Source organism: Paenibacillus sp. Cedars, assembly GCF_003184205.1.
Classification (GTDB): domain Bacteria; phylum Bacillota; class Bacilli; order Paenibacillales; family Paenibacillaceae; genus Paenibacillus_AQ; species Paenibacillus_AQ glucanolyticus.
In genome coordinates, this window is the sequence record NZ_CP020866.1 from 1503090 (window position 1) to 1618432 (window position 115343).

A 115343-nucleotide genomic window follows, 5' to 3' on the forward strand; every position below is an offset into this window, starting at 1 on the left:
CCATTGAACGGTAGTGATGCGTTCAGGCTTGCTCTCAATAACCGTTTCTCCAAGAGCATGTTTGATGGTAAGTGGATATTGAGTCTCTGTATCTGAGGAAGCGGGTGTTTCCGTACTTGGTGTTTCGGTGCTTGCTGAATTCGTCGCGGCCGAATCAGTTGCAGGTGTTGAGCTGGATTCCGGGCTGGAACAGCCCACTAATGCTACTGTAAGCACGAGCAGAAGTATTAGTGTTTGTAGTAAAAATTTACGGTTTGCCATCATTGAAATAACCCTTCCTTATTATGATCTGAGTTTGTAAATCGTCTATCTTGGAAAAGATGTATTCGCTTTCTGCTCCGGAGATCAAAATCGTAACTTTCGGGCCCTTGACAGTCATGATAATGATTATCATTTTCATCTTAATATATAGTCTCTTTTAGAGGTTGTCAATGAAAAAATTTGTCGTTTTATCACAAATCATAGGGGCTGTGATGGGATAAAAGATGGTTATGACGTTAGTGTTTTCACCATGATCTCCTGTACATATGAAATAAATATCATTTAGCGCATCTGCGCACATTCCTTAGATGGAGTGTGCGCTTTTTTGCATTTGGAGGAGGAACTTCAATGATGGCTAACCAAACCACAGGTCGGCTGGGTTGGGTGGACTTAAAGACCCCCAGTGACACGACCAGAACGTTTTACGGATTCCTTAGCGGAAAGGGCCATATTGCATTTCAACAACGGCATCGTTCAAGAAACGTTACATCCCGATATGGATCGGAAGATCGTTGTATAGTAAGCGCTTTACCCACGCTTCTATAATGGTAGCAAGCTGCGAAAGGCGTGTTCACCAAGCGGCTTCAATGCAGCACAGATGCAAGTGTAAAAAGGAGGCAATCTACAGGTGATAACGAATCGCGATATGGCTGTGAAGGTTGGGGTGAATGCCGATACTCACGTTCGGGTAACAAACGGCTTGATGGCCCTTGAAGTGGATCTGGTAAAAGGCGAGTACGCTTATGCAGGCAGCAAGGGATTTACACTGCAAGCCGTGCGCAGCGGCTTCCGGTGGCATGGCCGGGAATACCATACGGGGAATTATGACCGCCACGTTATGGCAGGTCAGCCCGAGAAGATTGAGGATGGATTCGGAACAGGCGTGCATGCCGTAATTCAGCATGAATCCGACCTGCTTCCTGGACTGGAGCAGCATTTTTACGTTTACGAGGGAGCTTCGTTCTTCATCTCTCGGGTCGTCGTTGTGGGGCAGGAGGAAATCAAGGTCAACCGCATCGCGGTTGTGAGCACCCAAGCGGTATCGAGCGGGAATGAGACGGTTCCGGATGAGGCGCTGCATGTGCTTCGCGTTCCTTATGATAATGACAAATGGGTGCGTTATCTGACAGAGACGGCTCCGCTGGAAACCGAGAGTTATGAAGTGACGGCCTTGTTCCAGCCGGATAGCCGGAGCGGGCTGATTCTCGGCTCGATCAGTCATGATGTGTGGAAGACCGGGATTCGCGTGAAGGGAGAGACGCCGAAAAGACTGGATGAACTCGAAGTGTACGCAGGCGCAGCGGACATCATGACCCGCGATTCGCAGCCCCATGGTCATGTGAGAGGAACGCGCATCGAATCTCCGCTGGTTTTTGTAGGGGATTATGACGATTACCGGGCAGGGCTCGAAGCGTATGGGGAAGCAAACACAAAGGTTGCGCCAGCGCTGACATGGGAAGGCGGCGTCCCGATGGGCTGGAACAGCTGGTCAGCGGCGATGAGCACGCTGGATTACGAGCTGTATACGGCAACCAGCGATTTTCTGAAGCGGGAGGTCCAGCCGCAGGGTTTTCACAATGAGAACACGCTGTACATTAATTTCGATGCCTTCTGGGATCGGCTTACACCGGCCGAGATGGAGGACGCCTTGCGACGGGTCCGCGAGAATGGGCACTTGCCCGGTACATACTGGACGCCATTTGCATTTTGGGGAAGTCCGGCTGGGTTCGGCAGCCCCGTTGAGGGCACCGATGGGAAGTATACCTATGGCGATATCCTGCTTCGTGATCAGGATGGCGAGATTTTGCCGGATATTGCAGGCGGACTTGCGATTGATCCTACGCATCCCGGGAACCTGGCGCGAATCGATTGGTTCATGGATAAATTCATCTCCGAGGGATTTGAGTATATCAAGCTCGACTTCATGGCGCACGGGGCTTTGGAAGGCAAGCATTATAACCCGGATATTACGACGGGGATCGCTGCATACAATTACGGTCTATCATATCTGACGGATAGACTCTCTCCGGAGCGGATCGGCAGACCATTCTTCATCAACCTGTCGATCGCGCCGCTGTTCCCTTATTCCTATGCGCATAGCCGCAGAATCTCCTGCGATGTGTTCGGGACGGTACAGGATACGGAATATTTGCTGAACTCGCTCACGCATGGCTGGTGGATGAATGATGCGCTGTACCGTTTCAACGATCCGGATCATGCCGTGATCTACAGAAGTTTCAATCAGGACTCGACGACCCGTTACGAAGGGCGAAGCCGCCTGACCGCGTCCGTGATCTCGGGCACGGTGCTGCTGCTGGGCGATGATTTCCGTCATGAGGAAGCCGCATGGCGCGCCAAGAACTGGCTGGGGAATGAGGGAATCATCGAGATTGCCAGACTGGGCAGAACCTTTGTCCCTGTCGAGGGGAATCTGGGCAAACATGCTGCGGATACGTTTGTGCTGACACATCCAAGCGAAGCGGGAACGTCTTATATTGCGGTATTCAACTTCGATGCGGCCCAGTCCGCGCAGAAGACCGTCTCCTTGGCGCGCTGCGGGCTGGATGCTCACGCTTCTTACAAGGTGCTGGACGTGTGGGAAGACACGGTCGCTGAGGCCAGCGGAACACTCGTGGTTGAGCTGGCGCCAGCCGAGTCGAAAATCCTGAAGCTAAGTCCCAATTAAGAAGATGAGGAGGAGAGGTTCAGTGAATATCCCAACACACAGGTTCTTCCGAAGGTCATTCATGCTGTTCTTATCGATTCTGCTTGCGGGTGCTGCACTTGGAGGCTCACTGGCTGCGGCGGGGCAGCAGGAGACGGCGAGTACGACGGCGGGAGGCGTCCTGTCTTACGAGGCAGAATCCACTCCGAACACGTTGACCGGGAATGCGGGCGTTGTCGATTGCGGCTTCTGTTCAGGCGGGCAAAAGGTCGGCAATCTGTATGGCGGCTCCTCGCTGAAATTTAATCAAATTCAGGTCGATAAAGCCGGTGTCTACGATATGAATATGTTCTACATCTCCGGGGATTCCCGCGCGGCTTCGATCTCGGTAAACGGGGCGGAGAAGGAGAACTTCAGTTTTCCGAAAACAGCGGATTGGAACACGATGGGCACCTATAAGATTCAAATTGCCTTGCATCAGGGCAGCAACACGATTCTGTTCGATGACGCAGGCGGTTACTCTCCGGATCTCGACAAGATTGAGCTGAGTTATCATTCTGCGGGCGATGACGGATCAGGCAGCGATGGGGACATCGGCGATCTGGGCCGGCAAAAACAAGTCACTCCCTACGGCTCCATCACCCTGACCGAGTATGCCAAGGGCTTCAAGGTATCCAATCCGACGTATGAGCTGATGTACAACACTTCAACCGGGTTGTCGCAGTTCAATTGGAACGGCCAAGTGGTTGCCAAGGGGTTATACAGCGAGATTGAACTCGACCAGATGGTGGCGAGCACCGATTACAAACATCACAAGTTTAACAAAAATCAAATCATTCCGTTTCAGGATGCAACCGGCAAGGGCATCAAGGTGACGGTCGTGAATGAGCATGGCGGATTGCCATCGCTTAGTCAAATCTATTACATCTATAATGACGGACCGTATTTACTTACGGAAACGGTAGCCTCACACAAAACGGAGCTATCTACGGCGAATATAGCACCCATTGCGATGGAAGCGAGGGGCGGCATCGATATCGGCAGCTATGATGATAACCGGGTTCTCGTCGTCCCGTTCGATAATGATGCGTGGTCCAGATATCAGGCGAAGACGGTGAATACGGGACTTAACAACGGTCTGTACATCAGCTCGGAGCTTACAGCCATCTATGACAATACGAGCCGGAACGGCCTGGTCATCGGTTCTGTAACGCATGACACGTGGAAGACCGGCATCTATTGGAGCGGCACGAATGATAAATTGAATACATTGCGTGTATATGGCGGATTTACGTCATCTACCTCCACGTGGGACACGATCCCGCATGGAAAAGTAACGGGCAAGCAAGTTGCTTCGCCTAAGATCATGGTCGGCTTTTTCGAGGATTATCGGACTGGTCTTGAGGCGTTTGGTCATGTGAATGCAGCCATCGAGCCTCCGTTAGCCTTTGGCGAGGGTATTCCTCAAGGCGTTCCGGTCGGCTGGAACAGTTGGGGAGCGTATGACAGTGGTCTGAGTTACGACAAGGCGGTTTCCGTCTCGAATTATTTCAGGGATTATATTCAGGATGAGTCTTTTAACAATGAAGGTCATATCTATATCAATCTCGATTCCTACTGGGATAATATGACCGATCAGCAGCTGAGCGATCTGGTTCAGGTGATTCACGGCAATGGACAGAAGGCGGGCATCTATTATTCGCCATTTGTGTATTGGGGCAACAACATGGAGCAGGTAGTGGAAGGGACGAATGGTCAGTACAAGTACGGTGACATTGTGCTTCGTGATCCGGAAGGCAATGTGCTGCCAACGCTGGACGGTGCATACGCCGTCGATCCGACGCATCCCGGCGTGAAGCAGCGGATCTATTATTATATGAATAATTTTAAGAGCAAGGGCTTCGAATATATCAAAATCGATTTTCTAAGCCATGGGGCAATGGAAGGCAAGCATTATGATCCGAAGGTTCAAACCGGCATACAAGCTTATAACCAAGGAATGGCTTATCTGAATGAGGTGCTGGACGGCTCGATGTTCATCAGCGCTTCCATCGCGCCGCTGTTCCCTAGCCAATATACGCACAGCCGCCGCATTTCCTGCGATATCGACGGCAGCATCGGCAGCACGGAATACCAGCTGAACAATCTGACGTACGGCTGGTGGCAGAACGGAACGATCTATCATTATACCGATCCGGACTATATGCACTTGACCAAGGGCGGATCGATAGAGGGTGCACGTTCGCGTGTCAATGCGGCTGCCATCTCCGGCACGGTCTTCATGAATTCGGATGATGTAACCGATGCAACGGCCCGGCAGTACATGGAGACGCTGCTGACTCATCCGGAAGTGAATATGCTTGCGATGAAGGGCAAGGCGTTCCGGCCGGTAGAAGGCAACACGGGCACGCAGGCGGCGAACGTATTCGTGCTGGACGATCAGGGAACCCACTATGTAGCCGTGTTTAACTATACGCAAGTCTCGGCAGAGCGCACCGTGGATCTCGTCCGGGCAGGTATTACGTCCGGAGGGTCGGCGTCCTATACGGTGACGGACCTGTGGAGCGGTGAATCCCGGACGGTAACGGGCACTTCGCTGGATGTGACGCTGCAAGCGGCTGAATCCAAGCTTTATAAAATCGTCCCTAATCCATAACAAGTCGTCATCGATTCATTATGTACATCTACAAGTTCATCGCGGTTCTCGGCTCCATCCGGGGATCGCGATTTCTTGCTTTTGCTGTAAGGGTAAAGCTTATCTCAAAACTGGAAAATCAAATGAAGAGGAGAAAACAACATGGCAGATATGAAACTATGGTACACGAAACCGGCTCAGAGCTGGACGCAAGGACTGCCGATCGGCAACGGCCGAATGGGGAATGTGGTTCTGTCCGCCCCGCATCGGGAAGTCTGGAATATTACCGAAACCACCTACTGGTCCGGGCAGCCCGAGCCGGTCCAGGGCCGCAGCAATAGCCAAGCGGATTTGGAGCGGATGCGGCAGCATTTTTTCCAGGGTGATTATCGCGGAGGTGATCGACTGGCTAAGGACTATCTGCAGCCGGAGAAGCTGAATTTTGGCACGAATCTGGGACTATGCCAAGTCGTTCTGGAGTTTGAGCATAACATGAAGCCAGAGCCAGTCTTGGATTCTAGTGGAGAGGCGGAACCGTTGTTCCACCGGGAGCTGGATCTGGAGGAGGCGGTTGTGCGTTCGGCCTGCGAGGTGGAAGGGATGGAGATGGCACGGGAGGTATTCGCTACCCATGCGGATCAGGTGATGGTATCCCGGATACGGAGCCATGGTTCGTTAGGCGTGATATGCAGCATCTCGATTCAGGGGGATAACGGTCCTTTTCAAACCACGGTTACAGGGAAGGACACAATCGAATTTCAGGGGAAGGCATGGGAAAACATTCACAGCAACGGCGAGTGCGGCGTGTCCTGCCAAGGCTTGCTGCGCGTAGTGGCAGAAGGTGGGCAGTTGAGCGGCTCCGCTGGCACCATTACGGTCGCGGGCGCGGATGAGATGTCGATTTATTTTGCGGTGAATACGGATTACCGTCAGGAAGGTGAGAGCTGGCGAGAGAAAAGCGCGTTGCAGCTGGAGCAGGCCATGCGGAAGGGATACGAGGCGCTGCGGACAGATCATCTTGCGGATTATCAGCCGTTGTATGCACGCGTAAGTATGGATCTGGGAAGCTCGGTGCACTCGGGTCTGCCAACGGATGAGCGGATCGCCAGGTTCAAGGGGGGGCAGTTGGATGATCCGGCGTTGTTTGCACTGTTTTTTCAATATGGGCGGTATTTGACGATCAGCGGTTCCCGCGAAGATTCTGTCCTGCCGATGCATCTGCAGGGGATATGGAATGACGGTGAGGCCAACAAGATGGCCTGGAGCTGCGATTATCACCTGGACATGAACACCCAGATGAACTATTTTCCGACGGAGGCGGTGAACTTAAGCGAGAGCCATCGGCCGCTCATGCAGTATATCCAGGAATTATCCGAGGCTGGTCGCTCGGCAGCCCGACATTATTACGATGCCGACGGCTGGGTGGCGCATGTATTCTCCAACGCGTGGGGATTCGCGTCACCGGGGTGGGAGACGTCCTGGGGCCTGAACGTGACGGGCGGGCTGTGGATCGCCACGCATATGATGGAGCATTATGCTTACAGCCGCGACGAGATGTTCTTGGAGGAGCTGGCTTATCCCGTTCTGAAGGAGGCAGCGGCTTTTTTCATAGATTACATGACGGTACATCCGAAGTATGGCTGGCTGGTGACCGGACCGTCGAATTCGCCGGAGAACAGTTTCTATACGGACAATCGGGAAGAAGGGCATCAGCAGTTGTCCATGGGTCCGACCATGGATCAGGTATTGGTCCGGGATTTGCTGGAGTTCTGTGTGAAAGCCGCACAGACGCTGGGCGTGGATGAGGAGCTTCAGCAGAAGTGGCAGACGGCGCTGGATCAATTGCCTCCGCTGAGGATCGGCAAGAAGGGGCAGCTGCAGGAATGGCTGGAGGACTACGAGGAGGCGCAGCCGGAGCATCGCCATCTGGCGCATCTTTTTGCCCTTTACCCCGGCAGCCAGATCACACCGCACCATACCCCGGAACTAGCCGCGGCCGCCCGAGTGACCTTGGAGAACCGGAACAGCCGGGCCGACCTGGAGGATATCGAGTTTACCGCCGCCCTGTTCGGTCTCTTCTACGCCCGACTGCATGACGGGAACCAAGCCGTCCAGCATATTGCCCACCTGATCGGGGAACTCTGCTTCGACAACATGCTCACCTACTCCAAACCCGGCGTAGCCGGAGCCGAGGCTAACATCTTTGTCATCGACGGTAACTTCGGCGGCACCGCCGCCATTGCAGAGATGCTGCTGCAGAGCCACGAAGGCGAGATTCATCTCCTGCCCGCATTGCCGACGATGTGGCCGACGGGCAGCGTGAAGGGGCTGAAGGCGAAAGGGAATATTGAGGTGGTTATGAGCTGGGAAGATGGGAAGTTGGTTGAGGCGAAGGTGAGGGGGAATGAGAGTGGGAGTGTGAAGGTGTTTTATGGGGGGAGGGAGATGGAGGCGGGGGGTGATAGTGAACATAGGGAGGATTGTGTACCTCTACCCGAAAAGGTTTCACATAGGAAATAAAAGTGAAGTTAACAGCGTATTAGAAATCGATTATGATTAAAGACTTTAATAGAATAATATGGTAATATGGGTACTGGGTCATATGACTAATTTACTATACGAAAGGGTGGCGAAGGTACGAGTGAATGTACTGTTTAGACTCTTTCTGACTTTTAATGCCACATCATTAATAATTGTAGTGTATCTTATCAAGGAGCGTTATCTATTGAAAGACATATTACCATTCTTTTCTGTAGTGCCCGACTTTGTAACATTTGTTCTGTATTTCTGCATCCCGCTTTTATTCACATATATCAGTCTTATTTTATCGAAGTTTTTAGATGATGATAGTATTCAATCTAACGATCATCCTGCAATTAAAGAGGTAGAACAAGCAAATAATACGTTTTTACCTAGTTATCTAGGATATTTTTTTGTTGCACTTAGTGTTACCCATCACGAGACGTTGATTTTTGTGTTTTTTATACTTTTCTTATTTACCTTTCTGTCGCAGACACTGTATTTCAACCCACTATATTTAGTGTTTGGATATCAATTTTATTACGTAACGACAGACACGAATGTTAAAGTATTTATTATAACTAAGCGGACATTGAAGAATCCTAGTAAGCTGGATTTTCCAAATTTAAAAAGAATAAATAATTTTACATTTATTGATCAAGAGGTGTGACTGGATGAATTATTTAATTGCAAAAACCAAAGGTGTACGTGGTGAGTTTTTTAAAGTTATTTCAAATACAGAAATATATTCAATGCCTGAAAATATGCTAAATAGTGTTACTTATGATCCATCGTATAAGATTGAAGAGGATGAGTGGTTCATAGTTGATAGTTTTTCAGAAAAGGAATTTTTCATTGACATTCTCAAGAATAGATTCTTCTCAACTGATTATAATCAGATTCCAACTACTGAATATAATAATATGGAATATCTATGTGCATTTCAGAATGATTTAATTTTCTTTCAAAAAATATCTGACAGTTTGATAATCAGAAAGAAGTATTTTTCTCTTTCCGGTGCTCCGATTTTTGTTCAGAATGAACCTATTTTAATTGTTAATAATATACCGGATGCAATATATAATAAAATTGAGGATAAGCTTTATTTTAGAAAATTAAGTACTATCTCAAGCATTTTTCCTGGGATTGATACGTTATATAAAGAAGCAACCCAAGTAGAAACAGAACAGTTTCTTCAGAGTGAATTTATTCAACTGGATAATGGGTATGATGCCAGTAAAGTTAAGACTGCAAATAGAAAACGTATTGCTTTGGCAATGGATACCCTCTCTACGTATTCTAGTAAAGATCGAAAAAGTATCTTCAATTACATCAAGGAATATTGTGATGATTTACAATACGACGACAAAAACTCATGTTTCAAATTGAAATCAGAAGAGGACCTTAAAAAACTCCTTTTTGGAATTGAACAGCGGTATTATACAACTGTGCTGGGTGGGGAAAAGAGGTTGGCAAACTCTGTTATGGTTTTAAACTAAAAGCATCTCCAATTTTTAAGAGTGGCAAGTTTACGATCAGCAGTATGATGAAAAAATTATATTCATTAAATTAATTTTTCCTCTTAGATTAACCTCTCTATATAAAATAGCTTGTAGGTATACTAACTTCTTCGAACTCCTCACAAATACCAACAGCAACTTTCTATACAAGATGTTCTAACGAGACATAAAGAAGAAAAGATATTTCATTAAAATCATATAAATATTTACCAAAATGTTAAACGAAATATATATTTGCACAAAATATTTTAACGAACTTATCAGTTGCCTTGGTATAGGGAGGGTGAACATGTTTCTATTCTATAATTTTGATTCCCCAAGTGAGTCAAAAGCTTATGATAAGGGGAAATTATTTGAAAGGCTTGTTGGTATAATAGTTGATCACGTAGGGTATACAGCTATTAATTTTAGACAAAAAAGAGATAATTTAGAATATGATATTGTAGCATCCAATAAATTAACTGGGGATAAGTTGGTTGGTGAAGCAAAAGCTTATGAAAAAAAAATCTCAGATCAAATCATTACTTTTTATGGAAAAATGGCTCTTTATTGGGCGGAAGATCCAAACACTGTAGGTATTTTTATATCTATTTCAGAGTTAACGCCAGATGTAAAAGGGCAAGTAGATAAATTGATAAAAATAAATAGAAACTTTCGTTATATCGTCGCTGATCAAATAATTGATGTACTGTCTTTACATGCATGTTATTTAAATTTAAAGCAAATAAAAGCTGAGTCAGAAAAGCGGAGTAGCCATAAAGCCGGAGAAACATATCTGCTTGTAACTGATCGTGGCAATTATTATATACAATTATTAATACCTAAAGAGATGACACTACCATTGTTTTTTTGTGTATATGATTGTTATGGTAATAATATACAGGATATTGAATTTATGGGGACATTGAAATCCAATATAGATGTACTGAAAGATTTAAACATATTAGAACAACATGAGAAAGGATATTATAACGAGGAAGAACTTGAAAAAGAAAATGAAAAAGACAATTTTCTGGGTGTACTTTCAGGTTCTGGATGGTTTGATTACTTATTTCCCGCTCCGCCGGATAAGTTCATTGGACGGGAGACGATTATTCTCAAATTTTCTACTTTGTTTAATTCTGTTCGGAAAGAAGAGACTAGTACTCGAGTCTGTCAAATATTAAGTCGTTCTGGAGTAGGTAAAAGTTCAATTACTTTAAAATTAGAAAACAATGCAATGATTCAAGGAGATGTAGGTATTGGTGTAGACTCGAGGAATATTCGGACTGAAACCGATATTTTGAATATATTCCAAATGCTAACAATTAAAATCAACACTATGTTTAATTCATTTATAAACATACCTTCTAATCAAAAAGAGATAACACCAGCAATCCAAGGGTCTGAGATAATATTAAAGGAACATAATAAAATTGCGATAATTTTTCTTGATCAATTTGAAAGCGTGTTTTCAAGACCTAAAATCTATAATCAAATTATTGACTATATCCTTGAATTTTGTTCTTTTAACTATAGATTAATGTTTTGTATCGCTCGAAAAAATGATCAACCGACTACATATGACGAATCTTCAGAAATTGATTTAAATAGATTGAATGGAATTTCCCAATCATTTCTACTAGAAGATTTTAAGTTGCCTGAAGCAGAGTTTTTGATTGATAAGATGAAGGGGGAACTAGGAAGACCGCTCATTAAAGCATTAAAAGAGCAAGTACTCGAAATTTCTAATGGTTTTCCTTGGTTACTAAAAAAGTTTTGTGCCCATATCATTAAATTGGTTAATACCGGAAAAACCCAAACGAATATTATGCAGACCGGAATGCAACTTGAAGACTTATTTAGTGAAGATTTAGAAGCTCTAGATGAGATTATACGGGAATTCTTTAATAGGCTTGTTCATTATTTACCAGCAACACATGCTGATCTAACCGAAACTTTTAAAGATGAAGATCTAGCACATAAATTAAAAATTCTCCAGAATAATCATAGAGTAATTAGACTAACTGGTCGAACTTATGATACATACAATGATGTTCTAAAAGAATATATGAAGACGGGTAAGATATTTTTGTCAAAAAGATATATTTTTAGACTTTACCCTGGGCCAGTTATTGTTCTTTTTGAGAAAATAGTAAAACATAATTGGACTAACATAAACGAAATATTAAGTAATACAAAACAGGCTGAAGGTGCAATAAATAACAAATTGAAAGTACTACGACTAGTTGAATTAATAGAAGGAACAAATGAGTTTTTTAAACCTACAGAGGCAGCTAAAAAAGCAGATTATGAATCTAAAATTAAAGAGTTTCTAAATGGTATTCTTAAGCAAAATACATTGGTAAGAGAAGTGAATATAAAAATCCAAAGAGAGAAGTCAATAACTTTGGATGATCTCGTAAGTTTCTTACAGAGAGAAATGCCATTTATTGATGCTAATAATGAAACTTGGTCTAATTATGGTAGATATTTTTCTAGTTGGATAGATTACGTTGGAATAAGTGATTACAAATCCGGACAGTTATTTCCGGTTGGTGAAGGACAAAATACAAGCAAAATGTTACTCCCTTCTATTTACATGCCTCAATTAGAAAGATTTATAGAAACTCTTGCTAAGTCAGCTACACCTAAAAATGTTATTCAACTCGCAAAAGAAATGGGAAGAAAATCGATAAATGGAGCAATTGCAGATACAGTATACTTAGATTTACTAGAACAGCACCTTGGAAAAAACTATACATTAAATAATGCTGGAAACGCCTTTGCACTAATGAGTAGGGCTCAGCGAAAAGAATTTGTATCCAGTAAGTTAAGATCAATAAATATCATTCAAACATATTGCAATGATGTTAATAATGGTATTGATGCTGACGAAGCATTTCAAACTCTCTGTATAACTGCTAACTTTCAAGGATGGAGCGTAGAGACAACAAAATGGAAACATAAATTACTAAGAAATTGGCTAATTTATTGTGGCTTAATTTTGAAGAAAAGAAGATCGAATAATGAAAATGACAATGGACAACTTGAATTTGAGTTTGAATGAAAAGTATAATAGCATTATTTTTGTGTTGAATCTTGTGCGTTTCCAATAAGCAAGCCCTTACCCCTCCCGGGTAAGGGCTCTCTTCTTTCCCAACCAACCTTCTAACTCTTAATAGCCCCCATCATAATCCCCTTCACAAAATACCTTTGCACAAAAGGATACACCATGATGATCGGCAGCGTGGCGACCATGGTAACCGCCATCCGGATGCTTTCGCTGGAGACCGGGATCCGCTTGGAGCCCTGAGCCAGCTGCTGGGCGTCGGATATCATGCCGGCGGTTTGGAACTGGTTGAGGATCTTGACCAGGACGGCTTGCAGGGTCTTGAGCTCCGGCTTGTAGGTATAGACATAGGAGTCATACCAGGAGTTCCAGTGGCCGATGGCCAGGAACAGGCCGATTGTGGCGAGCACCGGCACGCACAGCGGTAGGATGATGCGGAAGAACGTCTGCAGGTCGTTCGCGCCGTCGATTTTGGAGGATTCCTCGATCTCGCCGGGGATCTGCTCCATGAAGGTGCGCACGAGAATCATCAGGAAGACGCCGATCAGGCCGGGGAAGATGTAGACCCAGAAGGAGTCGATCAGTCCCAGGGATTTGATAATCATATAGGTTGGAATGAGGCCGCCGCCAAAATACATCGTGAACACAAAAAAGAAGGAGAAGTATTTCCAGCCGAGCAGGCTGCGCTTGCTGAGCGGATAGGCGAGCAGCGTGATGAAGAAGATGGAGGCCGCCGTTCCGACAACGGTCCGGAGCACGGTCACCTGAATGGCGTTCCATATCTCCGGATTCCGGAAGATGGTCACGTAACTCTCGATGGTAGGTACTCTTGGCCAGAAGTACAAATTACCCCGCATCGTATCGGTGGCATCGTTCAGGGAGATGACCAGGATATTCCAGAAGGGATAGAAGGTCACGAGAAAGATGCCGGCCAGGAATACATATAAAGAGGCATCAAAGATACGTTCGGGCATGGTTTTTTTGCTGATCATGGGTGAACCTCCTTATGTTTAGAATAGGGACTGGCCGTTAAGCTTCTTCGCCGTATAGTTGACGATGACCACAATGATGAAGGCCACAACAGAGCTGAACATGCCGACGGCTGCTGCATAGGAGAACATGCCGTTCTGGATACCGTAGCGGAACGAATAGGTGGACAGGACGTCGGAGTAATCCCGCGTCAAGTCGTTGCCCAGCAGGAAATGCTGGTCGAAGCCCGCATTCAGAATTCCGCCGAGTGCCAGGATTAGCAGAATGACTATTGTTGGTTTCAAGTGAGGCAGGGTAATGAACCGGATCTGCTTGAATCGGTTGGCGCCATCCACCTTGGCAGCCTCGTACAGCTCCGGGTTGATGGACGATATCGCTGCCAGATACATAATCGAGCTGTAGCCCATATCCTTCCACGTATTGCCGAGCGCGACGATCCACCAGAAGTATTTTCCGTTCTGCAAGAATAAAACGCTTTCATTGGTGATATGGAAGAACTTCAATATGCCGTTTATTGCACCATCTGAAGACAGCAGGGTGACGATGATATTTGCCGCAATTACCCAGGAAATGAAATACGGAAGATAAGAGGCGGTTTGCACCGTCTTTTTGAATTTCACGTTCTTGATTTCGTTAATCGCGATGGCGATCAGGATCGGCATCGGGAAGGAGAACAGGAGCGTGATCAGCGTGGAAGCCAGCGTATTGCGCATAACGATCCAGAAGTCGCCGTTGTTGAAGAAGTAGCGGAACCATTCGAAGCCGACGAATTCGCTTGTGAACAGGGTCGACCAGAAGCCGCCCAGGGTAGGCTGGTAATTGACAAACGACATGTATAAACCAACCATGGGCGTGTAGGCAAATACAATGGCCCAGATCAGACCTGGCAGCATCATCAGGAATAAATATTTCTGCTGCTTCAGAATGGCCCATCGTCTTTTTCCGGGAGGACTTATGTTGATGTCACTCCGCGTCTGTAGTGTTGTAGCAGGTTTCATATGGGGCACCTCGCATCTCAAGTTATCTAAAATTATAAGACTCCCAAAAAAAGAGTGTCGATATGACAATGTAACGAATGATGCTTGAAAATAACTTACATTGTTTGTTCCCATAGTTAAAATGGCAAAATCGCTATAATATTAAGGGATAAAGCCGACACAGGGGGTATGAGCATGTATAGCATTTTTCTCGTAGATGACGAAGAGCTGGAGCTAGAGATGATCCGAGATTATATTCGTTGGGAAGAGATGGGGATATATGTCGCCGGAACAGCCCTGAATGGCAGGGATGCTGCTGAGAAGATTGAAGTGATCCAGCCTGATATCGTGCTGACGGACGTCCAGATGCCTGTGATGAACGGACTTGATTTGGCTAAGCAGGTGAATGAGCAGTTCGACTGGATTCAGTTCGTATTCCTGACCGGACATGATGAATTCAATTATGTGAAGTCAGCTTTGAATGTGGGAGCGGTCGGCTATTTATTGAAGCCGCTGGATTTAAGTGAAATTGTAAGCGTTATCGATAAAGTGAAACAGCGCTGCGAGGAAGTACGGATGAAGAACCGTTCGATTCGCGTGACCAAATCCAATATTGTTAGAGAAATGATTTTTGAGAAGAACGAGGAACGCTTATTGAACCTGGCTGGCAGCTACCATAAGCTGTCCCGTGATTCGGAGCCGAAGACGCATACCCTTGCTCTGCTGAGTATTGATAGTCAAAGCGTCACACCATCGGGACTGTCCATGGAGGATGGCCTGGCACGACTTCAGACTTATATGGAGGAATGGCTTGCGGATAAAAAGCTGCTGGCTGACTTTGTTGTCTGCCGGGAAGGGGAGCTTGGCATCCTGATGGATGCTGCTTACCATTTGAGCCGGTTTACTTGGGAAGATGTGCTGAAGGAGATGCAGGGTACGCTCGGCTTTACGATGACGGCGGCTGTCAATGAAGAACCGGAGGAGCTGTCCCGCGTCCAGGATTTATACCGGGAGACGCGTTTCATGCTGGAGGAGATGTTCTACGTCGGGAACGGGAGAGTCATCTATGCCAAGGATGTGCAGCGGCAGCTGGGGAGCCGCCAAATTCCTCCTTTTCAAGTGGCCGCTTATTTCGAGGATATTCATCAGCTGGCATTGGAAGAGGCCGCGCAGAAGCTGCGGGAGTTCTTCAGTCGGCTGGTTAAACTTCGGATTACGAAATCGGAGGTGTGCGACTTTGCGATTGGCGTGGTGGAGCGCCTGCTGGAGCAGATCCATGAACCGATGACAGAGAGCCACAGGCGGGCAGAGCTCTACCAATCCATCTATCAATGTCGGACGATTATGGAAATCGAAGCGATTGTCTTGGAGTTTGCCCGGCATGCAATCGATACGCTGGAACACCGATTCATGGACAAAAATGCGAGACTGGTGCATCAGGTGAGAACGACCATCGATCAGACCTTTCATCAGGCCATTACCATCAACAGTTTGTCCGATCAGGTATATCTGTCTCCCAACTACTTGCGTTCCATCTTCAAAGAGAAAACCGGGATGACGATCCATGATTATTTAACGAGAATTCGCTTGAGCAAAGCCAAGGAGCTGCTGGCTGACGATTCCCTGAAAGTCCAGGATGTCGCTCAAAGGGTCGGTTACGAGAGCACGTCCTACTTCATTTCCTTATTCCTCAAGAGCCAAGGAGTCACGCCTAATGAATACCGAAAAAGCATATAGCCCACTCGGAAGGCTGGGCCGTATCGCGAGGTCCTTCCCACTCGGCCAGAAGCGCGCGTATTCCAATTGGCGGCTTCGGCACAAGTTCTTTTTTATCTTCCTGATCGTGATCATCCTGCCGTTCTCGCTATTGATCTATTACTCGTATTCCTCGACCCGCAGCACCATTACGGAGCATACCTATACCGCGCTCAACGGATCGCTGGCACAGATTAACACGAATGTGGAGAAGCGGCTGGAGTATTACAATCAACTGTCGAACATTCTCTACATGGATGCCCAGCTCCGTAATTACCTGTCTACCGATTATGAGCAGGCTTATTATTATCTGGATGCGTTCCAATATATCAACCGCACACTGCCGTCCCTGATGACGCTGAATGCCAACATTCTGGGCATTACGATTTATACGGGCAACCATACCCTCTATTCCGACGGTCAATATGTCAAATATACGGAGGAGCTAGCCCCATCGTTAGAGGAACAGGTGCTGGAGGCCGCGGGAAACACGGTGTATTTCCATTCCGAGGACTTCCGGGCCGAAGAGGCGTCAATCACCATTGCGCGTTCATTGAGTTATTTCAGTCTGCAGCATCCGTACGGCATTCTGACCATCGACATTAACGATAATGAATTTTACTCCCTGATCAAGATGGAGAACTATAACAAGAGCGTCTATATCATTGACGAAAATGGCAGCGTGATCAGCACGGGAGATCAGGAGCTGAAGTCGAACCAGCTGTTTGACGTATTTCCCATTCAGGAGAAACTGACGGAGGACGACGGTTATTTCGATATTCGAATACACGGGCAGGAACGCTTTTTTACATATAAAAAGCTGAGCAACGGCTGGTCCACGGTCATTACCGTGCCATATGACGAGCTGCTCGCCAATACAAACAAGGCGACCAGGAATATCATCTGGTATTCTGCCGTAGCGATTGGCATCGCGATCCTGCTGCTCTATTTTACGACCAAGTTCATGACCAAGCGCATCGAGGTGCTGCTGCAGCAGATTCGGAAGGTGGAGCGCGGGGATTTCCGGCTGTCGATCAAACCAATGGGGCATGACGAGATCGGCCAGGTCTCCTTTGCATTCAATAAGATGGCCTCTACCATTCAGACCTTGATCCATGACGGGTACGTGAAGGAGATAGCAAGGAAAGAGTCGGAACTGAACACCCTGCAGGCGCAGATCAATCCCCATTTTCTGTACAACACCCTGTCCTCGATATCTTCCCTAGCATTGAAGGAAGGGGCGGTGCAGGTATATCAGATGGTTAATTACTTGGCCAAGTATTACAGGGTATCGCTGAATAAGGGGAAGCGCATCATTCTGCTGGAACAGGAAATCAATCTGGTGAAGAACTATGTCGCGATTCAGAAAATACGGTTTCGGGACAAGCTGCATATGCATTATGACCTGGATGAGCAGCTGTTCGGGACCACGACCATCAAGCTCATTCTGCAGCCGTTCATTGAGAACTGCATCAATCATGCCATATGGGATGAGTCGGGGATCAATATCATTGTGAAGGTGAAGCGTGAGGGTGACGGCATTGTACTTCAGGTTATTGATGATGGCATCGGGATGACGCCGGAGCAGCTGGATCAAGCCCTGAATAAATCCGGCAATCTGTCCGGGTATGGCGTGAAAAATGTGGATGACCGGATCAAGCTCACCTACGGGGAGGAATATGGCGTCAGCATCTTCAGCCGACTCGGCATCGGAACGGCGGTCACCATTCGGATACCTGTAATCTCCGATAGGCATCCCGAATATCAACTGGACAGGCAGCAGCCCTTGTTGGAATGACAGACGTTTTGCATTATGAATTGTAAGATTGCGTTATAGAACAATGAACTCCCTGTTTTTACAATGATAGATATATTCGATCACATGAATATGACGACCTTAGAAAGGGGTTCAGGGTATGAAGAAACTAAAATTGATTCTGGCAGCAGCCCTTGTTATGACAACGCTTTCGGCTTGCGGCGGCAACCAGAAGGCGGCATCGGGCGGAGACAGCGGTACGAAAGGGGACAGCAGCGCACCCATTACGTTAACCTGGTTTGACCAAAACACGGGGGATGCCTTCACCAATCCGGTTGCGCAAGTGATTACGGAAAAGACGGGGGTCACCGTTGAAATCCAGCAGCCTACGGGCAATCCGGTAGAGAAGCTGAACCTGATGCTGGCCAGCGGCGATCTTCCCGATGTTATTTTGATGAGTCGTGGAAGCGATATCATGAACAAATATATTACCTCCGGTGCGGTCATTCCGCTGAATGATTTGATCGAAGAACACGGACCTAATATTCAGAAAATGTACGGCGATACGTTGACCAAAACGAGAAGCGAGGACGGCAACAATTATTATTTCTCCAATTGGTACGGCCTGGAACAGTACCCGGTGTTCGGATTCATGATGCGCAAGGACATCATGAAGGAGCTCGGCGTCGGCGATAAGATGGACAATGGGGAGCCGTTCACGGCGGAAGAATTCGAGGCATTGCTGGTGAAATTCAAAGAGAGCTATCCGGCCATCGACGGCAAAGAGAGCATTCCGATGTCACTTAATGGCGAGAATATCGGGAGCGTCAGCGGCAGCTTCAAAGGGATGTACGGCATGATGCCGTATTACGAAACGAACGGTGAGCTGAAGAAGGACATTCGCGATCCCCGCTACCTTGAAATGGTTAAATTCCTGAATTCCCTGTATCGCAAGGGGCTGCTCGATAAGGAATGGGCCACGATGAAGACCAAGCAATACGAGCAGAAGCTGGGCAACGGCAATGTGTTTGCTACAGCGGAAGCGCTGTGGAATGTGGGCAATGCGAATGCGCTGCTCAAAACCGAAGCCGCCGATAAGGCCACCGAGGACGAGCGCCAATTCTATCAATATAAAGTGCTGGCCCCGGGCGTGAAGCCGGAAGAGGCAACCTACGGACCGAAGAGCTCTCTGGGCTGGGACGGGGTCACGATCAGCCGCTCCAACAAGGATCCGGTCAGAACGATGAAGCTGCTGGATTTCCTCGCCAGCGAGGAAGGCCAGTACCTGCTGATGTGGGGGGTTGAGGGCGAGCATTGGGATATGAAGGACGGCAAGCATGTGCCAAGACAGGAAGTGCTGGATGCTTTCAAGAAGAACTGGGACGAGGCCTCCCGTACGACCGGTATCCGCAAGTGGACCTGGATGATCAAGAACGGTCCCGGCGAGGACGGCACCCCGTATGACCTGATGGGCCGTTACCAAACCGATCCGGTCACGGATCTGGCGATTAAGAATCTGGCGGACACGTCCTTTGATACGGCACCTTATGACAATTTGGGACCCGCAGGCGGAACGCCGGAGGCCATCATGGAGACGAAGGTGAACGACACGATCAATAAATATTTCCTGAAGATGGCCCTGTCGCCTTCCGAGGGTCAGGTGGTGGAGTCCTATAACCAGATGATGGCAGAGGTTGAGGCAGCTGGACTTGCCAAGCTGGAAAAGATCTATACGGACAACTACAACCAACGTCAACAATTATGGGATAAATAATCGTGCTGGGGGGAGTCAGAAGATGCTTCGTCTTTTGGCTCCCCTTTGCTCTATGATCCAACATCAATGCGCAGCGGAAGGATGATATTCAGTGACCATTCAATATCAAGAGCAGCATCGGGTCTTTGCCATTCAGACCCATCACAGCACTTATCTATTCGGGATTAACGACCAAGGCAGCTTGCAGCATCTGTATTGGGGACAGCCTGTCGGGGTGGAAGATGCGGCACGGCTGCTTCAGCCGAGATCACATAGCTCGTTCGACGCGGAAGTGCATTCGGAGGTAGAGGAATACGGCTTCTGGGGCGGAGTCAAATACAGCGAGCCCAGCCTGAAGGTCCGCATGTCTGACGGCGTGCGCGATCTGTCGGTTCGTTATGCCGGGCATGAAACGGTGGAGCGGGATGGCAGGCAAGCCCTGGTCATCACGATGAAGGACGACGTGTATCCGCTTGAGGTCCAACTGGAATACCGGGTAATCCCTGAACATGACCTCATCGAACGGACAGCCCGGATCGTGAACCGCGGCGAGACGGATATCGTTCTGGAAAATGTGCAGTCTGCCGCTTGGGTTATGCCGTATCTGGCGGATTACCGACTCACGTATGTGACGGGAAAATGGTCCGGGGAGTTCCAGCTTCGGAACACCTTCCTCAGTGAAGGGAAGAAGGTGCTGGAATCCCGCAGAGGCTTTACGGATAGCCATGCCAACCCGTGGTTTGCGATGGATAACGGACAGGCGACGGAATCGGAGGGGCAGGTCTGGTTCGGCGCGCTAGCCTGGAGCGGGAACTGGAGAATCACGGCGGAGCGGACGGTGTTCGATCATGTTCGGGTGACCGGAGGCATTCATGATTTTGACAGCGAGTGGGTACTCGGAGCAGGCGAAACCTTTGATACCCCTTGCTTCGTTGGAGGGTACAGCAGCGGCGGCTTCGGCGGGATGAGCCGACAGCTGCATCGGTACCAGTATTCGGACGTGCTGCCGAGTGGTGAAACCAGGCCTGTGCTGTACAACTCCTGGGAAGCGACGTATTTCGATGTGAACGCCACCGATCAGATGGCCCTCGCCGAGCGAGCGGCACACATGGGCGTTGAACTGTTTGTTGTGGATGACGGCTGGTTCGGGCAGAGGAATCACGACCGAGCGGGGCTGGGCGATTGGTACGTGAACCGGGAGAAATTCCCGAACGGCCTGAGCGAGCTGATCGACAAGGTACATGAGCTCGGAATGGAATTCGGGATCTGGGTGGAGCCCGAGGCCGTCAATCCGGACAGCGATCTGTACCGTGAGCACCCGGATTGGGTGTACCATTTCGCAACACGGGAGCGGTCCGAGCTTCGCAATCAGCTGCTGCTGAACATTTCTAAGACGGAGGTTAAGGCGTACATTCTGCAGTTTATGACCGACCTGCTGGAGAAGCATGACATCAAGTTCATTAAATGGGATATGAACCGGACGGTGACGGAGCCCGGAATGAAGGATCATCCGCTGCACCGCCAGAAGGAGATTTGGATTCGCCACGTACAGAGTCTGTACGAGATCTGGGCGGAGCTGCGGCGCAAATTCCCGCATGTGGCGTTTGAGACCTGTGCCGGAGGCGGAGCGCGCATTGATCTTGGCATCTTCCGTTATGCGGACCAGGCTTGGCCGAGCGATAACACCGATGCTTTTGACCGTCTCAGCATTCAAGAAGGCTTCTCGTATACGTATGCGCCGCGGATGATGACCTGCTGGGTAACCGAGTCGCCGACCGGCATGAACAAGAGAGAAGTATCTCTTAAGTACCGCTTCCACAGCGCCATGATGGGGACACTCGGTATCGGCGCAAACCTCAATGAATGGAGCGATGAGCTGATGGAACAGTCGGCCGCGTATGTCTCGCAGTATAAATCGATTCGTCATTTGGTCCAATTCGGCAGCCAGTATCGGTTGTCCTCGCTTCAGCATAAAGGGGTAACGGCCGTACAATATGGCAGTGAGGATGGAAGCGACAATGTGCTGTTTGCGTTCCTGCACAGCCAGAAGCTGGGCGAACCGCTGCCAAGATTGCGGCTTACAGGGCTGCAAGCCGATCAGTCGTATGCTATTGAGGGAGTGGAGGGCGAGTGGAGCGGCAGGGCGCTGATGAACATCGGAATTGAGCTGCCCTTGCGCGGGGATTTTGCCAGCTTGGTTTATCGGATACAGATTCAAGAATAGATGCTGTCTACCGGAACGGAAACGCCGTGTTGTCTTATAGACGATGCGGCGTTTTTTTGGCGTTGGCTTCTACGCTAACGGCAATGTTATCGTCGCTAGCCCTCTACTGTATATTCCATATCCTTCACTACATCGGATTGGCCGTCAAGCATGACAACGGTCCAAACATTCTTCACCTCGGAATAATGAATCGATTTAACAAACGGCAATCCGATCGTGTTAAAGTGGTCCAATGTCCTGATAATGACTTCTTGCTGAGTGAGTCGGGATGCTTCAGGCTGTTCGGTTTTGATGATATCTATGTTCTTAGCTGAAGCTTGGGCAGGATAGGAGGTTTCGATGCCGCCATCGAGTTCAATGGAAACTTTTTGACCTAACGCTATATTTTTCTTGGTTCTTATCCAAATCGCGTCATTTAATTCGGATTGTTCATCGTAATGGGTTACCAAGATCCTGTTCTCTTCTTGTTGAACGACATACCCGATATACTCAGGCTCAGGTTGATCCGCGCTATCACTGTTATTACTGCAACCACAGATAAGGATAGCCAATATCATGAAGACAAGCAGAGATTTGTTCATCGCTTTTTCCTCCTGAAAATAGTAAGGGCTAGTAGACGTGGTAAAGATTGAATCGGGCGGCGACGAGATTACCCCTTCCGGGTATCCCGATAATCGGAAGGGGACTTGCCCATGATTTTTTTGAACAGCCGCGAGAAGTAGTACGGGTCCTGGAACCCGAGCCGGTGGCTGATCTCCTTGATGCTCTGGCCGGTCAGGTCCAGATGCTGGCAAGCGAGCTGGATCTTGAGGCGCAGGTAGTAATCGATCGGGGAATAACCCGTCGCTTCCTTGAATCGGAAGGTGAAGTGAGGGACGGACAGATTGGCGTAAGCCGCAAGCTCCTTCAGGCTCACATTGCGCTCCAGATGCTCTGTCATGAAGCGCAGCGTCTCGTCCAGATCGTGCTTGTGCGGCGGTTGAAGGCCATGCTGGGGCTGAAGCCGGGCAAGCCGGATGATAGCCGCCAGGTGGCCCGCCAATTGCGAGACATGGATAATATGGTTCAGCGTATACCCCTTTTGCAGCAGATCATAACTCTCCTGGAACAGCTCCACCATTCGCCGCGATTGATCGACCGGAATGACCGCCGGTTCCGCGGCGTCGCTGAAGCCTTCGTAATAATCGCCCGCAGATTGCCCTTTCATATGCCACCAGTAAATACTCCAGGGCTGCTGCTCCGACGAAGCATACGCATGCGGAGTACCCGGCGGAATGACAACCACCTGGCCCTTGAGAAGCCGGAACGCTTTATGGCCGTTCATCCGGCACCAGCCTTCTCCTTCCACGCAATACATAACGATGTAAGCCGCGCTGCCTTCCGGACGCTCCCGATAGTGATGAAGCGCACGCGGGAAATATCCAATGTCCGTCACATGCAGAGGCTGAACAAGCGGATGCCGGGCAGCTTCTTGCATAATATGATCCGGCAGGACGATAATTTTCTGGGATTGAAATCCGTCTGATTTTCGTAAATTATCCATAGTTATACTATGATTCGGGGGCTGGTGTTTGTCAACCGTGTGGAATATGAACAATCAGAATATAATCCATCATGAACATGAGATCGTCAATGGCTCTTGTGAACTCGGACTACTAAGATAGAAACAGAAGCAGCCGAGTTTACGAAATCGAAAGGGATGATGATCATGACACAGCCATCGCAAGTAAGGGTATGGGAGCAGACGGTGGAAATCCCCACGTATGAGGTGGGCAAGCCGGACCGCAACCCCATGTTTCTGGAGAAACGGGTATATCAGGGGAGCTCGGGGAGAGTATATCCGCTGCCTGTCATTGATAAAATTCACGATGAGAAGGTGCCCAAGTCTTACCGAATCATTTTCCTGGAAAATGATTATGTCCAGATTCAAATCATGCCCGAGATTGGCGGCCGGATTTACCGGGCCATCGACAAAACCAACAACTATGATTTTGTGTACTACAATCAAGTGATCAAACCGGCTTTAGTTGGACTTGCCGGCCCCTGGATATCCGGGGGGATCGAATTCAACTGGCCTCAGCATCACCGTCCGAACACCTATGGGGAAGTGAATTGGAGGCTGGAAGGGAATCCAGACGGCAGCCAAACGGTATGGGTCGGCGAGATCGATCGAATGTACGGAACGAAGGTGTCCACCGGGTTCACGCTCTATCCGGGGAAGGCTTATCTGGAAATTCATGCGCAGATGTATAATCGCACCTCGGAGCCGCAGACCTTTCTCTGGTGGGCGAATCCGGCCGTGGCCGTCAACGATCACACCCAGTCCGTATTCCCGCCGGATGTTCATGCGGTGTTCGACCATGGGAAACGGGATGTGTCGAAGTTCCCGATTGCGACGGGCACCTACTATAAGCAGGACTATTCCGCAGGCGTGGACATTTCCAAGTACCGCAACATCCCGGTACCTACTTCCTATATGGCCTATCATTCGGATTACAATTTCGTGGGCGGGTATGATCATAGCTTGGATGCGGGAATTCTGCATGTCGCCAATAAACATATCTCCCCCGGCAAAAAACAGTGGACGTGGGGTCACGGCGAGTTCGGCCAAGCCTGGGACCGCAATCTGACCGACGAAGACGGTCCGTACATCGAGCTTATGACCGGCGTATACACCGACAACCAGCCGGATTTCACCTGGCTCGCGCCTTACGAGGAGAAGAGCTTCAAGCAGTACTTCATGCCGTATAAAAACATCGGCATGGTGAAGAATGCTTCTATCGATGCGGCTGTTAACCTGGAAGTCCAGGGCAAGCAGGCGGTTGTACATGCTTATGCCACCTCGGTCAGGGAAGAGGCTCGCATTCTATTGACGGGAGGGGGACAGACGTATTTGGACCGTAAGGTCAAGCTGTCCCCTGCCGATACCTTCAAGAGCGTGATCGAGCTGGATCACGATGTGAATGAAGAGAATTTGAGGCTTGCGGTTATTGCTGCGGACGGCAGCGAATTGGTGTCCTACCGACCGAAGCCGCGCGGATTGGAGCGAACTCCGGACCCGGCCCAAGCGATTGGTGCACCGGAGGGATTGAAGAATACCGAGGCCCTTTACTTGGCAGGGCAGCATCTGGAACAGTACCGGCACGCCACTTATGAGCCGGAAGCCTACTATATGGAAGGACTTCGGCGCGATGCGGGGGATGTGAGGCTGAACAACGCCTACGGATTGCTGCTGCTGCGCAGGGGCTGCCTGGAGCAGGGTGAAGCCTATTTCAAAAAAGCCATCGAGACCCTGACTCGCCATAACGCACGTCCGTATGACAGCGAGCCGTTCTACCATTTGGCTAAAGCCCTGAAATGGCAGGGGCGTCTTGATGAAGCATACGCCTATTTCTACAAGTCTGTCTGGTCGGGAGCCTGGCAGGGTGCGGGTTATCTGGCATTGGCTCAGATTGCCTGCGAGAAGCAGGAGTATGAGGAGGCGTTCGAGCTGATCGAACGATCCCTGGCTGCCCAGTACCGGAATTACAAAGCGCGCCATCTCAAGAGCATCATCCTAAGAAGGCTGGGACGCTTGAGCGAAGCGGAATTGTGGCTTCAGGAAACCATCAAGCTGGATCCGATGGATGCGGGTGCGAGGAATGAGCTGGTAAATGTATATCGAGAACAGAAGCAAGAGGATACCAGTCAGCGTACTTTGGAGTCGCTTCTACATCTTATGCGTGGCGATCCGCACCACTATATCGCCCTTGCCCAGGATTATGCGGATGCGGGGCAGTATGGCGATGCCTTGGACATTCTCAAATTTATCGAACGCCGTACCAGTCCTGCGGTATATCCGATGGTTCATTATTATCAGGGCAGCTACCACATGAAAATGAACCAAGAGGAAGAGGCATCCGCCTCTTATCGAATGGCCTCTGCGGCCGATCCGTCCTACTGCTTCCCGAATTCCCTATATGACTATGTAACATTGAAGCAAGCGCTCAAGGTTCATCCTGATGATGCCAAGGCGTTGTATTACCTAGGGAATCTGCTGTATGACAAGAAGCGCTACGAGGAAGCCGTAAGCAGTTGGGAAGCGTCAGTTGCTCTGGATGACAGCTTCCCTACGCCGCAGCGGAATCTGGCGCTGGCTTACTATAACAAAAGGCAGGACCACGCCCAGGCGCTGGCATCCTTGCAAACCGCGTTCTCGCTGAACCCGGCGGATGCCAGAGTCTTCTACGAGCTGGACCAGTTGTATAAGAAGTTAGGGCATGCCCCGGCTGATCGCTTGAAGGCGATGGAGGAGCACATGGAGCTGGTAGAGCTGCGCGACGATTTATATCTGGAGTATATTACGCTGCACAACACGTTGAATCGTTACGAGGAGGCATTGGCATTGATTCTGAAACGTCACTTCCATCCATGGGAGGGCGGTGAGGGTAAGGTGCCGACGCAATACGTACTGGCTCGGGTAGAGCTCGCGAAGGGCCTGTTGATGGAGCATCGATATGAGGAAGCCGTGACGCATTTGCTTGCAGCCAAGCAGTATCCGCTCAACATCAATGAAGGCAAACTCACGGGCGCGCAAGAGAATAACATCGACTATTATTTAGGCTGTGCGTACGAAGGTATTGGCCGACCGGAAGAGGCGAAGATATACTTCCAGCGAGCATCCGAAGGGCTGGATGAACTGACAAGTGCGATGTATTATAACGATCAGCCGCCGCACATGATTTTTTATCAAGGGGCTGCGCTAAGACAGCTGGGCAGAGAGCTTGAGGCGCGGAGTCGCTTCAACAAGCTGATTGATTACGGGGAGAAGCATATATTCGAGCCGCAGAGCATCGATTATTTTGCGGTATCGCTGCCGGATTTCCTCGTGTTTGACGAGGATCTGAACAGAAGAAACGAGATTCACTGCCATTATATGATGGGCCTTGGCTATCTCGGCCTAAATAAACGGCAGGATGCTGAGAAGCACTTGGGGCAGGCGCTCAAGCTGGAGCCTCATCATCAAGGAGCGGCGCAACACTTGGCGCTGTGCTCGGCTTCCATCTAATTGTGTTCGGACGCCCTCCAGGTGTGCCCGTGCTACTCGCCATGTGTGCGAAGGGACAATACGCAAAGATGTACAAAATCAAGGACCGTATGGTATACGGTCCTTGAGCATTTGTGTTGTATTTTTCAAAGGTTATATGGAAGGAACGAAGGAGGATGACCATGTTGATCTGGAGCCAAGGGAAGCTGGATGGATATGAGGTATGGACAGGAAGCACTGGGGTTATGGAACTGGTTATGGTGCCTGAACTGGGAAGCAGGGTAATCTCGCTCCGCAATTGCAGAACCGGACGGGAGTGGTTGACGCAGCCAGCCGGAAAGCTGGAAGCGAACGAATATGCAAGCTCCTTCGGAGATCGGGACGGCAGCGGCTGGGATGAGATGTTTCCGACGATCAATACATGCCGGTACCCTGCATTCCCATGGAAGGGAACTGAGCTCCCGGATCACGGTGAGGTATGGTCCATCCCGTGGACGGTTCACTGCGAGCAAGAGCAGCTTCATTGCAGCGTACAGGGGATCCGAATGCCTTACCAACTGCGCAAAAGATATTCCTTCCCCCGCGAGGACTGCTTGCGGATCGATTATGAAGTCTGCAATCCGAGCCGCTTTCCGTTCTCTTTCTTATGGGCGGCCCATCCGCTATTTCAGATTGAAGAGGGGATGGAGATGATGGTTCCCGAAGAGCTGACCGAGATGATTGTATCGTATTCCGCCCAAGACCGATTGGGCATAACCGGCGATGTCCTGAAATGGCCGCAGCCACTGGAGGAGAGAGTGGATATCCGCTTGGATCGAACCTGCAGCCGGCATGAGCAATCAGCAGAGAAATATTATTTTGTGGGAGAGCTGCCCGAGGGCAAGGTTTCACTCTATGATCCCCGGACTGAAGAAGGCATCCGCTTGATGTTCCCTCCAGAGAAGGTGCCGTACTTATCGGTGTGGGCGAACTATGGCGGTTACCAAGGGCAGTATCATCTGGCGATTGAGCCTGCTACGGGGCTGCTTGACGACCTTTCGTATGCGATGGGTCATCAGGCGGCAGCGGAGGTACCGGCGGGCGGCACGTATACGTGGTATCTTGAGATTTGCTGGATATGATGGCTGAAGAAATAGGATATCTTGCTCTTGAGTGAGGATGCTTTCACGATTTCATTCGTAAGATAATTCACGGATTCGTTGATTGGGGTTATCGGTATATAAGCCGCCATGATAACAGATCACGTTATGAATATCATAGTGAGTGAGCTTCTGTAAGGAAAGCTTGGCTAACGCCAAGTCAGAACTGGCTGCCGGGTCCGGTCCCAGCAGCTGACCGTCTCTAACGTTCATTGCGTCTGCGGCAATCAAGGTTTTGCTCGGTCGGTGATACAAGCTGGTATGACCTGGGGTGTGACCCGGAGTGTGAATAACTATGATGCCGCCACCTAGCGGAAGTTCCTCGCCATCGTGCAGGATACTGTTCACTTCCGCTTGGGGAGGGTTCTCAAGAGTATGCCTAAAAGCGTTCTTCCACTCCGGCGGAACGGCGGCAGGAAGCGAAGCCAGCGCTTGTGTTATGGACTCAGGAGATAATTTGACAAGTCTCTTGTCCCCTTCGATGTAAGGCTTCTCTATTTCGCTGGCGAACACTTCAGGTGTGCGGTTGCTGTTACGAATTACATCCGGCAAACTGCCGATATGATCCAGATCCTGGTGTGATATAATGATTTTGGTTATATCCTGAACGGATACTCCGCAGCTCGATAGCTGCTCCTGAATAAGCGCGAACTGTCCGGGATAGCCGGTATCGATGAGAACCAGATTCTGATGATCCCATATCAATGTCGGATGGATCGTTTCGATTCTTCCCATCATCGCGGCGGAAATTTCCAGCATTTTGATGCCTTGATTGATTAGCATATCTACATACCTCCACTATTAAGGGATATCACCTATCCCTATTTCATCTTCCAGAGAAGTTTAAGCAGAAGTAGAATATCAAATCAATATAATTGTGTAAATAGTAAATATCTTATCATAACATATATAAATTAATTTGTCAATATTTATTTCGTGATTGCTTTCAGAATGGGGAGTTTGTTGGATGCTTGTTTCCATATTTAAATTACTAGTAATAACTTCGCCTATTTTAATATCGGGGATAATAGAATACGCGATGTCCAAAGAAAGTGAGAAACGAATGTTAAGTTTTATCATAAAGGCGTACGTGGATGGCTTGAAAATACTTGGTAAACCGCTAGTGTACGTTTTACAAAAAACAGAACTGCTGCTCAATCGGAAGGAAATGATCCGTTTTTCTCTTGTTGTGCTTGCAATCTTATTCTTTATCGGCGTGTTCAGAGTTGTAGAGGGGTTAAACTCAGGAATTGACCTTACGATATTAGCTGAAGGTCTGACGATTTGTTCTGCCGCGATCAGCTTTATGCTTGTATTGGATAGCGCTAAACGAAATAAGGAAACGAAGAAACAAAATGAAGACTTGATGCTTCGAAATACGGAGCTTCTGGAGGAAATCCAACAAATGCTAAAGGATCGTAACCATGCTGGGTAGCGCAATAAGGCTGTATCAGTCATTTATCACCCCCATTGCGTCACTTAACCTAACATCATTTAACTATTGAGGAATATGTAATTGCTGGTATAATCCTTGAAAAGAGAAACGCGGCGACCAAGCGAATAAAAAGGGGGAGGAACAGCAATGAACACGACGATTGAACTGAATAATGTAACCTGGAGACGGGAACAGAAGACCGTTCTTACAGGCGTGGATTGGACGGTACAGCAAGGAGAGCATTGGGCGGTTCTTGGGCTGAATGGCTCCGGCAAGACAACGATTTTGAATATGATTAACGGGTACATCTGGCCGACTAGCGGGACTGTTTCGGTGCTCGGGAATCTTTTTGGCAGAGTGGATTTAAGAGAATTGCGTAAATCGATAGGCTGGGTTAGCTCCTCTCTGCAAGAAAGAATCCGGCCCAGCGAGTCTACGCTCGATGTCGTGATTAGCGGTAAACATGCATCGATCGGTTTATACCAGAAGGTTGATGAAGCGGACCGGGAACAAGCGGAGCAGCTGATGAAGGATTTTAATTGCATCCATTTGCTGGGCCGTACCTATGAAACCTGTTCGCAAGGGGAGAAGCAGAAGCTGCTGATCGCCCGTGCGCTTATGGCATCCCCAAGACTGCTGATTCTGGACGAGGCCTGCAACGGACTTGATTTTCTGTCGAGGGAAGCGCTGCTGTCGAGTATCACTGCACTGGCATCAAAACCCGATGCACCGACTTTGCTGTTCGTTACGCATCATATTGAAGAGATTCTGCCGATTTTCTCGCACTCCTTGCTCATTCGCCGGGGCAGTGTATTTGGCAAGGGGCCTTCCAAGGATATGCTGACAAGCGACAATCTGACTTCGTTCTTCGAGACACCGGTAGAGGTGAGCTGGCAGAATGATCGTGCCTGGATGTCCATTCCGGATTTAAAATAAAGAGGTGTTGAGCACGCTGCGATATTCATGACCAGGGGGAGTGGATGGGGTGCCAAGTCAAATCATATCGGATCCAAGGCTGTTCAATCAGCGGATAACAGGCACGAAGTATGAGAGTCCGGAGGCAGCAGTCAGAGGACTCGGGGCTGTGCAGGCACAGGATTATCATCAGGCAGTGTGGGGGATCGGGCTGCGTACGCAATCTGCGAGGCTGTATGATGTGGAGCAGGCGGTGCTGGATCGCAAGATTGTGCTGACCTGGCCGATGCGCGGGACGATATTCTTCGTACCGGCTGAGGATGTTAAATGGATGGTGAAGCTGACAGAATCGCGCCTGTATTCCAATGACCAGAAAAAACAAACGGAGCTTGATCTGGATGCAGCCACCATGAACAAATGTAAAAATGTCCTGTATGAAGCCATGAAGGACTGCACGCCCGTCTCCCGTCCCAGATTGATGGAGCTGCTGGAGGAAGCGGGAATCAGCACAAAGAATGGCCGCGGCTATTATATTCTTGGATATTTGGGGCGAAGCGGCATGATCTGCTTCGGCCCGCTTGAAGGCAAACAGCAAACCTTCGTGCTGCTGGACGAATGGGTACGCAATTCCAGAGAGCTTACATACGAAGAAGCATTGGTGGAGCTTGCGCTTCGATATTTTACTGGTCATGGGCCTGCAATGATTCAGGATTTTGCATGGTGGAGCGGTCTGACGCTGACAGAAGCTAGACGGGGCCTGGATATGATTAAACCCGAGCTTCGATCTGTCCATGTGCATGGTACGGAATACTGGGTTTCAGCCTCTGGTCCGCCGGTGTCTGGGGATACCCATTCGGTTGTTCTGCTTCCGGGATTCGATGAATATTACTTGGGTTACAAAGACCGCAGCGCAATCATAGAGACCGAGCACGATCCCAAGATCGCCCCCCATCGCAACGGGGTTTTTCAACCGTTGATGGTCATAGGCGGGGAAATCGTCGGCGTGTGGAAGCGGGAGATCAAACGCAGCGGCATCGAAATCACATTAAACCCGTTCGCATCGATAGGCGATCTGGAAGGGAAGTTCATGGAAGCCGCCAAGGATTATAGCGATTTTATGGGACTGCCGCTTACAAGAACAGAACTGAATCAATCTCTCTAAGCTTGTTGGCTGAGAGGAGTTTTTAAGGAGGAAGAGAAAACATGGAATCGATATTGAAGCTGGACGAATTAATTGCTGACATGACGGAGATTGTAACCGCCACGAGCGAGATGGAATTTAATTTGAAACTCTCGCCTGATAAATGGTCCAAAAAGGAGATCCTGGGCCATTTATGCGACTCGGCGGTTCATAACCATGTTCGGTTCGTGAAAATTTTGCTGTCCGAGTATCCCATTGCCATTCAGGGGTACGCGCAGAACGACTGGGTTCAGGTGCACGATTACCAGAATCAGTATGATCCATCGGAAGTTTTGTCGCTGTGGCAGCACCTTAACCGGATGATTCTGCGTGTGATGCGAGCAGCCGAGACCTCCGATTTTCAAAAAAAGTGCGTGCTCCCGGACAAAACGGAGGTTACGCTGGAGTGGTTGTTTAACGATTATGTGGATCATCTGATTCATCATCTGGAACAAATCGAGGCATAACCGCAGCCGCGGGGTTAGCGTGCACATGATAAATGGAAGGTATCTTGTAAGTTCAGGCGCTGAATTTGCAGCCTTAGGATCTGTTGTTGTTAAGGTTTTGGATTTAGGCATGGAGCGATTGCCCGTTGTTCAATTGCACGAAGCATTTATTGCTCGACCTAAGAAGGCTGTCAACGTCTGTAATCGGACGGGGGCAGTCTGTTTCTATTGGATGCAAGCCTGGATTAAAAGACGAATTAAAGTTGCGTCCGTTAGACAACAGGGGTGATATGATGGAGTGAATGCCTAGGCATATGCTCCAGCGCTGCTGGATCTCGTCCCGTAACACGGGCAATGGCAAGGCTTGCGCATCATATTCAACCTGAAGGTGAGGGAGATAAACTCATGACAGTAAAGATCGGTATGATTGGTTTGGATACATCGCATGTCTCCATTTTCTCGAAAATGCTGTTTGACACAAACCATCCATATTACGTTCCCGGCGCACGGATAACGGCAGCTTTTCCCGGCGGGTCACCGGACTTTGAGCTTAGCATGAGCCGGGTGGAGGGATATACGAAGGAACTCGCTGCATGGGGAACCGAAATATTGGATCGTCCGGAAGACGTGGCAAAACAAGTCGATGCCGTGATGCTGGTAGCGGTTGACGGAAGGACGCATTTATCCTTGTTTCGTGCGATTGCTCCGTATTGCCGACGGGTGTTTATTGACAAACCGTTTGCGGTGACAAGTAAGGATGCCAAGGAAATGATCGAACTGGCCGAGCGGTTTCAGGTGACGGTGATGAGCAGTTCGTCCCTTCGGTATGCCCAAGGGCTTCAGGATGAACTGGCCCGTTGCGGGGAAGGGGATATCATCGGGGTAGATTGCGCGGGACCGCTTCCCCTTCAGCCCACACAGCCAGGATTGTTCTGGTATGGCATTCACGCGGCTGAGATGCTGTACAGAGTTCTCGGTACAGGGTGCGAAAGTGTACATACAGCTGCAACGGAGTTCCATGACGTATTAACAGCAGTTTGGAAAGATGGGAGAATCGGGACGATTCGTGGCAATCGTGCAGGCAATGATCGCTTCGGGATCACCATTCATCGTACAGAGGGCAGCAGTTTTGTGGACATCATGGAGCATCCCAAACCGTATTACGCGAGTCTGTTGGACCAGATCATGCAGATGTTCACGACAGGTGTATCGGGTGTTCCCTTATCTGAAACTCTGGAGATCATTCGTTTTCTGGAGGCGGCGAATGTCTCCCGCGAAACCGGAGAAACGGTGAGGCTGGATGGTTATAACATGGCGTAACATAGGCATGACATATGTCGATGTCCGTTCGTGTACTTTCCAGTAGAACCTATTCCTATTCGGTACCGCTAATTGTATGATGGACAGACCAAGGGCGTTTGCCCCAAGTTTTTAGCAGAGAGAGGTGGATACGTGACATATCATATCCGGGTGAGACCGACGGCCCTGGTCTTTCAGGACGAGCAGATTCTATTGGTTGAATATGATGACGAGAACGGAGTCCATTATAATTTGCCCGGGGGAGGAGCCGAGCCGGGAGAGTCGATTGTGGAAGGCGCCTTGAGAGAATTGTACGAGGAAACCATGTTGGAAGCTGAGGCAGGACCTGTCGCGTTTGTGTATGAAAATGCCCCGCATAAGCAAGTACGCCATAACATATCGGATATTCATACGTTGTATATCGTTTTTGAATGTTATCCGCTAGAGGGGGCGTTCCCTAAACTTCCACCTACACCGGATCCGAATCAATCCGATGTGAAATGGATACCGCTTAGCCAGCTTGACGGCATTATTTTATATCCTAATATCAGGAATCACATCAAGCAGTACGCTCAGGAGCGTAGAAATATCGAGATCATTGAGGATTATATGTTGGATAAATATGTATGAGCCAGACGAACCGGGAGAACGTAAATGAAATCACCTTATAAAATGATCGCCTTGATCCTTCTAATCGGATACACCATTTTGCTGGGTTATTGGATGCTCTGGGGCTTCGGCCGGACCGTACGTCATGAATACAGCTATAATCTGGTTCCGTTCTCGACGATGGTCACCTATTTTCCTGTTCGCTCGACGAGCTCGATCATTAATATTATGGGGAATATCGCTGTGTTTGTGCCTTTTGGCGTGCTGCTCCCGCTCCTGTTTCGGCTTCGTTATCTGAAGATGCTGGGTGTCTTTGTAATCGGGTTGTTCCTGCTCGAAATGGCACAGCTGATCACACGGAGAGGGAGCTTCGATGTCGATGATTTTATCTTGAATTCGCTAGGGGCTACGATTGGTTACGGGCTGCTGCGTATCAGTATGAAATGGAGAGCCAGGTAGCGGCACATTTTAGATAGAAAACCCGATCGTTTATGATAAGGAGCAGAACGGCTTCACTACGGTGATTGTTCGATGAGAAGCTGGAGTTTACAATGATATCAGGGATTGGGAAAATATGTGCGGGAAGGTAAGGCATCCGTGAGAGATTCTGTGTTCAGCAAGCTGACTGAGGCATAAAGTGTACATAGGACTAAAGGATGGTGTAGAGAGCTTATTTATCAAGCATGGAGAGCAGGCCAGTGATCATAAGGAAGGACTGAACACCTATGAATCATAAAACGATGGGCATGATATTTATCTGCATATCCGCCTTTCTGTATGGAACCCGGTATATCGCAGCTGCCATATTCGGATCGAATGTCTCGTCATGGAACAAAGAGATGTATGAGGCGATGTTAAGTTATGTAGGAAGAGGACCGTTGATATTGAGTATAATTAGCCTGACCATCGGTATTTTGTGTTTCATGGGGCCTACGATTCGTCGATGGCACGAGCAGGATCTCAGAAAAATCAAGAGCAACTGGAGAGAATTTGATCAGCCTAATGATAAACGAAGGGTGCAAAAAATAAAGCGTTGAGTTGTTTGAGGTTCTTAACGTTGAGGGGGGAATGGGATGAACGACAACCAAGTGGCTGGCTTTTGGATCCGACTTGGCGCAAATATTCTGGATGGATTGATTATTGGACTTCCTTTATCCATCATTGCAGGCATAATCACAGGGGATTATGAGAATGAGCCGATCAGTAATTTGATTTATGCTCTATACGGCCTTCTAGTGCCGGTGTATTGGAATGGTTATACCATTGGGAAGCGCATATGCCGCATTCGCATTCGAAAGTTCGATTTTCTTGAGCCGCCGGGCATTGGAACGATGCTGCTCCGAAACCTCGTAGCAGGAATCGTGTATGCGTTAACGCTTGGCATCGGAATCATTGTGAGCATTTTCATGGTGGCATTGCGTGAGGATAAGCGTTCCCTTCATGATTTTATTGCGGGTACGGAAGTTGTACACGACTAGGGAAACAGGGAGATTATGAACCATGCGAGTAGGGATTAACAGCAGGTTGATGTTTGCGCTGCTTGTAGCCATGACGTTGTCTTCGGGATGTTATGATCAGAGGTCGGGCGAGTCATTTTATACAGAAAGCGTGAGCGAAGAAGAACGTCCGGGACAAGAAGCAGATTATCGGGAAGTTCCGTACTCTCAGCTCTTATACTCCAAAACCGCCCCAGACTTTACGTGGGAGTATCGGACAGAAGAGCACCTTGATCCGGAAATTGAGAAGCTTTACGAGGATGGAATTCATCTGGCTCCCGGAGGATGGGTACTCAAGGAAACGGATGAGGAATTCTATATGTTGATTAGCGGGGGATTCCTTCCGACGTCCAAAGGGTTTCGGATTACGTCGATTCAGATGGCTGGCGAACAGAAAGGGAACGATAAGAATCACCTTTATATCACTTTGGAACCTCATCAGGGCGATGGCACGAAGGATTACCCCGGCGATGCCAGCATTACGTCTCTGATCAGCATCCCCAAATCAGGACTACCCGCAGGGGCTGCGATTGATGGAGTTTCCATGAATGGGGTTGAGTAGATATCGAAATGATGATCAAAGGCATTGTGTTTGATATGGATAATACGCTGCTGCATTCAAGCATTGATTTTGGAGCCATGAAACGTGAGATCTATACATTTTTATGCGACCACCGATTGTTGCCCGCAGGTCTTAGCTTGGACCTCCACACAACCTCTACCGTCATTGCAGAAGCCATGAACACGGGTTTACTGTCGGAAGAGCTGAGTAGCGAAATGTGGGATATTGCGAAAAAACATGAAATCCAAGGGATGATCGGAGCCCATCTTGAGGAAGGGTCCATGGAGCTCATCCAGCAGCTGCACGGGCAGCTGCACCTGGTCATTGTGACCAATAACGCTTTAGAAGCGGCGATGTCGGCACTGAACGAGAACGGGGTCGCTCATTATTTCGATCTTATTATCGGCAGAGAAGCCATGGGCTCATTGAAGCCTGCACCGGACGGTTATCTGCAGGTACTAAAGCATTTTTCGCATACGTCGCCTAAGGAATGGCTGTCTGTGGGAGATGCATGGGTTGACGGCAAGGCTTCCGAGAGTGCTGGAATGCCGTTCATTGCTTATCGTGGAGACGGAGCGAAAATGAACAGCATGGATGTTGCTCCGTTTGCGCAAATTCAGGATATACGGGAAGTTCTCGGTTTTCTTCAGCCGCTAGGAAAGGATTGAGGTCATTCGCAGGGCAGGCATTCTGTCAGGTATGTTGACCGAGGTTACGTGATGAGAAGATATGTATCCCACTTGTCTCTTGTTTTATTTGTCTGCATTACGCTGTTCACGTTGTACAGCTTCCTGTTTCCGTTTGTGGCGGGCAGTCCGTTTCAGGGACTATGGTTCGCTGCGATTCTTCTGTTGTCGCCCGTAGGTATCCTGCTGGCGCTTGTAAGCAAATATCGCGGCAGTCTCTCGCGAATCGGTATCACAGCCATTGCTGGACATTCGATGTTATTGTTATTTCTGGTTCTTTATATGACACTGGGTTATCTGATCCTTGGGGTCTAAATCATATTAATATGAAGCAATTTATCTGTACCCAACAGTACGGGGAAGGAGGCAGGGCTTCTACATGAAGAACAAAGTTTATATTACCGATCTGGACGGAACGCTGCTGCGATCGGATCAGAGACTCTCGTCCTACACAACGGAGGTTATCTCCAGTGCGCTGGAGCAGGATATGGTCGTTACGTTTGCGACAGCTCGCGGATATATTAGCGCTTTAAGCGTTGTCTCGGACATCACTTGGAGATACCCCTCGATTCTGTATAACGGTGCATTGATATACGACGGCTTGACCCGTTCCGTTATAGATGGATACTGGCTGGAGCGGGATATCTCGAATGAGATTATCGACGTTGGGAGGAAGTATGGCATTACTCCTTACTATTTTTCATTGGATGTGGACCATCAGGAGCGTGTTCTGCATGAGTCGCTGCTAAGAGAGGGAGAGAAGGCCTTTTTCCATAGTCGTCCCCATGATCCGAGGTTCATGGAAGTGAAGTTCTTGAATTGCCCGCCGGATTACCGCACATTAGCTCTTACATACATCGGATTACATGAGGAATTGGAGCCGATCAGGCACGAGGTCACGGAATTATTCGGGGATGTGATTCACGCGCATATGATGCCCGATTACTATATCCCGAGCCATTATTTTCTGGAATTCAGCCATGCCAAAGCGAACAAAAGAGACGGGCTTCAATTATGGTCCTCCCATATGGGCATCGATCTGGAGAACACGGTGGTGTTCGGCGACCACATCAATGATGTAGGGCTGTTCGAAGCCGGAGGCACCCGGATTGCGGTGCGGAATGCGCATGAGAGCATTCAGCGGCTGGCCGACCATATCATCGACTCGAATGAGCTTGATGGCGTGGCGCGTTATATCCAGCAGCAGATGGAGATGTCGATTACAGAGACCATTCTCTAAAGAACACATGCAACCATCGGATAATGGGTCAGATACAGATGGCCGAAGTATTCAGAACAGGGTTAGAATATGAACTTTCTGGGGGCGAATAATGAGAATGAATCTATATAGACTGAACTTTTGATTTACAGACGGATGCAAAGGCGGTCAATGGTCTCCATCCGGTGGATATTGACTCGTCTCATAAACGCAGCGATGTTAAGTCGAATATGATAAAACTTCTTGTAAAATACATTGTGAACCACGTCGCTCTTCAGCCATTTCCAAAGTCCCTCCACAAGATTGAGCTCGGGCGAGTATTTGGGTAAGAAGACAAAATCCAGGCGAGAATGTTGTTGCAAGTACACCTGGACCTGCTTTGCGTGGTGAATTTTCCCATTGTCTAAGATCATAACAATCTTACCGGTCGGATACGCCTGTAGAACGGTATCAAGAAACTGAATGAAGGCGGGCGCATCATAACGCTCACCGTCACGATACAGAATTTCTCCGGTTTCGTAATTCAATACGCCGAATATCTTTGCACCTTGATGGCGACCGTAGGTTGGAATCTTGCGCTGGTGACCTTTGGGAAACCAGTTGTACTGCAAGGATTGATAGGCGCGAATCATAGACTCGTCCTCGAACAGCAAGTGATCGATTTGGTTGTCTATAAGCTTTTTTTTAGCGCAGGGAAGGTTTTGTTACGAAAGGTTTCTTGTTCATCTGGATCAGCTGATTCCAGTGTGTACGTAGCTTTCGTGTAACTAAACCCCAGCCGATGAAGTAATTTGGACATCCCTCTCTCTGTAAACATTTTCTGGAATTCACGTTCAACAAAGAGCATGGTCAGCTTTAGCGTCCAGGTGTATTTGGCCTCGATGCCAACGTCAACGGGTCGCTTGGTGGCGATGGTTTCAGCTAATATTTGTTCCTGTTCATCACTTAATCTATGCGGTTTTCCGGGGGAGTGGCCAAGCGCCAGCGCATCGATACCGCCTTCATGGTAACTGCGAATATAGCCACTGACGGTTTTCTCCGTGCGCTTAATCATCTTTGCAATTTCTCGGTTCGTATGGCCTTCTAGATGATGAAGGACAGCAAGATAGCGTTCGTACATTCGTTTGTCCGAGGTCTCTCGAAGAGCCGTTTCCAACGTTTTGACTTGGTTTGATTTTGTCTTCATCCTGATCACGTCCTAATGGTTAATGTTTCTTCTATTACCCAATTCAGGACGCTTTGTAAAGATGATTTGTAGTTCTTAAGTTCAGTCTATATAGCAGAAGAAATCTATTGATCTGGAGGTGGGCTTATGAAAAAGATTGAAGATGTTTTTGATCCATTCCCTATTCTGGAGACGGCAAGAACCTTGTTAAGACCCATCACCCAAAGGGACCTGATGGATATTTACAGATACTGCTCCGTGCCTGAGGTATCCAGACATACCTTATGGAATACGCATCAATCGACAGATGACACTCAGCGGTTCTTGGAGTTTGTGCAGCAGCGATATACCTTGCAGAAGGTCGGGCCGTGGGGGATTGAACACAAGGGGACCGGCGTTATCATCGGAACCTGCAGTTTCATTGAATGGGATAATGATCATCGCAAGGCGGAGCTTGGGTATGTATTGTCCAATCAATTCTGGAACCAGGGCATCATGACGGAAGTGATCGAGCGGGTCATTACATTCGGGTTTGACCAATTGCAGCTGGTTCGTATTGAGGCCAAATGCCACCCGGATAATACAGGTTCCTATAGGGTGATGGAGAAGACCGGGATGAAGCTGGAAGGGAGGCTCCGCCATTATCTCAAGGTGAAGGGGCGCTATGAGGATATTCTGGTTTACTCCATTATTCGGTTATAAATGCTCCTTTATTTCAAAATTGACCTTGACCAGCTCGGCAAAAGCGGAAAAAGCCTTGTTCCTGAACCGGTCGTTCCGCCGAATCAGGCTTGTTGTGCTATGACGATAGGCCTCCGGTATGGAATAGCTGCCCATATTCGCACATTCTCCGCTCAGTACGGAGCTTGGCAGCAATGTAGCGGCAAGACCTGAACGCACGATACCGAGCTGAGTTTCGAGCGACGACACTTCGATCATCCTGGTAAGCGGAATGCCTTCACTTAACAGCCATTTTTCAAGGGTGCTTCGAAACGGACATCCCAACGGGGCGACGGCCCATTTTGTTGTGGCAAGATCGGGAAATGGCTGCTCCTTCGATTTCGTTAACAGCTTGACCTCGTCCTGATCCACATATTCGGCAACGACTTTCGGCGGCAGACTTCCTGTTACAAAGGCCCCGTCCAGCTGGTAGTTCAGCACTTGAGAGATTAGCTCGGCTGAGCTTCCCGTCAATAACGAAAGCGAGACGTCCGGGTACATATTTTGATAGTCCGACAAGGATTGTATGAAGTACCCGCAATGAACCGTATCCACAACGCCAATGGTTAAGCAGCCGCTGGGATACGGTGTTTCCTGTACCGATCGAATGGCTTCCTCCGACAAATTGAGAATGGAGCACGCATAATCCCTGAGCGTGGCCCCCTTCTCGGTCAACGTCACGCCGTTGGAGTGCCGGTTGAACAAGGGGACACCCAGTTCATTCTCAAGCTTTTTGATCCGGGCCGTCACATTGGACTGCACATATCCGAGCTGCTCAGCAGCACGGGTGATGTTCCCCTCCTCGGCAATCCTTAGAAAAACCTTCAAATCCGTAAGCTCCATACAGCTGCCGCCTCTCCATCCTTCGGACATCACTAATAATGATGACAACATTATTAATTATCATTATACGGTATGTCGATTTTAGATTACAATCACAACTGCGAATCAATAAGGTTCACGATTATAAGAGCAGAAAGGAAGTGGTTGCAGGATGAAGAAGGAATGGTGGCTTTTATTGTTGGCGGGGGCGCTGGAAGTGGTATGGGTATCCGGCTTGAAGCATTCCGATGTCTGGTGGCAGTGGCTCATTACCATTGTCTCGATTTTATTCAGCTTTAAAGTTTTTTTGGATTCTGCGGCGAAGCTGCCCATTGGCACGGTGTACGTTATATTCACGGGTCTTGGGACGGCCGGAACGGTGCTGGTGGAGATTCTGGTTTTTGGAGAGCAGGCAAACCCGGTCAAACTTCTGCTGATTGGCATGTTGGCTGCGGGTGTGCTCGGGCTTAAACTCGTTACGAAGGAAACGGATAGTCAGGCGAAGGAGAGTGGTTTGTGATGGAATGGATCGCTCTGATCGCCGCGGGGTTGTGCGAAGTGCTGGGTGTCATTGCATTGAGACGTGTGGCCTTGTTTCGCAGCTTCGGCTCCTATTTGTTTCTGACCTGTTCGCTTGGATCGAGTTTCTTGCTGCTGACGTATGCGATGAATTTTATCTCCATGGGAACCGCCTACGCCATCTGGACAGGAATGGGAACGGCAGGAAGCACACTGCTGGGGATGTTCGCATTTGGAGAACCGAAGGAATGGCGGCGCGTATTCTTCATTAGTTTAATTCTGGCTTCAGTCATCGGTCTTAAGATGATAACGTGACGTCGCAATCGAACAGAAATTCGAAAGCTTGTGAAGGATATTGAGATTCGCATATAGAATTTACATAGAGTTTGGTGTTATGAAATCATTCCATCTGACGCCACGATGCATTTTTTATCATTGAAAGGACAGGTGTATCCTATGAAATTCAGCGAATATCGCTATGAACGTCCCGATGTAAAAGCTTTTGAGCAAAAGTTTAAAGAACAACTCAACGCCTTTACTTCAGCAAGGACGTATGAAGAGCAGGATCAGGCGATGACCCGCATCAATAAACTCCGCAGTGAGATGGATACACTCGGTCAGCTTGTGAGTATTCGTCACTCGATTGATACAAACGATGAGTTCTATAAGGCTGAACAGGATTTCTTTGACGAGAACGGACCGGTGATTCAGGAATACATAACGGATTATTACCGCGCTCTCGTGGATTCGAAATTCAGAACCGAGCTTGAGGATAAATGGGGCCGGCAGCTGTTCCAGCTTGCAGAGCTATCACTCAAAACCTTCAGTCCCGAGATTATTGAGGATTTGCAGCAGGAGAATAAACTGACCACCGAATACTCGAAGCTGATCGCTTCTGCCAAAATCCAATTTGAAGGCGAGGAGCGTACGCTACCGCAATTGACGCCTTTCCAGCAATCCAAGGACCGCGATATGCGCAAACGCGCCATGGAGGCTTCCAGCGGCTTTATGGCCGAGAATGAAGCAACTTTCGACCGCATTTATGATGATCTGGTAAAAGTGAGAACCAAGATGGCCAAGAAGCTGGGTTTCAACAATTATGTTGAGCTTGGTTATGCGCGCATGGCACGCACGGATTACAACGCAGAGATGGTTGCTAATTTCCGCAGCCAGGTGCTGGAGCATATCGTTCCGGTTGCATCCAAGCTGAAGGAACGTCAGCAGAATCGTATCGATGTGGACCAGTTGCTGTATTATGATGAGAACTTTGCATTCAAATCGGGGAACGCAACACCGAAGGGTGATCCAGACTGGATCGTGAGCAACGGAGCGAAGATGTATGAGGAGTTGTCACCGGAAACCCATGAGTTCTTCACCTTCATGCAGGAGAACGGTCTGATGGATCTGGTAGCCAAAAAAGGCAAGCAGGGCGGCGGTTACTGTACCTATATCAGCGAGTACGGCGCACCTTTTATTTTCTCCAACTTCAACGGTACGTCCGGTGATATTGATGTGTTGACACACGAAGCTGGTCATGCCTTCCAAGTATACGAGAGCAGAGGTTTCGAGGTTCCGGAGTATGGATTCCCAACGTATGAAGCATGCGAAATTCATTCCATGAGCATGGAGTTCTTCACATGGCCTTGGATGGACCGTTTCTTCGAAGATGAAGCGGACAAATACCGTTTCGACCATCTCGCAAGCGGGCTGATCTTCATTCCTTACGGAGTAACGGTTGATGAATTCCAGCATTTCGTTTATGAGAATCCGGATGCAACGCCGGCTGAGCGGAAACAGGCATGGCGTGAGATTGAGCGGAAGTATTTGCCGCACCGGAACTACGATGACAACACGTACCTGGAGCAAGGCGGTTTCTGGCATAAACAGGGTCATATTTTTAGTTCGCCGTTTTATTATATCGATTACACTCTGGCTCAAATCTGCGCTTTCCAATTCTGGAAGAAGATGCACGAAGATCGATCGGCCGCATGGGCAGATTATCTGCACCTCTGCCGTCAAGGCGGAAGCAAGTCCTTCGTCGAATTGGTGAAGGTAGCCGGCTTGATCTCGCCGTTCGAGGATGGCTGCGTCACTTCCGTCATTGGCAGCATTAATGCGTGGCTTGACAGCGTAGACGATGCAGCTCTTTAAATCGTAAATAAGCAGTGACAACGCATGCAGGGGGACACTATTGAGTTACAGCTCAGGTGCTCTTCCTGCATGTTTTTAAATGGAATGAAATTTTGCGTCTGAACCGTTTCGCATTATCCATGCCTATGGAGCAGGAGGAAATAAACCATGATTACCTATAAACCCCTTAGCGAGCTTCCGATTCGGGATGCCTCGGAGCTATGGAACCAATCGTTTGAAGGATACATCGTGAATGCCTCGATGCCGCTGGAGCGTTTCATTGCTCGAATCGGAAATGATGGCTTAAGTTTGGAGGAATCTCTCGCTTGTTATGTGGATGGGGCTGCGGCAGGCATCGTCATGAACAGCTTCCGGGAGTATGATGGCGTTAAGCTTGCACGTAACAGCGGTACCGCCATCGCTCCGGATTTTCGGGGCAAAGGGCTCGGCAAATCCATGATGGAGAAAAACTCGGAGCTTTACGAGAAGCAAGGCATACATCGTGCCTATCTAGAGGCTATCAGCACGAATACAGCAGCGATCCGACTCTATCAAAGTGTCGGATATGTAATCATTGACCGGCTGCTTATCATGTCGAATGAGCAGTCGCTTGAGGAGCTTAATGTTCAGAATGCAGCTTCAACATATACTTTGGTCAGAGGCCAGGCCGCTGAGGTCGCCTCCGCCGCCTTCTATCTGCCCGGCGAAGTCTGGCAGACAGACGCCTCCAATATTAGGGATGGTGAGTGTGTTTTTGTATATAAGGAAGAAAAGCTCGCGGGTTACGGATTGTTTAAGCGAGTGTTTGACGCTGCCGGAAGTTTGACTGCAATCACACTATTTCGCTGTGAGGCAGCTCCCGGACATCCTGACGCAAAAGGGGTCCTTAAGAGGGCAGTGCTTGAGATCATGCAGCCTGGACATGCCTGCAAGCGATCCGCGTTCAATATCCGGGCCTCCCATAAGGAACTGGTGGAAGTTTTGACGGAGCTTGGATTTAACGCTGGAATGGAGCAAGTGCTCATGGTTCGCGAGTATAACGTGGAGTAAAGCAAGCATGAATTTTAGCATAGAGCGAAAGGGAACAGCGCATGAGAATAAATACGGATTTAAGCTCCTATCGGGCGTTATCGAATGATATCCATTGGGGTGTTGTGAAGGCCAGGTTTGATTTAGACGAAGATATTGATGAGTCGAAGGTGAGCAATGTCACGATTATTCCGTTTACCGGAAATCGCTGCGTTGTCTTTCAAGTGGCGGATGGAAGCTGGGAGCTTCCAGGAGGTACGCTGGAGCCCGGGGAGCGATATTTGGACGCGCTGCGACGGGAGGTGAGGGAGGAGCTTGGTGCAGAACTGGAGTCGTACCGAGTCTTCGGCCAGTTTCGTTGTGAATCCAGTTGCAAGACCCCGTACCGTCCGCATATCCCTCACCCGCGCTTTGTCAGATTGGTTGGCTACGGGGATGTATGCATCGTCGGGGAACCGCTGAATCCTGAAGACGGCGAGCAGGTGATCGCTGTGGAGGCGGTCGAATTGGATGTGGCGGTTCAAAGATTTGAAGAAACGGGCAGGCAGGATATTGCGGACCTGTATAAGCTGGCTTATGCCATAAGACAACAAGACCTCTCGGGTAGATAAACCTATAATATCTTGAGCATGGGAATGGGAGGAACGAAGTAAGGCCATGTGTCGGATAACAATCAGGCATACCAGGATTATTGCAGAGTGAAGCCATGAATGAAGACGGGGTTTATGAGATTGATCCTAAAGGCCATGTTCTGGACAATAAAGAGGTGTAGACAATGGAGCACTTATTTCAAGAGCTGCTGCAGCATTATTTTAATGAGCCTGTGCATTCTATGGGCAATGTGCCATTTGGCATGACGAATGACTCCAGAATTGTTGTACTGAACCAAAGCAAATATGTTGCAAGAATATATAATCGTCATACTAAAAATGAAGAAAGATTACAGTTTGAGGTGGAATTAACAGCTTATTTGGAACATTGCTCTTTATCGTTTGGTGTTCCAGGGTTCCTCTCGAGCAAGGATGGCTCGAAGTATGTTATTCTGTCGGATGGTTCTTTAGGCTCCATAACCCGGTTTATTGAGGGTGAGGTTCCAGATTTATTAAGAAATTCGGATGTGCTTAGTTATGGACAGACGGTTGGAGAAATTTCGTATGCCCTTCAGCAATTCTCATCGGTACCCGTTGATTCGGTTCGTCCTACTATCGCATTTCATGATCCTTACAGCCTTCATCCGCTGTCGTATCAGAAGAGCATCCATGAATTTCTGTCCAGTCCTCCCTTTGCAATTGATGCCGATCAGATTGCTATTATCCAGGCGTATTACCAGAATATTTACAGGCACGCGCCTGAACTCAATCTTCTGCCTAAACAAATTGTCCACCATGATATTCTCATCTTTAATCTCTTGATCGAGCCTCAATTCAGGAAGATCAGCGGGGTATTGGATTTTGATTTTGCCGCTAACGATATTCGTATTTGGGAACTAACGATCTGTTTAAATCATCTCCTTCAATTTGAAGACCAAACTTTTGAGAAGATAGAGCTGTTTTTGGATGAATATCGAAAATATATGACATTAACCCCTGCGGAGATTCAGTGGATTCCGTATGTTATGCAGATATATTACGTATCACTATTAAGCATCTATATTGGACAACATTATGCCGGCCGGAGCATCGCCCCTTATTTTCGGTTGATGTTGAAGCAGCTTTTGAAGAGAAGAGAGTGGCTGGAATATAACCAGCATGCCTTTTCCGATTTGTTGCACTCGAAATTCTAATGTCCCAATCAACTTCTAGGATGTGAATGCTGTGAGATTACCTTATAAAATAGGATATGCCGTCACGATGGTATGGCTGGTTTGGATTGTGTACGGTTATATGAATTACGATAGTATAACTAACCGCGATCTGCTTCCCATAGTATTATGGAGTGCTGTGTTAGGCATCATCATCCTACCGATTTATTTTATCTCGGTGCTGCTGTACTATGTTTACAAGCGAGCACAGAAAAAGGAATAGAGAGGGGTGTTATGATGAGAGAACGATATGTATATCTGCTCGGAGGGAACTCCTTCCAAGCAGAGGCGAACAGACAGTTCATAGAGCAAGCGGGAGGTTCCGACGCCACGATTGCCTTATGCATCATGAACAGACCGGGCTGGGAGGAATATGTTCCGCTGTTTCATCAGATGTGGAGGGAGTCGGGTGCTCACGATGTACAAGTGATCGTTCCTGATGCGGAAGGGCATTTGGATATGGAGCACGCGGAGCAGGTCCTTTCTCGCGCCACGGGAATTTTTATCGGTGGGGGAAATACGGAAAAATACCATCACTACTATGCGACGGGTGCCTTCAAAGACCTGTTGATCGACCGTTATAAAAACGGGGTTCCGATTGCAGGGAATTCGGCAGGCGCCTTAATTCTTCCCGAGATTTGCCTCATTTCCCCACTTGATAATGAGCAGAGCGTAATGCTGTTTAAACAGGGCGTAGGCCTGCTCTCCGATGTATTGATCAGCGTTCATTATACGGAGTGGGGCGATCAGACTAATCTGCTAGAGGGTATGAAGGCGAAAAAAGTACAGCGTGGTCTCGGCATTGATGAGCAAGCATGCGCGGTGTTCATTAACGAGCGGCTGGCATCCTCATTAGGCGAATGCTTCCATATGGTAACCATCCAGGATGTTGAGCAGGATGAATATATAGCGAAGGAAACATCGTGAATGATGATGTGTCAAGATATACGAAAATATGGACAGGGGGACTGGATGGAGTGATCTATCATATTATTTCGATGGAAGCATGGACGGAAGCACAGCAGCAAGGAGTATACGAGCCGCACAGTTTACATACAGATCAATTTATTCATTGCTCAACAGAGGAGCAAGTCAGCGGAGTAGCCAACACGCTCTATAAGGGAACAGCGGGTCTATTCGTTCTGGGCATTCAAGAAGATGATGTGGATGCGGAGATTGTATACGAGGACTTGTATGGACTGCATCAGTTGTTCCCGCATATCTATGGAAGGCTGAACCTGAACGCAGTTCATAAGGTATATCGTTTGGAAGCTGACGAGAATGGGGTATTTGCGTTTCAAGCTTCTGCTGATTTCGAATATCAGGGATAAGGCAACTAGAAACCAGCTAACCCACTATGACCAAGGAGGAATTCTATGATACTTGAAGTAGCGATACTGCAGGTGAGAACAGGGCTAACGGATGATTTTGAACGTAATTTCGAGTTGGCGTCAGGGATCATCTCTAAGATGAAGGGTTATGTCCATCATGACTTGAAACGGTGTCTGGAAGATGATCATAAGTATATTCTATTGGTAAAATGGGAGACGCTGGAGGACCATACGACAGGTTTCAGAGGATCGGCTGAATATCAGGAATGGAAAAATCTCCTGCATCACTTCTACGATCCGTTCCCTGTTGTTGAACATTATGTGGATCTTTAAAATCCTTATATAGTACATACCTGCTACATGATGAAGCGATCATTCATAAATTCCTTCACTTGTTTAGCTGTATTCGGTGCTTCTTGGAATATTCTCGGGACAAGTGATGCAGCGGCAGCGCTCTGTGTTTATATAGAGGGATAGTGAATGAGTTGGAGGAGATATTGATAGTGAATTTTCAGGATATTGTACCTTTTATGGATCAGGTTCGGCAGAAATTAATGATGGTGCTGGGGTCTTTCGGAGCGGATGAGAAGGAGCTGCGTGAAGTTCCGGACGGTTGGAGCGTAACCGAGGTGGTGGAGCATTTGGGCAAGCTTGAAGGAATGATTCAGTATCAGCTTCGGCAGATGCTGGAGAAGGAGCCTGCCCTGCCCTCGGAGCCATGGGATGAGAAGCTGACGGATGTAAGCGAAGTGCTGCAAAACAGCGGCATCATCGGCAAAAAGATAGAAGCGCCTAAAGCAGCCGTGCCTAGCGGTACATTGTCCTATGAAGAAGCGATGGATAAGCTGAATCAGGTCCGGGACACAACGAAGGAGATCATTGCGAGACTGGCCGAGCGGAATACCAATGACCTGCGTTACCCGCATCCCTTCGGTTTCGAGATGAACGCGAATCAGTGGGCCCATTTTATCGCAATCCATGAAACTCTTCACATCAGACAACTGGGACGGATTCGGGAAGCGAACAAGTAACCCATCGAGGCAGGTGTTTGAGATGAATTTGGAAGAGCTTATGGCGAACCTTTATGGCCGCCGACCGTTAAGAATGAAACTCATGTCATTCGGTCACACCAACCAGGTGTACAGCGTGACTTTTCCACACGAACAAATTATGCTTAGAACCAATCACAAGCCCGGAATTCTGGAGTTTACAGCGAAGAATATGGAGATTCTCTCCTCTTTGGGCTTACCGGTACCGAAAGTCATTCATCATGATGTCTCTCTTGAGAAGGTGCCGTACGCCTATATGATACTGGAACGCTTTCCCGGTCAGGATCTGCGCTATGAGCTGGAGGGAATGACACATGAACAATTGGCCGTTCTCGCAGGCCAAATCATTTCATATGAGCGCAAGGTAGCCGAGCTTCCCAAGGGCAAGGGATTTGGATGGGTTCCCATCGGTGAGCAGGGTCCATTTTCATCATGGGCACAGATCATTGAGCGCAATCTTGAGAGTCATTTGGGGAATATAACCGATGATGTGTCATCAGAGGCCGTTAACCAACTCCAGGTAATAAAACAGCATTACGAGCCTTATCTCAACCAGGTGGAGCCGGTCTGTTTTCTGGATGATCTCACGATTAAGAACGTGATCGTACATGAGGGCAAGCTGCAGGGCATCGTGGATTTCGATTGGGTATGTTACGGAGATCCGCTGTACATGATTGCTCTCACGCAAACAGCGGTTGTCTCTGACATTGGAGATCAGGGTATGCCTTATGTGGAGGAGCTGTGCAGGCAGTGGGGAGCGGATCAGGAGTTGCGGGAGCTGATTGATTTCTATTCCGTCATACATGCCCTGCAATTTATCGGTTTCCATAAGAGGGAGAAGAATGATGTCTGTATGCAGCGAGTGTTGTCATTCATAATTGATAAAATAAACAGCCATACGAACAGAACCGCATGAGCGTGAAGAAGCCCATGCGGTTCTTGTATTCCCATCAGGAAGATGGCGTAAATCCAACTCGTGGTTTGTCTCTTTCCTTCGTATTCACCGATACGTAGCGGATGGCAGTTAACGGTACATACAGCATGTCATATTCATCCTTGTATCGGATGAACTGTTCTCCCACCTCTTCAAGCGTGCCGCTCCGCACATAACTTCCATCCGTAAAATAAAGGGTCACTTGTTGATTCAGCAAACTTTTCAGCATACCTGATTTCACTCCTTGTGAATAGAATATATAACGGGTGCTTCGCAGAACCTGTTCATGCCTTTCGTTCCATCGTCACAGGTTGGTGACGATATCATCGATGATCCCGTAATCCTTCGCTTCTTGTGCGGACATAAAGTAATCCCGCTCCATATCCATTTCGACACGCTCCACGGACTGACCTGTTCGCTCCGATATAATATGTGCCAGCTTCTCGCGGGTTTTTATGATGCGTTTGGCCGTAATGGCAATATCGGTTGCCTGCCCTTGCACGCCACCATGCGGCTGATGGATCATAATCTCGCTGTTAGGCAGTGCGAGTCGCTTGCCTGTGGCTCCAGCCAGCAGAAGGATTGCACCGTAAGAAGCGGCAAATCCCGTACAGATGGTGCTCACTTGAGGTTTAATAATCTGCATGGTATCGTAGATGCCAAAGCCCGCGGACACGGAGCCGCCTGGACTGTTGATATACATATGGATATCCTTCTCCGGATCTTCAGCTGCCAGGAACAGCAATTGTGCAATAATGCTGTTAGCGATTGCATCATCAATGGCTGCACCGACAAACACAATCCGATCCTTCAGCAATCTGGAATAAATATCGTAGGATCGTTCGCCCCGATTGGTCTGCTCAACAACATAAGGAACAATATTCATGGTTTCCATCCTCCATATTCGTTAGGTTTTCTTGATTCAGCAAGTAAACGAAGAGGCAGCTGCAAAAGATACGGAGGAAGCAAGAAATAAATGATGGATATGAGAGTAACGAAAGGCAGACCTCATTCGTTTACATATAAGATATCTTACCGAGAGAAGGAAGGGAGTTGGCTTCTGATGACGATCTATCGACCGAGTGTCACCTCGCCGGGGGATCAGGACTTGGCGGAGCTGAACGCGATGCTGCACAGGTACTGTCTGTCCCTCACAAACTCCTCATGGGATACGGATGATCTGGTGCAGGACACATGGATCAAAGCACTCGAGCATTTGAAGCAGCGGAACCATGTCAATCCTGAGGCCCTGCTGCTCCGGATTGCCAAGAATACATGGATTGACCGGATACGCCGGGATCTGACTTACAGACGAATTCTTGATGAGAAGCTGGAGCATATTTTACCGAGAGAAGAACCATCGAATGAGGACAGCAAACTGAACATCGAGTTCGCTTTTCAATGGCTGATGGAGCATTTGTCCCCACTGCAGCGAACGGTGGTGGTGCTTCGTGATGTGTATGAATATTCCGTTTCGGAAACGGCAAACATGCTGCAAACGACGGATGGGGCAGTGAAAGCGGCTCTTCATCGTGCACATAAAGTGCTGCAATCCTTGGACATAGAAGAAGAGGAACACGGATTAACCATGCCGGAAGAGGAAGAGACCAGCTTGAATCTACAGGCATTGGCCGAGGCATATCAATCAGGTGATATTGAAGCTGTCGTAAGACTGATCCAGTGGAATAACAGTGAAGTTTCGGCCATTGGCAGCATGGAGCCGTTGCAGGTTCAGGGGGGCCAATCATCGAGCGCGGGTTATATGCTGTATAGCGGATATCAGCCAGAGATGAGAATGGCCGCGTAAAGCGGAAGTTTTTTCTTGCGAGATCAGGAGGTAAGCCTCTAAAGTTTATACTTTCTTATCTCTTCAAAAAGACCAAAGCAGAAGATGCTATGGTCTTTTTCTATATTGTGAAATTTCTGGAAACCTTTTCTTTGGAAAAGAGAGCGAGAATCCAACACGCAGCGGTTGGTTGATACACGAAGTCGAAGGCTTTTGTAGCATAATAGAACAAGGTTTTTTAGATCAAAACTATTGACAGCGCTTTCAGTTTATTCTTATAATTAAACAAAACCACATTAAGGAATGATGTTCCGTATTAAGGAACGAGATAAAAAGGGGGCCATGAATTGATTCAGTCAGTAACTAGGGCGCTGGATATACTGGAGTTTCTGAAATTGAATCCCGGAGGTTTAGGTGTTACAGAAATCGCCCAAAAGCTGGACGTAGCAAAGAGTACGGCACATCGGTTGTTAGCTTCGCTTGAAGAGCAGGATTATGTTCAGAAGACGGGAAAGGATAGCATCTACAGCCTGGGATTGAAGTTTATTGAAATGGCTGAGGTCGTTACCGAGAATCTAAAGATTGTGGATATCGCCAGACCATTGATCGAAAAATTAAGTAGAGATACGGGCGAAATCGTCCACCTTGTCATGCTTGACGGGAATGAAGTGTTATACATCGATAAGGTTGAAAACGCTTCAACTATCCGGATTTACTCACAAATTGGTCGCAGAGGCCCATTGTATTGCACAGGGGTTGGTAAAGCGATTTTGGCTTATTTACCGGAGGATGAGGTGGATCAGCTTCTTGCAGGAGTTATGATGCAGCCATTTACCGAGTATACCTTGACCACACTGGAAGATCTAAAGCAAGAGTTCCAAACCATTCGGGCCAACGCATTTGCGTACGATAATGAAGAGCATGAGAGAGGGATACGCTGTGTTGCGGCACCTATCTTCGACCACACACAAAAATCCCGTTATGCCATCAGCATTACGGGTCCCATCACCAGAATGTCGGATGATATTCTACGTGAATACATTCCGTGGACTAAAGAAACAGCCCAGGCGATTTCGAGAAAAATGGGTTTCAATCCAACTAAATCATAAAAACAATAAAAGGGGAGTTCTTATGAAAAAGTACAAATTTAGTTTGATTTTACTGGCGATGTTCGTTGTTTTAACCGCATGCGGCGGGAATGATTCAGCAAAGTCTGGCTCGAGTGAAACCGGCAAGGGCAGCAACTTTCCGAGTAAACCTGTAGAACTCATTGTACCTTATGCCGCAGGAGGAGGAACGGATACCGTGGCTCGTTCCTTTGCAGATATGGCTAAGAATGACCTGGGTCAGTCCATTGCCGTTGTGAATATGGAAGGTGGCGGTGGAGCGGTTGGTATGCAGAACGGTGCCAAGGCAAAAGCAGATGGCTATAAGGTATCCATGGTAACCGTTGAATTGCTTACATTACCGCACTCCGGTTTGGCTCAATTTTCTCATACGGATTTCAAACCGATTGCGCTATTAAATGAAGACTCAGGTGCTATCACAGTAAAAGCAGATGCACCATGGAATACGTTAGAAGAATTTATCACAGCTACAAAAGAAAAAAAATTAAAGGTTGGGAACTCTGGAACGGGTGCGATCTGGCATCTGGCCGCCGCTGCTTTTGAGAAAGAAACGGGTGCCCAATTTAATCACATCCCATTTGAAGGAGCTGCTCCTGCAGTAACGGCCCTGCTGGGAGGACATGTGGATGCAGTTTCTGTAAGCCCTGCAGAAGTTGTTACACAAGTACAAGCAGGTGAGCTTAAAGTATTGGGTGTGATGGCTGAAGAACGTGTCGAATCTCTACCGGATGTTCCTACACTAAAAGAAAGCGGAATTGATCTTTCGATCGGCACATGGCGTGGACTGGCTGTTCCTAAGGATACGCCGGACGATGTTGTGAAAATTCTTGAGGAGTCATTCGGCAAGACAGCTCAAAGCGACGAATTTAAAGAGCAGATCAAAAAGATGAACCTGGGTTACCGTTACGAGAATGGAGAAGGATTCACGAAACTGCTGGAAGAACAAGATCAGTTATTTGCAAATTTGATTCCGTCTTTGAAATTGAATTAACCTTCAACAAATGAATTGGATAGAAGAGGCTAGTGATGACTAGCCCCTTCTATCACAAGAGGAGGTGCAGCCATGACCATGGCCAACCGAGTGATTGGATTTGGGCTATTGATCTTGTCTGTGTATGCATGGTTAACAGCAAATGCGTTTCCATCATCCAACGGTCTGGGACCTGGACCCGACTATTTTCCCAAAATAGCTGCCAGCGCATTAGGTGTATTATCGATTCTGCTCATAGGCCGGAAAGAGAAACAAGATGGAGCGGTTTATGCTGTTTCAGGGAAGCCAGCGGTTTTATTGTTTGTAACCGGAATCATCGTCATGATGGTTTATGTCCTGTTCGTGCAGTGGTTGGGGTTCACGGTTTCATCAGCTTTAGTCACATTGGCTTGGATGATATTGATGGGCATCCGGAAGTGGACAACATTGATTGTGGCGTCCGTTCTGATCAGCGCCGGAATTAGCTACGTGTTTGAATTCTTGCTGAGCGTTCCGATTCCGCACGGTATTTTGTATTAAAGGAGGGCTTGGTGTATGGATTTACTGCTTCAAGGATTGGGGAATGTCTTTCAGCCGGAAGTGATTCTTCTATTAATTGGTGGAGTTATTATCGGAATCATCATCGGCGCCCTTCCAGGACTTACGGCCACAATGGGGGTTGCGTTGTTTCTTCCGGTCACATTTGGGATGGATGCTGTAACCGGGGTTCTACTGTTGATCGGAGTATACTTCGGCTCCATTTATGGGGGCTCCATTGCAGCTATTCTATTGAATACACCTGGCACGCCGGCGTCAGCCGCGACCGCGCTTGATGGACATGCCATGACGAAACAAGGTAAAGCAGGTAAGGCTCTGGGGTATGCAGCCATTGCTTCAGGTGTGGGTGGGTTAATTAGTGTTCTCATGCTGATTCTGATAGCTCCTCAACTTGCCGGCGTAGCATTAAATTTCAGTGCTCCTGAAATGTTTGGGCTTGCCTTGTTTGGACTCAGCATTATTTCCAGTGTATCGGGAGGTTCTGTTCTAAAAGGGTTGATCGCAGGGGTGTTTGGTATCCTGATTTCTACGATTGGGATGGATCCGATGACGAGTTATCCTCGTTTCACGTACGACCAGCTTTCTCTGTTAAACGGATTCTCCTTTATTCCCGTTATGATTGGACTTTTTGCCGTTTCCGAAGCTTTGGTCATTATGGAAGGTGAGATTGGCGGGGGAGACAAGATCAAGAAGATTATTGCCAATTATGTCCTTCCTAAATGGAATGAATTGAAAAGGCTTTGGTTCTCGATGATTCGATCCGGGTTTATTGGAACAATAATCGGGATTATACCTGGCGCAGGGGCCGATATCGCCGCATTTGTTTCTTATAATGAAGGAAAGCGTTTTTTGAAAAAAGAAGAGAAAGAGACTTATGGTAAGGGAAATCCTAAAGGGATTGTCTCAGCTGAGGCCGCTAACAATGGTGTTACGGGTGGTGCCATGATTCCTTTATTGACACTGGGAATTCCGGGGGATGCGGTTGCGGCAATTCTGCTTGGAGCACTTGTAGTTCAAGGTATCCAGCCAGGGCCACAGTTATTTGCCACCAGTGGTGAGTTGGTGTATACGTTATTTGCCGGAATGATTATTGCGAATATTCTTATGGTGATATTTGGGATTAGCGGTATCCGGTTATTTGTCAAAATTCTATTGGTTCCGAAGAAAATGCTTGCACCTTTAATTTTGATTCTTTCCACAATCGGCGCTTATGCGATCAGTAACAATATTTTTGACGTGTTTACGATGCTTGTTGCCGGTGTTATCGGATATTTTATGAAAAAGTACGGCTTTCCTGCATCGCCAATCGTGTTGGCCTTGATTCTGGGGCCTATGGCGGAAAGCGAATTCAGACGTTCGCTTGTTATGTCAGAAGGCAGTTACAGTATCTTTCTTGAAAGACCCATTGCACTCGGATTTATTATTATTGCCGTCTTGTCGCTCATTCTGCCTCTCGTATGGGGCAAGCTGAAGAAAAATAAAAAGGTGAACGCAGCATAAGAAAAAAAAGAAAAAAATGATCACCTGGAGTGGAGGTCTATATTGTGTATCCTGAACTTGTAACTATTGGTGAAACCATGGTCGTATTTGAGGCAGCCGTCGATGGCCCTTTAAGATATGCTTCTCAGTTTAACAAGCGCCATGGAGGAGCTGAGTCCAACGTAGCTATTGGAGTAGCCAGATTAGGGAGATCTGCCGGATGGATAAGTCAGGTAGGGGATGACGAGCTTGGAAAATATCTGGTATCTTCGATACGCGGTGAAGGCGTGGATACCTCATGCGTTCGATATGATCGTCACTATCCAACCGGACTTTACATCAAAGAAAAGATTCGTGAAGGCTCCACGCAGGTCTACTATTATCGCAGCGGATCTGCTGCCAGCCGCATGAAGAAAGAGGATATCGATTGGAATTACGTAAGGCAGGCAAAAATGATCCACCTGACGGGGATCACTCCATTTCTGAGCGAAAGCTGTCTGGATATCGTTTTTGAAGCGATTCGTATGGCTAAAGAGAACGGAATCCAACTCTCATTCGATCCGAATCTTCGCTTTAAATTAATGAAGCATGTACCGAATGCGAAGGAAATCGTGCTGGATATTGCCAGACAGGCTGATATTTTCATGCCGGGTGTAGATGAAGCGGAGTTTTTAATTGGAACAAGTGATTATAAGCAAATCGCCGACTATTTTTTACAAGCAGGAGTGTCCAAGATGGTCATCAAGAATGGAAGCTCCGGCACTTATTACGAATCAGTGGATGAGGGAGCGGGATTCTGCCCGAGCCACAAGGTAGAACGGGTGACGGACCCGGTCGGTGCAGGTGACGGTTTTGCTGCGGGCTTGTTGGTCGGCCTGCTTGAGCAGAAGCCTCTTAAGGAAGCGGTTGAGCTTGGGGCCATTATTGGCGCCATGGTAGTAACGGTAAAAGGTGATGTGGAAGGGCTTCCGGACCGTGCCTCTATTGAAAGCTTCAGCATGAATCAGCGTGATATTTTGAGATAGGGAGTGACAGGATGGGACAGGATCAACTCAAGAAGCTTTTACATTCCGGCATAATTGCGGTTGTACGGCGTGTGGACGAGGATAAAGTAATGCATGTTATTTCCTCGCTTGTAGAAGGCGGGGTTACCGGAATTGAAATGACGATGGACTCTCCAAATGTTTTGCAAGTTATACGAGATGCCAAGAAGAAATATGGGGATCAGGCTGTAATAGGAGCCGGAACCGTATTGGACGCAGAAGCAGCGGGATCGGCGATTCAGGCCGGAGCCGAATTCATTTTTGCTCCAACCTTAAACGAAGGGACCATCAAGGCAGCCAAGCGCTACGGTAAAATTGCGATTCCGGGCGTCTTTACTCCAACGGAGATGCTGCAAGCACAGGAGTGGGGTGCAGATGTTGTCAAAATATTCCCTGCTTCCGTACTAGGTCCTAAATTTATTAAAGATGTTAGCGGACCGTTAGGCCATATTAAAATGATGCCGACAGGCGGGGTCGATCTGGATAATATTGAGGATTACATCCGGGCCGGCGCCGTTGCAGCCGGTATCGGCGGATCACTGATGAAACCGGCACTCATCGAAAATGAGTCTTGGGATGAATTAACTGCGCTTGCACGGCAATTCACATCCAGTGTGACAAGAGCGAGAATGCAAATGATTAGGTAGTGGCTATCATGAAATCATATGAACGAGCAGATGTGCGAAGCTGCTCGTTTTTTTTGGTGCTTGATTTCCCATTTCGTGTGGATTCTTGCTGGAAGATATAGAATGAAGAATTTCAATGAACAGCTTCCGGTTGTATACTATAACCACGTAGAACCGTAGGAATGAGGAATGAGGGATGAGGTTGCAGACCGAAGTGAAGTTGTACACCATGTGCATGATACAAGACGGAAGCAGAATCCTGCTGATGAATAGACCAGATGCCAAGGGATTTCCCGGTTATATTGCGCCCGGCGGCAAAGTGGATTTTCCGGAAAGCATTGTGAACGGAGCGATTCGGGAGGTTCGGGAAGAAACCGGTTTGATTGTGAAGGACATCATCTATAAGGGCCTCGAGGAATCGTGTGAACCCAATACAGGTCTGCGGTACATGGTGTTTAATTATTTAGCCACTTCCTTTGAAGGTGAACTGCTGGAGCATCCTCCCGAAGGGGAGCTGGTATGGGTGGACCTGGAAGAGGCATTGAAATTGCCCATGCAGGATTGGTTTAAGCGTCGGTTTCCCTTGTTTTTTGAAGAAGGCACATTTGAATTAAGCGAGATATGGGATGAGAAGACGGGGATTGTTCTGGAAGAGACGGTTAAGCAGTATCCGGCCAGATTGCCTCAAGTGGCAGGTTTCGCAGATTAGCGAAGGACAAACAAAGCCGGCCTTAGGCCGTATCATGCTTACTGGTTTAATCGGCATATTGAGACTGAGTACGAGAAGATACGTCAACCGCTTCATCTACTGGATGGATATTATAGAATCTTCTATCTGAAATGGGGTCGCATAACCATGAACCTGCAAGTCATTAACCATCTGTGTTTCTCCGTATCCGATCTGGATCGCTCGATTGCTTTTTACAGGGATGTGTTTCAAGCCAAACTTCTGGTTAAGGGAAGGAAGCTTGCCTATTTCGATTTGAACGGATTGTGGATTGCTTTAAATGAAGAAGATGTCGACAGAAGCACCGCGAATAGAACGTATACCCATATTGCTTTTTCGATGGAAGAACATGATTATGAACCGACACTTCTCCGGCTTGAGGCGCTCCAGGTGGAGATTCTGCCGGGTAGGTCAAGGGATGAGAAGGACAAGAAGTCGATTTATTTTCTGGATCCGGATGGTCATATGTTTGAGTTCCATACAGGCGGTTTGCAAGACAGACTGGATTATTACAGGGCGGATAAGGATCATATGACCTTTTACGAAACCGAATAAACGCGAAGGAAGAATCCAATTGCGGATGAAGGGGATGAGCCGGTGAATCTTGCGAACAAAATAACGATAGCCAGGATGTTGTTGATTCCGTTATTTATTCTTTTTTTTGCGGAGTACCCACTATGGTTGACAGAGAATAATCGTTTTTTCGGATTTATACAAGAGGATGGACGTTACATAGCATTAGCTGTATTTATTCTTGCTTCGGCTACAGACAAGCTGGATGGTTACATCGCCAGGAAATACAATCAAATCACGAATTTGGGGAAGCTGCTGGACCCGCTCGCAGATAAGCTGCTCATATCGGTTGCCTTAATCATGATGGTTCAATCCGGTATGGTTGCGACGTGGATAGCCGTTGTCATCATCGCGCGGGAATTTGTTATTACGGGGCTCAGGATGGTAGCTTCGGAGCAGGGCATTGCCTTATCGGCTGACAAGCTCGGTAAATTAAAAATGGTGCTTCAGGTTGTTGCCATCGCAGCTGTATTGCTCGATAACTATCCGTTCCAATTCGTAACCCTGATCCAGGTTGATGAATGTTTAATGCTTGCTGCTGTTGGCTTGACGATCTATTCCGGCATCCATTATTTGCTGAACAATTACAGACTCATCAAATTGAACTGAATCTTAGACACTGGTATATATCCTACTTTGTGCCCAATTTATTTCTGGAAGGTAACGATTTAAACCGGGACTGTCGATATAACAGATAGATTGGTAAAAATACCTGCGAGACAGAAGGTACAAAGGAGAGAAATAAATGAGCTTAAACAGAAAGACAACGAAGATCTTTCTAGTCGTTGTGATGATGTTGGCGATGGTTTTTCCAACCAGCGTATTCGCCGCCTCCGGGGACGTAACGTCGATTGAATTTGATACGAACGAGAGCAAGATTTACTTAACCGTTAATGAAACAACGGAGCAACTTCGAGTATTGGCCAACATTGAAGGTTCAACTACGAAGAAGGATGTAACCAATGAATCGACATGGACTTCGTCCAACACAAGGATCGTAAAGGTTGATGGTGGACTCATTCTTCCACTGGAGAAAGGTACGGCAAGAATTACGGCAAAATATAAAGGCGCTATCAAGACGATAGATGTTGACGTCAAATTTGCCATTGATGATCTGAAGCTGGATCAGCCGGACAAAGTAGAGCATAAGCTTGGAACGGAAGGTTTAACCGTTAAAGCGTTGGCTGACGGAACGAACGATGTAACCACGGAAGCAAAGTGGACGACATCCGATGATAGTGTAGTAAAAGTAAGCAAAGGCGAGCTGACGCTTGTAGGTCTGGGCAGCGTAACCATTACTGCGGAATACAAAGGGCTTAAAGCTTCGTATTCGATCAAGGTTGTTGCACCTTACCAAAAGCTTGCTATCGTACCAGGTGAGGATCAGGAGCTGTTAGTTGGCGATGCACCTGTAGAGCTTAAAGTTTTCGCTAAACAATCGGAGACCGATGCCGGTACGGATGTAACGGACAAGGTAGAACTGAAATCCTCCAACACTTCTGTAGCTACTATAGAAGATGGCAAGCTTAAACCCGTAGCGTTGGGTAAATCTACAATCAGTGTAGGCTACCTGGGCTCAACAGCTAAACTGGATGTGTATGTGCGCAATCCATACGAGGCTTTGATCCTAGATCAAACGGATTTTGTGAAGAATCCGGTCCTGTTTATGAATGATTCCATTACGGTTAAGGCAAAGGTTAGAAACGCTGCCTCGCAATCCGTTGATGTCACGGGTGAATGGACATCTTCGAATCCGCTTGCCGTATCCGTTAACGGAGGCGTAATTACAGCCAGGTCTTCAGGAACCTCCACCATTAAGGTAAGTCATCTTGGAATCAGTAAAGAATTTACGGTGAAAGTGTATCCAACGGTTACGAAGTTTGAAGTAGCCGATTCGAAGGTAGAAGTGCTGAAAGACGAATCCAAATCCTTCCCTAAGGTGACAGGAACGCTTCTGGACGATGAGGAACAGGATTTCAGCAGCGCAGTAACCTGGACCTCCAGCGATGAGAAGGTCGTAACCACCGAAGATGGCAAAATCAAAGCCATCGAAGCCGGTACAGCAACAATCACCGGTAAGATTGGGTCCAGAGAAGTAGCATCAGTGCCTGTTACCGTTAATGAGAAAGTGCTGGTTCTGCTGTCTGATGTAGAAGAATATCAACTGGTTATGGGTAGAAGCAATACACTTCCGAAGGTCAATGCTGTGCTTGAGGATGGCGAAGAGAAGGATGTGACGTCCTTGGTTGAATGGTCACTGACTGGCTCCGCAGCTGTCATCAAGGATGGTACGCTTAAGGGACTTACCAAAGGTTCGACAACGCTGAAGGGAACGTATCTGAATAAAGAGGTAAAAATTCCCGTCATCGTTGAACAGGAAGTTGTAAAAATCGTGGTGGAGCCTGAGAATATCGAGCTTAATATCAAGAAATCCAAATCGATTAAAGTCACAGGTTACTACAGCAATGGTAAGGCGGTTTCCCTATCATCCAAGATGAATTGGAGTACTTCGGACACCGCTCTTGTGACGGTATCGAAAACTTCCGTTAAAGCCGTTGCCGAAGGCACAGCTACAATTACGGGCTCCTACCAGGGCAAAGAAGTTAAGGTGAAAGTCAACGTTGTTCCGAAGTTGACCAAATTGACCGCAAGTGACAAGAGGCTGGATCTGAAGCCGGGAGATGTCAAAACCGTTACGGTGACAGCAGAATTTGATACTGGAGCCAAGACAAGTGTGGGTGACAGCGCGGTATGGACGACCAGTAAATCTAGCGTTGCCAAAGTGACAAACGGACGGATTGAAGCGGTCTCCAAAGGAACTGCGCGGATTAAAGGGCAGTACAATTCCAAATCCGTAACCATTACCGTGTCTGTTAAATAGAAAGATTGATAGCAGCAGCCCGGCTCTACCCAGAGCCGGGCTCTTGTTTGTCCAAAAGAGAATCAATTGTTTTTTGAGTTGATTGGAATCAGAGGCTTCATACAGTAAAGCGTTATTTGTTTACAAACCAGGCGAGCAGATGTCCGTTGTATACTTCGAATGATTTCACTTGAAACGCTGTGTTCTCTGCTAGGGCATACATTTCATCGATCGTATAATATTTAATCTCCGCATCTATGAATCCGTCACCAGGCTGATAGTACGGCATATCCAGAAGATCCGGATCGTACTGATTGGGAGCAAAGTGACGTTTCCACGGCGTAGAGATGAGCAGGCTTCCGCCGGGAGTGAGTCTGTCCTTTATTTTACGCAGGACTGGAAGGGGATTGTAATTCATATGTTCAAGAATCTCGGTGAACAGAATAACATCGAATTGTTCTTTTCCCGGGATCTCCTCAGCTTCAATATTGCATAGATTCCATCGTACACCATAATCCTGTTCCAACTCTTCGGACCAGTAATCCGGAATCATATCCAGACCGTATGCCTTGGCTCCTGACAGGACGCTGTACATCAAGAGTGTACCGTAAGCTGCGCCAATGTCCAGTACCTTGGTACCTCGTACCACTAACAATGAATCCAGTATCGCAAGCAGAGGGAACCAGTAGGTGGATTCTTCTTCCTTGTAGGCGGATAGATAGTGGCTTTTCTCCCGTTTGGCATGATAGGAGGAGATAATGGTCTGAGCACGGGAAAGTTTATCCTCTGGCGATAATTGGGTTTCAGGCGAAGGGTGTAATGAAGACATGGCTTTACCTGGCACGGTTCCCACCACTCCAACGCTTACGAGGAGGTACCCCGGCACATTGCACTTTTCTTCCTTCGTCAAGCCATGATACCACTTCGTGAGCCAATGCTTAACGGTTTGAGAATCCTGGATGAAATCAAGAAAATCCAGACTGTTTAAAAAGCCGATGCTGCTCTCTTCAATCAGCGCTATTCCGCTCCGCTCAAATGAATCCTTCAGTGAGAAGATAGGATACTCTGTTCCATACAGCCAGGTGCCGAGCTGCTCTGCGGCTTCTTTACCGGCGCGGTAGGGCAAGCATTCTGCAAATGGAGTAATGACAAGAACGGTCCCTCCCGGCTTGGTGACCCGTATCATCTCCCGTAGAATCGTTACTTGCTCATCTTCATCAAAATGTTCAAGCACGCCAGCGTTCCAGGTCAGATCAAATTGGTGGTCGGGAAGCTGCATTTCTCTAATATCGGATAGGATGAAGGTGCCCGGTACTTTGGCTCTATAGAAGGCGCTGCGGCTGTTATAAAGTGCATTCTTCGAATAATCGACCAGGGTAACCTCTGCTTCCTCAGCGGCCAGACGAAGCGAGATTTTCCCAGAGCCGGAGCCAGCCTCTACCATGCGTTTTCTTTGAATGCCCCCGGAAATGTCGATAATCTTGTCGTATATCGTTTGGCTTAATGAATCCCAGTGGTATGACACTTCACGAGACCATAACTGATCCCAAACCAGCTTCTGCGGCTCATCCCTTAACATGTTATTCAATCCCCCCTTTTACGGCTAGGTGTATATTTATGAAACAGTTGGAGGAAGCCTTGCGAGTCCCTGTGGATTTCAGCCAATTCCCGTAACCCATATGCTCCATACTGATGAAACAAGCCTTCTTCGTTGATGGAGAAATCAATATGTTTGTCCTGAAGTGACATGCGCTGTGCCATCGTTGCATGGTATACCCACGATTCCAAGCAGCATTTGGGCCTCCACTCCGAACGAATGCCCATATAATAGCGCATCCCCAGAAGCAGACTGTCATCCTCGTATCCCTGCTTTCCGGGTAGAAAACGGGTATCATAACCGCCGATTCGGCGCAGGATCTCCGCATTATGAACGACCGGATGCACGAATCCATATGCCGTCCCTTCTCTTGAGAGCTGCTGGAGCGCTGTCATCAGGTGTTCCGGTGTCTCTGGTAGTTGAATGAACTCCTTCAGCGGCTGCAGTTCTCCGCTTGATGTCACGATACCGGGAGAAACCATGGGCTCTCCCGTATATGCCAGGTAACGGAGAAGCGGTTCGTACCAGCCGGTAGGGAGAATCATATCAACATGAATCTCAGAGATGTACTCCGTTTCAGGGAAGTGCTCCCATATGAACTCAAAACATGCTTGTCTAGCGGCTGCGATCCCTATATTGACTCCCTCTCCCTGAATGACGCACGATATGCCTTGAGTTAGTAGCCAGTCCTGAAGCTCTTCGTTTGTAAGACACCCTTGGTTGAACAGTACCGTATTATGGTCTTTGGAGTTTTGCAGACTGCTTAATGCCAAGCCAGCCATATGCAAATCTTCCTCCCGTGAATCTTCCCGAATGAATAATGGCAGTGTATGAATTATTCTCATTACCTTCGCTTCCTCACATTAGTTAGTTTTATTCCTCCATTCAACCAGAGAAGGTGACTCATCCAGAATGGATTCGTACTGTTCCCTCCAGCCGAATTGCGCTTCAGGATCAAGCTGTGAGTAGCGCTTATATTTCTCTAGCCTGTGTTCCGGTTTGGCCCATCCATAATGCTTCAGTCGGATAGATGACAGGTGATGCGGGAGATCGAATACATTGACCGGGAACCTGCCACAATGCTGTGCGGATTCCTTCCAGAAGTAAATCATATCAGGCTGGTAACGAAGGAGAAAAGGACGATAATACTTATGCGAGCTCCAGTATTCATCATCCCTGTAATGGGTCTCGCTCCAGAAGTCATATAGCCTGAAGCAATATAAGTCGACTTCCTTCTGTTGAAGCATGGAGGGAAGCTCATCGGCAAAGGAAGATTCAAACCACTCGTCTGCATCCAGATTCAGAATCCACTCGGGGTGGATATTCAGGGTTTCACGCCATTGCTGCTTTCGAAGTTCGATTTCATTATGAAACAGGGATTCCGTATTGCTGATCAGCCGTATCGGAACCCCTTTCAGTGCCTTCAAACATAAATCGATGGTATGGTCAGTACTGCCATCATCGATGATAACAGCTTGATCGATATAACTGCGATGTCTTTCCAGTGCTTGGCGTAAATAGCGATTGGCTTCATTTTTAAGCACCATCGTCAGGGTGAGGGACGGGCGTGCTGAGCGGTTTACTTGGGTAACCCGACCTAGACTCTCTTCATCATGTTTTTCTAATTGGCTTAGTGTAACCTCGGGGATGGAGGAATTGGCATCCGTCGCTTGCAGAAACAGCTGGGCATTATGAAGGTCACTGTCGCGGTATATATGATAGGCCGGGTAATGAGTGTCCACATACAGGGTAAAGCCAAGTGCGGCTGCACGAATGCTGAAATGCCGGTCTTCCCCCCAGAAGGATAAGTTGTAGATCGGCTTGAAGTTCGCACCGCGGATAAGAGCACGACGGCTGATTAAGGTGCAGGCTCCGAGCCCACCGACTTCATATATCCCCGGTTCAATCAATTGGCTGACAAATCGCTGATAACGCTCTTCTTTTTGAGTTTCATCCAGGATTTCACCTCTGGCCTGTTCCCACTGCGTATATTCATCTTTAAGCCACACTTGGGGATGAGGCCTTGATTCGGGCTGCCACCGTGTCCAGAAGATTTCCGAGATGATATCTTTATCGGCCGCAATGAGATGGTTTAATGTGTGAGGGTCCAGCAGCAGATCCGAATCAACGAGGAATAAATAGTCGTATTGTAAATCAATAGCGTATTGAATGATCTTGTTCTTATAGTCGGCTACTTTCCATATCAACTGCTCATTCCAATAATGGGTTGTCTCGTTGCGGATATAGTCGTCCTGTCTATGAATGTTGTGGATTATGACATGGTTAGCTTTTCGGATAAATTCGCTCAATAGGACGCTGGATTGCTCCTCCTGATTGTCATCGATAAAAAAGTAGGTTATCTCCATAGGGTCCTGCTCCAATCGAAGCAGCGAAGTTAGAAATCGGTCCAGTATTTCCGGTTTCTGCCGTATGGGACTGCCAATCAGAACACGAATGCGCTCCTTGGTCATCAGACACCCTGCCTTTCACCTTCATCCTGAAGTTCTTTTAACTTGGTGCGGAAGTATGCCTGGTTTGCCAGCATCGTTTCATCGCCGGGACGATAAGTAAGTGCGGTTTCATTATGCTGATTGGCCAGCACATGTTCCCCGATCCGGTCATAACAAACCGCCAATTGCAGATGAGGCAGCCACGTGGAGAAGGAAGGATTGTGAAACCCCATATAATCCGCGGGCAATTTAAGCTCAGTCGCTAGTTTATACCAGTAAATTGCTGTATTGTAGTTGTTTAATTCCAAGAAACGATAACCAATCCGGCAGCAGAATTCTGCCCGGGGTGCCGCAAACTGAAGGGATCTGATAGAGGATTCAAATGCGGCTTGCTCATTTCCTAACTCGTGATAGCAATCGGCCAGCCTGCTGCACGCCGTAAGAATATCTTCTATCCATCCTTTTCCGGTATGTAAAAACTGTTCATAGTAATTAATGGATTTCTCGAACTGGCGGTGATCCTTTAATTCATTGGCATAATAAAATAAATCCCGTGGCGGGAACGATTCACCGGCAGCTTCACGTTTCTCGTAAATTTTTAAATTCCGGCCGCTATCGGGATCATGATTCAGGCTTAAGTGTGTAACCGCAACGTCGCTGTTTATAACATTTCCATAGACTTCCAGATATTCATGGACAGGCCCGATCCACCGGAAGGACTTGCTTCGTTTGACCAAGCGGTTGCGACGCAGGCTGAAAGTGACATTACCATATTCATCGGAGCTTAAATGATAGAGCATGGTGACAGAGTCGGTGTCGGGGGAAAGTGTTTCCTTGAGAGCTCTTAGTTTATGCTGGTCTTGTTCCAGCAGTACATCGTCTGCATCCAGCCACAGGATATAGTCTTTGGAAGCTTTGCTAAATGCATAATTTCGTGCCGCGGAGAAATCATCGATCCATTCAAAATCATAGACAGACTCAGTGTAAGATTGAACGATGGCCTTTGTACGATCCGTAGAGCCAGTATCTACGATGATTATCTCATCCACAATGTCGGCAACACAGGACAGACAACGGTTAATGACAAGCTCTTCGTTTTTTACGATCATGCATAAACTGATTGAGATCAATGAGATTACCTCCACATAGAATGGATTCAAACCAAATATGATAGATATATATTCAAGTCAGCTTATGAAATGAACCGTGTTTTATTTACATAATTCAAGTTGACTATACAGAAATGATGAATATCGATCCTTGAAGCTCAATATTCTAAGTGATATATGGGAATGAATGATATCCTAGCATCCATTTCACTTCAGGCGCAGCAATCATTCCACAAGGAGGGCTTGGCATGAGTATGCCGAAGATTCCCGAAGAGAATTTTCGACCAACCAAAGATGAAGTAGTTATTGATCTGTTAAAGTCTATTGCGATGGAGGAAAATGCAATTGCACACTTGCTTCATGCAGAAGCAGAGAAAATTCAGGCTTTTGTAGGGCATCATCACAGCATCTCAGGCGAACCTAGCCATGCGGACATCATCAAATTGAGCAGTCAGGTATCTAAGCTGCTGGATGTAATTGTGATGAAGGAATGGCTGTTGCTGCGCAAATTGGAGAATGTCATGGAACTGCATGACTCGGGACATGACTGCGATTATTGTGATGGTGAGGAGTAGTAGCCAGATGAAGCATACCTTGGAGAATGAGATAAGTCGCACATTTGCGGAGACAATGATACCGTCGCTGTTGGAACTGAATCAGTCATTTCAACAATACATGGACTCACTGAATGACCTTCAATTTTTGATGTTAAAAAGGGGCTTAGCCAGCTCGGATTCAGCTACTGGTATTCATTTTGTTTCTCAATTCCTATATATCTATCACCAAAAAATTAATATAAGTTTGTCTTGGATGAATAATAAAGATCGGGTCTCATGGATTCCAATCACAATACATATGGTGCGGCTCACCGAACAATTAAGAGACAAGATGGGGCACCTGGTTTTGCAATCCAGACTGTCATCGAGATCGACGGTTTTTTATGCTGAGGAAATTAAGCGGACTACTTCGCCTTCGCCTCCTCTTTTGGCGAAAACCATGTACTCACCCGATAAATCCAAGACGAAGCCATAAAGATGAAAGAGGTGAGAAGATGATTCAAGCACATTCTTCTTCCAATATGTCCTTTGATATGACGGAATTAAGTCAAAGTATAACGCTGCTGCTCTCTTCAATCGCTGTAGAGGAAATGGCGCTCGCTCATATCGTAAACGGAGAAGCCGAGAAGATTCAGTATGTGCTTGGTACTTTACAGCCATCGCTGTTCCAGCCGGAAGATGTTTCAGTTGATAATTTGCTTGCTATTAATGATTCTGTTCAAAGAATTATGGAGGATGTGCTGCTGAGGGAAGTTATGCTGCAGATGAAGTTTAGTCATATCATGATGGCGCTGGAGGTAAACAGTATGCGTACGCATCGTACCTAATACTCATGCATGCATACGAGTGACGGGAGGTACGGAATGCCCAATGATAATCTATCTAAAGTCACTCCAGATCTTTTGCTGAAAAGAGATCAAGCGATAAATCTTTTACTCACCTCCATTGCGATGGAGGAATTGGGACTAAGTCATATCATTAATGCGGAAGGGGAAAAGCTGCAGTATGTACTGGGTACAATCCCTGGATTAACGGGTCCTCCTGCTACGGTTAATGATCTATTAAATGTGAATGAAAGCGTAAGACAGACGATACAGGTGTTAACAAAAAAGCAGTGGCTCCTGCTCAATAAGTTAGACAGTGTACTATTCTCCTTGGTCGCTCCTACAGGTTCCCATGGTGGGGCGACCGGTACAACAGGCGCAACTGGAGCAACTGGGGCAACAGGTGCTGCGGGACCAACCGGCGCTACAGGTCCGACAGGGCTGTCTGGGGGAACGGGCTCTACCGGAGCCATGGGTGCGACAGGCCCGACGGGTTCTACAGGACCAACCGGTGCAACCGGGTTCACGGGTGATCCGGGGGTAACGGGTCCGGCAGGAGCAACGGGAATCACGGGTGCGACTGGACCTGCCGGAGCTACCGGAGTAACAGGAGTGACGGGACCTACTGGGCCCGCGGGACCAACGGGAGCCCAAGGAGGAGGTGCTACCGGAGTTACTGGGCCGACCGGATTAACGGGCGATCCGGGTGTGACGGGAGTAACAGGCCCGACAGGAGCAACAGGAGTAACAGGTGCAGCAGGTTTGATGGGACTTACAGGAGCGACGGGGGCTACAGGCGTAACGGGAGTAACAGGTGCAGCTGGAGTGACGGGAGTAACAGGAGTAACGGGAGTAACAGGTGCAACTGGAGTGACAGGAGCGACTGGAGTGACAGGTGCAGCAGGTTTGATGGGACTTACAGGAGCGACGGGGGCTACAGGCGTAACGGGAGTAACAGGTGCAGCTGGAGTAACAGGTGCGACAGGAGCAACGGGAGCTACTGGTGTGACGGGTGTAACCGGGGCACCCGGTGTAACGGGAGTGACAGGATCAACCGGAGTAACCGGAGCAACTGGTGTAACGGGAGTTACTGGAGTGACAGGAGCGACAGGAGTTACTGGACCAACCGGAGTAATGGGTCCAACCGGTGCTACTGGAGTAACCGGCGCTACTGGAGTAACCGGCGCTACTGGAGTAACAGGCCCAACGGGGGTAACGGGAGCAACCGGTGTCACGGGAGAAACAGGTCCGACAGGGTTGACAGGAGCAACAGGAGCCGCGGGGTTAACAGGAGCTACTGGAGTTACTGGATTAACGGGAGCTACTGGACCAACCGGAGCAACAGGTACAACAGGGATAACTGGAGCAACGGGGGTCACAGGAGCAACCGGGGCCACTGGAGTAACAGGCCCAACGGGGGTAACGGGAGCAACGGGTGTTACAGGAGTGACAGGATCAACCGGAGTGACGGGCTCAACGGGGGTAACGGGAGCAACGGGTGTTACAGGAGTGACAGGATCAACCGGAGTGACGGGCTCAACGGGGGTAACGGGAGCAACAGGGTCCACGGGAATTACTGGACCAACCGGAGAAACAGGTCCAACAGGGATAACTGGAGCAACTGGGGTCACAGGAGCATCCGGGGCCACTGGAGTAACGGGCCCAACCGGTGTTACTGGTGTAACCGGGGCCACTGGAGTAACAGGCCCAACGGGGGTAACGGGAGCAACGGGTGTTACAGGAGCAACTGGGGTCACAGGAGCAACCGGGTCCACTGGAGTAACGGGCCCAACCGGTGTTACTGGTGTAACCGGGGCCACTGGAGTAACAGGCCCAACGGGGGTAACGGGAGCAACGGGTGTTACAGGAGCAACTGGGGTCACAGGAGCAACCGGGTCAACTGGAGTAACGGGCCCAACCGGTGTTACTGGTGTAACCGGGGCCACTGGAGTAACAGGCCCAACGGGGGGAACGGGAGCAACCGGTGTTACAGGAGCAACCGGGTCCACAGGAGTTACTGGACCAACCGGAGCAACAGGTCCAACAGGGATGACTGGAGCAACCGGGGCCACTGGAGAAACAGGTCCGACAGGGTTGACAGGAGCAACAGGAACCGCGGGGTTAACAGGGGCTACTGGAGTTACTGGATTAACGGGAGTAACGGGACCAACCGGAGCCACAGGAGTGACAGGATCAACCGGAGTGACAGGATCAACCGGAGTGACGGGCTCAACGGGGGTAACGGGAGCAACCGGGTCCACGGGAGTTACTGGAGCAACCGGAGTAATGGGTCCAACCGGTGCTACTGGTGTCACGGGAGAAACAGGTCCGACAGGGTTGACAGGAGCAACAGGAGCCGCGGGGTTAACAGGAGCTACTGGAGTTACTGGATTAACGGGAGTTACTGGACCAACCGGAGCAACAGGTCCAACAGGGATAACTGGAGAAACTGGGGTCACAGGAGCATCCGGGGCCACTGGAGTAACGGGCCCAACCGGTGTTACTGGTGTAACCGGGGCTACTGGAGCAACAGGTCCAACAGGGATAACTGGGGCAACTGGGATCACAGGAGCAACCGGGTCAACTGGAGTAACGGGCCCAACCGGTGTTACTGGTGTAACCGGGGCCACTGGAGTAACAGGCCCAACAGGGCTAACGGGAGCAACCGGGGTCACAGGAGTTACTGGAGCAACAGGCCCTAACTTTGCAACGACAGGGTTCTCTGCTTTTCAAACAGCTTTAAGTGTAAGTACATCTGCTCAGTTAGTTAACTGGACTGTAACAGCACCTTATTACACGGATCCAAATTTGAACCCAACGACCGGGAATTTTACGATTCCGGCGACAGGAAGATATGCGATTAAGGCTACAATCAACTATTCTACTTCAGCTGCCGTGTCGATTTCTCTTGGGGCTGGAATTAATCCGGCATTTACCGTTCGAAGAACCTCACCGACAACAACGGATTTAATTAGCGGATTATTCCCGCTGTTAAATGTTAACGTGGCCTTGGTTTTGACCTTGAGAGCAGTGTTAGGCAACGGTGCAGTGACGTTGGCAGGCGACGTTCAACTGAATGCAGGTGATGTGGTGGGCTTGTTTTACGATGCCAACGGCCTTACCATTTCGCTCAATCTCGGAGGAGCGACCTCATCAGGGATTGTATGGTCAATATTCAGGCTGTCTTAACATGAAATCCGTAAACGCCGATCATCTTTTGAGTGGCAGTATATCCGCTGGTAACGGCTGATATACTGCTTCTTTTTTACTCAAAAGGACTATGCAAGCCTTGCTTGAATAATCCGATTTATTTTGAATGGACGATGAGGTATACTGGATTTGGGATTTTTCATAATCCTTGACATAGTATGTGAGCGAACATGAAGGAGCGAGTTTAACTTGCAGGAGAAAGCCGGATATAAATCGATTGCGCTTGATATTGCCCAGCGTATTGTCAGTGGGGAATTTCCCGTCGCCAGTAAAATTTCTGGACGTTCTTTATTAGCCGGTCAATACCAGGTATCACCAGAAACAATTCGCAAGGCGATTGGCTTGCTGAAGGAAGAGAATATTGTTTCTGTATCCCAGGGTAAGGAAATTATTATTGTCTCGGATCGTAATGCATTAGAGTATACGACCCGGAACAATTATTTGAAATCGGCGTATTCCTTAAAACAGGATTTACAACAGCTTCTTCAGGAGAAGAAAGAGATGGACCGTAAATTTGCCGAGCTGTTCACTCAGATCATTGAGGCATCGGATCGGCTTCAAAATTTAAAGCCCTACCATCCCGTTGAGATCAAAATCAGCGATTTATCGCATGTTATCGGTCGTACGATTGGAAATCTGCTGTTTTGGCAAAATACAGGCGCCACCATCATTGCCCTTCGCAGAGGGACGGAAGTGACCATATCTCCGGGTCCCCATGTGATCTTAAGAGAAGGGGATATCATTGTTGCCGTCGGAGATGAACGCATGTATGAACGAACGGAGCAGTTTATCAACCGTCCGCTGGATGAGGAAATTCAAGCAACGGATCCATCATAATTTCATATCATGAACGGCAAATAAAAGCTGCACAGAACCTTGATTCTGGCGGCTTTTTTGCTATGAGAAATGGATCCTACCATATTTAAACAAACAATCTATTAGTTCATGATAAGTTGTCAGTAGGTCTAAGGTCTGGTATAGTATTAGTTGTACTTACAAATGAATGCTAAATGAGTTGGTTTGTTTGGAGAGCTTGGTCAGTGGGTAAAAGAATTAGCGAGTAAGCTAATTTTTGTTGCATCACAAAAAAAAGGGGGGTATATATGCTGAAATTTGAACATGTCGGCAAGAAATACGCCAATGGTTTTGAAGCAGTGAAAGATATTAATTTTGAAGTGGAATCAGGAGAAATCCTGGTGCTGATCGGACCGAGCGGATGCGGGAAGACCACCACGATGAAGATGATTAACCGCCTAATACCGAACACATCCGGAAAGATTTACATCCACGGTAAAGATATCTCGAAGGAAAATCCCGATACGCTGCGAAAGAACATCGGTTATGTTATCCAGCAGATCGGTTTGTTCCCGCATTATACGATTGAGGAGAATGTCGGACTTATTCCTCAGCTTAAAGGATGGGACGCAGGCAAGAAGAAAGAGCGCGTTCTCGAGATGCTCCGTCTGGTGGGATTAGACCCTGATGTGTTTGCCAAAAGATATCCGAAGCAGCTATCAGGTGGGCAGCAGCAAAGAGTAGGCGTGGCGAGAGCTCTTGCAGGCGATCCCGAAGTTGTCCTGATGGATGAGCCCTTTGGAGCGCTCGATCCCATTACCAGAGAGCAATTGCAGGATGAGTTATTGAAATTGCAAAAAGAAGTAAAGAAAACCATCGTATTTGTAACGCATGATATGGAAGAAGCACTGAAGCTCGGCGATAAAATCGCCATTCTCAAAGACGGAGAATTGGTGCAATTCGATTCACCTGAACAAATTCTTAGCCAGCCGGCGAATGAATTCGTGGAAGGCTTTATCGGTAAAAATCGCATTTATCAAAACCCCGAATACATTCCGGTCACCGATGTGATGCGGGATAATCCTTCTACCTCATATCCGGACAGGACTCCGGGCAAAGCACTTGCCTTTATGCGACAGCGGAAAACGGATACCCTGCTCGTTGGCGATGAATCAAACCACTTACTTGGGATTGTATCTGCCTATGATCTCGCCGCCAAAATGGAGGGAATCCGTACGATCGAGGAAATCATGACATGGCCTACGATTGTACTTCAGGATACGGCTACAGCAAGGGACGCATTGTCCTTGATTACACAAGCGCCACATGGCGTCATTCCCGTAACTACAGCAGACGGCACCATTGCCGGAATCGTTACGAGAAGCAGTCTCTTGACCGCTTTTGCCGCTAAATGGGTGGGAGAAGAGGAGGAGACATTATGAGAGATCGATCTTTATGGGAACAAATGAAACAGCAGCTGGAGAGCCGTGGGGATGACTTGATTCAGTCATTGGGTGTTCATATCCAGCTCGTCCTGATATCCATGCTTCTGGCAGTCATTATAGGTATTGCTTTCGGAATATTAATATCACGGATTAAGGCATTAAAGGGAATTACGCTGGGTACTGCAGGCATCTTGCAAACCATTCCGAGTCTGGCGATGCTTGGGTTTATGATTCCGTTGTTTGGCATCGGGATGAAAACGGCCATTGCGGCATTGTTTTTATATTCTCTGCTGCCAATCATCCGCAACACCTATGCAGGCATTACGGAGGTTGATAAATCGGTGGTTGAGGCAGCAAGAGGGATGGGCATGAAGAGTGGACAGATTTTGTTCAAAGTGCAATTGCCTCTGGCGATGAGTGTCATCATGGCGGGCATTCGAACAGCTGCGGTTATCAATGTAGGTACAGCGACACTTGCTGCCTTTATTGGAGCGGGTGGATTAGGTGAATTCATCTTCCTTGGGATTCAGCGCAACATTGAAGCGTTAACCTTAATGGGCGCGATCCCGGCAGCTCTTCTGGCACTTGTCATCGATTATTTGCTGGGATTGCTTGAAAAGGCAACGACCCCAAAAGGACTAAAGGTGTAATTGTAATAGGATAGACCCAACAGGATGTTCTCATAAAAATAATAAGGTAGCACAGGAGGTACGAATGAAGATAAAAAAGATTATGGTTGTATTGGGAATGCTGGCATCGATTGGTATGGTTCTAGCTGCTTGCGGTGGAAATTCGGATGGGGATCAAGCCGCCGAGGGCAATAAACAAATAACCGTCAGCTCCAAGAACTTCACGGAAAACGTTATTCTGGCGCATATGATGGCTGAGCTGATCGAAGCCAAAACGGATATTAAAGTGACAAGAACCGTGAATCTTGGCGGCTCCAACGTAGTATGGAACGCGCTGAAGAATAACGAGGTTCAGCTGTTCCCCGATTATACGGGCACCATTGTAGCCAATTATTATCAAGAAGAGACAGGGACATCGGAAGAATCTCTCAGCAAGACAAGAGAGCTGCTTAAGGCGGATAATCTTGCCTTCCTGGAGCCATTCGGTATGAACAATACGTATACTTTGGCTGTTACCAAGGAAACGGCAGATCAATACAATCTTAAAACCTTCAGTGATCTTGCCAAGGTTTCGGATGAAATGACACTCGGCGTAGAGTTCGAATTTCTGGATCGGGATGACGGCTATCCGGGAATCCAGAAGCTGTATGACATGAATTTCAAAGATTCCAAGGGGATGGACCACGGAATCATGTACCAGGCCATTGAGAAAGGTGAGACGGATGTAACGAACGCGTATGCCACGGATGCACAGATTATCGTGCATAACCTGGTGATTTTGGAGGATGACAAACAATTTTTCCCTCCATATGATGGCGGTCCCGTCATTCGTCAGGATACGCTTGACCAATATCCGGAGCTTGAGGACGTGCTGAACCTGCTCAAGGGACAGATTACGGATGCTGAAATGCAGGAGTTGAACGCTCAGGTGGATATGGAAGGATTGAAGGAAGATGATGTAGCTCGAGACTTCCTGGTGAAAAAAGGCTTGATCGAAGGATAATGCAGCACAGCAAAACCGGTCTTTTTAGACCGGTTTTTTTGTGTGCATTTAGTTTTCTCGCATATAAAGGAGATGGGGGGCCCTCAGGGCAGGGCAGAGGTCAAATTTGTTCTGGATTTTAAGCAATGTCTAATGGTAAAATCCTCTTAAATTTCCAACACATTTCATAGATGATAGAGGAAGGAGGATTAGTAGATGAAAATGGTGCCCGTTCTTCATTATGATGCATTCTCCGTTCAGCCCAATAAGGGGAACCCTGCCGGCGTTGTCTTGCATGCAGATACGCTGACCGAGGAAGAAATGTTAGCCATCGCCCGCAAGGTCGGCTTCAATGAAACCACGTTTATTTTAAAGTCTGAGAAGGCAGATATCCGCTTGAGGTATTACACACCGGGTCACGAAATGAACTTGTGCGGTCACGCAACCATGGCATCTATGTATGCATTGCGAACCAAGGGGCTGCTGCCAGAGAAAGAAACCGTGGGGATTGAAACCAACGTGGGTGTGCTGCCGATAGAATTCCTTCATGAACAAGATCGGTTAACGATGAAGATGAAGCAGGATCATCCTCAATTCATTCCCTTTGAAGGTGATGTTGATCAACTGGCCGCCTCTATCAATCTGAAACGCGAGGATTTGGATCTATCGATGCCCATCGTATACGGAAGCACGGGAATATGGACATTACTGGTGCCGGTGAAAGGGTTAAGCGGATTTGATCGGATGGTCCCGAACAATGCGTTATTTCCGGACATTTTAACCGAAAATCCAAAGGCCTCGCTGCATCCGTTCTGTATGGAGACGATGGACGATTCTTCCTTCATGCATGCGAGACATTTCTCTTCACCCTATTCAGGCACAGTCGAGGACCCGGTGACAGGGACCGCATCCGGCGTAATGGGAGCATATTATTTAACTTATCTGAACACCGAGCTGCCCTCCGCGCAATTTATCGTTGAACAAGGCCAAGAGATGGGTAAAGACGGCAGAGTCCATGTTCAAGTGAATCGTAATCAAGACAAGATGGACGTATATATATCCGGTACGGCGGTTTTTGTACGGGAGTTCGATGTTCATATTGATGGATGACTTAGAGCGAGGGACGTAAGAAGGAGCGTATGTTATGAAAACATTTAAACCTGAGATGACTTTGGATTTAGCGATTGAGCATCTGAATCATATTGAAGGCGAGACCGTGAGGAAGGTCACACCTATAGAGATGGGTGAGCTTAGCAAGGTGTTCAGTTATCGGAAGGGCGATGCTGACTATGTTATTCATTTCAAAAGCAATAGGGAAAGTCTTGATAAACAGCTCTATATTTACAATAAGTACGGCGCACCATCCTTGCCCATTCCCCGCATTCACAAGATAGGGGAGTTTGGGGATATTCACTACTCCATCTCAGACAAGGTATCGGGCACACCGATTAGTGCCCTGGAGCCGGAGCAAATCCGAAATCTTATTCCGAGTTTAGTCCATCATTTTATACTTATAAACCAGGTAAGTGTTGGGGACTCCGGTGAAGGATTTGGCTGGATTACCCCGGAAGGAAAGGCGTCCCATCGTTCGTGGCTTGATTGCCTGGAATCTTTTTTTGATCAGGAGCAAGAGGGGTTCCATCATGGATGGAAGAGCTTATATGAGAGCAGTTTTCTGGAACAAGATTTTTTTGAAGAAGTCTATGACACGATGCTCGGGCTTGCTCAATACTCACCTCAAGAACGCTATCTGGTACATGGTGATTTTCATCTGGGCAATATGCTCGGCGAGGATCCGTTTGTGACAGGGATTGTGGATTGGGAGATGGCGATGTACGGAGACTTTATGCTGGATGTCGCTGTTCTTCACATATGGCATCCGATGCTGGAATTTCCACAAAGGCTGCTGCAAGCTATGACGGAGCGCGGTGTCGAGATTCCTTATTTTGAAGAGAGGCTGCTGTGCCATCAGCTCTTTAAAACGCTGGATGCACTCCGTTTTTATGCGAAGAAGGATGACGCCAACAGCTATCAATTCATAAAAAATCGTATCATGTCTTTGATAGATTCATAGACCCAATGATGCTAGTTGGGATAATGCGGTCTCGGTAGGAGCTGATCATTTCGTGAAAAAAATGATGGTTGTAGGTGCATCAGGTGTTCTTGGTACATGGATTTGTCTGGAAGTCCTTCGGATATTTACTCATAACGTAAGCTTGGTCGTAAGTGATTATAAAGCAGACAGAGGTAAAAACACGGCAGTTTCTTTAGGTGAACAAGTTCAATTTCGTTTATTAGATATTACTCATAAAGAGAGTATCGAACAGGCCGTTTGTGATATTGATCTTGTAATTGTGTCAGCCAAACAGCAGCAGCCGCTAATTCAACATGCCTGTATTAAACACCAAGTTCGATGTATCGATGTGACGGTGTTTTATGACTTTGTGTGTGAGACGAGGTCCTTGCACTACGATGCGGTAAATAATGAGATTGGATCGATAGTAATGTCAGGTTTTTTCCCGGGATTATCTGGATTAATCGTTAAGAAGGCAGTATCTCCGTTTAGCGAGATTACAGAAGTCAACGTGGGATTGTTGCAAAGCACGAATGCCAAAGCCGGAGTTTCAGGCATTATAGATATGCTGCGAATGATAAGCCAAGATGTTAGGCGTCACGATGGACAACAATCAGCTACCATATCGGGTTTTAAGATAAAAAGAAATATGATGTTCTCCAGTTCATTACGTAATCGAAAAGTCCGGTTAATCGAGCATGCTGAAAGAGCTTTTTTAAGAGAAATACTGCAAGTTGAACAGATTCATTATTGGACCGCGTGGAACAACAATATGTTCAATATCTTTGTAGGTTTACTTAAACGGTCTGGTATTCTTGCTAGAATTCTTAAATTTGATGCGAATGTCCTTGTTAAGTATGTGAAGCACAATCCTGTGCAACCTGAGGAGGCTTCTCTCTCTATTGAAGTAAAGGGAGTAATCGGGAACCAGCAGTGTGTCAAAACGTTTGTATTGTCTACTTTTTCTGATTATCATACAACAGCGATGTTCACTGCCGCATTAGCGAAAATAGCGATAAACAAAGAGATATCCGGTGTTGTGTTCCCATTTGAAATAACAGATATCGATGAAATTTTATCCATAATGGATTGCTCTCGAATTACGCTAACAGAAGCCGGGATTTCGTGTGGTACAGGCATTATAAAAAAAGAATGAGAGCCATAGGGGAAGTCCAAAGTCATTCCCACCTTGGACTTACTGCTTATCTCAGAACACAGCGGATGACATATTTCATTGTCAATCCGTTATCCAAAACCTTCACAGCCATGAAGGTTTTTTGGTCTTGTTTAAAAACGGATATCAACAAGAATGCCAATCACCAACAACAAGAAGGTTAAATGTGTGAAATGGAATAGTTAACTGACGAGTCCAGAATGGAGGGCAAAGAATATACTGGACTAGGTTGAATTGAAGGGGCGGGAACGTCATGAACCATATCGACAGGGTAAGGAGAAGCGTACCGGAGGGCACGTTGATTCGGGGAATACATCCTGCTATTTATTTGTATGAGCGAGGCAAGAAACGTCCTGTAACTGATACGGAGACATTCCATTCCTATCGATTAAATGCAGAGGGCATTGTGGTATTGGAGGAGTCGGTGCTGGAAGAGATGGAGACCGGCACGCCGGTGAACATCTATGGGGATTTTAGAACGAATAGCCCTGCAACTCTTCTGGTGAAAAGCAGCGGTTCGGAAATTTACCTATGGACCGATGGTCTGCTTCATCCGATTGCATCGGGCGAAATTTACGACAGACTGCGATTTCATTATTCAAGCGTAGTGACTTTGCCGGATGAACTGATCGCTTTCCTTCCGGAAGGGGATCCGATTCATGATGCAACGCTGCTCACGCATTCCCTGGTGAACGGAAGAGTATACAGTGCTCCTAACGGATTGATTTATTATGGAGAGCGAAACAAGCTGCGAAAAATCGAGGGTCCCTCCGTATTCTCTTTCTATCGATGGAGAGTGGAGGAGATTGTTCATTTAACGAGGGAGGAGTTTAACCACTGCCGGTTAGGGGAACCGATTCTGTAGATAGGTTTGCACTCCCATGGAGCTGTTGATGACGATAGGGGCGTTCGGGAAGGGTGAGAAACTTGAAGGTACTGCTCGTTACGATATTCATGATTCCTCATGTCGGGGGATTGTGGAAGTACATGCTGCAGGTAAAGCAGGGACTGGAAGCTCTCGGGCACCAGGTCGACATGATGGGTGACGGAATTGATTGTTTTTATATATATGGAGAGGACAACCGGAAGGTACTCAAGAGCCATTTTAAACCGATGCTGGAATATAAGCTTCCGACAACCTCCCCTATATTCACAGATCATTGGGTCAGGTATGCCGAGTCCGAGCGATTATCTCTTGAGCTGTCGCTTACGTATTTGGGCTTGGAGCAATATGATGTCATTCATGCCCAGGATGTGCTGGCCGCAGCGGCCGCAAGTCGCGTGAAACCTGCTCGGATACCCCTGGTTACCAGCATCCATGCCTCCGTGGCTTTCACGATACGAGATATGCTTCAGACGGATCAGGGCATTAAACCTTCCAGCGCTCCCCTCGTATGGAATTATTACAGGTCGATTGAGAATATAGGCGGTTCTTTTAGTGATCATGTCATGTTAGCTTCGAAGTGGCTGCAGGAAGTGATGGTGTCTCATTTTGCACTGCCGGAGTCAAAGATATCACTAATCCCCTATGCAATGGACATATCGAGCTTTGACAATCGAATGAAGATGGAGCATGATCTGTCCCGGCCAGAGAGTAAGAAAGTAATGATTAGCACCTCCAGACTAAGCTCTGAAAAAGGCATTCATGTGCTGCTGGAAGCCCTCGGCAAGCTGTTTAACATCCGTCAGGACTGGGTGTGCTGGCTGGTTGGGGACGGGGATCAGCGTTCCATGTACGAAGAACGTGTGGATCAGCTGGGTATAGGGGAAGCTGTGCATTTTTGGGGCTCGCGCGATGATGTTCCAGTATTGCTTGGCATAGCGGATATTTTTGTTATGCCGAGTTTGATGGAGACCTTGTCCTATTCCGTGATGGAAGCACAGCTTGCAGGATTACCGGTAGTCTCATCGGACGCAGGCGGTTTGAAGGAAGCGGTTCAGCATGAGGTGAACGGTCTTCTTTTTCCGGCGGGGGATGAGGATATGCTGATGGCGCACCTGGATCGATTGCTCGAAGATGAAACATACCGGCAATGGCTGGGGGAACAAGCACGGCAATGGGCTTTGGTCCATCGAGGTTTGGATACTATGGTGACGCGTGTGCTTGAAGTCTACCGGAAAGAGATAAGCAAGAAATGATGTTGCAAAGAAGGGGGAGTGGACCATGAATTCGACAGAGGTACCTGGAGATCAATATCGGGACCTGTTTTTATCCCAGCATACCCACCCTTTTATAATGGTCAATCAAGAAGTATGGGAGCTGACGATAAGCCGGCTTCCCAAGGATTATTTCATACCCGATTATCGGATTATTAATATGATGATGAACATGGTGTAGGAGAATAGAACGGAGGTGGGTGGAATGGGAACATCGAACTGGCAGAATTTATCTTATTGTGTAGATCTGATTCGGTATGTATCTCCTAAGTCCGTGTTGGACGTTGGCGTTGGGTTCGGCCGTTGGGGGATGATTTGCCGTGAGTATTTGGATGTATGGGAAGGGCGGGTATTTCGCGCGTATTGGAACACACGAATCGAAGGGATAGAGATCTATCCGGTGAACGTCGATTCTTATCATTCGTGTTTCTATAACAAGATTCATGTTGCGGATGCATTTGACCATCTTCATGCGGTAGTGGAGCCGGGGCAGTTCGATTTGATTATTCTGGGTGACGTTCTGGAGCACTTTACAAAAGAGCGTGGTCTTGCACTGCTGCAGACCTGTATTCAGAAATCCCGATTTGTTCTCTTGAATATCCCCATCGGAACGAACTGGCCGCAGGGCGCGGCATATGGCAATGAATTTGAAGCTCATCTAAGCACATGGACAACGGAGGAACTGGATCAGTTCCCGGTGGCCGACAAGCGGCATTTTAAAGATTACATCGATCGTGATTTCTCCACGTATTTGTATTCCATGAAAGGCATGTAGGAAGCTACGCCGATCTTGAATCCCTTTCTGTTGAAACATCTTCTGTGAAGAAGATGTTTTTGCGTTTAACCCGTACTTGATTCATGGTATAGTGTAATGGACTTTCGATAAATGGAAAGAGGTAGTTCAGATATAACTTAGAAAAGAGAGCTGATTCTATTCTATGAAAAAGATCGTTCTGGCCGGTGGAACAGGTTTTATAGGAAGTTATTTTGAGAAAAAATTCACGAGTGAACAAGCACAAGTATATATGATATCCCGCCAGGAAGGGCATATTTCGTGGGACGATCATGAAGGCATGGTTGCAGCGCTGGAGGGAGCCGATATGCTCATTAATCTGGCGGGCAAATCCGTAAACTGTCGATATCATGAACGGAATAAAGAGCGATCCTGAAATCAAGAATCGATACAACGAAACGATTGGGAAGGGCCATTCAAGCCTGTGAGAATCCTCCCCTCACGTGGTTTAATTCCAGTACCGCTACTATCTACAGACATGCCGAGGATAGGCCGATGACGGAGGAATCGGGAGAGATTGGCTCCGGTTTTTCCGTTAAGGTAGCGGAAGAATGGGAACGGGCATTTTTCTCATTCCCGCTTGACCGCACAAGGCAAATTGCGCTGCGTATTGCCATTGTGTTAGGTCCTGACGGCGGCGTTATGACACCCTATATGAATCTGGTAAAGTACGGGCTGGGTGGAGAGCAGGGTACAGGCAACCAGAGGTTCAGCTGGATTCATGTCGAGGATTTGTACCGGATTGTTCTGTTCCTGCAGGAGAATAAAGAGCTGAGTGGTATCTTCAATTGTGCATCCCCGCATCCGGTACCAAATAGGGAACTGATGAAGCTGCTTCGGCAGGCAATAAACCGAAGGTTCGGACTGCCGTCACCCAAGTGGCTGCTCGAGCTCGGGGCCCGAATGATCCAGACCGAAACGGAGCTTATACTTAAGAGCCGCTGGGTTATTCCCGACAGACTGATGAAGTCGGGGTTTGATTTTAAGTACGATACACTGCATAAGGCATTGACAGAGATCGTGAAGAAGTAAAGAGAGGAGCACTTCTTGTGAAGGCTCTCTTCCAGCCGGATTGTTCCATCCAGAATCCATTTTCAATTCTTGGAGAATGAAGACCGATCCATACATAAGCTTCAGGAATGGGCGAAAGAGAATGATATACCCTTTCTCAAGAGGAATTTTTGGATATGGTTATAAAGTAGAACGTGAATAAGAGAATCGCAATTGGGCGTGGATCTAGGAGAAACCGAAGAAGAACTTGCCATAGCGCAGGTTCTTTTTTTGATGCCTAAAGCTCAGCGAATAAATCAATGGAAGTGTATTATTAGCCACTCGCCACAAAGTGGTATACTGTTTTTTAGCAGTATTGAGAGAAAGGATAGTGGTTATGGGTTACCAGCTGACCGAACGGGTGATCAAGCTATTGTGCGGAAAAACCTCCTACGATCGCGGTGGGGTCTTATATAGAGATGGGCAGGTAACGATGCGGATTCAAGATCCCGACAGCCGGAAGTACGAGGCGGAAGTGAGGGACAGGGAGTCCGGCATCGTCTATGCAGAGATTGACTCGAACGGAGATGTACTCGCCGAATGCAGCTGCACCGACTATGGATTATCCCGTAAGCGATGCAGACATATTGCAGCGGTGCTCCTGAACATCCGGGATATTGAACAGACGGCAGAAGCGCCAAAACGTCCTTATCCGTCGTTATTGCATACTTCTGCTCGCAAGCATAGCGAGGATGGAGGCATGACCCCCAGGTTCTCAGCGGAGCTGCGCAGAGGTTCCGGCGGTAGCGAGGATGATGCGGTGTTGAGCAGCCAGCTGCTCGGTCTGTTCTCTTATTCCGGGAGCCAAAGGTCCACGGCAGCCTCCCGTTTTGATACGCGTGAGGTATTGGAACTGGAATGCATTTTTAAATTATTCCCTTACGGAAATCAACAACATCTGTTTGGCATTGAGCTGCGAATAGGTCAGAAACGCTTATATATCGTCCATCGGATCAGAGAGTTCCTGATGTGCCTGAAGCACGGACAATCCTGTGTGTTCACGAAGAATTTCGTCTATGATCCGGAGCGGCACAGCTTTAAGAAAGAGGACGACGATATCCTTCAAGCGCTGATCCGCATTTACGATCATGAACGGATGCTGCAGCAGACGCTGGCCATGCCTAACCATGGCAGAAACGGGGGCAGCGACCGGATGCTGATCATACCTCCGACGTTTTGGCCCGAAGTCAGGGCAATGCTGGATCGTTCCGTTGATTCCCTCTTGTCCCTGGATGGGGTCCTCACGGATAAGCTGGAGTTTAGTCAAGATCCAATCCCCCTCCAATTCGAATTTGATGAAGACGGGGATGATCACTATCTTATGAAGATAGAGGGATTGGATCGCATGACCGTTCTCGAGGAATACGGGCTAGTCATTGCGGACGGGAAGCTGATTGACATAGAGCTGGATGCTTGCCGGAGGCTGGCCGAGATGAAGTTGCTGCTGGAAACATCGTTTAAACCGCAGATCCGGATTCAGCCGGAGATGATGGAGTCCATTATGGAGCGGGTGGTTCCGGGACTAATGAAGCTTGGCAGCGTTCATGTGGCACAGACCGTATCAGACCGGATCGTGAAAACACCCTTAAAAGCGAAGCTGTATCTGGATCGGGTTCGTGGACGGCTGTTAGCGGGACTGGATTTTCAATACGGCGACATCACCATCAATCCGCTGGGAGGACACCGCGCAGCACGGGACAGCAGCTCGATCCTGGTTCGCGATGGTGAGGCGGAGCAGCGGATTCTTACGCTTATGGAGGACGCCTCCTTCGCCAAGACCGATGACGGCTTTTTTATGACCGATGAAGCTGCCGAATATGAGTTTCTGTATCATACAGTCCCGCAGCTGGAGAAACTGCTGGTGGTTTATGCAACAACGGCCGTGAAGGAACGTGTTCTTACAGAACCTATGGGTGCCAAAGTTCGAGTGGATATTGATGAACGGACGGACTGGCTTGAATTGAAGTTCGATATGGAGGGAATTCGGGAAGCCGAAATCCGGGAAATCGTCAAATCGCTCGAGGAGAAGCGTAAATATCACCGATTGCCTAACGGAGCACTTCTACCGCTTGAAAGTGATGAATTCCAGGCGGTGGTTGCGTTGATGAATCGGATTGGCCCTTGGCTATCGACGGATGGTACAGCGTTTAAATTACCGGCGGTCCAAGGGTTGCAGCTGATGGATTGGGAGGATTCCGGGTCAACGGTTCAGCTTGGCCGATCCTTGCGCCGAATGCTTCAGAATATGAAGAATCCGGATCATCTGGATTTTGCGGTTCCACCCAGTCTTGAACCCATCCTTCGGGATTATCAAAAATTAGGCTTTCAGTGGATGAAGACCTTGGCCCACTATCGATTCGGCGGCATTTTGGCAGATGATATGGGGTTGGGAAAAACCATTCAGAGCATCGCTTTCATTCTGTCGGTGCTTCCTGAGATCAGAGAACATAAAGAACCTGCGCTCATCGTTGCGCCGGCTTCACTGCTCTACAACTGGCATAACGAACTCAAGAAGTTCGCGCCGGAGATCAAGGCTGTCATTGCTGACGGGGTGCAGACCGAGCGGAGGCAGCTTATCAAAAGCGCGGGCAGCGCGGATGTTATCATTACCTCTTACCCGCTGCTTCGCAGAGATGTGGAACGATATGCAAAGCTGTCGTTTGCAGCGTTAATATTAGATGAAGCCCAAGCCTTCAAAAATTATGCAACCCAAACGGCTCAGGTCGTAAAAACACTTCATGCGCGCTATCGGTTTGCACTCACAGGCACGCCTGTAGAGAACCGTCTGGAGGAATTGTGGTCCATTTATGATGCCGTCTTCCCGGCTCTCTTCGGTGACCGAAAGGCCTTCCATGAATTGTCGAAAGAAACCGTGGCAAGGCGGGTGCGTCCCTTCCTGCTGCGCAGGTTGAAGTCGGATGTGCTGAAGGAACTGCCGGAGAAAATCGAATCGATTCAGGCATCGGGTCTGCTCATGGAGCAGAAGAAGCTGTATACCGCCTATCTTGCAAAATTAAGACAAGAGACGCTCAAGCATCTGGCGCAGGACGGCTTCCAGAAGAATCGGATTCGCATCTTGGCAGGCATTACCCGCCTGAGGCAGATCTGCTGTCATCCGGCCCTTTTTGTTGAAGGCTACGAGGGAAGTTCGGCCAAGTTTGAGCAGCTCTTGGAGACCATCGAGGAATGTCGTCTTGCAGGAAGGCGGATGCTGGTATTCTCCCAATTTACGGGGATGCTGAAACTGATTGCCGGAGAGCTTGGATATCGGGGGATTCCGAGTTTTTATCTGGATGGGCAGACCCCGTCTGCCGAACGGGTGGAGCTCTGCGAGCGCTTTAACGAGGGGGAACGCGAGGTATTCCTGATATCGCTGAAGGCCGGTGGAACGGGCCTGAACCTGACGGGGGCCGATACGGTTATCCTGTACGATCTGTGGTGGAATCCGGCCGTTGAGCAGCAGGCCACAGACCGGGCGCATCGCATCGGTCAGAAGAAGGTTGTGCAGGTGATTCGCCTAGTGGCTCAGGATACGATCGAGGATAAAATGTATGCACTGCAGCAGAAGAAGAAAAACCTGATTGAGGAGCTGGTTCAGCCAGGGGAAGAGTCGCTGCCTAGCTGGACCGAGGCGGAAATTCGGGAGCTGCTGACACTTCAGGGCTAACGGATCTGATCAGGTTGCGGAAGTTTTTAAGAGATGGCAGGAGATGTGATGATGAAAAAAACAATCTTTTTCATACTGGCCGCTGTAGTGGTTGTCATCAGTTACATGCCGCTGTTCTTCGGCGGTTATGTCTACAATGAAGAGCAGGCCATGCGCCGCTTCCATCCCGCCTATACGGGGGATAAGCTCTACGAGAAGATCGGGGATCAGCACAAACTGATCGTCTGGCATGATGGTCATGTGAAGATCGTAACAGCCGTAGAGAGTAAATGGGGACTGCTGCAAAGGGTCAAGAATGCCGTCGTTCTGGAACACAGGACGGAAGAGGGACCCTTCACACGCATTTGGTCCGCCAGCCGGAATGGTGACGGGATGTACGACACGCTGCTGGCGGTTGAAACGCCTGAGCCCAACAGTAAGAAAATTCTGGTCACCAATGAGCCATGGGAAGATAAGCTGATCGATAATCTGGATCAAATTAAAGCTTCGTCCGGGATATATATCGAAATGGATGTGGAACAAGGGTATGCCGTGGAATATGAATCATTACCCTATGGACAGACCGGGGGTTTCATATTCCGCAGTATAGACGCGGAAGGAAATATTATCTCCGTTCACCCCTGAGTATAGCTGATCAGCTGCAAACGCTGATATAATAGAAGAATGTAGTATTTATAACATATACTCCAGTCATAGAATAGGACGGTTATCGGTATGCTATCTTTTGTATTAACATTAAAGCGTCTCTTAAGCGGATTGTTTCGAGCGTTTAAGCAGCGGTATTTTCTGGCGCTGTTCGTCCTGATTGTCATCATGCTGATATCCGGTACGATGTTTTACACTAAACAAGAGGGGTTATCGGTGCTGGACGCTCTTTATTTCTGCGTTGTGACATTGAGCACGATAGGCCATCCGGAATTTGTACCGCAGACACCGCTTGGAAAAACCTTCACGATGGTTTACATTGTTGTCGGAACAGGCCTGTTCCTCGGAATGGTTGGACAATTGGCGTATGCCCTAATCCGAACCAATCAAAAAGAAGAGAAGAAATCGACGCCGTCATAGGGATCAAACGAAAAGCAGCCCAGGATTCAACCGGGGCTGTTTTTTTTATGGGCCATTGAAAATTGAAGGGTTCAACTGACCATAGGAACACCAACATGTTTATACCCACATATGGCAGTTCTACTCCACTGTCACGGCAAAATAAAAATTGGCGCGTCCCTGGTCCTGAGGCCATGTACACTGAATTTCGTACAGGTAGGAACCGGGGGTGGTCGGTACGGTGTACCCGTCGTTGCCGGGCTCCGTCAGGTTTTGAAGGGCGAAACCGTTAATGCCTTCGGGCGGTGTCGTCTTGATGACCGCTCCGCCTGTGGCTACAACCGGCGTCATATCTTCAAGCCTGGGCATGGCTGAATCCGTCGTGGAGCAATGATCTTCGTTGCACCATGAATATCCGCTTCGAAGCAGCTTGATTTCCGAATATGACAATGAGCAGGAGCACGTATAGTATCGGCGTTTGCTTTTCGTTATGATGGAAATCCCCCTTATCTATCACGATCTTCCTATATGGGCTAGTAAATATGTTATAATTTTGAAATCAAACACTTCCATTATAAACCAATCATAAGTAGCAGGCGTTATATAATATGAGATTCTTATAAAGAGGATGAAGCACATGACATTGAAATGGTTAGAGTGGGCAAAAGAGATGCAGGCAATCAGTCAAGCCGGATTGGAATATACGAAGGACGTCTATGACAAAGAGCGGTTTGAGCAGCTGAGAGAGCTTAGCATCACGATCATGCAGGAGTATACGGGCGAAGGCAACGAGATGATTCGAAAGCTGTTTGCTAGTGAAACCGGGTATCAGACGCCGAAGGTCGATGTCCGAGGAGTTATTTTTCAAGACGGGAAGCTGCTGCTGGTGAAGGAGAAGGCAGACGGCGCTTGGGCGCTGCCGGGAGGCTGGGCGGATGTTGGTCTGTCTCCGTCCGAAGTTGTTGTGAAAGAAGTGAAGGAAGAAGCGGGGTATGAAGTACGTGCAGCCAGGCTGCTTGCCGTGTTGGACAAGAAATTTCATAACCATCCGCCTTCTGCCTTCCATGTGTACAAAATGTTCATTCAGTGCGACATTACGGGTGGATCGGCAGGAGTGGGAACCGAGACCTCTGCGGTCGGTTTTTTCCATAAGGACGAGCTGCCGCCGCTGTCCGAAGAACGGAATACCAAGGAGCAGCTGCAGCGAATCTTCGAATTCGAGAGCAACCCGCATCTGCCGATATGGCTGGATTAATACATATAACAAAGGAGCGTAGACAATGTGATGGGCTTTAGACCTTACAAAAACGTACCGGATGAAGAGGAAACGAAGAGCAGATTCCATGGACGGATCAACATTTTCTTTTTCAGTGCCTTTTTAATCTTTTGTATCATTATCGTGCGCTTGGCCATCTTGCAGTTCGTTGAAGGCCCGGAGCTGGCAAGCCAGGAATCCGGGGGAGAGCAGAAGCACTTTCCGTTGCAGCCGATCCGGGGCAGCATCATCGACGCCTCTGGCGAGAAACTTGCCTACTCTACAGCTTCGAATTCCCTGTATATCACACTCATGAAGGATTACAGCGAGAAGACGGACAAAGGGAAAGCCAATCAGCCGGAAGCAGAGGAGATGGCTAAGCGGATCGTTCAGGTCTTTAACAAGTATGGGGATCCGAACATCGAACAGAAGACTGTAAAGAATGTGATGGATGACCTGGATCTGGAATATATCAAGCAGCATGGCTATGAACCCAGACTTATCAAGTCAGATTTGACCAAGGAAGAAATCGCTTATTTCATGGAGAACCGTGCGAAATTCCCCGGCATCCAGATTGTGGAGGAGAATGTAAGGCACTACGATCCGGATACGGTGGCGGTTCAGACGATCGGATATCTAAAGAAGTTCAAAGGTTCTAAAGACCTTAAGGATTATCAGGCTATTGATCAGAGCAACAAGGATCAGGATAATCCGGGATTAATTTATACGGAAGAAGAGTGGATCGGTTATGACGGATTAGAGCGGATGTACCAGGAGGAGCTGCGCGGCAAGAGCGGGTATCTCAGTATTCCGATTAATCCGCAGAATATGGTGGATGGCGTACCGACGATGGTTGCCCCCGAAAAAGGCCTGAATATCCACACCACGATCCATAAGGACATTCAGGTCGCAACTGAGCAGGCCATTATGGATCGGCTTCAATATCTTCATACCAACCCTGTGTCGGGCAAACTTCATAAGGATGCTGTCACCGGCTATGCCGTCGCCATGGAAATTGATACTGGCCATGTGGTCGCGATGGCCAGCATGCCGGATTACGACTCGAATGTGTGGGGAAGCGGAGGCAAAATTACGCAGGATGTCGTGGACTCGTCGGGTAATGGCACGATCACGATATACGGATCAGGCAGATCGGGACACGGGTTCGAATCCATGATCTTTCTCGGTTCCGTTATCAAGCCGTTGACGGTACTGATCGGGTTGAATGAAGGATTATTTGGCCCTAATGATACGTATCCTGATCAAGGGTACGCTTCGATAGGTCGGGAAGGAAGCGAAACGAAAATTCGTAACTCCAGCGGCCATAGAATCGGACCCATTAAACCTCAGCAAGCGATTCAGCAATCATCGAATGCCTTCATGATCGATTGGGTTGGCAAAAGGTTAGTCAACAAGTATGGCGGCGAGAAGGGAGTTACGGTCTGGGATAAGTATATGGAGCAGTTTGGTCTTGGAGTAGTAACGGGGAGTGGTTTGCCTAAGGAGCATAAAGGACTGAAAAATTATACGGATACAAAAGCAGCGGGAAGTAATCTGGCGGCGTTAGCCTACGCTTCCTTCGGTCAGCAGGGGAAATACACCCCTCTACAGCTTGCTCAATACACGGTGATGCTGGCGAATGAAGGCAAGCGAATCAAGCCGCAGCTGGTCAGCAAAATAACGGATCAGAATGGAAAAGTGGTCAAGGAATTCGGGCGCGAGGTCCTTAATGAAGTTCATTTTCCCAAGCAATACTGGCAAATCATTAAACAGGGGATGAATACACAAGGTATCGCGGGTTTCGAAGATTTTAAATATGATTTTGCCCGCAAAACAGGTACATCCGAGCAATCATATAAAGGTGTTAACCTTGATAACGGCGTCTTCATCGCCTTTGCTCCGCGCGATAACCCGAAGCTGGCGGTCGCCGTTGTTGTGCCGGAAGGCGGCTTCGGCTCGCAAAGCGCCGCGCCGATTGCGAGGAAGATATTCGACGCTTATGACGAAGTCTACGGACTTGACGGAACGCCGCATCCGAAGAAGACTGAAGATCAGACGAAGGATAGCAGCGAGGACGAAAGCGGAGATCATTGATTTAAGGGATCTAAGGTCAGCTATGATAAGCATTGGGTGAGTACATTATCCTAATGACCGCTATTTTTCAATTAAATATCGCTCGTAGAGACGCTTGTAATAATGAAAGGCAGGCTGTAGAGGCGAACTTGATCCTCTCCATTCCTGCCTTTTTTGTATCCCATTTAATCAATAAGGATTCTTCCTGATCTTCAGCACTTCCGCCAGGAAGGTCAAGGCCAGTCCCTGGCCCCAGCCTTGTATGCGTTTATCCGGCACGCCTTTGTATCCCGCGGTGTCCTTCATAACGGCTGTTCCCGCGGACACGCCGCTGACGGTGCCGTCCTCTGTAATTTTGGACAAAATGCCGTCAATCGACTTCTGCGTGTATTTGTTGTAGATCCGTCCCTTGGTCAACAGGGCGGCCGCGATACCGGCAGAGCCTGACGTTTCCAGCGGGGATTGCGGATCGGTCGTAATCGTATGCCACAGGCCGGATTCATGCTGCAGCCGGACCAGGGCGCTGAGCTGGTCGCGCAGCGAGCCTTCGATGATCATGAAGGATGGATGCGTGACTGGCACAAGCTCCAGGGCACGTGCCATCGTGATGGCGGCCCAAGCATTGCCCCGGCACCAGAAGACGCCGGACATATGATTGCCGGCGATATTGTCCCAACCATGATAATACAGATTCGTGACGGGATCCTGCAGATAATCCTCATGGCCGTGATACTGCCTCAAGCCATCCTCGAAGTAATCCTCACGGTCCAGCATTACGCCGATCCGAAGCAGGAAGTATCCTGCCATAAACATCGTATCGACCCACGCCTGCTCCGGGAAGTTATACGTTTCGGAGTTAACGGTATGCTGAAAGATGCCGTTGCCGAAACGCAGCGCATCATGCGTGAGATACTCGGCCATTTCCTTGGCCGTTTCGATATACCGCTCATCCTCATAAACCTCGTACAAGGTCAGGAGGGAGTGGCCGATGGAGACGCCGTTGACGGACAACTTCGGCAGCCCCTCCTCCATATTTTCGTCGACCCAGGCTTTCAGCTGTTCCAAATACTCCTTTTTGCCGGTGGCCTTGTAGGCTTCACATACTCCATAAAAAGCGACTCCGCCCGGCCAATCCCAGCTAAAATCCATGCGGAAGGTTCGGTCAACCACCTGGTCGATCACTTGTTCAATACGTTGTTCATCAAAGACGAGTGTTGGCATAACAGTTACTCCTTTCATAATGGGCCTCCTGATCAGATGGGAAGGTTATCGTGTCATGGGAATCAAAATAAGCTGATTATCCTTTCAGTCCGGTCGTGCTGATCCCTTCCACAATGTATTTCTGGAAGATGAAGAAAACGATGACGACCGGCAGCAGCGATAGCGTAGCCATAGCGAACATCCCGCCCCAGTTGTTAAGCGACTCTCCATCGAGGAACAGCTTCAAGGCAAGAGACACCGGATATTTCTCCGGGTTGTTCAAGTAGATGAGCGGATTGATGAAATCATCCCATCTCCAGTAGAAGGAGAAGATCGAGCAAGTAATCAGAGCAGGCACGATCAGAGGCACGACCACCCTGAAGAATATCCCGTATTTGCTGCAGCCATCTATTTTAGCCGCTTCATCCAGCTCCTTCGGAATGGTGCGGATGAACTGCATGATGAGGAAGATGAAGAACGGAATGCCGAAGAATTGGGGTACAATCAACGGCTTGAAGGATGATAGCCAGCCGAACTTGGCAAACATCACGTACTGCGGGACGATCACCACATCATGCGGCAGCATCATCGTAATCATCATGCAGGCAAACCAGAACTGCTGTCCGAAGAACCGGGTTCGAGCCAAACCGAAGGCAACAAGGGCGGAGGAAGCCACGGCCCCGATCGTGGAGATGATGACAATGATGAACGAGTTTGTAAAGAAGGTAGCAAACGTGGTCCCTGCAAAGCCCTTCCAGCCTGTGGCATAGTTCGAGAATTCAAGCCGGCTTGGAATCAGGCTGTAGGCGGTCGTAAATATTTCATGATTGGGCTTAAGCGAGCTTGCCACCAGCCACAGAATCGGATAGGTCATGCCGAGGGCGAATAATCCGACCAGGGTGTGGTAGAGAATGCGTCTGGATTTGGTCATAACCGTCAATCTCCTTTCGACTCGTAGTGAACCCAGCGGGTAGATGATCTGAAGATGAGCAAGGTCAGGACACCGACGATAAGAAGCATGATCCAGGCAAGCGCTGATGCGTAACCCATTTCAAAATGCGAGAACGCCTTACGGTATAAGTAAAGTGAATAGAGCAGCGTCTGATCCAGCGGTCCGCCTTCTCCGCGCGATATGATATAGGCGGGGGTGAAAGTGAGGAACGCCGATATGGTCTGAAGTGTCAGGTTAAATAAAATGATGGGGCTTAACATGGGCAGCGTAATCTTGAAAAAGCGATGGACCGCGTTGGCGCCGTCCACGCTGGCGGCTTCATAGTAATCCCTCGGGATATTTTTGAGCCCGGCCAGAAATATAATCATCGAAGAACCGAACTGCCAGATCGATAAAGCGATCAGTGTCCAGAGTGCCGTGCTGGGATTCCCGATCCAAGACGTGGTCGAATGAATCCCGAATAGGGACAGGGCAGAGTTCACGAGCCCCTTGTCACCGAAGATTTGCTGCCACATGATGGCTACAGCCACACTGCCGCCGATGAGCGATGGCAGGTAGAAGGCAGAACGGTACAATCCTACCGCCTTGGTAGCGGTATTCAGAATCATGGCAACGAAGAGGGCGAAGATGAGGCGAAGGGGGACACTTGCAAATACATAGGTGAAGGTGACCTGAAACGACTTGCCGATTTTGTCATCCTCCAGAAACAATCGTTCATAATTGGCCAGACCGAGCCACCTGGGCGCTTCCATCAGGTTGTAATTCGTAAACGAATAATACAGGGATGACAGGATGGGATATAACGTAAAGATGAGAAAGCCAAGAACGAACGGAGCAGAGAATACATAACCCGTAATATGCTCGTTCTCACGGAGTCTCTTCATGATCTTCAACCCCTACAATTCAGATTTGATAACGCCCCGTGTTGGGGTCATTGATGTAAAAAAGGCATCTCTTGCGCACACAGGTAAGACGTGCGGGAGATGCCTTGTCTAACCATGTTCTGGTTACTGCTGAGATCTGGCCAAAATGGCGTTGGCTTCCTTGCGGAACTCAGCCGCGGCATCTTCGATCGAGATTTTCTTGAACAGGATGCGTTCGCTGAGATCGCGCAGGAGCTTCTCAATCTCAACTGCTCCGATTGGATTCGGAGGATCTCCTTGCGTGCTGTTGGCTTCCGCCCAAGTGACATAGTCAAAGATCTTGGCTTCGTTCTCTGACAGCAGCGGTTTGAGCGCTTCCTTCACCTTGGCGGATACCGGCACCCCGCGTTCGCCCTTGATCAGCTTGTTGGCTTCGATATCATTGATGAAGAAACTGATGAATTTGGCGGCTTCTTCTTTATGCTTCGAGGTTTCGGTGACCGAGAAATACATGGAAGGTTTCAGGAAGAGACCGTCCTTCGTTCCGGGACCCGGCATGGGATTCAGCTCCAACGGACGATCAGTCACCAGATTGGCCACGGCGAGGAACTGGTTGGACCAGCCGGTACCCGATATGGAGTTGCCAAGAACGATTTCATCTTCTTCGGCTACGCCTTTCTTCTGGGCTTCCTTATCCAGAGACAGGATATATCCGTTGTCGTACCATTTCTGGTAGCGGGTGAAATAATCGATGAACGCCTGGTCATCGCCGTATCCGATCGTCTTGCCGTCGGCACTGTACATTTTCTGGCCGATGGTTCTTAGATAGTAGGGGAAGAAGACGTCATGCCGGTAAGCAAAGCCCCCGATTTGCAGTCCTTTTTCCTTGGCTTGGGCCCCCATTTTGTCCATGTCGTCCCAAGTCCATTCCTTGGATGGAATGTCAATGCCATTCTTCTTCATTGTCTCGACGTCGAACGTTGTTTGGAGTGCATTCACGCCGAGATTCAAGGCAACCAGCTTGCCGTTGACCTCGCCTCCGCTCAGCGCATTCTCGCTGACGTCGGCCACATCCAGCTCGCCGCTCTCGGTGAACGGCTTCAGATCAGCCAGCTGATTCCGGCCTGCGTATTGATTCAGATAGGAGATGTCCATCTGAATAATGTCTGGGAGTCCGCCGGCCACCGCTTGGGGAGCGAGCTTCTTCCAGTAATCATCGAACGGGGCGTACTCAGGCTCAATTGTGACGTGTGGATTCTGAGCTTCATACATCTCAATGACCTTCAGGGTGTAATCATGCCGGGATTGTCCGCCCCACCATGCAATGCGGAGTTTGACCGGATCCTTGCTATCGCTCGCAGCAGCTGGCGGTGTCTCGGTTCCGGTCCCATTGCTTGCCGGCGTCTCTGCAGCACCGCCGCCCGAACAGCCGATCAAACTTCCAATCAGGGAAAACATCAGAACTGCGGTTAATACTTTTTTCATTCCATTTCCTCCCCTTTGTTAATAAACCATATCGACCCTAAATGTTAGTGCTTACATTCCCAATTATCTTGTGTTAGAGGGGAAAGAGTAAGGAAAAAAACCGTGCAGTTTGTTTAAAAAGCAGAGATGTACGTACAAGTTAACCTCTATTTTTTCATAAATTCGGAGGGTGTACAGCCGATCTGCTTCTTGAATACCTGACTGAAATATTGAGGATTGTCACCGAAACCAAGCAGCTCCGCCATCTCGAATATTTTGATATCCGGGTCGCTCTGCATCATTTCGGTTGCACGCTTCATCCGTAATTTCATAACGTAGTTGGAGAATTTCTCGCCTGTCTCCTTCTTGAAGAGTTTGCCGAGATAGTCTGCGTTCATATACAGCATGTCATTGGCTACCAGATTGAGCGTAAGCTCCGAGTTCCCAAGCTGCTGTTCGATGATCTCAACGACCTTGCGAACGATGGCATTGTATTTGACTTTGTTCTGCTCGAAGTTTCGCTGCGTAATTTCCCTTACCGTGTCTTCGAGAAATGCTTGAATGGCATGCAAGGTGCTCATCTCGGCAATTTCCGGAATCCGCGCATATCGCTGCTGCATCTGTTCAGGGTCGGTTAGACGGATGAGGGACACATATTGCTGGATCACGTAGGATTTGGTCAGTTCAATGCTGAGCTGCGCCAGCTTCAGCTCTTGAACGAATTCTGCCAGGGCAAGCTCCGCTTCTTTGCGGTGACCGGATCGGACAGGCATGCACAGTCGTTCCTCATCGAGAACAAAACCTCCCTCCAGGCTGCCACTATGAAGGGTATCCTCTGTGGTGATCATCCCGCTTTCATCCAAGTAGAAGCGGTAGTTGAGGCACTGCAATGTATCCCGGTAGAGCTTCCGCGCCAGAGTAACAGGCCCGGGATCGCTAATGGCGATCGTTACATCCATCTTGTAATACTGTTTAAAGGTACAGCGGATATCCTGAAGCTGTTGATGGAGCTGTTCATCGTCTCGATTCTCGATAAGCACCAGAACCTGCTGCCCAATGGTAGTGCTCAGCAGGGTGGAGTCTAGGAGGTCTTCGGCAATATTCTTTACGGCGAATTGATGCTCAAATTCCACGTTGCCCTCCAGCTGGAACAACAGCAGGCGCACGGGTTGATCGAAGCTGTATTGAAACAAGCTGCGGTATTCCTCCAGGTCATGACGTCCATAGGTTTTGTTGGTGACAAACTCCTTGAGAACCTGCTCTTTGACGTGAGGCAGCACCTTGCGGAGGCGGCCCTTCATCTCTTGAATGAATGACTCCTTATGCTGCAATGCCGTCAGTTCGCCAATGACCTCCTTCAGGGCTTCGCCGATTTTGATCTCGTCGGTAGGCTTCAGCAGGTAATGCTTCACGCCGTACTGCATGGCACGGTTGGCATACTCAAATTCGCCAAAGCCAGACAGCAGCACGAATTTGATATGGGGATGGGAGGCGTAGGTTTTGGCTACGAGCTCCAGCCCATCCAGTCCGGGCATGCGAATATCGCAAACAACGATATCCGGTGCCTCTCTCATGATTTTTTCATATGCCTGGATCCCGTTCTGGGCAGTGCCTGCAAGTATGGTCTGATATGCTGGCCAGTCTACCATCTGGGATATGCCGTCCAGAATAATTCGTTCATCGTCTACAAGCAGAACCTTATACATCGAACAATCCCTCCGTTATTTAGGTAACGACAGAATCACCCGGGTTCCAAGCCCCGGCGCGCTGTCAATGGTTAAGCCATAATGTTCGCCAAAAGCAAGCTTGATTCGTTCATCGATGTTTAACAGTCCGATTCCGTTACCACTGGTTGTCAAATTGCCGCTTCGCAGTTGCATAAGCGTATCCGGCCCCATGCCAGGGCCATCATCCTCCACCACAACGCAGAAAGCGGAGGGGGTCTCCTTGCAGAACAAGATGATTCGGCAAGGCTCAATTGAAGGCTCCAGTGCATAATGGATGGCATTCTCAAGCAGGGGCTGAAGGGTCAGCTTGGGAATGGGGCGCTGCCAGTCCTGCTCCTGTACATCCATTGTAAATTGGAGGCGGTCTTCAAACCGGAACCTCTGAATGAGGATGTAATTCCGGACAATCTCCAGCTCCTCGCCCAGCGTCAGAATCGGTTCTTTCAGGCTGACCGAGTTGCGGAGAAGGAAAGCCAGGGCCTGCACCATATCGGAGATTTGAGACTGCTTGTTCATCTTCGCCAGCCAGTTCACGGATTCCAGGGTGTTATACAGAAAGTGGGGATTGATCTGGGCTTGCAGTGCTTTGAACTCGGTTTCTTTAATTAACAGCCGGTTCGAATAGTTCTCGGTAATGAGGGCATTGATTCTCTCGATCATGAGTCGGAATGTCCGGTGCAGCAGGCCCAACTCATTCATGGCTACAGGCGTCGCATCCTGGGGCAGAACATTAGCTTCTGCAAAGTTTCCTTTTTCCGCGAGTTTCATCCGGGTAATAAGACTTTCGATGGGACGTGTCAGCCCTCGGCTGAACCGTATACCGAGCAGGATCGCAATAGCGAATATCATCGTGAACACGATAATGACGAGCTCTTTAATGAATATGATTTGCTTGAAGGCTTGGTTGAATGGCGTGACGTTCATATAAGTCCAGCCCGTATTGGCGGAGCGGTTATGTGCGATGAAATAGGTATGGCCGTCCATTTCACGCGTGAGGTATCCGTTTCCCGATGACAGGGAGGATTGAATAGCTGCCGGATCAAAGTGCGGTGTTTGCGGATAGATTAGATCCGTACCCGCAGTCATGATCAGATCCCCTTCCCCGCCAGCGGACTTGCGAACGATTTTATCCATATTGATTCGGATAATGATGGTACCCAAGTAATGCAGGTCGAACAGCGTACCGGTATAGGAACGTATTTCCCGGGAAAGTAACAGGGCCGAGTCCTGTTCGTCAGGGTAGATCCAGCGTTCCTCGCCATCGGCATCCCCGGCAAGCTGAAGGATATGTTCTTTCTTAGTCGGATCAATTGGAACGATGCTGCCGACATCATGCTGTTTATCGTAGGAGTCAATCAAGTGGATGGAATAAAGCATGGGCTCGGAGCCGACATAATTCAGAAGGCGGTCCACAAGATGCTGCCTCAGTATGAGCCGGTCATAATCGGAGTCGCTCCCCGAGATGGAGCGCAACAGGTTTTGGATCTGGGTATCGGTTATGATGTTGAAGGAGAGCTGTTCGATCCGCTCGAGCTCTGACTCAATGGTAGATGAGGACAGGTGCAGAACCTGGGATGATTTGAGGTACAGCTGCTCGTCGTAGATGGAGAACGCATACTGCTGGACGATGACGGCGAAGGTAAATGCCATCGCAACGATCAGGCTGATAAGAAGTGAGAGTTTGTTTTTGATTTTCATATTTTTATAGATGGCACTCCATTTTTGCACGGCAACGTCTCCTTGTGCTTGACCTTGAAATGTTGTGTACACATTATGTACCGGGTTGTAAACGCTGTCAATATTGTTATGGCGATTCTTTTGGGCAGTAAACCAGTGCAAGGTTTCAAGATACAGTCGGTTATTTAAACAAGATGGACGGTTATTTGGATTTATATCGGGAGGCGTGCGGTACATAATGGTTCAGAGGGTAACAGCAGCCTTGGGGAGGTGTAAAGTACTATGTACAAGTTTGATTTTGGAACAGAAACACCGTGTCATGATCATATCAAAATAACGGCAGAGACCTTATATAGTCCAGAGCTTGGCTACGGCTTCCATTCCCTGTCTCCGTTATCCGCTGTGAACCGATTGGGGGAGCAGACGTTATCGGGAGATTTTGTAATCCCGCTGAATGCGGCATTTCAAATCGATGTGCCGGATGGTCTGTACACCTTGCACCTGCTGATCGGTGATGCCTGGTTTGATACCGAAACCTCCATCCGGGGAACGGAAGGGCAGATGCTGCTGGATGGTTTGCGGACACAGGGAGGTCACTTTGAACGATACAGCGTTACGGTGCCGGCTGTCCAAGGCGCAATCATGCTGTCCTTTTCCGGCCGCGCTCCCCGGATTAATGCCATGGAGGTAGCAGCTTCCCCGCATGCCTGCCATTTGTTTCTCGCGGGAGATTCGACGGTGACCAACCAGCCAGCGGGCGGATTTCCCTACACCGGTTGGGGGCAAATGCTGCCTTCCCATATCAAGGCCGATGCTGCTGTTAGCAATTACGCGCGTTCGGGCCGAAGTTCCAAGAGCTTTATAGCTGAGGGGCTTCTGGATCCGATTCGGGAAAAGCTGAAGCCGCATGATTATATGCTGATTCAGTTTGGTCATAACGATCAGAAGCGGGACGAGGAGAGATATACGGAACCCTTTACCACATACAAGGAGTTTCTGAAAATATACATTGACGTTTGCCGGGAGAAGCAGGCCACTCCGATCCTGCTAACACCTGTCCATCGGCGTTATTTTGATTGCAATGGCAGGCTGAAGGACACGCACGGAGATTATATTACAGCTGTTCGGGAATTGGCGGTGGAGGAGCAGGTCCCCTTGGTGGATCTTGCTGCGCTGAGTTTGGATTATTTTAACCGACTCGGGCCGGATGGGACGAAATCGGTGTTTATGTGGGGAGCACCCGGTGAATTTCTGTTGTTCCCGCAAGGGGTGATGGATAATACCCATTTTCAGCAGCGCGGTGCAGTCAATGTGGCGGAGCTGGTGATTGGCGCTTTGAAAGGGCTTGGTCTTCAGCCGTTGTCTCTCTATTTGCGATAGCCTTTATTTTGCGAGGGATGATTCGTCATACAAGGAACTTCGGTTGTGAACAGCGAATTGGTTCTAATACCTTATACACGAGGAGAGATTACGGCATGTCAAAAGGCGAGAAACAATGGATCATCCCGGACGCTTACATTCCTCCTGTGAGCAGTGGAGAGCTTACCAGTCATGAGTCGGTCTGTGTCTTGAACTTAAGCGATCAGGATGTGGTGATTACGGTTCACGCTTACTTCGAGGATCGTGACCCCCTGCTCGGAATGGAAACAATCGTTCCAGCCCAAAGAACCAAGCACATACGGACCAGTTCGCTTGCAGCGGAGGATGGAGAAGGCATACCTTCGGGTGTTCCCTATGCGATGGAAGTAACCAGCAGTGCGCCTGTGTTTGTTCAGTACAGCCGTCTGGATTCCACTCAGGCAGAGAATGCCTTGATGAGTGTCATGGCGTATCCAGTATCAACAATTTAATGTGAAAAAGGATATACTGCGAAGGATTTACAGCGATAAAACAAAAGAAGGACCGAGTACACACGGTCCTTCTCTTTACGTTGATATGAATTCAGTTTAAATAATGGCGTCTTTCGTCATTTCGTAGAGCGTAATGGAATCCTGGCGTATTTCCAGTGAAATCACCGTATCCTCTTTTTTGAAAAAGTAGACATGACCCAGCCGGTTATCCTTCAGTTCCGTCCATCCTGAATCCTGTATCTCTTGGATGTATCGCTCTGGCGTGGACAAGCCCTGCTCCCCGCCGATGCCCTTTACTTCATATTTAACGCCGTTGTCAATGTTGGGATTTTCGGATGAGGATATGGTCTCCAATAGTGCCGAACTTTCCGGGATGGGGAAATCGCCATGAATGGAAGAGGTTGTGTACCCGTCGACAGGCTCCTCATATTTAGGGGTACATCCGATGGCCAGCAGGAATAAGGGTAACAACATGAAGGTGATAAGATATTTTCTCATGGGCATCGCTCCTTTCTATAATGAACGCAACAATTCTGGAAAAAGTTGTGGGTGCATCCACTTTTCTAATTGAATACTTCATTACCGAATGAACCAACGGCGTTATGCAGGGACAAGCGGGGGCGGCATTATCTATGCACGGGATTTTAGCGAATACAGGACGATAATGGGGGAGAGCATGGCAAACGACTTGCATCAGATGACAATTGAAGAGTGGGTATTCCGGTCACTAGCCTCTAGATACGAACGAGGGGAAAAATGTTAAAATAAACATCAGGCGGTTAGCTTGACGTTTATTTGTATGCTGTCCTGATGTTGCGAAATGAGAATGAATTAATACATATAACAACCATGGTAAGGTGATTTTGGATGATTGATGATGAGCCCCATATAACCGCTTGCCGCCATACTTGGAAGAGAAGAACGTTTTTTTCGGCCATGATTTCCTGGGTGGGACGGGAGCATATTTGATGCAGGTCAGAATCTAGCAATTCAGTAATCTTTAGCAATCTAGTTATCTAGCAATCTAGTTATCCAGCAATTTAGTTATTCAACAAAGATCATAGGACAGCTTTCCCCATCAGTTGAAGAGCTGGCGTAGCACTTCTTACGAGAACACGAGAGAATACGAGAGAACACGAGGTGATAATCATGAAGCCATTGTCAGTAGGAATTATCGGGACGGGGTTTGGCGGACATGTTCATGCCCCCATCTTCTCGTTGCATCCGGGATTCGAGGTCAAATCGATTGCGAGTGTCTATCGGCAGCAGAAGGCTGAAGAGCATACGTGGAAGGGAATTCAGCATTACAGAAATTGGCGCGACATGCTGGAGAAAGAACAGCTGGATCTCGTATCCATTGCATCCTCTCCCAGCCAGCATTATGAAATGACGATGCTTGCGCTGCAATCCGGTCATCATGTCCTGACAGAGAAACCTCTCGGCATGAATGCGGAGCAAACATTGCACATGCTGACGGAGTCAGAACGGGTCAAGCGTAAAGCCTTCGTTAATTTTCAATGGAGATGGACAACAATCCGACAACGCATCAAGCGTATGATGCAAGGCAAAGAGCTTGGAGATATCCAGCATATTCAATATACAGGGAGCTTCTCTGGACATGGCGTGCTTGCGAATTCCTATCGTGGCTGGGAAGCGCGGCGTGAGGAGGGAGGGGGATTCTTGTTTGCAATCGGGTCCCATATGGTCGATTCCCTTCTATGGTGGATGGACGAGGAGATTACGGACGTGTACGGCGATTTGAGAACACAGATACCGACATATAGCGGAGACGACGGGCTTGAAGTCAGGGAAACGGACGATGCGTTTACCTTCATTGGGCGCTTCAGAAGCGGGGCCTCACTTGTTGCGAATGTGTTTTTTCCCGGAATCCGCGGAGCGGGCTGGAAGCTGGAGATCCACGGGACCAAGGGGACGCTGATGATGCGTAATGATGATACTCTTGAATGCAGCTTCGGCGGTTCATTTGAGAGAATCGATCTTGAGCCGGTTCATGCCCCGGCTAGCCTGGAAGCTCCGGCGGTGCATTACTATAATGGTTTTTATCAGATGGTCGATGGCATCTATAGCACCCTGGCTGGAAATCAAACCTTGCCGGATATTCCGACTTTCCTGGATGGCCACAAGGCACAAGCCGTTCTAGATGCGATACGTCTCTCGTCAGAGACGAACACCCGAATAAACGTTGATTATACCTAAGATAAGAGATTCGGCATGGATTAAACGGTAAACAGGAGGGAGGCGTGGATATGAGCCAACGACGTCTTCAAGTGGGAATGTGAAGTCAATGGACGGAAGAGAACTGGGAGGGCACGTACTATTCCGATGATGACAGGGATACATATATTAATAGTTGATTTCGGTGTTTTTGATCGAATGGAGTGAAGAGTAACGCTATGATGAACCGGTGGGATCATCCGCTTATTAGGGGGAGGAGGAATCCTCGATGATTCAGAGTTTGATCGTTGTATTTCTGCTTACGATGGTTATTCATACGGCTGAGACCTTGTCTTACTCCGTCAGGTATGCGGGCGTGAAGCTGAACAAGATTGCTGTGGCGCTGTCGCTGACAGGGATTATCGTGCTGGTGTCCAGAACGTCCAACCTGATCCAGGCCCCGCTTACAGCCAAGTTTGTTGATTATGCACGAGAACATCCCACATTTGACGTGCTCTCTTATTTCAGGGCGATTCTGTTAGCCGCTTCAATCGGAACGATCATGGCCATTGCGCTGTTTCCGACCTTCGTGAACTTGTTCAGCAGAATTATCAGTAAGCTGGAGGTTGCCGGATCGATTCCGAAACTGGTCTCCAGCGTAACCATCGGACAGCTCAAGAATACAAGGCATTACGTCCGGAAGCCGAATCTGAAGTGGAGCCAGTTCCGGTACTTAGGGATACCTAAGCGATTTATATTCATGAATGTCGTGGTGACGGCTATTTATACCGTGGGCGTCCTGTCATCTTTGTATGCTGCCCATCTTGTTCCGCAGTACAGCACAACGGCGTCTCAAGCCTCCGGTTTGATCAACGGGATTGCCACTATTATTTTGACAATATTCATAGATCCGCAGCTTGGTTTGATCACAGACAAGGCTACGCGGAATGAAGAAGCCAGAGATCAGCTGGGCAAAGTGTATACGATGCTGATGGTTTCAAGATTTTTCGGAACGATGCTGGCCCAGCTTCTCATTATTCCCGCCGCTTATGTGTTAAGCGTGATTGTAATGTGGATCTAAGAATAAATTGCCCGAGAGTAAGAAGGAGACACGATAAAACATGATCACCCGTAAACGAATTATGCTGGAATCCGTACTGTTTGCAGCAGCGATATATGGCGGTTATTTATTGTTCATGGTACTGCAGGGGATGATTCAAACCCAAAGATATGTACCGAATCTGGATGAAATCCGAGGGTACGAGCAGGCTGAATACCTCCAGACGGAGGTGGCTTTTGGCATGATCGAGCGGAACAGCGAATGGCTCGCAGTTACAGCCGTCGGAGGATTTATCCTATTGTGCGGGTTGTATGGAAGCATAAGATATATATGGGCAAAATGGCGTTCATGATGCCGACCTCATGAACTAAAGCCTACAGATTCAGATCAGCCCTGTTCATGGACAAACGTTCATGATCAGGGCTGTTTGGGTAGGGAAATGGAATCTAGCTTTTACCCATAGCTTGCTCATGGAATGAAGAGTAATATCCAAACCGTCATTAAAAAATGTGAATTTAAAAGAGTTAATTGGATGACCCAATTACCCGGAATATTGCGATAAAAGGGAAAAACTACCTGCATAAAGTGTTTGAAAGCGCTATTTTGATTCTTGACAGCCTTTTCAGTTGCGTTTATGCTAAACATGCGGTTAATTGGATGACCCAATTATCGTTTGCGCAAGAAGTGATAGAAAGGGTAGTCATATGACCATTAAGAAGATTAAATATCATCGGGTGTACGAGGATGTTATTGAGCAGATCAAGAATCTGATTCTGGAAGGAAATCTGACTCCGGGCGATGTTCTTCCGACGGAGCGGGAGCTGGCCCAATCTTTTGGCATCAGCCGCGGAACTTTGCGGGAAGCATTTCGTATTCTGGAGCGCGAAGGACTCATTGAAGCAAGACCTGGTGGCGGGCGCTTTCTGAGCAAGGCACTGGATGTAGCCGAGGATCGCAGCCGCATTCTGGACAATATCGAACGCGCTACCATTATTGAGTTATTAGAGGCGCGGGAATTGTTTGAGACAGGGATTGTGGAGCTGGCGGCTAAGCGTGCAACCGATGAGGATATTGCCGAGATCGAGGCTGCCTTCGAGAAGTGGGGACAGATCGATCAGGAGGCGGAGGATCGCTCGAAGCCTGACCAGGCCTTTCACTTGTCGATTGCCAAAGCAACGCATAACGTGGTTCTCGTCAATATGATTGAACTGCATATGGATTTGCTCCAGCGGACTCTGAGCAAGACGGCCCAAATTCCAGGGCGCAAGAGCGAGGTTTATGAGGAACATTTACTTATTATGCAAGCTATTAAGGAACGTGATCCGGTGAAAGCGAAGCTGGCTTTGCTGAACCATTTGAGCAGAGTCAAAGAAAACATACAGAAAAACTACATTCATGTATAAGAGGGGAGAAACTCGCCCCTTTTTAACACAAATTGGATAATCCAATTATCCAATGGGCATGAGTGAATATTTTGGTAAAGAGGGACTGCAGATGAATACAGACATTCGAATTCTATCACCCTGCGGCATGCTGGGGTACGGATTTCCTGAACAATCCTTCATGAACGGGATGGAGTTTGAGCTGCACGGCATCGTTGTTGATGCGGGATCTACGGATGGGGGACCGCATAAGCTGGGCGCCGGTGTATCGATCGTCAGCAAGCGTGCGGTGAAGAAAGACCTGGACATTATGATCACGAATGGATTGTCCCGGAAGATTCCCATCATCATCGGCTCGGCAGGCGGCTCGGGTGCTCAGACCCATGTGAACTGGACGCTCGATATCATTGATGAAATCTTGGATGAACGGGGCCTGCAGGCCAAGGTCTCTGTCATATGGGCAGATTTTACTCAGCAGGAGATCCATCAGGCGAAGGAGGAAGGACGCATTAAGGCACTGAGTCCGAATATTCCGCCTCTGACGAGCGAGTTAATTGATTCGACGAACAGCATCGTTGCACAGATGGGACACGAACCTATTGTGGAAGCGCTTAAACAAGGTGTGGATATCATCGTTTGCGGCCGTGCTTATGATCCTTCTCCGTTTGCCGCGATTGGGATTTATCATGGCAAGGACCCGGGGCTTTCCTATCACCTGGGCAAAATATTGGAATGCGGCGCTTTATGCGCGGAACCGGGAACAACGAAGGATAGCATTCTCGGCACGATAAGCGACGATTCGTTCACCGTTCAATCACTTAATCCTGACCGGAACTGCAGCCCGACGAGTGTTGCAGCACATACCTTTTATGAGAAGGAGCATCCCTACATTCTGCACGGGCCCGGATTTACGCTCGACCTGGAGCATTGCCGATTCGAGGAAGTGGAGAAGGGCGTCGTTCGCGTAACGGGCAGCCGCTTCCTTCCGGCTGAGAAATACTTTATTAAGCTGGAAGGAGCAAGACGAGTAGCTTACCGGACGTTCGTTGTTGCGGGGATCCGAGACCCGATTCTCATCGGAAAGCTCGAAGAGGTTGAGGAATATGTCCGCAATCAGGCCAGGGAATATTACCGGGAAATTCCGGAATCGGATTACCAGATTCAATTCTATAATTACGGCAAGAACGGCGTTCTCGGAAGCAAGGAGCCCGAGTCGTTCACCGGACACGAGATTGGCGTCATGTTTGAAGTGGTGGCCAAGACGCAGGAGCTGGCGAACAGCATCTGTGCAACGGTTCGCTCTACGTTCCTCCATTACGGATACGATGGCCGCAAATCAACGGCGGGGAACCTGGCATTTCCATTCGCGCCAAGCGATATCGAGTTCGGTCCTGTCTATGAATTCTCCGTGTACCACCTGATGGAAATGAAAAATAATGCTTTTCGGATAGAGCATCGATAAGGAGGATCAAACTGTGACTCAACTCGGCGATTTGGCGAAGGTGCTGCGAAGTAAAAACTCTGGCCCCTTCGAAATTACATTAGACGTGTTGTTTGATTCCAAGGAGCAATATGACCAAGTAAAACAGTCCGGCCGCATTACGAAACGGACGATATGTGAGTTGTATCAGATTCGGGAGGAGCAGATTCATCACCTGGTATTTTTCGATCAGGCGCTGGGCTTCAAAATTACGATGTCGCGGGATATATCGTCTGGCAGCGTTGGCGACCGCGATGTGTATGGAGCCCAGCAGCATGCACCTCTCATGAAGCTATCCATCGATTATCTGGAGGAGGGGTAAGCCATGAAGGTGTTAAGACGCTTAAGGCAGGATTGGGTGCTGTACGCGATGCTGTCGTTACCTCTTCTCTACTTTTTTATCTTCCACATCATTCCGTTATACGGCATGAAACTCGCCTTTCAGGACTATCGGATTCTGGGAGATCATGTATGGGTAGGCTGGAAGCATTTCAAGACACTCTTCAGTTCGCCTGCCTTCACAAGCGTACTGCAGAATACCATTATCATCAGTTTGATGAAGATCATTTTTGTCTTTCCGATTCCGATCATGCTATCACTTCTTATTAATGAAGTACGAAGCTCCAAATACCGCAAATATGTACAATCCGTTGTCTATCTGCCCCATTTTCTGTCCTGGGTCGTGATTGCCGGGATCTGGATCAGCCTCCTGAATCCTGCAGACGGCGGAGTCAATCTGATTGCGAACTTCTTTCAACTGCCATCCATCGATTACATGACAAGTAAGGAGCATATCCGCTGGGTGCTGGTATTCTCCGAAATCTGGCGAAGCGCCGGCTGGGATTCCATCATCTATCTGGCAGCTATTATGAAGATCAGCCCAGGATTGTATGAAGCAGCCAAGATCGACGGAGCAACACGGCTGCAGCAGATGAGGTTCATCACGCTTCCTCATTTATACAGCACAGTTGTAACCGTCTTCATTCTGAATCTGGGCTTCTTCATGAATGCTGGTTTCGATCAAGTATTTAACTTTATGAACGATTCCGTCATTAGTGTCGTGGACATTCTGGACACTTATGTATACCGAATCGGTATTGGGAACGGACAGTTTGCTTATGCAACCGCAGCCAGTCTGTTCAAAGGCGTCATCGGTATCGTCCTTATCCTGGGTACGCATTTCATTTCGAAGCGCTTCTCGGGTAAGGGCGTCTGGTAAAGGAGGGATTTACGATGAGACGGCTGGAGATTTCTAAAATTGTCATTTATCTGATGTTGTTTGCGTTCACGCTCATGGTATTGGTTCCTCTCCTGCATCTGCTGGCGCTGTCTTTAACAGACCCTGGCAAAGCCCATCTGATGGGTGGACTGGATATCATCCCCAAGGGATTCTCTACAATAAACTACCAACTGCTATTGTCCAATCCTTTGATCACGGGCAGTATTCTGAACTCGGTCTGGATCACCGTTGCAGGTACGTTTCTCAATCTGCTGCTGACCTCCATGGCAGCTTATGTGCTGGCTAGAACCGAATTCATCGGCAAAAAATTCGTGTTGTTCTTCCTTATCGTCATTATGGTATTCGAGCCGGGCATGATTCCGGAATACCTGCTGGTGAAGGATCTTGGACTGATGAATACGCTAACTTCACTGATCCTGTACAAAGCGATCAACGTTTACTATCTCTTTATACTCATGCGGTTCATTCAGGACATTCCGGAGGAAATTCTGGAGGCCTCCCGCATTGACGGTGCAGGTCACTTCCGGTTGTACAGCCGGATTATCCTGCCGCTGTCCAAGCCGGGGCTGGCGACACTGGGCTTGTTCTACGGCGTGTATCACTGGAATGAATATTTCAGAGCCACACTCTACATTTCAGACCCGAGTAAATGGCCGCTGCAGGTCGTGCTCAGACAGTTTGTTGTGCGCAAGGACAATACGTCGCTGATCGGCAACCAGAACATGTTTGACAGCTCGATCAATTTTGATTTTGCTTCCCTGCAGGCGGGTACGATCATGATTGCGATTGTACCGCTGTTGTTCCTATATCCGTTCATTTTGAAATACTACGCAAAAGGCGAACTGGAGGGAGGGGTCAAGGATTAAGCGGGGAAGGGCAGCTTATTGAAGGCATTGATGTTCAAATTCAAAAAAGGGGAGAAAGATGAACATGAAAAAATTAAGCCTGTTATTAATCGTTGCCATGCTGGCCATGGTCATGTCTGCATGCACCTCAAACTCGAACTCGCCGGGAGCGGGTCAAACAGAGCCTGGGACCACCCAGCCTGATGGAAGCGGCGATCCGGTTACGCTGAAGATTGTGTACAAGGATGAAGGAACGGCTAACCCCGTTTCCGTTAAATTTTTCGAAACCTTGGAGAAATCCCTCGCTGAAGATGAAGGCTTGAACGTGAAGTTTGAGCTTGTAGACCTCGCGCAGGGCAGTTATGCGGAGAACCTGAACCTCCTGCTCTTGGGCGGAACCATTCCGGATATCATCTACTTCCAGGGCGGAGACCAGCAGATTGCCGATCAAGGTCTGCTGGAGGATCTGACGCCGTACATTGAGAAATCTACCTACATTAAAGAGATCATGGAACCGCACAACCAAACACGGATGGCAAGTTATCCGTATCTGCTGTGGATTAAACCTCTTGCACCTAAGGCACCGGTTGTTCGTGCCGATTGGTTTAATGCCATGGAGAGCTCCAAGGCCTTGATGGAGAATCCGACAGTGGACAATTATTACGCCTTCTTCAAGGAACTGGTGGAGAAGAAGCCGGGTGAAGGCAAGCCGAGTTACGCGCTGACGGCAGCAGGCGATATCGCCGAGATCAACTTCATTTTCAACACGGCATTCGGTCTGGATACCACTTGGCTTAAAAAGGACGATGGAACTTATGAATACTCCAAAGTCTCTCAAAACGAGAAAGAAAAACTGACTTTCTATAACAAGCTTTATAAGGAAGGACTGCTTGATCCGCAATTCATTACGAAGCAGTGGGATACGAAGGAAGATGCCTTTTATAAAGGGGAAGCCGCGGTGATTACGGGGACAGCCGGCAAAATCATCGATTTGTATGATGGAAGAATGCAGGAACTGGGTGGAGATGACGCCAGCCTGATCGTGCTGCCGCCTGCAAAAGGCGAAGCGCAAGGATTCGGCGCCACCGACGTCACGAAGGAAGCAAGAGGACTTGCGATCTCTTCGCAGTCCCCGCATAAAGATGTTGCATTCAAAGTCTTTGATTACCTGGCAAGTCCCAAGGGCCAAATGCTGGACCGGCTCGGATTCGAAGATGAGCACTACAAGGTGGTAGACGGTGAGATTGAGCTGAACGAGAAATATTACAGTGAATGGTATGCACGTTTCTGGGAGCCAACCGAGATCCAATCGGAAACTCCTTTGAAAACGCCGCTCTTGGGCGAGCCGGGCACCGAATCGCTGAAAATGGCTTCGGGTTACTACACGGAAGACAACAACTTCATCATTCCTGAGCAGTTCATTGCGAACTGGGATGCCATGAACAATCTGTACAAGGAATATTCAACCGACTTTATTACAGGCAAGAAGGACTTGTCCCAATTCGATCAATTTGTTGAGGCCTGGAACGCTGCTGGCGGAGCAGAGATTACGAAATACGCTAACGAAAACATCAAGTAAGGAGCTTATAACTATGACTTCGTTTCGTGACCGAGTAAGAGGCGTGGTGATATCCACCGCGCTTGGAGACGCAATGGGAGCTCCCATTGAGAAATTGACGTACGAAGAAATCAAGTCGAAATACGGACGCGTGGAATCCTTGATGACAAGATGGCATAAGATGGATCTTCCTGCCGAGGTCCGGCTTGGCCGGGTAAGAGGGGACGGGATTGTCACGGATGATACCCTGATGACGATTGCGCTCATGAATGTGTATCTTACCGAGGGCCGACATCTGGACGCCTATGATATGAGCAATGAATTCGTGAAGGAGATTGCGTTCCGCAAGACGTTTGTCCCTGAACTGAATGAGGAAACGCTCATTATAGACCGATTGTTTTATCCGGAAAAATACATCTTCATGCGTCATGTGCTGGCGAATTGCGACCCGAGAGAGGGCGGCATCGGGAATATGGTGAACTGCGGGGCGGCGATGTACATCGCCCCGATCGGGATTGTCAATGCGGGCCATCCGAAGGCGGCCTATGATGAAGCCATCCTCTTTGCGATGGGTCATCAGAGCAGCTATGGCCTGGAAGCGGCTGGCGTCCTCGCGGCATGCGTCGCGAAGGCTTTTGAGCCTGGGGTGAGCGTGGATGATATTATCGGCACGGCCATCAGCCTGGCGAAGGACGGTACGAAAGCTGCCATACAGGAGCTGACCCAGGCTGCCCGAGAACTGCGGCCAGAGCGGGACAATATGGACAAGGTGATCGAGGTGCTGCAGGCGATCATGCTCAAATATTCCCCGATGGGCGATGACGTTAGCCGTCATATCGACAAGGTTGGCGTTCCGAGCAATCATTATACGCCAAGCCGCCTGTGGTCGATCGAAGAGCTGCCCATGGCGCTTGCGTTCATGGTTCTGAATGAGGGGGAGTACTATCGTACGATCCTGGACGGCGTTAACTCCGGGCGTGACACGGACTCGATCGGCGTCATGGCCGGGGTGATCCTTGGGGCGATGCATGGCAGCGAGGTCATCCGCAAGGAAGATATCGAGCAGCTGAACAAGGTGAACCGTCTTGATCTGTGCGCCGTTGCTGACGAATTCAGCATGGTTGCCGCCAAAATCATTGAGGATGACCTTCGAATCCATGAAATGAGGAAGAACGTTGTTCAACACGAGCTGTAGCAATAAGAAATCATGCGAGGCTGACATTTTTTTGAATTAACCATTTGTTTTGGAGAAATGCAGTGTTCTTCTTCCGCTCCCGGATTTCTGCGATAAAAATTTGGGCTCAAGGAAACTCGGGGGCAGTAGAGAACGTAAGAATGATCCGAATTTGCGGTGGAACACACAAAAAATTCATGTTTCAACTTTGATTGCGCAGAGGCTAGGAGGGAGAGTTAATGATACCTAAACAGTATGTAGAGACGGTATATGCAGGATTTATCGGGATGAACATCGGCATAAGGCTCGGTGCCCCCATCGAACCGGTTGCTTGGACATATGAGCGCATCCGGGATGTTTACGGTGATATTCGGGATTACGTGAAGCCGTACAAAACCTTTGCAGCAGACGATGATGCGAATGGTCCGGTGTTTTTCATTCGTGCGCTGTATGACGATGCGACGGACCGCGAGCTTGAACCGGAGGATGTGGGAAAAGCTTGGCTCAACTATGCAAGGGAAGGCATTGGCATGTTCTGGTGGGGCGGCGAGGATATCAGCACCGAGCACCGGGCTTATGTAAATCTGCGCAAAGGCATTTCGGCCCCGCGCTCGGGCTCCATCGAGGTGAACGGGACGGAGATGGCTGAGCAGATCGGCGGCCAGATCTTCATTGATTCATGGGGGCTTCTGTTCCCGGGTCGGGCGGAGAAAGCGGCAGATTATGCGGAAAAAGCAGCCAGCGTCTCGCATGATGGCAACGGGCTGTATGGCGCACGTTTCATGGCAGCATGCATTGCCAAAGCATTTGATGCTTCATCGATGGATGAGATCATCGCTGAGGGACTCCGTATGATCCCGGATGACTCAACCTATGCACGTGTGGTGCATGCGGTTATGGATTTTCATCGGGAGCATCCATCCGATTTTCGGGCTTGCCGTCAATACTTGGAGGATCACTGGGGATACGATAAATATACGGGTGTATGCCATATTATCCCCAATGCAGGCATATGCGTGCTTGCTCTGCTGTATGGCGAGGGGGATTTTGCGCGCACGGTAGAAATCGCGTCCATGTGCGGCTGGGACACCGATTGCAATGCAGGGAATGTGGGAAGCATTCTGGGTGTGTACGGCGGCTTAGCCGGAATTCCGGATCATTATCGCAAACCCATCAATGACTTCATTGTCGCTTCCAGCGTTTCCGGGTACTTGAACCTGGTGGATTTCCCCACTTTCGCCAAAGAGCTCGCATTGCTGGGTTATCGCCTGAATGGGGAGAAGGCACCGCAGGAATTAGTGCAGCGCGTGAAGCAAGGTGAAGTGTACTTCGATTTTGATCTGCCTGGATCAACCCATGGCTTTCGGACAAGCAACCCGTTCAAAACGCCGGTTGTGCGCCATTCCAATCAACGCGGATGCGATGGAAGAGGGTCGCTTGAAGTTGTTTTCGACAGACTGGTTGAAGGCGACAGCAGTAAAATCTACTATAAACCGTTCTACCGCCGGGCTGAATTTAATGATGAGAAGTATAAGCCTACCTTTGCGCCGCTTGCCTATAGCGGTCAGACCGTATCTGCCCGAATCTACGTGGACCAGTGGGAAGGCGCGCCAGTGACCTTGACCCCTTATGTTCGGAACACCTATACACAGGAGGACCAGATTCTGCAGGCGGTTACCCCGGTAGGCGGAGAGTGGAATGATATTCAATTCGTTATCCCGGATACCGAAGGCGCCATGATCGATGAGATCGGATGGATACTGGAGAGCCCTTCGCCGCTCTTGAATCGTGCCATCGGAAGTCTGTTCATCGGACAGTTCCGTGTTACCGGCTCGGCGGAATACAAAATTGATTTTGCTAAACAGGCCAAAGAATTCGCTTCCATCACACCATTCTCTCACCATAGAGGCAAGTGGGAGCTGCGTGATGGAGCGCTGCATTGTATAGCAGAAGGAGACACTTCATCCTATTCCGGAAATTATTATGCCGGTGATACCGTGGTTGAAGCGACAATAAAACCGATTTCCGGCACCAGCCATTGCCTGATTACAAGAGCGCAAGGCGTGATGCGGCATTATTTGGCCGGTTTTGACGGTCCGAATTCTGTCTCGTTTATTAAACAGGACTTCGGGACCAAGCGCTTGATTACGGCCAGATATGATTGGGAGCTGGGCGAGGAATATCGTTTAAAACTGGTGTCTGAGAAGGATCGCTTCATCTTGTATATTAATGGAGATAATGTACTGGAATGCAAGGAAACGGCCTATGCTCATGGTATGTTTGGCTTTGGCTGTCTGGAGGATGGCGAGAACGAGATTAAGGATGTTCACGTCCGTACATCAGGGCAGAAGTCGGTTTAGAAGAGAGGAGCGGGGTATCTTTGCGTAAGCTGGTTGTCATTGGAAGCATTAATATGGATGTTGTAAGTAATGTGAATCAGTTCCCTCAGCCGGGGGAGACCATTCATAGCAGCGGAACGTCGTTTTTTCCTGGAGGCAAAGGTGCGAATCAAGCGGTGGCGGCTGCGTCGGCAGGCGCAGATTGTGCCATGTTGGGTGCGGTTGGTCTTGATCCTTTTGGTGATACCCTGATTGCTTCGCTGGAGGATCGCCAGGTCCGGGTTAAGTCCGTGCTCTCCAAGGAAGGCACCTCAGGCATTGCGATGATTACCGTCAACAAAGAGGGTGAGAATTACATCGTCCTGTCCGAGGGAGCCAATGGGCGTCTGACCGAAGAGGATGTTGCGTCTGAGGTGAATTGGGATGCAGTATACGCGGTGCTGCTGCAGAATGAAATTCCGTGGCAGACGACGCGGTACGTCATTCACTCGGCCAGTAAGGCCGGTGTCCGCGTCTGGCTGAATCCGGCACCTGCGAGAAGTATCCCCGAAGAGGTATTTCCGCTGCTGGATACGCTGATCGTGAACGAAACGGAAGCAGGAGTGGTTAGCAGCTTGAGAGTAGATGACGCGGCTTCTGCCGAAATGGCAGCCGATTGGATCATAGCCAAGGGTACCTCAAGCGTCATCATTACGCTTGGCGAACAAGGCTGCTTCTATGGAAACGCACGCGGGGAGCGCGTTGCCGTTCCGGCTTACCGCGTGAAGCCCGTCGATACCACGGCAGCAGGAGATACCTTCATCGGCGCTTATGCTGCTGCTTGCACCGATGGTATGGAGACAGAGGAGGCACTAAAGTTTGCAACCGCGGCGGCAGCCCTGACGGTGACCCGTCCTGGAGCGCAATCTTCCATTCCGACCAAGGACGAGATACTGGCGTTTATGGATAAGTAATGTTCATGCTGTGTAAGAGAGAGGGCGGTTGGATGCCTTCTCTCTTTTGTTTTTTTCACCTCTTTGGTGCCTGAAGCACGAGAAGGTGTCAAATGTCGGCGGCGCCTGATCACTATAGTAACAGATATGGTGACGATCGCTCGGTGTATCGCCATACGTATAAAATAACGGTTAACGCATGGCTGTTGTCAAGGCATCTGTGTTGCAGGGAAGCTAATGAAACTGCCCGACATGTTCTGCTGAACCCTTTCATATATGTAAGAGTGACGATAATGAATCTATGAAATGGGGTATCTGACTCATGGCAAAACAAAAAAGAGGCAAATCACTTTGGCACTTACCTACTCGCGCTCGCGGTACATGTCCCGTATGTAAAAGCACTCGGATTAAACTGTTGTATCCTCGTACCAAATCGGACGGCACTGCGCTGAAAGTATGCAAGCGCTGTGATGGCGCATCCCAGGAGCGAGTGGATGCAGCAGTGTAGCGCTAAGAGCTGCAAGTCCCTTAGAGGGACTTGGAAGCTCGAGCCCGGCTCCGCTGATAGCTGCAAGTCCCTTTTAAGGGACTTGGAAGCTCGAGTCCAGCTCATCCCGGAGGCTTATTCACGTGTAACGGGCAAGCCTCCCCTCTCGTTGAATAACCCTGCTTTCCTTGCGGCTCAGGGATTATTTGGAATATAATAGTTTTACAATATGAGAGCATAGACCGTTTCCACGTGAGGCGGTCTATGCCTTTTTACACGGATTGAAGCGTGCTCTGTTTTTCGCATTCGGCCAGATCGTGGGATATGTGGGAGATAGATGAACATGTGAACGTGAGCGTGAACAAGTAACACTATATTAAACCAATGGCGGTGAATTGAATGTTGGAATTGCGGTTGAAGGAGTACATAAGGGAGCATAAGCAGCTGATGGATGATTTGGCTATCGTTCGAGATCTGGAGCTGTCGCAATGCTACATTGCGGCAGGCTATATTCGAAATTACGTGTGGGATATCCTGCATGGTTTTGAGAGAACCGACCGTCATACGGATATCGATGTTGTATATTTCGATCCCGATGATGTGTCGGAAGCACGGGATATCGATTTGGAACAGAAGTTAAGAGCAGCGACAAAGAATCCGAAATGGTCAGTCAAGAATCAGGCC

The 115343-nt window shown here is 48.5% G+C and carries 105 protein-coding genes and 1 pseudogene (2 of these 106 cut by a window edge); 84 read left to right on the forward strand and 22 right to left on the reverse strand.

The genetic code is table 11. The features are described 5' to 3' along the window. On the reverse strand, positions 1-264 hold the 5' portion of the coding sequence (locus tag B9D94_RS08635; RefSeq protein ID WP_148246833.1) for an iron-siderophore ABC transporter substrate-binding protein. Its footprint begins 834 nt before the window's first position; the window shows 264 of its 1098 coding nt (coding positions 1-264); it begins with the start codon at positions 262-264; its stop codon lies beyond the left edge, outside the window. A gap of 625 nt (positions 265-889) precedes the next feature. Between B9D94_RS08635 and B9D94_RS08640 the strand changes: the two genes are divergently transcribed. From B9D94_RS08640 to B9D94_RS08665, 5 genes are all read left to right on the forward strand, one after another. Beyond that, on the forward strand, positions 890-2947 hold the full coding sequence (locus B9D94_RS08640; protein ID WP_148246834.1) for an alpha-galactosidase: 2058 nt from the start codon (positions 890-892) through the stop codon (positions 2945-2947). A gap of 22 nt (positions 2948-2969) precedes the next feature. Continuing rightward, positions 2970-5582: a carbohydrate-binding protein gene (locus B9D94_RS08645; RefSeq protein ID WP_148246835.1), complete on the forward strand. Its 2613-nt coding sequence runs from the start codon at positions 2970-2972 to the stop codon at positions 5580-5582. Positions 5583-5723: 141 nt separating this feature from the next. Further along, the gene (locus tag B9D94_RS08650) at positions 5724-8081 is read left to right on the forward strand and encodes a glycoside hydrolase family 95 protein (RefSeq protein ID WP_148246836.1); all 2358 of its coding nucleotides are present in this window, start codon (positions 5724-5726) and stop codon (positions 8079-8081) included. A gap of 674 nt (positions 8082-8755) precedes the next feature. Next, on the forward strand, positions 8756-9580 hold the full coding sequence (locus B9D94_RS08660; protein ID WP_148246837.1) for a hypothetical protein: 825 nt from the start codon (positions 8756-8758) through the stop codon (positions 9578-9580). A 310-nt stretch (positions 9581-9890) separates the two neighbouring features. Next, on the forward strand, positions 9891-12650 hold the full coding sequence (locus B9D94_RS08665) for a restriction endonuclease (protein ID WP_172963926.1): 2760 nt from the start codon (positions 9891-9893) through the stop codon (positions 12648-12650). A gap of 101 nt (positions 12651-12751) precedes the next feature. Here B9D94_RS08665 and B9D94_RS08670 read toward each other — a convergent pair whose 3' ends face one another. Next, on the reverse strand, positions 12752-13645 hold the full coding sequence (locus tag B9D94_RS08670) for a carbohydrate ABC transporter permease (RefSeq protein ID WP_063480129.1): 894 nt from the start codon (positions 13643-13645) through the stop codon (positions 12752-12754). An 18-nt stretch (positions 13646-13663) separates the two neighbouring features. Continuing rightward, positions 13664-14641, reverse strand: coding sequence for an ABC transporter permease (locus B9D94_RS08675; protein WP_006211556.1), 978 nt, complete (start codon positions 14639-14641; stop codon positions 13664-13666). Positions 14642-14815: 174 nt separating this feature from the next. On the opposite strand from B9D94_RS08675, the gene B9D94_RS08680 reads away from it, so the two are divergent. From B9D94_RS08680 to B9D94_RS08695, 4 genes are all read left to right on the forward strand, one after another. Further along, positions 14816-16357 (forward strand): response regulator, encoded by a 1542-nt coding sequence (locus tag B9D94_RS08680; RefSeq protein WP_148246839.1) that lies wholly within the window; start codon positions 14816-14818, stop codon positions 16355-16357. Continuing rightward, the gene (locus B9D94_RS08685; protein WP_148246840.1) at positions 16335-18173 is read left to right on the forward strand and encodes a cache domain-containing sensor histidine kinase; all 1839 of its coding nucleotides are present in this window, start codon (positions 16335-16337) and stop codon (positions 18171-18173) included. The genes B9D94_RS08680 and B9D94_RS08685 overlap by 23 nt, the downstream gene beginning before the upstream one ends. Before the next feature lie 118 nt (positions 18174-18291). Then, positions 18292-19905, forward strand: coding sequence for an ABC transporter substrate-binding protein (locus B9D94_RS08690; RefSeq protein ID WP_148246841.1), 1614 nt, complete (start codon positions 18292-18294; stop codon positions 19903-19905). Between the two features lie 91 nt (positions 19906-19996). After that, positions 19997-22108: an alpha-galactosidase gene (locus tag B9D94_RS08695; protein WP_148246842.1), complete on the forward strand. Its 2112-nt coding sequence runs from the start codon at positions 19997-19999 to the stop codon at positions 22106-22108. 95 nt (positions 22109-22203) lie between these two features. On the opposite strand, the gene B9D94_RS08700 is transcribed toward B9D94_RS08695, so the two are convergent. Together B9D94_RS08700 and B9D94_RS08705 are read right to left on the reverse strand one after the other, a co-directional pair. Then, positions 22204-22689, reverse strand: coding sequence for a DUF3221 domain-containing protein (locus B9D94_RS08700; RefSeq protein ID WP_148246843.1), 486 nt, complete (start codon positions 22687-22689; stop codon positions 22204-22206). Positions 22690-22757: 68 nt separating this feature from the next. After that, the gene (locus B9D94_RS08705) at positions 22758-23651 is read right to left on the reverse strand and encodes an AraC family transcriptional regulator (protein ID WP_148246844.1); all 894 of its coding nucleotides are present in this window, start codon (positions 23649-23651) and stop codon (positions 22758-22760) included. A gap of 165 nt (positions 23652-23816) precedes the next feature. Between B9D94_RS08705 and B9D94_RS08710 the strand changes: the two genes are divergently transcribed. Continuing rightward, complete coding sequence (locus tag B9D94_RS08710; RefSeq protein WP_148246845.1) at positions 23817-27155, forward strand: DUF5107 domain-containing protein; 3339 nt, start codon at positions 23817-23819, stop codon at positions 27153-27155. Between the two features lie 161 nt (positions 27156-27316). Beyond that, entirely contained in the window at positions 27317-28255 is a 939-nt protein-coding gene (locus B9D94_RS08715) for an aldose epimerase family protein (protein WP_148246846.1), read from the forward strand. Between the two features lie 51 nt (positions 28256-28306). Here the strand turns inward: B9D94_RS08715 and B9D94_RS08720 are convergent, their stop codons facing one another. Next, on the reverse strand, positions 28307-29056 hold the full coding sequence (locus B9D94_RS08720) for an MBL fold metallo-hydrolase (RefSeq protein WP_036641779.1): 750 nt from the start codon (positions 29054-29056) through the stop codon (positions 28307-28309). A 184-nt stretch (positions 29057-29240) separates the two neighbouring features. Here B9D94_RS08720 and B9D94_RS08725 point away from each other — a divergent pair, with 184 nt between their 5' ends. The 13 genes from B9D94_RS08725 to B9D94_RS08785 all read left to right on the forward strand — a co-directional run bounded on the left by B9D94_RS08725 (position 29241) and on the right by B9D94_RS08785 (position 38141). Continuing rightward, complete coding sequence (locus B9D94_RS08725; protein ID WP_036641781.1) at positions 29241-29708, forward strand: hypothetical protein; 468 nt, start codon at positions 29241-29243, stop codon at positions 29706-29708. 147 nt (positions 29709-29855) lie between these two features. After that, positions 29856-30644, forward strand: coding sequence for an ABC transporter ATP-binding protein (locus B9D94_RS08730; RefSeq protein WP_006211546.1), 789 nt, complete (start codon positions 29856-29858; stop codon positions 30642-30644). Positions 30645-30693: 49 nt separating this feature from the next. Then, positions 30694-31785 carry a winged helix DNA-binding domain-containing protein gene (locus B9D94_RS08735; protein WP_148246847.1) on the forward strand — a complete coding sequence of 364 codons (1092 nt, stop codon included), beginning with the start codon at positions 30694-30696 and terminating at the stop codon, positions 31783-31785. A gap of 41 nt (positions 31786-31826) precedes the next feature. Then, the gene (locus tag B9D94_RS08740; protein ID WP_006211544.1) at positions 31827-32270 is read left to right on the forward strand and encodes a DinB family protein; all 444 of its coding nucleotides are present in this window, start codon (positions 31827-31829) and stop codon (positions 32268-32270) included. Positions 32271-32654: 384 nt separating this feature from the next. After that, complete coding sequence (locus B9D94_RS08745; RefSeq protein WP_148246848.1) at positions 32655-33569, forward strand: Gfo/Idh/MocA family protein; 915 nt, start codon at positions 32655-32657, stop codon at positions 33567-33569. 132 nt (positions 33570-33701) lie between these two features. After that, positions 33702-34178 (forward strand): NUDIX domain-containing protein, encoded by a 477-nt coding sequence (locus B9D94_RS08750; RefSeq protein ID WP_006211541.1) that lies wholly within the window; start codon positions 33702-33704, stop codon positions 34176-34178. A gap of 24 nt (positions 34179-34202) precedes the next feature. After that, positions 34203-34616, forward strand: a complete 414-nt coding sequence (locus B9D94_RS08755; RefSeq protein WP_036641793.1) for a VanZ family protein — start codon at positions 34203-34205, stop codon at positions 34614-34616. A gap of 266 nt (positions 34617-34882) precedes the next feature. After that, a complete protein-coding gene (locus tag B9D94_RS08760) occupies positions 34883-35194 on the forward strand; it encodes a hypothetical protein (RefSeq protein ID WP_036641796.1) in 312 nt (103 codons plus the stop codon). Between the two features lie 36 nt (positions 35195-35230). Further along, positions 35231-35635 (forward strand): RDD family protein, encoded by a 405-nt coding sequence (locus tag B9D94_RS08765; RefSeq protein ID WP_006211537.1) that lies wholly within the window; start codon positions 35231-35233, stop codon positions 35633-35635. A 22-nt stretch (positions 35636-35657) separates the two neighbouring features. Further along, positions 35658-36215, forward strand: coding sequence for a hypothetical protein (locus B9D94_RS08770; RefSeq protein WP_006211536.1), 558 nt, complete (start codon positions 35658-35660; stop codon positions 36213-36215). An 8-nt stretch (positions 36216-36223) separates the two neighbouring features. After that, on the forward strand, positions 36224-36883 hold the full coding sequence (locus B9D94_RS08775; RefSeq protein WP_006211535.1) for an HAD family hydrolase: 660 nt from the start codon (positions 36224-36226) through the stop codon (positions 36881-36883). Positions 36884-36934: 51 nt separating this feature from the next. Then, positions 36935-37216: a hypothetical protein gene (locus B9D94_RS08780; protein WP_036641799.1), complete on the forward strand. Its 282-nt coding sequence runs from the start codon at positions 36935-36937 to the stop codon at positions 37214-37216. A gap of 64 nt (positions 37217-37280) precedes the next feature. Next, the gene (locus B9D94_RS08785; protein ID WP_148246849.1) at positions 37281-38141 is read left to right on the forward strand and encodes an HAD-IIB family hydrolase; all 861 of its coding nucleotides are present in this window, start codon (positions 37281-37283) and stop codon (positions 38139-38141) included. 125 nt (positions 38142-38266) lie between these two features. Here B9D94_RS08785 and B9D94_RS08790 read toward each other — a convergent pair. Beyond that, positions 38267-39306 (reverse strand): IS630 family transposase gene (locus tag B9D94_RS08790; RefSeq protein WP_253806011.1). Its coding sequence is split into 2 segments (ribosomal slippage): positions 38267-38803 and positions 38806-39306, totalling 1038 coding nucleotides; the frame shifts between segments, so codons are not numbered across the junction. Between the two features lie 126 nt (positions 39307-39432). Here B9D94_RS08790 and B9D94_RS08795 point away from each other — a divergent pair. Next, complete coding sequence (locus B9D94_RS08795) at positions 39433-39987, forward strand: GNAT family N-acetyltransferase (RefSeq protein WP_006211532.1); 555 nt, start codon at positions 39433-39435, stop codon at positions 39985-39987. On the opposite strand, the gene B9D94_RS08800 is transcribed toward B9D94_RS08795, so the two are convergent. Then, positions 39982-40848, reverse strand: a complete 867-nt coding sequence (locus B9D94_RS08800; RefSeq protein ID WP_148246850.1) for a LysR family transcriptional regulator — start codon at positions 40846-40848, stop codon at positions 39982-39984. The two genes, B9D94_RS08795 and B9D94_RS08800, sit on opposite strands and share 6 nt — an antisense overlap. A 151-nt stretch (positions 40849-40999) precedes the next feature. On the opposite strand from B9D94_RS08800, the gene B9D94_RS08805 reads away from it, so the two are divergent. The 12 genes from B9D94_RS08805 (at position 41000) to B9D94_RS08860 (ending at position 49602) form a co-directional block, all read left to right on the forward strand. Next, positions 41000-41347 (forward strand): DMT family transporter, encoded by a 348-nt coding sequence (locus B9D94_RS08805; RefSeq protein ID WP_006211530.1) that lies wholly within the window; start codon positions 41000-41002, stop codon positions 41345-41347. After that, positions 41347-41661, forward strand: a complete 315-nt coding sequence (locus B9D94_RS08810) for a DMT family transporter (protein WP_036641804.1) — start codon at positions 41347-41349, stop codon at positions 41659-41661. The genes B9D94_RS08805 and B9D94_RS08810 overlap by 1 nt, the downstream gene beginning before the upstream one ends. Positions 41662-41802: 141 nt before the next feature. Further along, entirely contained in the window at positions 41803-43497 is a 1695-nt protein-coding gene (locus tag B9D94_RS08815; RefSeq protein ID WP_148246851.1) for a M3 family oligoendopeptidase, read from the forward strand. A 147-nt stretch (positions 43498-43644) separates the two neighbouring features. Next, positions 43645-44526 carry a GNAT family N-acetyltransferase gene (locus B9D94_RS08820; protein ID WP_148246852.1) on the forward strand — a complete coding sequence of 294 codons (882 nt, stop codon included), beginning with the start codon at positions 43645-43647 and terminating at the stop codon, positions 44524-44526. 41 nt (positions 44527-44567) lie between these two features. Continuing rightward, complete coding sequence (locus tag B9D94_RS08825) at positions 44568-45116, forward strand: NUDIX hydrolase (protein ID WP_006211527.1); 549 nt, start codon at positions 44568-44570, stop codon at positions 45114-45116. Positions 45117-45280: 164 nt separating this feature from the next. Continuing rightward, entirely contained in the window at positions 45281-46288 is a 1008-nt protein-coding gene (locus tag B9D94_RS08830) for a phosphotransferase enzyme family protein (protein ID WP_006211526.1), read from the forward strand. A gap of 31 nt (positions 46289-46319) precedes the next feature. Then, entirely contained in the window at positions 46320-46529 is a 210-nt protein-coding gene (locus B9D94_RS08835; RefSeq protein ID WP_148246853.1) for a hypothetical protein, read from the forward strand. An 11-nt stretch (positions 46530-46540) separates the two neighbouring features. After that, on the forward strand, positions 46541-47233 hold the full coding sequence (locus tag B9D94_RS08840) for a cyanophycinase (protein ID WP_253806124.1): 693 nt from the start codon (positions 46541-46543) through the stop codon (positions 47231-47233). A 50-nt stretch (positions 47234-47283) separates the two neighbouring features. Further along, positions 47284-47637: a DUF952 domain-containing protein gene (locus B9D94_RS08845; RefSeq protein ID WP_006211523.1), complete on the forward strand. Its 354-nt coding sequence runs from the start codon at positions 47284-47286 to the stop codon at positions 47635-47637. 45 nt (positions 47638-47682) lie between these two features. Then, positions 47683-47970: an antibiotic biosynthesis monooxygenase family protein gene (locus B9D94_RS08850; RefSeq protein ID WP_076150845.1), complete on the forward strand. Its 288-nt coding sequence runs from the start codon at positions 47683-47685 to the stop codon at positions 47968-47970. A 170-nt stretch (positions 47971-48140) separates the two neighbouring features. Continuing rightward, positions 48141-48668, forward strand: a complete 528-nt coding sequence (locus B9D94_RS08855; protein WP_006211521.1) for a DinB family protein — start codon at positions 48141-48143, stop codon at positions 48666-48668. Positions 48669-48690: 22 nt separating this feature from the next. Then, complete coding sequence (locus B9D94_RS08860) at positions 48691-49602, forward strand: phosphotransferase family protein (protein ID WP_076150843.1); 912 nt, start codon at positions 48691-48693, stop codon at positions 49600-49602. A 34-nt stretch (positions 49603-49636) separates the two neighbouring features. On the opposite strand, the gene B9D94_RS08865 is transcribed toward B9D94_RS08860, so the two are convergent. Continuing rightward, positions 49637-49849 carry a hypothetical protein gene (locus B9D94_RS08865; RefSeq protein WP_006211519.1) on the reverse strand — a complete coding sequence of 71 codons (213 nt, stop codon included), beginning with the start codon at positions 49847-49849 and terminating at the stop codon, positions 49637-49639. A 75-nt stretch (positions 49850-49924) separates the two neighbouring features. Next, positions 49925-50506, reverse strand: a complete 582-nt coding sequence (clpP, locus tag B9D94_RS08870) for an ATP-dependent Clp endopeptidase proteolytic subunit ClpP (protein WP_006211518.1) — start codon at positions 50504-50506, stop codon at positions 49925-49927. A 177-nt stretch (positions 50507-50683) separates the two neighbouring features. Here clpP and B9D94_RS08875 point away from each other — a divergent pair, with 177 nt between their 5' ends. The 11 genes from B9D94_RS08875 (at position 50684) to B9D94_RS08925 (ending at position 61390) form a co-directional block, all read left to right on the forward strand. Further along, a complete protein-coding gene (locus B9D94_RS08875; protein WP_036641845.1) occupies positions 50684-51427 on the forward strand; it encodes an RNA polymerase sigma factor in 744 nt (247 codons plus the stop codon). Between the two features lie 326 nt (positions 51428-51753). Then, the gene (locus tag B9D94_RS08880; RefSeq protein ID WP_148246854.1) at positions 51754-52515 is read left to right on the forward strand and encodes an IclR family transcriptional regulator; all 762 of its coding nucleotides are present in this window, start codon (positions 51754-51756) and stop codon (positions 52513-52515) included. Positions 52516-52537: 22 nt separating this feature from the next. After that, on the forward strand, positions 52538-53524 hold the full coding sequence (locus B9D94_RS08885) for a tripartite tricarboxylate transporter substrate binding protein (RefSeq protein WP_253806125.1): 987 nt from the start codon (positions 52538-52540) through the stop codon (positions 53522-53524). Positions 53525-53596: 72 nt separating this feature from the next. After that, entirely contained in the window at positions 53597-54043 is a 447-nt protein-coding gene (locus B9D94_RS08890; RefSeq protein WP_006211514.1) for a tripartite tricarboxylate transporter TctB family protein, read from the forward strand. A gap of 15 nt (positions 54044-54058) precedes the next feature. Beyond that, a complete protein-coding gene (locus tag B9D94_RS08895; protein ID WP_148246855.1) occupies positions 54059-55561 on the forward strand; it encodes a tripartite tricarboxylate transporter permease in 1503 nt (500 codons plus the stop codon). 44 nt (positions 55562-55605) lie between these two features. After that, positions 55606-56565: a sugar kinase gene (locus B9D94_RS08900; RefSeq protein ID WP_231888202.1), complete on the forward strand. Its 960-nt coding sequence runs from the start codon at positions 55606-55608 to the stop codon at positions 56563-56565. Between the two features lie 11 nt (positions 56566-56576). After that, positions 56577-57230, forward strand: coding sequence for a bifunctional 4-hydroxy-2-oxoglutarate aldolase/2-dehydro-3-deoxy-phosphogluconate aldolase (locus B9D94_RS08905; RefSeq protein WP_036641853.1), 654 nt, complete (start codon positions 56577-56579; stop codon positions 57228-57230). A 175-nt stretch (positions 57231-57405) separates the two neighbouring features. Further along, a complete protein-coding gene (locus B9D94_RS08910; protein ID WP_148246856.1) occupies positions 57406-57918 on the forward strand; it encodes an 8-oxo-dGTP diphosphatase in 513 nt (170 codons plus the stop codon). A 147-nt stretch (positions 57919-58065) separates the two neighbouring features. Then, positions 58066-58491, forward strand: a complete 426-nt coding sequence (gene fosB, locus B9D94_RS08915; protein ID WP_148246857.1) for a metallothiol transferase FosB — start codon at positions 58066-58068, stop codon at positions 58489-58491. A gap of 42 nt (positions 58492-58533) precedes the next feature. Further along, positions 58534-59118 (forward strand): CDP-diacylglycerol--glycerol-3-phosphate 3-phosphatidyltransferase, encoded by a 585-nt coding sequence (gene pgsA, locus B9D94_RS08920; protein WP_148246858.1) that lies wholly within the window; start codon positions 58534-58536, stop codon positions 59116-59118. A gap of 136 nt (positions 59119-59254) precedes the next feature. Then, complete coding sequence (locus tag B9D94_RS08925) at positions 59255-61390, forward strand: hypothetical protein (RefSeq protein WP_036641857.1); 2136 nt, start codon at positions 59255-59257, stop codon at positions 61388-61390. Between the two features lie 112 nt (positions 61391-61502). Here the strand turns inward: B9D94_RS08925 and B9D94_RS08930 are convergent, their stop codons facing one another. Genes B9D94_RS08930 through B9D94_RS08945 form a run of 4 tightly spaced genes read right to left on the reverse strand, consistent with a single transcriptional unit; the run spans position 61503 to position 66546 of the window. After that, positions 61503-62948, reverse strand: coding sequence for a methyltransferase domain-containing protein (locus B9D94_RS08930; RefSeq protein WP_148246859.1), 1446 nt, complete (start codon positions 62946-62948; stop codon positions 61503-61505). A 5-nt stretch (positions 62949-62953) separates the two neighbouring features. Then, on the reverse strand, positions 62954-63811 hold the full coding sequence (locus B9D94_RS08935) for a hypothetical protein (protein ID WP_063480100.1): 858 nt from the start codon (positions 63809-63811) through the stop codon (positions 62954-62956). Between the two features lie 18 nt (positions 63812-63829). After that, on the reverse strand, positions 63830-65437 hold the full coding sequence (locus tag B9D94_RS08940) for a glycosyltransferase family 2 protein (RefSeq protein ID WP_172963927.1): 1608 nt from the start codon (positions 65435-65437) through the stop codon (positions 63830-63832). Then, the gene (locus tag B9D94_RS08945) at positions 65437-66546 is read right to left on the reverse strand and encodes a glycosyltransferase (RefSeq protein ID WP_063480098.1); all 1110 of its coding nucleotides are present in this window, start codon (positions 66544-66546) and stop codon (positions 65437-65439) included. Before B9D94_RS08945 ends, B9D94_RS08940 begins: the two co-directional genes overlap by 1 nt. 227 nt (positions 66547-66773) lie before the next feature. Here B9D94_RS08945 and B9D94_RS08950 point away from each other — a divergent pair, with 227 nt between their 5' ends. The 18 genes and pseudogenes from B9D94_RS08950 to B9D94_RS09030 all read left to right on the forward strand — a co-directional run bounded on the left by B9D94_RS08950 (position 66774) and on the right by B9D94_RS09030 (position 86947). Continuing rightward, the gene (locus tag B9D94_RS08950; protein WP_148246861.1) at positions 66774-67100 is read left to right on the forward strand and encodes an alpha-helical endospore appendage domain-containing protein; all 327 of its coding nucleotides are present in this window, start codon (positions 66774-66776) and stop codon (positions 67098-67100) included. 476 nt (positions 67101-67576) lie between these two features. After that, positions 67577-67909, forward strand: a complete 333-nt coding sequence (locus B9D94_RS08955) for an alpha-helical endospore appendage domain-containing protein (RefSeq protein ID WP_063480095.1) — start codon at positions 67577-67579, stop codon at positions 67907-67909. A 36-nt stretch (positions 67910-67945) separates the two neighbouring features. Continuing rightward, positions 67946-71095: a beta strand repeat-containing protein gene (locus tag B9D94_RS08960; RefSeq protein ID WP_148246862.1), complete on the forward strand. Its 3150-nt coding sequence runs from the start codon at positions 67946-67948 to the stop codon at positions 71093-71095. Between the two features lie 210 nt (positions 71096-71305). Next, a complete protein-coding gene (locus B9D94_RS08965; RefSeq protein WP_006211501.1) occupies positions 71306-71953 on the forward strand; it encodes a GntR family transcriptional regulator in 648 nt (215 codons plus the stop codon). A gap of 266 nt (positions 71954-72219) precedes the next feature. Then, positions 72220-73353 (forward strand): betaine/proline/choline family ABC transporter ATP-binding protein, encoded by a 1134-nt coding sequence (locus tag B9D94_RS08970; RefSeq protein ID WP_036641876.1) that lies wholly within the window; start codon positions 72220-72222, stop codon positions 73351-73353. Next, positions 73350-74006, forward strand: a complete 657-nt coding sequence (locus tag B9D94_RS08975; protein WP_006211499.1) for an ABC transporter permease — start codon at positions 73350-73352, stop codon at positions 74004-74006. Before B9D94_RS08970 ends, B9D94_RS08975 begins: the two co-directional genes overlap by 4 nt. Before the next feature lie 64 nt (positions 74007-74070). After that, positions 74071-74988 carry a glycine betaine ABC transporter substrate-binding protein gene (locus tag B9D94_RS08980; RefSeq protein ID WP_148246863.1) on the forward strand — a complete coding sequence of 306 codons (918 nt, stop codon included), beginning with the start codon at positions 74071-74073 and terminating at the stop codon, positions 74986-74988. Between the two features lie 195 nt (positions 74989-75183). Next, positions 75184-76077 (forward strand): PhzF family phenazine biosynthesis isomerase, encoded by an 894-nt coding sequence (locus B9D94_RS08985; RefSeq protein ID WP_148246864.1) that lies wholly within the window; start codon positions 75184-75186, stop codon positions 76075-76077. A 34-nt stretch (positions 76078-76111) separates the two neighbouring features. After that, positions 76112-77041, forward strand: a complete 930-nt coding sequence (locus tag B9D94_RS08990; RefSeq protein WP_006211496.1) for a phosphotransferase family protein — start codon at positions 76112-76114, stop codon at positions 77039-77041. Positions 77042-77102: 61 nt separating this feature from the next. Then, complete coding sequence (locus B9D94_RS08995) at positions 77103-78197, forward strand: saccharopine dehydrogenase family protein (RefSeq protein WP_253806179.1); 1095 nt, start codon at positions 77103-77105, stop codon at positions 78195-78197. A 271-nt stretch (positions 78198-78468) separates the two neighbouring features. Next, a complete protein-coding gene (locus tag B9D94_RS09000) occupies positions 78469-79080 on the forward strand; it encodes a hypothetical protein (protein WP_006211494.1) in 612 nt (203 codons plus the stop codon). 53 nt (positions 79081-79133) lie between these two features. After that, positions 79134-80354, forward strand: a complete 1221-nt coding sequence (locus B9D94_RS09005) for a glycosyltransferase family 4 protein (RefSeq protein ID WP_148246866.1) — start codon at positions 79134-79136, stop codon at positions 80352-80354. 25 nt (positions 80355-80379) lie between these two features. Continuing rightward, positions 80380-80553, forward strand: a complete 174-nt coding sequence (locus tag B9D94_RS30930; RefSeq protein WP_006211492.1) for a hypothetical protein — start codon at positions 80380-80382, stop codon at positions 80551-80553. A 24-nt stretch (positions 80554-80577) separates the two neighbouring features. Next, a complete protein-coding gene (locus B9D94_RS09010) occupies positions 80578-81147 on the forward strand; it encodes a class I SAM-dependent methyltransferase (RefSeq protein WP_076150384.1) in 570 nt (189 codons plus the stop codon). Between the two features lie 163 nt (positions 81148-81310). After that, positions 81311-82197: pseudogene (locus B9D94_RS09015) on the forward strand (TIGR01777 family oxidoreductase). 355 nt (positions 82198-82552) lie between these two features. Then, positions 82553-85882: a DEAD/DEAH box helicase gene (locus B9D94_RS09020; protein WP_148248747.1), complete on the forward strand. Its 3330-nt coding sequence runs from the start codon at positions 82553-82555 to the stop codon at positions 85880-85882. Positions 85883-85930: 48 nt separating this feature from the next. After that, complete coding sequence (locus tag B9D94_RS09025) at positions 85931-86506, forward strand: hypothetical protein (protein ID WP_253806126.1); 576 nt, start codon at positions 85931-85933, stop codon at positions 86504-86506. Positions 86507-86596: 90 nt separating this feature from the next. Further along, positions 86597-86947, forward strand: coding sequence for a potassium channel family protein (locus B9D94_RS09030; protein ID WP_006211489.1), 351 nt, complete (start codon positions 86597-86599; stop codon positions 86945-86947). Positions 86948-87067: 120 nt separating this feature from the next. Here B9D94_RS09030 and B9D94_RS09035 read toward each other — a convergent pair whose 3' ends face one another. Beyond that, entirely contained in the window at positions 87068-87376 is a 309-nt protein-coding gene (locus tag B9D94_RS09035) for a hypothetical protein (RefSeq protein ID WP_216642867.1), read from the reverse strand. Positions 87377-87563: 187 nt separating this feature from the next. On the opposite strand from B9D94_RS09035, the gene B9D94_RS09040 reads away from it, so the two are divergent. Both B9D94_RS09040 and B9D94_RS09045 read left to right on the forward strand, forming a co-directional pair. Beyond that, positions 87564-88181: an NUDIX hydrolase gene (locus tag B9D94_RS09040; protein WP_148246867.1), complete on the forward strand. Its 618-nt coding sequence runs from the start codon at positions 87564-87566 to the stop codon at positions 88179-88181. A 27-nt stretch (positions 88182-88208) separates the two neighbouring features. Continuing rightward, positions 88209-90275, forward strand: coding sequence for a peptidoglycan D,D-transpeptidase FtsI family protein (locus B9D94_RS09045; protein ID WP_076150389.1), 2067 nt, complete (start codon positions 88209-88211; stop codon positions 90273-90275). A gap of 168 nt (positions 90276-90443) precedes the next feature. Here the strand turns inward: B9D94_RS09045 and B9D94_RS09050 are convergent, their stop codons facing one another. From B9D94_RS09050 to B9D94_RS09075, 6 genes are all read right to left on the reverse strand, one after another. Further along, a complete protein-coding gene (locus tag B9D94_RS09050; RefSeq protein WP_148248749.1) occupies positions 90444-91475 on the reverse strand; it encodes a glycoside hydrolase family 88/105 protein in 1032 nt (343 codons plus the stop codon). 76 nt (positions 91476-91551) lie between these two features. Beyond that, a complete protein-coding gene (locus tag B9D94_RS09055; protein WP_006211486.1) occupies positions 91552-92385 on the reverse strand; it encodes a carbohydrate ABC transporter permease in 834 nt (277 codons plus the stop codon). Between the two features lie 5 nt (positions 92386-92390). Further along, on the reverse strand, positions 92391-93290 hold the full coding sequence (locus B9D94_RS09060) for a carbohydrate ABC transporter permease (protein WP_006211485.1): 900 nt from the start codon (positions 93288-93290) through the stop codon (positions 92391-92393). A 123-nt stretch (positions 93291-93413) separates the two neighbouring features. After that, a complete protein-coding gene (locus B9D94_RS09065; RefSeq protein ID WP_063480082.1) occupies positions 93414-94754 on the reverse strand; it encodes an ABC transporter substrate-binding protein in 1341 nt (446 codons plus the stop codon). Between the two features lie 146 nt (positions 94755-94900). Next, positions 94901-96439: a response regulator transcription factor gene (locus B9D94_RS09070; protein ID WP_148246868.1), complete on the reverse strand. Its 1539-nt coding sequence runs from the start codon at positions 96437-96439 to the stop codon at positions 94901-94903. A gap of 15 nt (positions 96440-96454) precedes the next feature. Next, positions 96455-98188 carry a cache domain-containing sensor histidine kinase gene (locus tag B9D94_RS09075; protein ID WP_148246869.1) on the reverse strand — a complete coding sequence of 578 codons (1734 nt, stop codon included), beginning with the start codon at positions 98186-98188 and terminating at the stop codon, positions 96455-96457. 231 nt (positions 98189-98419) lie between these two features. Between B9D94_RS09075 and B9D94_RS09080 the strand changes: the two genes are divergently transcribed. Then, on the forward strand, positions 98420-99517 hold the full coding sequence (locus tag B9D94_RS09080) for a rhamnogalacturonan acetylesterase (protein WP_036641897.1): 1098 nt from the start codon (positions 98420-98422) through the stop codon (positions 99515-99517). Between the two features lie 95 nt (positions 99518-99612). Continuing rightward, complete coding sequence (locus B9D94_RS09085; protein WP_036641899.1) at positions 99613-99987, forward strand: sensory rhodopsin transducer; 375 nt, start codon at positions 99613-99615, stop codon at positions 99985-99987. Positions 99988-100083: 96 nt separating this feature from the next. On the opposite strand, the gene B9D94_RS09090 is transcribed toward B9D94_RS09085, so the two are convergent. Continuing rightward, positions 100084-100485: a hypothetical protein gene (locus B9D94_RS09090; protein WP_036641900.1), complete on the reverse strand. Its 402-nt coding sequence runs from the start codon at positions 100483-100485 to the stop codon at positions 100084-100086. Positions 100486-101136: 651 nt separating this feature from the next. Between B9D94_RS09090 and B9D94_RS09095 the strand changes: the two genes are divergently transcribed. From B9D94_RS09095 to B9D94_RS09160, 14 genes are all read left to right on the forward strand, one after another. Further along, positions 101137-102204, forward strand: a complete 1068-nt coding sequence (locus tag B9D94_RS09095) for a Gfo/Idh/MocA family protein (RefSeq protein WP_148246870.1) — start codon at positions 101137-101139, stop codon at positions 102202-102204. Positions 102205-102451: 247 nt separating this feature from the next. Next, positions 102452-103243 carry a lipid II flippase Amj family protein gene (locus tag B9D94_RS09100; RefSeq protein ID WP_148246871.1) on the forward strand — a complete coding sequence of 264 codons (792 nt, stop codon included), beginning with the start codon at positions 102452-102454 and terminating at the stop codon, positions 103241-103243. Positions 103244-103283: 40 nt separating this feature from the next. Continuing rightward, positions 103284-103574, forward strand: coding sequence for a hypothetical protein (locus tag B9D94_RS09105; protein WP_006211476.1), 291 nt, complete (start codon positions 103284-103286; stop codon positions 103572-103574). Between the two features lie 352 nt (positions 103575-103926). Next, on the forward strand, positions 103927-104625 hold the full coding sequence (locus B9D94_RS09110) for a FadR/GntR family transcriptional regulator (RefSeq protein WP_006211474.1): 699 nt from the start codon (positions 103927-103929) through the stop codon (positions 104623-104625). A gap of 91 nt (positions 104626-104716) precedes the next feature. Continuing rightward, positions 104717-106066, forward strand: coding sequence for an acyclic terpene utilization AtuA family protein (locus tag B9D94_RS09115; RefSeq protein WP_253806127.1), 1350 nt, complete (start codon positions 104717-104719; stop codon positions 106064-106066). Between the two features lie 13 nt (positions 106067-106079). Continuing rightward, positions 106080-106406 carry a DUF4387 domain-containing protein gene (locus B9D94_RS09120; protein ID WP_006211472.1) on the forward strand — a complete coding sequence of 109 codons (327 nt, stop codon included), beginning with the start codon at positions 106080-106082 and terminating at the stop codon, positions 106404-106406. Between the two features lie 3 nt (positions 106407-106409). Continuing rightward, the gene (locus B9D94_RS09125; protein WP_006211471.1) at positions 106410-107303 is read left to right on the forward strand and encodes an ABC transporter permease; all 894 of its coding nucleotides are present in this window, start codon (positions 106410-106412) and stop codon (positions 107301-107303) included. 14 nt (positions 107304-107317) lie between these two features. Beyond that, complete coding sequence (locus B9D94_RS09130; protein WP_006211470.1) at positions 107318-108190, forward strand: carbohydrate ABC transporter permease; 873 nt, start codon at positions 107318-107320, stop codon at positions 108188-108190. 64 nt (positions 108191-108254) lie between these two features. Then, positions 108255-109748, forward strand: a complete 1494-nt coding sequence (locus B9D94_RS09135) for an extracellular solute-binding protein (protein WP_148246873.1) — start codon at positions 108255-108257, stop codon at positions 109746-109748. Between the two features lie 13 nt (positions 109749-109761). After that, positions 109762-110922, forward strand: a complete 1161-nt coding sequence (locus B9D94_RS09140) for an ADP-ribosylglycohydrolase family protein (RefSeq protein ID WP_006211468.1) — start codon at positions 109762-109764, stop codon at positions 110920-110922. A gap of 218 nt (positions 110923-111140) precedes the next feature. Continuing rightward, a complete protein-coding gene (locus B9D94_RS09145) occupies positions 111141-113261 on the forward strand; it encodes an ADP-ribosylglycohydrolase family protein (protein WP_148246874.1) in 2121 nt (706 codons plus the stop codon). A 20-nt stretch (positions 113262-113281) separates the two neighbouring features. Beyond that, positions 113282-114193 (forward strand): ribokinase, encoded by a 912-nt coding sequence (rbsK, locus tag B9D94_RS09150; protein WP_148246875.1) that lies wholly within the window; start codon positions 113282-113284, stop codon positions 114191-114193. Positions 114194-114494: 301 nt separating this feature from the next. Then, positions 114495-114680 (forward strand): hypothetical protein, encoded by a 186-nt coding sequence (locus tag B9D94_RS31420; protein WP_076150397.1) that lies wholly within the window; start codon positions 114495-114497, stop codon positions 114678-114680. Positions 114681-115058: 378 nt separating this feature from the next. Further along, positions 115059-115343 carry the 5' portion of a nucleotidyltransferase family protein gene (locus tag B9D94_RS09160; protein WP_148246876.1) on the forward strand. 264 nt of this gene lie beyond the right edge of the window, so only the first 285 of its 549 coding nucleotides appear in the window; its start codon is at positions 115059-115061; its stop codon lies off the right edge, out of view.

Bases quoted from the DNA above. Each gene is read 5' to 3' on its own strand.
- B9D94_RS09145 (WP_148246874.1), top strand. From the start codon at position 111,141: ATGATACCTAAACAGTATGTAGAGACGGTATATGCAGGATTTATCGGG.
- B9D94_RS08785 (WP_148246849.1), top strand. From the start codon at position 37,281: ATGAAGAACAAAGTTTATATTACCGATCTGGACGGAACGCTGCTGCGA.
- B9D94_RS08810 (WP_036641804.1), top strand. From the start codon at position 41,347: ATGGAATGGATCGCTCTGATCGCCGCGGGGTTGTGCGAAGTGCTGGGT.
- B9D94_RS08795 (WP_006211532.1), top strand. From the start codon at position 39,433: ATGAAAAAGATTGAAGATGTTTTTGATCCATTCCCTATTCTGGAGACG.
- B9D94_RS08860 (WP_076150843.1), top strand. From the start codon at position 48,691: ATGAATTTGGAAGAGCTTATGGCGAACCTTTATGGCCGCCGACCGTTA.
- B9D94_RS08780 (WP_036641799.1), top strand. From the start codon at position 36,935: ATGAGAAGATATGTATCCCACTTGTCTCTTGTTTTATTTGTCTGCATT.
- B9D94_RS08815 (WP_148246851.1), top strand. From the start codon at position 41,803: ATGAAATTCAGCGAATATCGCTATGAACGTCCCGATGTAAAAGCTTTT.
- B9D94_RS09085 (WP_036641899.1), top strand. From the start codon at position 99,613: ATGTCAAAAGGCGAGAAACAATGGATCATCCCGGACGCTTACATTCCT.
- B9D94_RS09020 (WP_148248747.1), top strand. From the start codon at position 82,553: ATGGGTTACCAGCTGACCGAACGGGTGATCAAGCTATTGTGCGGAAAA.
- B9D94_RS08660 (WP_148246837.1), top strand. From the start codon at position 8,756: ATGAATTATTTAATTGCAAAAACCAAAGGTGTACGTGGTGAGTTTTTT.
- B9D94_RS08865 (WP_006211519.1), bottom strand. From the start codon at position 49,849: ATGCTGAAAAGTTTGCTGAATCAACAAGTGACCCTTTATTTTACGGAT.
- B9D94_RS08720 (WP_036641779.1), bottom strand. From the start codon at position 29,056: ATGCTAATCAATCAAGGCATCAAAATGCTGGAAATTTCCGCCGCGATG.
- B9D94_RS08995 (WP_253806179.1), top strand. From the start codon at position 77,103: ATGATGGTTGTAGGTGCATCAGGTGTTCTTGGTACATGGATTTGTCTG.
- B9D94_RS08690 (WP_148246841.1), top strand. From the start codon at position 18,292: ATGAAGAAACTAAAATTGATTCTGGCAGCAGCCCTTGTTATGACAACG.
- B9D94_RS08665 (WP_172963926.1), top strand. From the start codon at position 9,891: ATGTTTCTATTCTATAATTTTGATTCCCCAAGTGAGTCAAAAGCTTAT.
- B9D94_RS08935 (WP_063480100.1), bottom strand. From the start codon at position 63,811: ATGAGAATAATTCATACACTGCCATTATTCATTCGGGAAGATTCACGG.
- B9D94_RS09070 (WP_148246868.1), bottom strand. From the start codon at position 96,439: ATGTATAAGGTTCTGCTTGTAGACGATGAACGAATTATTCTGGACGGC.
- B9D94_RS09000 (WP_006211494.1), top strand. From the start codon at position 78,469: ATGAACCATATCGACAGGGTAAGGAGAAGCGTACCGGAGGGCACGTTG.
- B9D94_RS08910 (WP_148246856.1), top strand. From the start codon at position 57,406: ATGAGGTTGCAGACCGAAGTGAAGTTGTACACCATGTGCATGATACAA.
- B9D94_RS08850 (WP_076150845.1), top strand. From the start codon at position 47,683: ATGATACTTGAAGTAGCGATACTGCAGGTGAGAACAGGGCTAACGGAT.
- B9D94_RS31420 (WP_076150397.1), top strand. From the start codon at position 114,495: ATGGCAAAACAAAAAAGAGGCAAATCACTTTGGCACTTACCTACTCGC.
- B9D94_RS08955 (WP_063480095.1), top strand. From the start codon at position 67,577: ATGATTCAAGCACATTCTTCTTCCAATATGTCCTTTGATATGACGGAA.
- B9D94_RS09025 (WP_253806126.1), top strand. From the start codon at position 85,931: ATGATGAAAAAAACAATCTTTTTCATACTGGCCGCTGTAGTGGTTGTC.
- B9D94_RS08975 (WP_006211499.1), top strand. From the start codon at position 73,350: ATGAGAGATCGATCTTTATGGGAACAAATGAAACAGCAGCTGGAGAGC.
- B9D94_RS08705 (WP_148246844.1), bottom strand. From the start codon at position 23,651: ATGGATAATTTACGAAAATCAGACGGATTTCAATCCCAGAAAATTATC.
- B9D94_RS08670 (WP_063480129.1), bottom strand. From the start codon at position 13,645: ATGATCAGCAAAAAAACCATGCCCGAACGTATCTTTGATGCCTCTTTA.
- B9D94_RS08760 (WP_036641796.1), top strand. From the start codon at position 34,883: ATGAATCATAAAACGATGGGCATGATATTTATCTGCATATCCGCCTTT.
- B9D94_RS08650 (WP_148246836.1), top strand. From the start codon at position 5,724: ATGGCAGATATGAAACTATGGTACACGAAACCGGCTCAGAGCTGGACG.
- B9D94_RS08745 (WP_148246848.1), top strand. From the start codon at position 32,655: ATGACAGTAAAGATCGGTATGATTGGTTTGGATACATCGCATGTCTCC.
- B9D94_RS08775 (WP_006211535.1), top strand. From the start codon at position 36,224: ATGATGATCAAAGGCATTGTGTTTGATATGGATAATACGCTGCTGCAT.
- B9D94_RS09050 (WP_148248749.1), bottom strand. From the start codon at position 91,475: ATGCCAACACTCGTCTTTGATGAACAACGTATTGAACAAGTGATCGAC.
- B9D94_RS09105 (WP_006211476.1), top strand. From the start codon at position 103,284: ATGATCACCCGTAAACGAATTATGCTGGAATCCGTACTGTTTGCAGCA.
- B9D94_RS09080 (WP_036641897.1), top strand. From the start codon at position 98,420: ATGTACAAGTTTGATTTTGGAACAGAAACACCGTGTCATGATCATATC.
- B9D94_RS09115 (WP_253806127.1), top strand. From the start codon at position 104,717: ATGAATACAGACATTCGAATTCTATCACCCTGCGGCATGCTGGGGTAC.
- B9D94_RS08985 (WP_148246864.1), top strand. From the start codon at position 75,184: ATGAAAATGGTGCCCGTTCTTCATTATGATGCATTCTCCGTTCAGCCC.
- B9D94_RS08840 (WP_253806124.1), top strand. From the start codon at position 46,541: ATGATGAGAGAACGATATGTATATCTGCTCGGAGGGAACTCCTTCCAA.
- B9D94_RS09010 (WP_076150384.1), top strand. From the start codon at position 80,578: ATGGGAACATCGAACTGGCAGAATTTATCTTATTGTGTAGATCTGATT.
- B9D94_RS08740 (WP_006211544.1), top strand. From the start codon at position 31,827: ATGGAATCGATATTGAAGCTGGACGAATTAATTGCTGACATGACGGAG.
- fosB (WP_148246857.1), top strand. From the start codon at position 58,066: ATGAACCTGCAAGTCATTAACCATCTGTGTTTCTCCGTATCCGATCTG.
- B9D94_RS08925 (WP_036641857.1), top strand. From the start codon at position 59,255: ATGAGCTTAAACAGAAAGACAACGAAGATCTTTCTAGTCGTTGTGATG.
- B9D94_RS09130 (WP_006211470.1), top strand. From the start codon at position 107,318: ATGAGACGGCTGGAGATTTCTAAAATTGTCATTTATCTGATGTTGTTT.
- B9D94_RS09055 (WP_006211486.1), bottom strand. From the start codon at position 92,385: ATGACCAAATCCAGACGCATTCTCTACCACACCCTGGTCGGATTATTC.
- B9D94_RS08940 (WP_172963927.1), bottom strand. From the start codon at position 65,437: ATGACCAAGGAGCGCATTCGTGTTCTGATTGGCAGTCCCATACGGCAG.
- B9D94_RS08715 (WP_148246846.1), top strand. From the start codon at position 27,317: ATGTTGATCTGGAGCCAAGGGAAGCTGGATGGATATGAGGTATGGACA.
- B9D94_RS09110 (WP_006211474.1), top strand. From the start codon at position 103,927: ATGACCATTAAGAAGATTAAATATCATCGGGTGTACGAGGATGTTATT.
- B9D94_RS08950 (WP_148246861.1), top strand. From the start codon at position 66,774: ATGAGTATGCCGAAGATTCCCGAAGAGAATTTTCGACCAACCAAAGAT.
- B9D94_RS08770 (WP_006211536.1), top strand. From the start codon at position 35,658: ATGCGAGTAGGGATTAACAGCAGGTTGATGTTTGCGCTGCTTGTAGCC.
- B9D94_RS09060 (WP_006211485.1), bottom strand. From the start codon at position 93,290: ATGAAGAGACTCCGTGAGAACGAGCATATTACGGGTTATGTATTCTCT.
- B9D94_RS30930 (WP_006211492.1), top strand. From the start codon at position 80,380: ATGAATTCGACAGAGGTACCTGGAGATCAATATCGGGACCTGTTTTTA.
- B9D94_RS08980 (WP_148246863.1), top strand. From the start codon at position 74,071: ATGAAGATAAAAAAGATTATGGTTGTATTGGGAATGCTGGCATCGATT.
- B9D94_RS08730 (WP_006211546.1), top strand. From the start codon at position 29,856: ATGAACACGACGATTGAACTGAATAATGTAACCTGGAGACGGGAACAG.
- B9D94_RS09125 (WP_006211471.1), top strand. From the start codon at position 106,410: ATGAAGGTGTTAAGACGCTTAAGGCAGGATTGGGTGCTGTACGCGATG.
- B9D94_RS08875 (WP_036641845.1), top strand. From the start codon at position 50,684: ATGACGATCTATCGACCGAGTGTCACCTCGCCGGGGGATCAGGACTTG.
- B9D94_RS09065 (WP_063480082.1), bottom strand. From the start codon at position 94,754: ATGAAAAAAGTATTAACCGCAGTTCTGATGTTTTCCCTGATTGGAAGT.
- B9D94_RS08800 (WP_148246850.1), bottom strand. From the start codon at position 40,848: ATGGAGCTTACGGATTTGAAGGTTTTTCTAAGGATTGCCGAGGAGGGG.
- B9D94_RS08685 (WP_148246840.1), top strand. From the start codon at position 16,335: ATGAATACCGAAAAAGCATATAGCCCACTCGGAAGGCTGGGCCGTATC.
- B9D94_RS09095 (WP_148246870.1), top strand. From the start codon at position 101,137: ATGAAGCCATTGTCAGTAGGAATTATCGGGACGGGGTTTGGCGGACAT.
- B9D94_RS08820 (WP_148246852.1), top strand. From the start codon at position 43,645: ATGATTACCTATAAACCCCTTAGCGAGCTTCCGATTCGGGATGCCTCG.
- B9D94_RS08805 (WP_006211530.1), top strand. From the start codon at position 41,000: ATGAAGAAGGAATGGTGGCTTTTATTGTTGGCGGGGGCGCTGGAAGTG.
- B9D94_RS08890 (WP_006211514.1), top strand. From the start codon at position 53,597: ATGACCATGGCCAACCGAGTGATTGGATTTGGGCTATTGATCTTGTCT.
- B9D94_RS09140 (WP_006211468.1), top strand. From the start codon at position 109,762: ATGACTTCGTTTCGTGACCGAGTAAGAGGCGTGGTGATATCCACCGCG.
- B9D94_RS09090 (WP_036641900.1), bottom strand. From the start codon at position 100,485: ATGAGAAAATATCTTATCACCTTCATGTTGTTACCCTTATTCCTGCTG.
- B9D94_RS08725 (WP_036641781.1), top strand. From the start codon at position 29,241: ATGCTTGTTTCCATATTTAAATTACTAGTAATAACTTCGCCTATTTTA.
- B9D94_RS08930 (WP_148246859.1), bottom strand. From the start codon at position 62,948: ATGTTAAGGGATGAGCCGCAGAAGCTGGTTTGGGATCAGTTATGGTCT.
- B9D94_RS08885 (WP_253806125.1), top strand. From the start codon at position 52,538: ATGAAAAAGTACAAATTTAGTTTGATTTTACTGGCGATGTTCGTTGTT.
- B9D94_RS09100 (WP_148246871.1), top strand. From the start codon at position 102,452: ATGATTCAGAGTTTGATCGTTGTATTTCTGCTTACGATGGTTATTCAT.
- B9D94_RS08710 (WP_148246845.1), top strand. From the start codon at position 23,817: ATGACACAGCCATCGCAAGTAAGGGTATGGGAGCAGACGGTGGAAATC.
- B9D94_RS08895 (WP_148246855.1), top strand. From the start codon at position 54,059: ATGGATTTACTGCTTCAAGGATTGGGGAATGTCTTTCAGCCGGAAGTG.
- B9D94_RS08970 (WP_036641876.1), top strand. From the start codon at position 72,220: ATGCTGAAATTTGAACATGTCGGCAAGAAATACGCCAATGGTTTTGAA.
- B9D94_RS08830 (WP_006211526.1), top strand. From the start codon at position 45,281: ATGGAGCACTTATTTCAAGAGCTGCTGCAGCATTATTTTAATGAGCCT.
- B9D94_RS09030 (WP_006211489.1), top strand. From the start codon at position 86,597: ATGCTATCTTTTGTATTAACATTAAAGCGTCTCTTAAGCGGATTGTTT.
- B9D94_RS08905 (WP_036641853.1), top strand. From the start codon at position 56,577: ATGGGACAGGATCAACTCAAGAAGCTTTTACATTCCGGCATAATTGCG.
- B9D94_RS09040 (WP_148246867.1), top strand. From the start codon at position 87,564: ATGACATTGAAATGGTTAGAGTGGGCAAAAGAGATGCAGGCAATCAGT.
- B9D94_RS08755 (WP_036641793.1), top strand. From the start codon at position 34,203: ATGAAATCACCTTATAAAATGATCGCCTTGATCCTTCTAATCGGATAC.
- B9D94_RS08825 (WP_006211527.1), top strand. From the start codon at position 44,568: ATGAGAATAAATACGGATTTAAGCTCCTATCGGGCGTTATCGAATGAT.
- B9D94_RS08960 (WP_148246862.1), top strand. From the start codon at position 67,946: ATGCCCAATGATAATCTATCTAAAGTCACTCCAGATCTTTTGCTGAAA.
- B9D94_RS08700 (WP_148246843.1), bottom strand. From the start codon at position 22,689: ATGAACAAATCTCTGCTTGTCTTCATGATATTGGCTATCCTTATCTGT.
- B9D94_RS08990 (WP_006211496.1), top strand. From the start codon at position 76,112: ATGAAAACATTTAAACCTGAGATGACTTTGGATTTAGCGATTGAGCAT.
- B9D94_RS08765 (WP_006211537.1), top strand. From the start codon at position 35,231: ATGAACGACAACCAAGTGGCTGGCTTTTGGATCCGACTTGGCGCAAAT.
- B9D94_RS08680 (WP_148246839.1), top strand. From the start codon at position 14,816: ATGTATAGCATTTTTCTCGTAGATGACGAAGAGCTGGAGCTAGAGATG.
- B9D94_RS08675 (WP_006211556.1), bottom strand. From the start codon at position 14,641: ATGAAACCTGCTACAACACTACAGACGCGGAGTGACATCAACATAAGT.
- B9D94_RS09135 (WP_148246873.1), top strand. From the start codon at position 108,255: ATGAAAAAATTAAGCCTGTTATTAATCGTTGCCATGCTGGCCATGGTC.
- clpP (WP_006211518.1), bottom strand. From the start codon at position 50,506: ATGAATATTGTTCCTTATGTTGTTGAGCAGACCAATCGGGGCGAACGA.